The organism is Melioribacter sulfuriphilus (genome assembly GCF_052656625.1).
In genome coordinates this window covers 230687-346029 of record NZ_JBQXXK010000003.1, presented here as the reverse complement: position 1 = coordinate 346029, position 115343 = coordinate 230687, and the positions used below count along the sequence as shown (strand labels likewise).

Genomic DNA, 115343 nt, shown 5'->3' with positions numbered 1-115343 from the left:
TTGCAGTTCCATCCAGAAGTAGTTCATACAAAAGAAGGTAAAAAAATAATTAACAATTTCTTGTTTGATCTCTGCGAATGCAAACCCGAATGGACGCCCGGAAATTTTATCGACAATACAATCGAAGAAGTAAAAAAGCTTGTAGGTACGAAGAAGGCAATTTGCGCATTGAGTGGAGGCGTCGATTCGTCGGTAGCTGCCGTTCTTCTACACAAAGCTTTAGGAAAAAATTTGATTAACATCCACGTCGATACCGGCCTTATGCGTAAAAACGAGTCGAATGATGTAGTGAAAATGTTTAAAGATAATTTCGATATTGAATTAGTTCATGTCAATGCATCGGAATTGTTTCTTGAAAGACTCAAAGGGGTTACTGACCCTGAAAAGAAAAGAAAAATTATTGGAAATACTTTCATAGAAGTCTTCGAAAAAGAGGCAAAAAAATTTGAAGATGTTGAATTTCTGGTGCAGGGTACACTTTACCCCGATGTTATCGAGTCGGTATCCGTAAAAGGAAAATCAGTAACCATCAAAACGCATCATAACGTTGGTGGGTTGCCCGAAAGGATGAACCTAAAATTGATCGAGCCATTCCGTGAGCTTTTCAAAGACGAAGTGCGACAGATTGGTTTACAACTCGGCATTCCTGAAATTTTTATCAAACGACACCCGTTCCCTGGACCAGGACTTGCGGTACGTGTTCTGGGCGAAATTACAAAAGAACGCCTTGAAATTCTTCGAGAAGCCGACGACATATTCATTAAAGCTCTGCATGAGGACGGCATTTACGACAACATCTGGCAGGCTTTTGCAGTGCTCTTACCTGTACAAAGTGTAGGTGTTATGGGAGATGCCCGTACGTACGAAAATGTGCTAGCTTTAAGAGCCGTTACATCGACTGACGGTATGACTGCAGATTGGTACCGCTTCGACCATCAATTCCTGGAAAAAGTATCCAATAGAATTATCAGGTCGGTTAAAGGAATCAATCGCGTTGTCTATGACATTAGTTCAAAACCTCCATCCACTATTGAGTGGGAATAAGTAAAATAGGAGATTGAAGGATGGCTAATTTAAAAGATTTGCCACCCGACGACCGCCCAAGAGAGAAACTCATCAAAAAAGGAGTACACAGTCTTTCCGATGCAGAACTACTTGCGATCCTGCTTCGCACAGGCACAAAAGGAATTAATGTTGTTGACATTGGAAGAAATCTTCTGAAGAATTTTAAGGATTTGAGTGTACTATCAATTCAGACATTCGATTCTCTGAAAAATCAACATGGTATTGGTAAGGACAAAGCCGCAACACTGCTGGCAGCTTTTGAACTCGGCAGAAGAATTGATGCAAGTCGTAGATGGCGTTCCGACAAAAAAATCGTATCTCCTGCTGATATAGCCGAATATATGATCCCATTTTTAAGAGATGAAGTAAAAGAAAAATTTTATGTGGTCTGTTTAAGCAGTTCGAATAAAATTATTAAAGAATCTCAATTAATTTCGGAAGGGGGTCTTAATTCGAGCTACGTAAATCCGAGAGAGGTGTTTAAGGTGGCGATTGAAAGCAATTCTGCCAGTATAATACTTGTTCATAATCATCCCAGCGGGAATTTAGAGCCGAGCAGTGAGGATATTCAACTGACCAGAAGAATGATAGAGGCTGGAAAGTTGCTTGATATCAAAGTTCTCGACCATTTGATAATTGCGGGGAACAATTATACAAGTTTAGTTGAAAAACGACTCGTGTAAACAATATTTTTGAAATTTTACTGAAAATTTTCCTTATATTTAACTTAGAAAATTAAGTTTCATATAACCAACAAAATGAGGAGTTAGTACTATGGTTAAAATCAAGAAAGCACTAAATGTAGGTTTAATGATAGTTCTGTTTGCATCTTTAATTGGAATTACAGCCTGCAGCGGCGTTTCCGAAGAACAGATGGCAGAACTTGAAGCTCTACGTTCAGAAGTTAAAGCCCTTGAAAAAGAAGTAAATTCATTGAAGAGTGAAAAAGCTGCGCTCGAAAAAGAAATTGCTGAAAAAAATGCAAAATTAGATGAATGCGCAAAAACAAAAGCCGAAACTAAGAAAAACCTTGAAAAGCTCGGAATGTAATTTCTTTATTAATCCAAAAGTTTAAAAATAAAATCGGAGGAATAGATGAAAATTTACAAAACTTTAATGGTAGTATTATCCGTATTACTCCTCTCTGCCACCGTTTTTGCGCAGGAAAAAGAGATGACAAAAGAGGAGTGGCAGAACGAAATTAATCGTCTGACCGAAAAGAAAGCTGCCCTTACTACTGAATTGAACAATCTTAAAAAAGAAGTGGCCGATTTAAAAGCTACAAGCGAAAAATTACAGAGCTACGACGATTGTATGAAAGAATTGTATGAAATGCTCGGTGTTACAAAGTCTGATGTCGACAATTTTGGAAAACAAGTTGCAGCATTAGAATCCAAAATTGATGCAAAAGAGTCGCCCAAAGCAGACCGTCAGGCAGAATTGGACGCTTTGAAAAAGAATAAAATTTCGGCTTTACCCCAATTTTTCGATAAAGTTCACAATCAACTTCAACGTAAACTCGATGCATGGGTAGAAGCGCCAAGTGAAATTAATTACACTGTTGTTAAAGGCGATTGCCTGTGGAACATTGCAAAGAAGAAAGAACATTACGACAATCCTTTTGCATGGCCAATGATTTATAAAGCCAATAGGGACCAGATTAAAGATCCCGACTTGATTTATCCAAAACAAGTTTTCAAGATTCCAAATTTGACTGAAGAAGAAAAAGCTAAATACGATAAGATCAGAAGAAATTACAAACCGGCTCCTCCGGCACAATCTGCTCAATAATCGGAGTCGATAAGTATAAGTGAAATTAATTTGATTTTCATAAAGCCCTTTTCATTCTTTAATGAGGAGGGCTTTTTTATTTTGTTAAAAAGGGAGGTGAATACTCTGAAAGAAAAAACATTAAAACTGGAAAATGTTGATCTGATTTCTCTCTTCGGATTTAACGATAAGAATATCAAACCAATCGAAGCGCGCTTTTCATCAGACATAATTGTCAGAGGCGATAACATTATTCTCAAAGGAAATGACGAAGAGGTCGATACAATCGAAAGAATTTTTAAAGAGATGGTTTTTGTTTTGAACACAACTGGCAAGCTGACAAGCGAGGATGTAGAAACGATTATCGACCTTACTCTTCAAGGCAAAGAAATTATTAACGAGAGCGAATACGATAATATCGTTCTGTATTCTAAAAAGGAAGCTATAAAAGCAAAAACACCGAATCAGATAAGTTATATAAAAGCCGTCAGGGAGAATGATATCTGTTTTGCAATTGGACCTGCGGGCACAGGTAAAACATATCTTGCCGTTGCATCGGCTGTAGCTTCTTTAAAAAAAGGAAGCGTGAAAAAAATTATTTTATCGCGCCCTGCAGTCGAAGCGGGCGAGAGTCTCGGATTCCTTCCTGGTGACTTTCGTGAGAAAATCGATCCGTATTTACGTCCACTTTATGACGCACTCGAAGAGATGTTGTCAGCCGAACAAATTCGTAATTATATCGAAAGAGGAGTAATCGAAATTGTCCCTCTGGCATATATGAGAGGTAGAACATTAAATAACGCATACGTTATTCTTGACGAAGCCCAAAATGCCACGACAATGCAAATGAAAATGTTTCTAACACGATTAGGTCCTAATTCAAAAGCGATTATTACTGGTGATATTACTCAGATCGATTTGCCGTCCTATTCTCAGAGTGGATTGGTACAGGTAAAAGAAATATTAAAAAATGTCGAAGGAGTTGCATTTGTATACTTCGACAAAGCAGACGTTGTGCGACATAAGCTCGTCAAAGATATTATCGATGCTTATGAAAAACATTACAGCGAGAATAACGGTAAAAGCAAAAAAAATGAAGCATGATTTATTCTTTGTTCTTGCTCTCTTCCCAGAACTTGTCCATTTCAGTTAAATTTGAATCGGTAATCGATTTACCGGACTGTTTGATTTTTTGTTCGACGTAATTGAATCTTTTGATGAATTTTTCGTTAGTAATACGGATGGCATTTTCAGGATTTATACCTAAAAATCGTGCGTAGTTAGTGATTGCAAAGAGCAAATCGCCGAGTTCTTCTTCTGTTTTTTTGATGTCGCCGGATTTTTCGGATTCCTTTAATTCCTCGATTTCTTCGAGTATTTTTTTCCAGACGTCTTCTTTATTATCCCAGTCGAATCCAACTTTAGATGCTTTTTCCTGCAAACGGTATGCACGTGCAAGACCGGGTAGATTTTTGGGTACACCTTGCAATACCGAATCTCTTCCTTCAGAAAGTTTTATTTCCTCCCAATTTTTTACCACTTCCTCAGCCCCGTTAACTTTTACTTCTCCGAAAATATGCGGATGCCGTCGAATCAATTTTTCAGTTATTGTATCGATAACGTCATTTATGTTGAATTTGCCACTTTCTTCTGCAATTGCCGAATGAAATACAATGTGTAGAAGCAAATCGCCCAATTCGGACTTCATTTCGTCAAAATTTTTTTCATCGATTGCTTCGATTAATTCGTATGTTTCTTCGATGGTTGCGCCTTTAATCGAATCGTGTGTTTGTTCTCTATCCCAGGGACATTCTTTTCGCAGGCGTTTCATAATCTCGTAGAGCTTTTCGAATTTTGAATTTGTCATTCTACTTCCTTTAATTTGGTTACGCAAAAATAAATTGAAATGTCGACGTTACCAAAAAATATCGACTTTTCGTATATTTGATAAAAAAGGAAAGAAATGATTGAAGAAAAAATTAAAGAATTAACCGGGTACGAATTACCATCCGCCGTAAAACCACTCGCCGCTTATGTACCCGCTCAAGTTACGGGTAATTTAATTTTTACGGCAGGACAGATTCCAGTAATTAATGGGAAATTGATTGCAGAGGGTAAAGTTGGTAAAGACGTTACAGTCGAAAAGGCTGTTGAATGTGCTCGTGTTGCAGCGCTAAATTGTCTTGGTGTAATTAAGAGTGAGATAGGAAGTCTGGAAAAAATAAAAAAAATAGTCAAACTCACGGTTTTTGTGAATTCTTCTGAAAATTTCATCGAGCAGCCTAAAGTTGCAAATGGCGCCTCTGAGTTATTAATTAATTTGTTCGGAGAAAAAGGCAAACATGCACGTAGTGCGGTTGGCGTCAACGAATTGCCAATTAATGCGCCAGTGGAAATCGAAATGATTGTCGAGATAACCGAATAATTGACTTGACAATTGAGGTAACAAATTTTAATATTAAGTCGTAAATTGAAACCAAACTGAATGCCGTGATGTCTAACGTCCAAAAATTGGAGCGAAAATGAAAAAATCGATAGCAATTTTATTGATTCTTGCTACTTCGACTATATTCGGACAGTTTAAAGATCAGCCCGCACCCAACATAAAAAGCGGTATTCTAAACAATTCTCAGTCGAATATTTTTGGCTTTATCAACCCGAATAATTTTAAGATGAATCATACTATCGATGTTTCTTTCAGCTCCTTTGGCTCTGCCGGCAATCTGGCGCTTACAACTTACACAAATAGTATGTTTTACCAATTTAACGATAAGTTAAATGTTTCGGCTGATATAAGTATAGTCAATTCTCCTTATAATACGTTCGGTTCCGGCTTTACCCAAAGTATTAACGGCATTTATTTGAGCAGAGCTCAATTGACATACAAACCTACCGAAAATATGTCAGTCATCCTTCAATACAGGAATGTGCCATATCCGTATTATTCACCTTTTGGGAATTATTATTCGCCATTTTACTATTACGGATACTGATAGACAACTTCCAGCATAGAAACTTTTCAAAAAAATTCCCTTCCATTGGGGTAAAAGTAGAACTGTTTTAAACGGTGAGATATGAATTATCAACTTGCTCAAAGAAATAGTTGATGATTTTTGTTATTTTTCGTTCCAAGTAAATATTCTTAAAGTAGTTAAAAATTGGAAACGAATAAAAAATTGCCCGATAAAAACGAAAATAAAGTATCTACAGTAAAAAATTTATTTTTGAATATAGCCAACTTTTTGCTAATTGCGGTTATTGTATTGATGGTCTATTCGATTTATGTGAAAATTCAGAACAGTGATAACGAATATAACTCAAACATTTTGTCAGGCGAACCTTCAGAAATAATACAGGTAGAAGTGCTGAATGGTTGTGGCATATCTGGAGTAGGCGAAAGATTTACCGATTATTTAAGAAACAATGGCTTCGACGTTGTTAATGTGGAAAATTATATTCGTTTTGATATTGACGAGACAATAGTTATAGATCGAATCGGTAATAAAGCAAATGCTTTGAAAGTGGCTAATGCTCTCGGCGTCAAGCGAGGTAATATTATTCAGCAGCTAAATGAAGATTATTTTTTAGATGTGTCGATAATTATTGGACGTGATTATTATTTATTAAAACCAACAGAAACAAAGAGGTAAAAGTGAATTCACTTACATTTTCGAAAAAAGTTGCATCCATTATTGAATCGAAAAAAGGTTACGATATTAAAATTCTCGACCTGAGAAAATTATCTGGAATAGCCGATTACTTTGTTATCTGTTCAGCTGACGCAGACAAACAGGTTAAAGCCATTGCAGACGAAGTAGACAGGAAACTTTCCGAAGAAGGAATTAAATGCTTACACCGCGAAGGATACGAAACGTTGAGATGGGTTATACTTGACTATTTTGACGTAATTGTGCACGTATTCAAATACGACGTGCGCGATTACTATGGACTCGAAAAATTGTGGGGTGACGCACCGATAATTATTCCTGCGTCTAAGGTATCTGCTACCAAAGTTAAGGAGAAGAAAAATTGAGAAATTACCTTTATTCATTATTCAGTAAAGCAGCTCAAAAGCTCGATTACCTGAAAGATGTTAATATTATTTTTACAGTGCCGCAGCAGGAAAATCACGGCGACTTTTCAACTAACATTGCGATGCTCCTTTCCAGGAAACTAAAAAGAAATCCCAGAGAAATCGCTACCGAAATTCTATCTGCACTGGAAATTGACGATAGAATAATTGAAAAAACAGAAATTGCCGGCGCAGGCTTTATTAATTTCTTTTTTACTAAAAGTTATGTAAGCAATCTTACCAAAATAATAATTGAATCGGGCGAATCATTCGGCAGGACGAATAAATACAAAGGGAAACGAGCGCAGGTCGAATTTGTTTCTGCAAATCCAACGGGACCTCTTACTGTCGGTCACGGAAGAAATGCAGTTACAGGTGATACAATTGCAAATCTGTTGACTGCAATCGGTTACAAGGTAGACCGCGAATATTATTTCAATAATGCGGGCAGACAAATGCGTGTACTGGGCGACTCTGTGCGTCTGCGATATCTGGAACTCTTAAGCGAAAAAATTGAATTTCCTGAAGACTATTACCAAGGAGAGTACATCAAAGAAATTGCTAAAAAATTACTCGATGAATACGGCGACAAATTAAAAGATGAAAGCGCAGATGGAAAATTTAAAGAAAGAGCAGAAAAAGAAATTTTTGTCGAAATCAAAGAAACACTAAAGCGTCTTAATATCACTTTCGACAATTATTTTAATGAACACAGTCTTTATGAAGAAGGAAGAATTAAAGATTTACTGGAGCAATTCAGCAAAAGGAATCTTTCTTATGAAAAAGACGGTGCAATCTGGCTAAGATTTTCTGAACTTGGAAATGAACAGGATAAAGTGATTGTCAAATCAAGCGGCGAACCTACATACAGGCTACCGGATATTGCTTACCACATTACAAAATATGAACGCGGGTATGATCTGATTGTAGACTTATTCGGTTCGGACCATAATGCTACCTATCCGGATGTAATGGCGGCATTAAAAGCTCTGGGATACGACACAGACAAAATTAAAGTTTTGATTCATCAGTTCGTTACAATTATGCAGGGTGGTGAGATTGTTAAAATGTCCACGCGCAAAGCCAATTATATTACTCTCGACGAACTTATTGATGAAGTAGGTGCTGATGTTGTAAGATATTTTTTTAATATGAGAAGTATAACGAGCCATCTGAATTTCGATATCGATCTTGCTAAAAAACAATCGGACGAAAATCCTGTCTTTTATCTGCAATACGCCCACGCGCGTATTGCATCTATATTGAGAATGGCGCAGGAAGAAGGACTCGTTATGTCGATAGAAAATCTGCATTTGCTTGAAACAGATGAAGAACAACGACTTATCAAAAAATTATATCAATATCCCGAAGAAGTGATGCTGAGCGCCGAAAATTATGAGCCCCACAGGATCTGTGTTTATCTGGAGGAACTTGCAGCACTTTTTCATAAATTTTATACTGTATGTAGAGTTATCGGAAGTTCTAAAGATTTGGCCGAAGCGCGTATCGCTCTAATTGTTGCGACTAAAACGGTTATTAAAAACGGTTTGTCATTACTGGGAGTATCGGCTCCCGATAAAATGTAAATCTGACCCTGCAACAGCTATTGATGTAGCATATACTTTATTGGCTCCTGCTTCGAGTAGAACAGATGCACATTCATTTACTGTAGAGCCCGTTGTTATGACATCATCTACAAGGAGTAAACTTTTTCCAGTTACTTTTTTGAATCGTTTTATCTTGAATGCGCCTTTTACGTTCAACATTCGCTCTGATAGCGTTAACTCAGTCTGCGATTGTGTATATCGAATTCGTTTTAGTACTTTGGAAACATTTATACCCGTCGCACTTTTAATTCCTTTTGCAATATAATATGACTGGTTGTATCCACGTTCTGCTTGCTTTGAATGATATAATGGGACCGGTACAATGCTATCGATATGCCATTCATTCATAAAAATATTTTTGTATTCTTCGCCCATAGTTTTACCAAGATAAATTCCGATTCGAAAAATTCCGTTGTATTTCAGGTTATGAATTAAGGACTGAACCGGCATTTCCTTTTCAAAGAGATATAGAGTTCTGTAATCGCTCAAAGATTCAATTTTATTAAGAGATGATAAAGGAATGCTTATTCTATGAAGTGAATTATTGCATTCTTTGCATAGATACTTTTCGTTGTCGTTCAGTTTTATTTTACAATGCAAGCAAAATCTCGGAAGCAAAAAATCGATAAAATCGATTAACATCAATTTGCCCTCGTGTAACTTTGCAAATAAATCTTATAGCATTCCGATTCTTTTACGCAAAAACCATTCGATTGTAAATAAAAATATCAGTAAAAAAATGATTGTGTAATTCGACTTTAATTCGATATTGTTTGTAAGAATTTTTTCACTTTTGCGACTCTCGATCGACTTTTCGAGTTCGTCAATCAAGTTCGCAACGTTTTCGGGGGAATAATACTTACCATTAGAATTATATGCAATTCTTTTGAGCAATTCTGTATTCATTAAAGTTGTAATTTTTTCCGGGTTGGCATTGATTACTGAGAATTGTCCGGAATCAGATAATGTAATATTATCATATTCTGCATCTGCAGTAAATTTATAATCACCGGCACTGAGTCCTGAAATCCTTGCTGTATAAATACCATTTTTAACGGGGATGAACTGTAGTTCCGATTTGAGTTCGCCCAATTTAATTTCCATTCTGATACTTGCGTTATTCACAGGAGTAAATGTTGGATCGTATACTTCGGCAGTGAATTCAATTTCTTCAACTGCGGCGAACAATTCTTTTTGTGGAAATATTTTGAAAAGTTTTTTCTTATTGTCAGCTGTAAGCCATTTGACGAGTTTATTAAAAAATTCAGGAAGTAAAAGATTTGATCTTTCTGCTATTGTGAGATGCCATCTCCATATACCTTCAGCAAGAAAAAAGGCACACTTCCTGTTTCCAGTAGAACTGGTTATAAAAAAAGGAACAGATTTATTATTGAGCGAATATGCAAGATGCGTTTCCGTATTTTGTGAAAAACGATATCTGTTACCGTTTGAAATCAACGGCGGTAAAGAATGAAGTTCTTTTTCGTTAAAGAAAAATGAATTGTTGATTAATGTGTTTATCTCAAGTATGTCAGAGTTAATTTTATCTACTGTTAACGGCATTATCTCCTTGTACTTATCTAAAAATGAAAGTTCTGTATTTGTAGTAATAAATTGCAAAAATGGGACATTCTTTTTATTTATTGTTTCATAGATCCGTTCAACGAACTTTTCAGGAGTTGATTTTAGCGGGAAGTCAATCAAAATGAAAAGTTCACTACTGTCTATTCTGGAGATGTTCTCCGAACCGTAAATTTTTTGAGGAGAAATAAATACAATTTTTTTTGTATTAAAATTCTGATTGCTACTTAAGATCAGATTTATAGCAGTAAAGTCAGATGAAGGTTTGCCAGCTATCAAAAAAATCTTTGTCTTGTTTTTAAGAACGTCGATGAAAACAGTTTTAGTATTATTGTTTTTATTGAACTCGTTCTTTTCTGGATATACATTAACCGTAATTTTGTGTTTGCCAGGAGTGGCAGGAGTGAAATTGAATTTAATTCTATTTATTCCTGAATGATCCAGTTCAATTTGTTTACGAGAAATCAGAATATTATCGAGGTAAAAATCAATAGTTTTCGATGTGCCGGCGGTAAGGTTATTACGGACAACAACTTCTGCTTCAGTTTCAGTTCCAGCATAAATGATTTTGTTATAGTAAATATTTTCGATATAAATATCAGGATGTAATATAGAATCTCCAACGCCCACGGTAAATAATGGCACGGCTTCGGAATTGATGTTGTCGTTGCCCGTGGTTATTATTCCATCGCTTATAATTACGGACGCGGAGGTCGAATCAAAGTCGAGGTTTGAATTGATAGGAGTGAAATTAGTTGAATATTCAGAAAAGTTGATCGACTCGAGTGAATCTGGATTCAATGGTTTAACACTTTCTCCAAATGTGTAGAGTTTTACAGAATGTCCAAATTTGTCCGCAATCTCTTCTACTATTTCCCGTACTTTTTTAACGTTTGCAACGCTATCTGGCATCACCATCGAATTGGAATTATCAACAAATACTTTAATTGGCGGCGTGTCAATTTTTCGATAAGTAACTTTAATTATCGGATCGATTAAAAGAATAACGAGAAAAATGAAAATAATACTCCTGATTGATGCCAGAAAAAATCTGATAAATTTACTCGTTGGTGGTAGCGTGTACTTGTATGCATAAAATGCAAATATTATCAGAAGGAAAAGAACAATCAAAACAATAAGAGGTTCGAAGTCGAAAGTGATATCAATGCTTTTTATGTCCATATCAGTTATCAATCGATAGATTCTCGATATTCCAGTTTTTCATCTCCTCGAATAAGTCATAATCTGTAAGGTCAAAATGAATCGGGGTAACGGAAACATAATTATTTCGTATCGCAAATTGGTCTGTTCCCAGGTCCGAATCTGCTTCAATTAATTTGCCTGTAAGCCAGAAATATTTTTTACCGTACGGGTCAATTCTTTCTTCATAAATATCATCCCATTTTGATTTTCCCTGACGCGTAAGTCTCAATCCTTTTATTTTTTCTTCGGGTAAATCGGGGACGTTTACGTTTAAGAGTGTTCCTGCTGGCAAGCCGTTTTTTACGACTGTTTGTGCAAGTAGAGTTGCTACTTTGGCAGCATACGAAAAATCGGTTGGCTCGTGACTTGTAAGTGAGATTGCAATTGAAGGTACGTCCATTATTGCTGCTTCTCTTGCTGCAGAGACAGTTCCAGAATAAATTATATTAATAGCTGTATTCGAGCCGTGATTGATGCCCGATATCACTATGTCCGGCCTGGTCTTCATAATATTTCTAATGCCCATTTTTATGCAATCCGCGGGCGTGCCTTCAACGGCATAACCGAAAAAATTACCATTCTTATAATATTCTGTTACTCTTAAAGGAATTTTCATCGTAATAGCATGACCAACCGCGCTCTGTTCAGTTCTCGGCGCAACAACTGTAACCTCTCCAATTTTCTTTAGCTCATTCACCAGTGCAGCAATTCCTGCCGAGTCAATACCGTCGTCGTTCGATACTAAGATTTTCATTTTTATCCCGAAATTTTTATTAACAGAACGAAATATAGTTAATTTTTTTTGTAGTAGTTTTCCGAGCGCTATGACAAAAAAGTTATTTCAAAAAAGTGTATTTTAAATAGACAATTTTAAAAAGATATGAAAAAGTTTTTGATAACTATATTTTTAGTTTTATTAACATCAACAGGTCTTTTATTCTCGCAGGATGAAGAAAATATCGAGATATATATAATCGACTCGTACATCACTCCGGACCCTCCATACATCTTTAACCTGACATTTTTTACTTCCGACAGTGTAAAGTCGAGAATTATCTTTGAAAATAACGATACTTTTATTATCTCTGACAAGCCAGAGATAGAGCATAAATTTGAAATGGATATTTCGAAATTGAAAATTTCTGATAATTACATCAGCTACAAAATTGAATTAACCGATAGAGACGAGGGTAAAATTTTGAGTGAGCAATATGAAGTTGAATTCCCAAATAATATTGTTATGAAAGACCGGAATCTTAATCTTTTACAAGTTTGCTGTTTCGGTGGAGTAATATTTGGTGTGCCGTCGCCGGTTTATTTGCGCTACGAAGGAAATGATTATTTCGGACTTTCGAAAGAAATTCCTCTATTTTCTTTTTATTCAGGAGGCTACAACTATCCGTTCGGTTATGTTGGGGTGGAATACACGTACGTTTTTAACAAAGACAAAGTAGATTTAAGTCAGGATTTCCTCAGGCTTGGTTATAAACAAATTATTCAATTGCCAGTAATTGAATATCTTTCAATAGGAGTATCTTACTTTAATGACTTTAAAGGTGCATACGGTTTTAGTCCTGAATTATCTCTGGGACTATTCAGAATTGAAAACGTTTTTACTTTTTATGGAAGATATCGATATACAAGTGGAATTTCCGGCAGGAAATATTGTTTAAACGAATATTCTTTGGGAATTTACTCAAACTTTTTTTCAATCAATTTTTAAGATGAATAATGCAAGATGGCGAATTAATTATTGATAATATACTAACTGTCAGTGAGATTACCGGCCAAATTAAAAACCTGCTGGAAGAGAACTTCGCTGAAATTTCAGTAGTTGGTGAAATTTCCAATTTCAAGGCGCATATTTCGGGTCATTGGTATTTTACACTCAAAGACGCTAATGCTCAGATAAGCTGTACAATGTGGCGGGGTTTGAACAACTATGTTTTTTTTACGCCTGAAGATGGTATGAAGGTAATCGTAAAAGGAAGACTTACGGTTTATCCGCCACGTGGGAATTATCAAATTGACGTCCGTTCGATGAAACCAGCCGGAGTTGGCGAGCTTCAGGCAGCATTCGAAAAGTTAAAACAAAAATTAGCTGCGGAAGGACTTTTTGATGAGAAATACAAACGACCGATTCCTCAATTTCCCGAAAAGATCGGAATTGTAACTGCAATTGATGGCGCTGCATTTAAAGACATGCAAAGTGTGGCAAGAAGGAGATTTCCATTAGTTGAGTTAGTCATAGCACCATGCAGGGTTCAGGGTGCAGGGGCTGCAGAGGAAATCGTTGAGAGCATTAAACTGCTCAACACCAGAGACGATATCGATGTTATCATAGTTGGTCGTGGGGGTGGTTCGTTAGAAGATTTATGGGCATTCAATGAAGAAATCGTTGCGCGTGCAATTTTCGAATCCCGTATTCCAATAATAAGCGCTGTGGGGCACGAAATCGATTTTACAATTTCAGATTTTGTAGCCGACTTGCGTGCGCCAACTCCATCAGCAGCAATGGAACTCGCAACTCCAGATATAAACGAAATCTTTGCCTTTATAGACGAATTTTCCTATAATTTTACTGATAATATATTTTCTCTTATTTCTGATTACAAAGAAACAGTCGAATCATTTTTATCGTCGTACGGTTTCAAACTTCCAATCGATAATATCAGAACTAAGGAACAGTATCTCGACAATTTGTATTTCAGATTAGAGAATAATTTCGATAACATAGTTCAAAATTCGAGGGTTCGTCTGGAACTCTTAAAAGCAAAACTTGAAAAATATGATACAAGCCGCATCCTTGAAAGAGGATTTACGATTGTCAAACAAAACGATGCAGTGGTTACCCGACTGAAGTATTTAAATAAGGAAGAAAAATTTAGTATCATTTTTTATGATGGAGAAACTTTAATAAATGAATAAGAAGAAAGAGAAAAGCTTTGAGGAAATGTTGAAGCGACTCGAGGAAATTTCGGGCAAGCTCGAGGAAGGGAACCTTCAACTCGACGAATCGATTCGCCTCTATGAAGAGGGGATGGAATTGGCAAAGTCATGCTATCAAATTTTGAAATCTGCAGAACTAAAAATAACCGAAATAAAAAAGAAATTTGAAGAAGAAATTAATAAGGACTCATAAAGGTACGAAATGCCAAATAAGAACGATTACAAACTGCTGTTCGATATCAATTCTCCTGAAGATATAAAAAAACTGGAAGGTCAGGACCTTAAACTGCTTTGTACGGAAATTCGTCAATACATGGTTGACGTCATATCAAAGATCGGAGGTCATTTCGGGGGAGGACTCGGAGCTGTTGAGTTGACTGTTGCTCTTCATAAAGTATTCAATACACCTTATGATCAAATTGTCTGGGATACTGGTCATCAGGCTTATCCTCACAAAATTGTAACTGGAAGAAGGGATGCATTGAAAACCATTCGCCAGTTCAAAGGAATCAGCGGTTTTCTTAAACGAAGCGAAAGTCCTTACGATGCATTTGGAGCCGGACATGCCTCTACATCAATTTCTGCAGCTCTCGGAATTGCAGTTGCCAGCGACATTTTAAAAGAGAATCGAAAAGTAGTAGCTGTTATAGGGGATGGTGCTATGACCGGAGGCATGGCTTATGAAGCTATGAATAATTCGGGACTCCTAAAAAAGAATCTGATAGTTGTTTTAAACGATAATCAGATGTCGATTGCACCGAATGTCTGGCAAATTTCAAAGTATTTCAATGAAATGATTTCGCACCCTGAATATAACAAATTCAAAGGTGCTATCTGGGACTTGACTGGTAAGCTTGATCATTTCGGAGACAGGTTAAGAAAAGTTGCTGCACGTATTGAGCAAGGCATCAAGGCAGTTCTTACTCCCGGAATGTTGTTCGAGGCTCTCGGATTCCGATATTTCGGACCGATTAATGGTCACAATATTAATCAATTGATCAGATTGTTCGAGCACGTAAAAGAATTAAACGGTCCAATACTTGTCCATGTTCTGACTGAAAAAGGAAAGGGTTACAAGCCGGCTGAAAATCATTCGCAACGTCTTCATGCAGCAACGCCATTCGATAAATTAACTGGAGTATCCTTAAAAAAAGGAACCCCACTACCGTCGTATACTTCAGTATTTGGTGATGCTCTTGTAGAAATTGCTAAAAGCAATGACAAAGTCGTTGGTATAACTGCTGCAATGCCAGACGGAACAGGGCTCGATAAACTTCAGGCTGAATTACCTGAAAGATATTTTGACGTAGGAATTGCAGAGGAACATGCAGTTACATTTGCAGCAGGAATGGCAACGCAGGGAATCATTCCTGTGGTTGCAATTTATTCTACATTTTTGCAAAGGGCTTTTGATCAAATTATTCACGACGTTGCATTGCAAAACTTACACGTTGTTTTTGCTCTTGACAGAGCCGGACTGGTTGGCGCCGATGGTCCCACACATCACGGCACGTTCGATTTATCTTATTTGAGGATGATACCAAATATTGTAATAATGGCGCCAAAAGATGAAGCCGAACTGAGAGATATGCTCTATACAGCAGTTAATTATAAAAAGGGACCTATTGTACTGCGATATCCAAGAGGAAATGCGCTCGGAGTTGAATTAAAAGAAGGTTTCAGAGAAATTGAAATCGGCAAAGCTGAAAGAATTAATTCTGGCAATGATGTTGCATTACTTGCAGTCGGTTTAATGGTTGACTACGCTTCGAAAGCCGCCACTTTGCTGGCACAACATGGAATTGAAGCAGAAGTAATCAATATGCGTTTTATAAAACCACTCGACGAAAATATCCTGATCGAAACTGCACAAAAGTTCGATAAAATAGTAACACTCGAAGAAAACAGCTTAATTGGTGGATTTGGTGCCGGTGTTGTCGAATTCTATAACGATAATCATATAAAAGCGGATCTCTTGCGCATCGGTCTGCCGGATCAATTTATTGAACATGGAACACAGGCAGAACTTCATCGTATGCTTGGAATCGATCCAGAAGGAATAGTACAAAAAGTTATCGACTTTTTAAAAAATAAAAATTATAAAAACGGCGTAGTAGCTTGATGAAAAAAACTAAGGTAGCAATTGTTGGATTGGGCTCGATTGCTCAACTGGTTCACATACCGGTATTAACAAAAATGGGTAACATCGAGCTTGTTGCTGTGAGTGAAATTAACAATAATCGCCTTAAAACAATTGGTGAAAAAATTCCAGCTGCAAGACGTTACACGGATTATCGTGAAATGATTTCTCAAGAAGAGCTCGATGCAGTTATTGTTACATCTCCAACAAACACTCATAAAGAGATAGCTATCGATTGCCTGAATGCAAAACTCGACGTGTTGATTGAAAAACCGATTGCATTAAATTATAAAGAAGCACTTGAAGTCGATAAAGCTGCAAAGAGAAATAAAAAACTGGCTATGGTTGGTATGAATTTGCGGTTTCGACCCGATTCGATGTTGATGAAAAGTATTATTAATAGCGGAGAACTGGGGGAAATATTTTATATAAAATGTGGCTGGCTACGAAACAAAAGCAGCGCACAAAAATGGTTTATCGACAAAAAGAAATCGGGCGGGGGAGTAATAATCGACCTTGGGATTTTATTGCTCGATCTTGCCATCTGGATGTTTGGAAACAATAAAATCGAAAGTGCATCCGTTCATAAATTCAACACAAAAAATCAGGACGTTGAAGATTCGGCGGTTGGAATTGTGAGACTCAATTCGAAAAATGCCATCAATTTTGAAGTAAGCTGGGAGCTCTATTCGGAGACGGACAGTTTTAATTTTATTATTCACGGCACGAAAGGCGCAGCTCAGTTAAATCCTTTGAAAGTATTTAGAAAAATTGAATCTGCATTTTTTGATTATAGCCTTTCTAAATCAAGTGTATCTAATTTGTACCATAAATCGTATGAAAACGAGATGAAACATTTCATTGCTTCGCTCAGAGGTGAAGTTCCTCCTGTATCAACTTCTGAAGAAGCACTCGTTAGAATGAAATTGCTCGATATTATCTATAAATCAGCAGAACAAAAAAAGGAAGTGAAATTTTAATATGAGTGAAAAAATATTACTTGTCGACGACGAAAAAGATATTATCGAATTTCTCAAATATAACCTTGAAAACGAGGGATTTGAAGTTATTGCCGCTTATAACGGTCAGGAAGCAATCGATAAGCTATCACTAAATCCGGACTTAATAATTCTCGACGTAATGATGCCCAAAATGGATGGTTACGAAACATGCAAACAGATCAGAAAGAGAGAGGAATTTAAGAATACGCCAGTCATATTTTTGACTGCAAAATCCTCCGAAATTGATGAGGTTTATGGACTGAATCTGGGAGCTGACGATTTTATTCAAAAACCGATATCGCCAAAAAAACTTATTGCGCGGGTTAAATCGAACCTGCGTAAATTAGAGCAGTTAAAACAAAACGAAGAGGAAACAATAGAAATCAGCGCCGGACCGCTCTTGATTAACAGAACAAAGTATACAGTTATTGTCGATAAAAAGGAATTAGTCTTTCCGAAGAAAGAATTTGAAATACTGGCATACCTTGCAGCTAGACCGGGTAAAGTTTTCGAAAGAGAGAAGATATTGCGCGATATCTGGGGCGGCGATGTTTACGTGGTCGAAAGAACCATTGACGTTCATATACGTAAAATTAGAGAAAAGCTGGGTGAGTATTCGTATCTGATCGAAACAATTAAGGGGGTGGGTTATCGTTTCAGAGACGTTGAAAAATATTAAAGAAAATCTATCCTTCGGAAGAAATTATACTCTTCCTTTATTAATATACAATTTTGTTTTCTTTCTACTTTTGTCTTTCCTTGCAGGTCATTCCCCTATAATTCTTATTCTCATTTTATTTTTTATTCTTATTTCCTATTTCAGTTTGTTAAATTATCTCGGCTTGAAAAGGAAAAAAGAAGTCAATTCGATTGCAGAAATAATCCGTAAGATTAGAAACAATCAACTGATTGATCATTACGACATCCATTTAAGCGCTGATCTACGTTATCTTGAAGATGAAATTCGTGAAATGTTTCGACGTAATAAAGAAGTAATCGAAAATTTGAAAAAGTTAGAAAAGGTAAGAACTGAATTTTTGGGGAACGTATCTCATGAATTGAGAACTCCGATATTTGCAATTCAAGGATTTATTGAGACACTCCTCGATGGAGCAATAAACGACCCTCAGGTGAATTTATCTTTCCTTCAAAAAGCAAATCAGCACTTAAATAATTTGAATAATTTGTTGAATGATTTGATCGATATCTCAATGATTGAATCAGGGCAAATGAAAATGAATCTCCGCTATTTCGATCCGGAGCCGATAGTACGCAATTTAGTTAATGAATTTAAACCCTATGCCGAGAATAAAAATTTGGAATTGGATGTAAAGTTAAGCAAACCTGTTCCCGAAGTCTACGGCGACAAGGAAAAAATTCGTCAGGTGTTATCGAATCTATTGGTCAATGCGATTAAGTACACAGAAAAGGGAAGAATTGAGGTGGGTATACAGGATTACGAAAAAGAGGTACGAATTTATGTAAGAGATACAGGTATCGGAATTGATCCTGAAGATCAGCGTAGAATATTTGAACGGTTTTATCGAGTCGACAAAAATCGTTCGAGAGAATTGGGGGGCACAGGACTTGGTCTGGCAATAGTAAAGCATATAATTGAAGCTCATAATTCGCGTATGGAATTAATTAGCCAGCCTGGAGAAGGGAGTGAGTTTGCATTTAGATTAAAGAAATTTGTATAAAAATGACTTTAATAAACTCAAAGGAAGAAATTAATTTTATAATTTACTTTTTTGTAGCAAATGATAATAAAAATTTCTAAATTAGTAACCGATTAAGTAACCGCTGTTTTTTAATAAATAAATTGGAGCTGTAATGGATGCAGAACTTAATCAAAATAACCCTGTAGCAAAAGTTGGGAAATACCGTTGGACAATACTTGCTCTGGTTTTCTTTGCTACAACAATCAACTATCTCGATAGACAGGTAATTAGTCTTCTTAAAGATGATTATCTTGAACCCACATTCAATTGGACTGAAACTGATTATGCTAATGTTGTAGTTGCTTTTCAGGTCATGTACGGCATCGGTATGTTATTTATGGGATGGCTTATCGATAAATTGGGCACAAAAATTGGTTATGCGCTTTCGTTAACAGTGTGGAGTCTGGCTGCTATTGCGCATGCTTTTGCAAAAAGTACTTTAGGTTTTGTTTTCGCAAGAGGATTTCTTGGACTGAGTGAAGCTGGCAACTTTCCTGCTGCAATTAAAACTGTTGCCGAATGGTTTCCCAAAAAGGAGAGAGCTCTTGCCACCGGTTTGTTTAACTCAGGTTCAAATGTTGGTGCTATTTTAGCTCCATTGACTGTGCCTTTGATTGCCGTTTACTGGGGCTGGCAATGGGCGTTTATCATAACAGGTGGTATCGGATTGATCTGGTTGATCTTCTGGTTTTTAATCTATGAAATTCCTTCTAAACATAAAAAATTATCAAAAGATGAATATGAATATATTCATAGCGACAAAGACGAACAATTATCGAAAGAAAAAGAAAATGAAAAAGTTGGTTGGCTCAGTTTATTGACCTATAAACAAACGTGGGCTTTTCTAATTGGAAAATTTTTGACCGACCCCGTATGGTGGTTTTATCTTTTCTGGTTACCTTCATTTCTAAATAAACAATACGGTATGACTAAAACTGATCTGGCTCTTCCTATTGCCCTTGTCTATACAATGACTACTTTTGGAAGTATCTTTGGTGGATGGCTCTCGGGTTATTTTATCGGGAAAGGATGGACAGTTAATAAAGCTCGTAAGACTGCCATGCTTATTTTTGCATTGCTGGCACTGCCAGTTGTATCTGCTCAGGCATTGGGAGTCTATTCGCCATGGATTGCAATACTGATCGTTGGTATAGCAGCATCTGCGCATCAAGCCTGGTCTGCAAATATTTTTACTACTACTTCCGACATGTTCCCTAAAAAAGCTGTTGCTTCAGTAACTGGTATTGGTGGAATGGCGGGAGCCGTTGGTGGAATTTTGATAGCAACTTTAGCCGGTTGGGTACTCGATCATTTCAAAGCGCTCGGGACAATCGAAACAGGATATTATGTTATGTTCCTGGTTTGCGGGTCGGCTTATTTGATCGCATTGTTCATCTTTAATCTCCTCGCACCAAAAATGGAAAGAGTAGAAATTTAAAATAAAACGGAATTAATAAAATGAGCGACATTTTTATCAAAGAAAATTTTCTTCTGAGCAATAAAACGGCGGAAATCTTATATCATGAACACGCTGTTAAGCAGCCTATAATTGATTATCATTGCCATCTTCCAATTGACGAAATAGCCTCGAACAGAAAATTTGAGAATATCACACAGGTATGGTTAAACGGTGACCATTACAAATGGCGAGCAATGCGTACTAATGGCGTTGATGAAAAATATATCACCGGCGATTCGACTGATAAAGAAAAATTTATGAAATGGGCTGAAACAGTTCCATATACAATTAAAAATCCTCTTTATCACTGGACGCATATGGAACTAAAAAAGCCATTTGGAATTTCTGACAAATTGCTTAATCCGGATACTGCCGAAGAAATCTGGAACCGAACGAGCGAGCTTCTATCTACAGACGACTTTTCTACACAAGGATTAATTAGTCAATGGAATGTCGAAATAATTTGCACTACAGACGATCCAATCGATTCGCTGGAGTATCATAAAAAGATAAAAGAAAATCCTTTTGGCACGAAAGTATTGCCGGCATTCCGTCCGGATAAGGCGATGGCGGTAGAAAACACAAACGATTTCTTGAAATATCTGAAGAAACTCGAAGAAGCTTCAGGAATTTCGATCAACAATTTTGACTCGTTTCTCGAAGCCATTAAAAAGCGCCACGACTATTTCCACGAAAATGGTTGCCGACTTTCTGACCACGGTTTAGAGACAGCTTACGCCGAAGACTATACCGAATCCGAAATTAAGTCGATCTTCATAAAACTTCTCAATAAAAAAAATCTTGAGCTGAACGAAATTCTCAAATTTAAATCTGCGATGATGTATGAATTTGGCATTATGGATTGGGAAAAAGGCTGGGTACAACAATTGCACCTCGGCGCTCTGAGAAATAATAATAGTCGTATGTTTAGACAGTTAGGTCCAGATACTGGGTGGGACTCAATTGGCGACTTCGAAATGGCACGCCCGCTTGCTAAATACCTGAATAAACTCGATTCAGAAAACAAGTTGGCAAAAACTATTTTGTATAATCTTAATCCTGCTGATAATGAACTCTTTGCCACAATGATTGGAAATTTCCAGGATGGAACAGTGCCTGGTAAAATGCAATACGGCAGTGCCTGGTGGTTCCTCGACCAAAAGAGCGGAATGGAACGTCAAATTGATGCGCTTTCAAATATGGGTCTTTTGAGCCGATTCGTAGGTATGCTGACCGATTCCCGCAGTTTTCTCTCTTATTCCAGACACGATTATTTCAGAAGACTTCTCTGTGATATTCTGGGAAGAGAAATCGAAGCAGGACTTATTCCAAACGACCTGGATTTAGTTGGTAAAATGGTCGAAGATATTTCTTATAACAATGCAAAAAACTATTTTGATTTCTGACAATAATAAAGGAGTTATCCATGGAAATGCTGAAGCTTTATGACGAAGTGGAAAATAAAAATATTGTAAAAAACGATCTGGTTGACCTAACTATTGGTGAGTCATTAAAAATAAAAGTTTATCCTCTCTCGGTATTGAAGAAGGACGATATTTTCTTTTTTATTGGGAAAGAAAATTTCGAGAAATTTCTATTTGTCGTCTCTATCGGTAAAGGAGACGGATTGATGAATGAATTCGAAGGCGAAGTGATCGATGCCGGTAAAGATGTATACATCAAAAAGTGTTATTTATCTACAGTAAATAGAAAAAAAGTTCAGAAACTTTTTCCACACACGGTACCGATTGTGCTCGGTTTGTGCAACTCATTCGGTTGCGGTGACAGACTCGGAATGGCAAATGCAGGTCACATCAGAGCAATTAAACAGAGTAGCTTCCGTCCAATTCTTGCACAGCAGTCGATAAGGGAATTGACAAGAACTAACAGAACGCCAGATGATGTTATGGACGCCGCCGTGTGGGCAGTCCTTCAAGAAGGTTATAAAGATGGTTTCGGATCGGATGCTGATCACCTTAAAACATTCGAAGATATCGATTTAATGCTCAATGCTGGCTTTACAATGTTTACATTCGATCCAAGTGAACACGTTGACAACGAAGCCGACAATTATACTGAAGAGCAACTAAAGCAAAAGTTAGCTGAAATTGATTGGGAAGGACTTAAGGATAACAAAGCCGAAGCAGCGAAACGTTATGTCGATATGACTTTCACAATTTCCGAACGACTTTCGTTAACTATCACAGAAACGGATTTCATGCGAGCCTATGCTAAATACGGAAACGCTATTGCTCATATTAAAAAGATGTATGACTATCTCGCTTCGAAAGCCAGCAAAGGCAGTTTTGAAATCGAAGTTTCAGTCGACGAAACCGAATCAGTTACCTCGCCGTTCGAACATTTCTTTTTTGCAAATGAATTAAACCGACTCGGGGTTAAATATGTAAGCCTCGCACCTCGTTTTATCGGCGATTTTGAAAAAGGCATCGACTATAAAGGCGATCTGAATTTGTTCAAATCCGAATACGAAAAACACCTCGATATAACAAAGTATTTTGGCAGCTATAAGATAAGTCTCCACTCAGGCAGCGACAAATTCTCGGCTTATCGTGTCATCGGTTCAATTAAAGGCGCTTATACTCACGTTAAAACAGCAGGCACAAGTTATCTGGAAGCATTACGCGTTGTAGCTGACAGGGAGCCGAAATTATTCAGAGAAATTCTCGATTTCTGCCGTGACCTTTATGAAACGGAAAAGAGAAGCTATCATGTCTCTGCTGACATAAATAAAGTCAAACCTGCAAGTCAATATACCGACGAAGAACTTCTCGAACTCTTCAATCTTAACGATGCCCGACAGGTATTGCACGTTACTTTCGGGAAGGTATTGACCGAGCGGGATTCTTCAGGTCAATTCCTGTTCAAAGACAAAATAATGAAATGCTTGATTGAAAATGAAGAAATTCATTATCAATTCCTGGAAAAACATTTTCTAAAACATCTGGAGTGTTTTAAATAATATGGAAAGAGAAAAAATTTTAGAATCGATATTAGAGAGAAAGGCGGTTGCTGTACTGAGAATTAAAGAGCCAGAAAAACTTAAAAGAGTTATCGAGGCCATAGCCGAAGGTGGAATAACGGTTGCCGAGATTACAATGACTGTTCCCAATGCTATTGAATTAATTAAAAGGATGAGTGAAGAACTCGATAAAAATATTATTGTTGGCGTTGGCTCGGTGCTGGATGCAGAAACAGCCCGCTCAGCAATAAAAGCAGGAGCTAAATATGTGGTTAGTCCAATTTTCAAAAAAGAAATAATTGAACAAGCTCATCAATTGGACGTACCTGCCATGCCAGGATGTTTTACTCCTACTGAAATACAAACTGCTTATGAAGCTGGAGCTGATGTTATTAAAGTCTTCCCGGCAGATGTGCTCGGCATGAAATTCTTTAAAGGAATTCTCGCTCCTATGCCTCATTTAAAGTTAATGCCAACCGGAGGTGTCGACCTTACTAATGCTGGCGAATGGTTGAAGGCAGGTGCATGCGCTGTTGGAATTGGTTCGGCACTCCTCGATAAAGAAGCAATCAAAAACGAAAATTATTCCGTGCTCACTTCAAATGCCCGTCAGGTGATCAAAAGTATAAACGAAGCATTAAATAAATAGGAGATGTCATGAAATATTCGATGGAAGACATCAGGGGTAAAGTTTGTGCTGTAACAGGAGGTGGAGGCGTTATCGGTTCTGTTTTTTGCGAAGGATTGGCAGAGGCTGGTGCTAAAGTTGCAGTCTTTTATAATTCAAATAAACAAAAAGCCGACACACTTGTTGAAAAGATCAATTCAGAAAATCCCGGACATGCAATCAGTGTTAAGGCAAATGTACTCGACAAAGAATCTCTTCTAAATGCCAAAAAGACAATAAATGAAAATTTTGGCAAGATAGATGTATTGGTTAATTGTGCCGGTGGCAATCATCCCAAAGCAACCACACAGCTTGAATTTATGACCGATAAAGATCTTCAGGATATTGGCAAAAGCTTTTTTGGTTTGGAACTCGAGGGTTTTAGGAATGTGTTCGATTTGAATTTTATGGGAACCGTTTTACCGACAATGATTCTCGCTGAGGATATGCTCGGCAGAGGTGGAGTTATTGTTAATATATCGTCGATGAACTCATACAAACCTCTTACAAAAATTCCTGCTTATTCAGCTGCCAAAGCTGCAATCAATAATTTAACAGAATGGCTCGCAGTCCATTTTGCTAAAGTCAATATTCGTGTAAATGCAATAGCTCCCGGATTTTTCCTTACAGAACAGAATCGATTTTTATTGGTCGATAAAGAGACGGGTCAACTTACTGAACGCGGTAAAAAAATTATTAACGGTACTCCTATGGGACGTTTCGGCGAACCGGAAGAATTGGTTGGAACGTTACTCTATCTTGTCTCCGATGTTTCAAAATTTGTTACAGGTGTAGTTATTCCTGTTGACGGAGGATTTAATGCCTACAGCGGAGTTTAATAAATTCTATAAAAATTATTGAACTATTAAATACAGGGACTAATTATGAATACAGGACTTAATATTAAAAAAGAAGGATATTACGATTTCGTTTCTCTTGGGGCACTTGTACATCGCCTCGATCCAGGGATAATCCCATTCAGAAAAGCAACAGAATGCAAGATACACGTAAGTGGCGGCGAATATAATGTAGCTGCAAACTTGGCGGATTGTTTCAGGTTGAAGACAGCCATAGTAACTGCATTGGTCAAATATCCAATTGGTGAATTGATTCGTGAACGAGTTCGTGCTATGGGTGTTGAAGGATTATACAAGGAATTTGAACATAACGGCGTTAATGGTCCAAATATGGCTGCTGTATACAGCGACAGGGGTTTTGGATCTCGTGCACCTGTAGTTTTTTATAATCGTTCCAACGAAGCTGCTGCTTTATTGAAGCCGGGCGATATCAATTGGGACGAAATATTCACAAAAGGTGTAAAGTGGTTTCACAGCGGAGGAATTTTTGCAGCTTTGTCCGAAACCACTGGCGAATTGATTATCGAAGCAATGAAAGCAGCCAAAAAATTCGGAGCTGTAACGAGTTTCGATCTCAATTACAGAGCCAAGTTATGGAATATCTGGGGTGGCGAAAAAAAAGCCTCGGAAGTGATATCTCGAATTGTTGAACATGTAGATGTATTGGTCGGCAACGAAGAAGACCTCCAAAAAGGTCTTGGTATACCTGGTCCAGAAGTTACTGCTAAGTCGAAACTCGATCCTTCAGTATTTCTTGCAATGATAGAAGATGTCACTAAAAAATTTCCGAATGTAAAAGTAGTCGCTACTACATTGAGAGAAGTCCATTCTACAAATCGTCATAGCTGGAGTGCCGTTGCCTGGATTAATGGGAAATCGTTTCAAGCCCCTACAGCTGAGCTCGATGTTTACGATAGAGTCGGAGGCGGCGACGGATTTGCAGCTGGTTTTATCTATGGACTACTGAAAGGTGAGGATCCGGAGCAGGCAGTTAAACTTGGCTGGGCTCATGGAGCACTACTTACTACTTATCCTGGTGATACCACTATGGCAACTCTTGATGAAGTACTGGCATTTGCCAGAGGTGGCTCAGCACGAATTCAACGTTAAATTTTTATAATGCGGGCAGCTAATTGCCCGTTTTTTTTGAGGTTGTTATGATATATTGTGCTGTCGGTTCTAAAAATATGGAAATTAGTTTAGAGCGAGCAAAAGAATATTTGTACGAAGCTCTATCTAAAATCGGCTCGCGGAAAAAAATACTCGCAATACCACCAGATTTTACTAGATATCATTCTAAGGCTGGAGAATTAACTTATTTTATTTATGAATATTATAGAGATAATCTAAAAGATATATTACCAGCGCTTGGCACTCATACTCCAATGTCTGAAAGCGAAATTAATACCATGTTTGGCAACATACCATTGGAGCTTTTCCGTGTACATCGCTGGCGCGATGATTTAAAGACGCTCGGCATTGTACCTGAAGATTTTATATCACAAGTATCTGATGGAATAGTAAAATACTCATGGCCGGCACAGGTGAACAAGTTGCTGGTTGAGGGTAACTATGATTTAATTCTCTCTGTTGGTCAGGTTGTTCCTCATGAAGTTATCGGCATGGCGAATTATAATAAAAATATTTTCGTCGGTACAGGTGGCAAGGAAGGAATAAACAAAAGCCACTTCCTCGGAGCAGCTTATGGAATGGAAAGGATTATGGGAAGAGCCGACAATCCTGTACGAAAAGTTCTTAATTACGCTTCTGAAAATTTCGCAAAAAATTTACCAATCGTATATGTTTTGACGGTTATCGGTAAAAATGAAAAAAACGAACTTGTTTTAAAAGGTTTGTTTATTGGTGATGATTATGAGTGTTTCAAACAGGCGGCTGATTTATCGCTCCAGGTTAACTTTGAAATGCTCGATACACCTCTCGATAAAGTAGTGGTATTTCTTGACCCGCAAGAATTTAAGAGCACCTGGCTGGGCAATAAAAGTATTTATAGAACAAGGATGGCAATTGCCGACGGTGGAGAATTGATTGTGCTTGCTCCCGGTCTGAAAGAATTTGGTGAAGATAAAGAAATCGACCGATTAATAAGAAAATATGGATATAGAACAACACCAGAAATTCTTAAATTTGTAGATGAGAATAAAGAACTTCAGGAAAATTTAAGCGCGGCAGCTCATTTGATTCACGGTTCGTCCGAAAACCGTTTTACAATCAGATACTGCCCGGGCAATTTGTCCAAAGACGAAATTGAAAGCGTCAATTTTAAGTATGGCGATCTAAATGAGATGCTAAAAAAATATAATCCACAAAAATTAAACGACGGATTTAATATAATGCCCGACGGAGAGAAAATATTCTTTATCTCAAATCCTGCTCTCGGATTGTGGGCTTACAAAGGAAAATTTCAAAATCAGGAGATAAAATAAAATGAGTAAAGCAGATATTGGTTTAATTGGTCTTGCTGTAATGGGCGAAAATCTCGTCCTGAATATGGAAAGCCACGGGTTTACTGTTGCAGTTTACAACAGGACAACCTCGAAAGTGGACGATTTTATTAATGGAAGAGCTAAAGGTAAAAATATAATCGGTACTCATTCACTCGATGAATTGGTCGCAAGTCTGAAAAAGCCGCGTAAAGTTATGTTAATGGTTAAGGCTGGAAAAGCGGTTGATGATTTTATCGAGGCACTTATTCCTCTTATGGAAAAGGGTGATATTATCATCGACGGAGGAAATTCGAATTTTCAAGATACAATCCGTCGAACAAAATATGTTGAAGAAAAAGGTTTACTTTTTATTGGAACAGGTGTATCAGGTGGAGAAGAAGGTGCATTGAAAGGACCTTCAATTATGCCTGGCGGCTCGCCGCAGGCCTGGGAACACGTGAAGCCGATTTTTCAGTCAATTGCTGCTAAGGTTGAAGATGGTTCTCCTTGCTGCGATTGGGTAGGGGAAAACGGTGCCGGTCATTTCGTTAAAATGGTTCATAATGGAATTGAATATGGCGATATGCAATTGATTTGCGAAACTTACCAGATAATGAAAGATTTGTTGGGACTATCTTACGAGGAGATGCATCAAATTTTCAAAGAATGGAACAAAGGCGAACTCGAAAGTTATTTGATCGAAATTACAGGAGATATTCTCGCATATAAAGATACCGATGGTCAGCCACTTGTGGAAAAAATTCTTGATGCCGCAGGACAAAAAGGTACCGGTAAATGGACAGTGATAGCCTCAATGGAAGCCGGTGTACCTCTTACATTAATTGGTGAAGCAGTTTATGCACGTTCTCTCTCGGCTTTAAAAGAAGAACGTGTTGAAGCTTCCAAAATTATTTCCGGTCCCAAACCTAAATTCGAAGGCGACAAGAAACAATTCATCGAAGATTTGAAACGTGCATTATATGCTTCAAAAATAATTTCGTATGCACAGGGCTTTATGCTTATGCGCGAAGCTGCAAAAGATTATGGCTGGAACCTCAATTACGGTGGAATTGCACTTATGTGGCGTGGTGGATGTATTATTCGCTCTGCATTCCTCGGAAAGATCAAAGAAGCTTTTGATAAAAATCCCTCGCTCTCAAATTTGATACTCGACCCATTCTTCAAAGAAAAGGTGGAATCTTCGCAGGAATCGTGGCGTAGAGTAGTAACTGCCGCGATAAGTAACGGAATCTGGGTTCCTGCACTTTCTACTGCCTTGAATTTCTTCGATGGATATCGCCAGGAAAGATTACCAGCAAATCTTTTGCAGGCGCAAAGAGATTATTTCGGAGCTCATACCTATGAACGAGTTGACAAACCAAGAGGAGAATTTTTCCACACAAACTGGACAGGACATGGCGGAACGACATCTTCGACTACATATAATATCTGAATTTATTAAATTTGCGGATTACTTTTTAATCAATTTGGGGGAGTTATATGCAAAATAATGATGTCAAGAAGTTAGCAGCGAATACTATTCGAATACTGGCAGCCGAAGGTGTCCAGAAAGCAAATTCGGGTCATCCAGGAATGCCAATGGGAATGGCAGATGTTGCCATGGTTCTTTGGACTGAATTTTTGAAACATAATCCCGACGATCCTAAATGGTACAATCGCGATCGATTTGTATTGTCTGCCGGTCACGGGTCAATGTTGATCTATACCTTACTTCATTTGAGTGGTTACGATGTTTCGCTCGACGATTTGAAGTCTTTCAGACAATGGGGTAGCCGTACAGCTGGTCACCCTGAATATGGACTTCTTCCTGGTATCGAAACTACAACAGGGCCGCTTGGACAGGGATTCGGAAATGGAATCGGTATGGCAATAGCAGCCAAAATGATTGCTGCTCGTTTCAACGACGAAAAATATCAACTATTTGGCAATCATTTTATCTATGCAATTGTAAGCGACGGCGATTTGATGGAAGGAATTTCCCACGAAGCCGCTTCGATTGCAGGACACCTTAAATTAGGAAATATCATCTATTTCTACGATGATAATCATATCACAATTGAAGGTAATACTTCGATTACTTTTTCGGAAGATATCCAGAAACGATTCGAATCCTACGGCTGGCAGGTATTAAAAGCAGATGCATATAATCACAATGAAATACGAAATGCAATTAAAACCGCTCAACAAGAAACTGAAAAACCGACGATCATTATTACTAAATCGCATATCGGTTTTGGAAGTCCTAATAAAGTTGACACTGCCGAGGTACATGGTTCACCACTTGGTACTGAAGAATTAATCGAAACAAAGAAAAACTTGGGCTGGCCTACCGATAAAGATTTCTTTGTACCAGATGAAGTAAAAAAATTGTTCGAAGAAAGGAAATCTGAACTCAAAAAAGAATACGACAGCTGGCAAAAAAATTTCATTGATTGGAAAGAGAAAAATCCTGAAAAAGCTGAAGAGTTTAATAAATACATTACAAATTGGTTGCCCGAAAACATCGACGAAGAATTACTTAATGCCGTTCCGAAAGAACCGTCGGCAACGAGATCTCTATCGGGCAAGGTAATTCAAAAGATTGCTCAATTAGTTCCTAATTTTGTTGGGGGTTCTGCAGATCTGGCTCCATCGACAAATACATACATGAAAAATTACAGCGACATTGCCCCCGGAAAGTTCGAAGGAAAAAATTTCCACTTTGGAATTCGTGAACATGGTATGGGCGCAATTCTAAACGGTATGGCGCTCTACGGCGGATTTAGACCTTTTGGTGCAACTTTCTTTGTATTCTCAGATTATATGCGCCCAACAATAAGGCTGGCTGCTATAATGGAGATACCAGTTATTTATGTATTTACACACGATTCGATTTTTGTGGGTGAAGACGGACCAACTCATCAACCTGTTGAGCATCTCTCTGTTTTACGGGCTATTCCAAATGTTACTGTAATTAGACCAGCCGACGGAATTGAAACCGCTATGGCATGGTCATTTGCTCTTAAACATAAAGAAGGTCCCGTTGCTCTTATTCTTACACGTCAGAAAATCGAAGCATTTGAGAGAATCGCTGATTTTAAACCAGAAGATGTTCTCAATGGCGCTTATATTGTCATGAAAGAAAACGGTAACAAACCCGAACTGGTTATCGCTGCCAGTGGCTCCGAAGTTCCAGTGGCTGTCGAAGCAGCTAAGTTACTTTCAGAAAATTATTCTGTTCGTGTAGTTTCTATTCCTTCTAAAGAACTTTTTATAAAACAAAACGACGATTTAAAAAAATCTATTATTCCGGAGGATGTTCCGCTCGTAATCATTGAAGCAGCGTCAATGATGGGATGGGGCGATTTATTCAGACAAAAACTTCTTACAATCGGAATGGAAAGATTTGGAGCATCAGGACCGTATAAAACACTTGCTGAAAAATTCGGCTTTACTGGTCCGCAGGTAGCAGCTAAGATTAAAGACTGGCTTCGATAAATTAATAATAAATTGTAGAGCGGAGCAAAATTCTCCGCTCTCATATATTTTTTAATAATTGCCCTTCTTACACAAGTGTATTAGAAAAATATGCAATAATTATTTTTACATTTGAAAAAATTTATACAGTATTTTAGATGAAAGAAAGTAAACGATTAATTTGAATTTAATAGTGAGGTAAAGATGGAAGTACGTTACTCACCTGATAAAAATGGCTTTAAAAAAATGACCACCGACGAACTTCGTCAGTCATTTTTGATCGAAAGCCTTTTTGTTAAAAATGAAATTCCAATGGTCTATTCAGATATCGACAGGTCAATTACCGGTTCTGCAGTGCCGGCTGGAAAAGAACTTACTCTTACAGCATCAAAAAAGGAGATGGCCGCGGAATTCTTTTGTGAAAGAAGAGAAGTTGGAGTTCTCAACATTGGCAACAAAGGAAAAATAATACTCGATGGCACCGAATTTCCAATGAATTTCAGAGATGCCCTTTATATTGGTAGAGGTACAAAAGAAGTGAAATTTTTGAGCGAAGACCCAGATAAGCCAGCAGAATTTTATTTTGTAAGTTATCCAGCTCATAAAGAATACCCCTCGAAACATATTAAATACGAAGATGCTATTCACAGAAATCTGGGTTCACTGGAATCGTCGAATAAAAGAACAATCCATCAATACATATTGCCGGAAATACTACCTACATGCCAGCTGGCAATGGGACTGACAGAGCTCGAAGTGGGATGCGTATGGAATACAATGCCTGCGCATACGCATCAAAGACGCTCGGAAGTTTATATGTATTTCAACTTAAGCGAAGACGATTTTGTTGTCCATCTGATTGGTGATCCAGTTGAAACACGGCATTTGATTGTACGCGACCGTCAGGCTGTATTGTCGACCAGCTGGTCGCTTCATTCTGGATGCGGTACTAAAAATTATTCGTTTATCTGGGCTATGGGGGGAGAAAATCAGGTCTTCGACGACATGGATCACATTCCCATGAAAGATTTAAAATAAATTACGGAGGTAGATTTATGATTCTTGATAAATTCAAACTCGATGGAAAAATCGCTCTGGTAACGGGCTCCAATCAAGGAATCGGTCAAAAATATGCTCAGGCTCTGGCTGAAGCAGGCGCAGACATAATCGGAGTTTCTTATGTCGATGATTTTGCTGAAACTGAAAAACTTGTAAAAGCAGCAGGACGAAATTTCAAATCGTATGTAAGCGATTTCTCCGACAGAAAATCGCTCTACAATTTTATTGAACAGGTAAAAAAGGATTTTCCACGCATCGATATCCTCGTTAACAATGCAGGAACAATTTTGCGTAAACCAATAGCCGAGCATCCGGACGAATACTGGGATAAAGTCATTGAAGTTAATCTCTCAGCTCAATTTATTTTAACTCGTGAAATCGGCAAAGAGATGGTCGCAAGAGGTTATGGCAAGATTGTATTTATTGCCTCGCTTTTGTCGTTTCAGGGTGGTATATTAGTTCCTGGATATGCTGCTTCAAAAGGAGGTGTTAAGCAATTGACAATGGCATTTGCTAACGAGTGGGCGTCAAAAGGCGTCACGGTAAATGCAATTGCCCCTGGTTATATTGCTACTGAAAATACACGTCCTCTCAGAGAGGATCCTGTAAGAAATAAAGCTATACAGGATAGAATTCCTGCCGGAAGGTGGGGTGTCCCAGAAGATTTAATGGGCGCAATGGTCTTCCTTTGCTCTGATGCTTCAAGTTATGTCAACGGTACGGTACTTGTAGTGGATGGTGGTTGGATGGCTCGATAGGCAATAAATAATAAATGGAGAAGTAAAATGAAAGGAATACTTTTTGTTATTCCTTTCCTTATTTATTCTTGTTCTTTTTTTAGCAGTGTGGAGAAGGAAAGGGCACTCGAGAAACCCGTCCTTTTGAAAACAGTCGAATTAAATTATCCAAAGGAAGCTTTGGATAATAATATTCAGGGTAAAGTAGATTTAATGATTCTTGTCGATACAACAGGGAGCGTCAGCGACGTTAAATTAATTAAATCATCCGGTTTTACTATACTCGATACGGCTGCAATTAATTATTCGAGTCAATTGAAATTTCTTCCCATCAGAGAAGATGGCAAAAAAGTTGCCCGATGGATTAAATGGAATGTTAATTACAAAATCGATGAAACACCGCTGGAGCCAGAAGTGATCAGGATTTTAGTTTTCTACAAAGCTTCTGATTATGTTCACGAATCAACTAAAACTGCAATCGATATGTTTCGAAAATTATCTGAGAACTACAAATTCAGCATTGATTTTACGGACGACTCAACCAATATTAATCTTGATTATCTTAAAAACTACGACCTACTGGTTTTTCTAAACACATCTGGTAATGTACTTGATGAGGACGGCAAAAAAGCGCTGGTCGAATTTACAAAAACAGATAAAGGATTTGTTGGTATTCATTCCGCTACGGCAACACTGGAAGACTGGGACTGGTACTGCAATTTTATTGGAGCCTGTTTTGATGACCACCCCGAAATTCAAAATGCAGTAATTAGAGTTGCAAATAAAAATCATCTCTCCACAAAACATTTGCCCGATTCGCTGGTCTGGAAAGACGAATGGTATAACTGGAAAGATTTGCCAGAAAATGTGGAGCTCCTTGTAACAGTTGACGAAAATACTTATAAAGGAGGTAAACACGGAGATTTTCACCCTATATCGTGGTGCAAAGAAATAAACAATTTCAGGGTCTGGTATACTGCAATGGGTCATTTACCAGAACATTATACAGATCAGAATTTCATTAAACATATTGTAGGCGGAATTTTCTGGGCATCAAATAAATAGGGAGACTTATTTCATGATTTATAGAGAAATTGGTAAATCCGGGCTGAATGCTTCTGTAATTGCATTTGGTGCGTGGGCAATCGGTGGTTGGATGTGGGGCGGTAGCAACGAAAAAGAAAGTATCGATGCAATTCACGCTGCTATCGATAAAGGCATTAATTTAATTGATACGGCTCCAGCTTATGGATTTGGTTATTCTGAAGAAGTTGTAGGGAAAGCCGTTAAAGACAGAAGGGATAAGGTTTTAATTGCTACAAAATGCGGCTTGAGATGGGATCTGGAAAAAGGTGAATTCTTTTTCTATACTACAGAAAAAGGAGTTGCAGATGAATCGACACCGGGCGCAATGAAAATTTATAAATACCTGCATCCTGATTCAATTCGATACGAAATTGAACAAAGCCTTCGCAGACTGCAAACAGATTATATTGATTTATATCAAACTCACTGGCAGGATTCAACTACACCAATTGAAGATACTATGGCTGAATTAATTAAATTGAAAGACGAAGGGAAAATAAGAGCTATCGGTGTTTCAAATGCCACCGTTGAACAGATGAAAAAATATGGAGCCATCGATTCCGATCAAGAAAAGTATAATATGCTCCACAGAAAAATTGAAAAGGAAGGCAACGTTAGTTATTGCCATGAAAATAATATTGCTATCCTGGCATATTCACCACTTTCTCAAGGATTGCTGACAGGAAAAATTTCTCCCGATAGAAAATATAATGAAGGTGACTTACGACGAAACAATCCTTTATTCACTCCAGAAAATATTAATAAAGTCAATTCCATGCTAAAAGAATTTGAACCGATTGCCGAAATGCATAAAGTGTCGATTGCTCAACTGGTTTGCGCTTGGACTTTCAATCAAAAGGGGATTACTCATCTTCTATGTGGAGCCAGAAACAGACATCAGGCAATTGAAAACGCAAAAGCCGGCTCGGTTAACTTGACCAATGAAGAAATTAATGAAATTAATACAATCTACACGAAATATTTTGAGCAGTGACAAATATTAAGAAAGATGACTTAAAAGAGTTATTCAAAAGTAAATTAAAGGCGCGAGGATTTTCCGATGAGGAAGCAGATCTTTGCGCCGAAATTTTTACTGATAATACAGTTAGCGGAGTTTATTCTCACGGCATTAATAGATTTCCTCTCTTTATCGATTATGTTGATAAGGGTCTAATTAAACCTGGAGCAAAACCTTTATTAATAAAATCATTTGCTGCTGTGGAACAATGGGATGGTAATTTCGGTCCAGGTCCATTGAATGCTTATGCAATGACGAATAGGGCAATGGAGATAGCCGATAAATATGGTATTGGGTGCGTGGCATTAAGAAATACCAATCATTGGATGAGAGCGGGCTATTACGGGTGGGCAGCTGCAAAAAAAGGATACATTTTTATTTGCTGGACGAATACAATACCTAATCTTCCACCATGGAATGGAAAAAAGGCAACATCGGGAAATAATCCGATTGTCTTTGCAGTACCGAAAAATGATAATCCTGTTGTTCTCGATATGGCGCTTTCTCAATTTTCATACGGTAAACTTGCAGAATACATAAACATGAATCTTCAACTTCCTTATTATGGAGGTTACGATTCGAAGGGTAATTTAACAAAAGATCCCGTTGAAATTAATAAAACACAACGTGCTCTACCGATCGGATTATGGAAGGGCGCAGGGTTATCCTTGTTGCTCGACCTGATTGCTTCAATTCTTGCGGAAGGCAATTCAACTGCCGATCTGTCGAGATCAGAATACGATACCGGAATGTCGCAGGTATTTATTGCAATAAAGCCTCTATTTAACGATAAAATTGAATCGTATGTCGAAAAAATTATAAAATATTATAAAAGTGCCGAACCGGTTTCATTTGACGAGGCAATTTATTATCCAGGCGAAAGGTCTACTCAGTTCAAGAAAAAATGCGATGAAGAAGGGATTCCGATAGAAGAGCAATTACTGGAAAAAATTAAATCGTTATGAAAATCATATTAATTTATTTACTAATTGCGATGACTGGTATTTTTGCCCAAGACAAATTGAATTTATTAATTGTTACTGGTGGAAAAGCCGTTGATTCTTCATTTTATAAAATCTTCAATCATAAATCAGGTCTAAACTATTCTGTTGTTCCAAAACCAGAGGCATTTAATTTATTTGATTCAGAGTCTATCTCAAATTACGATGTGATTCTCTTTTACGATACTTATCAGGATATCAGTCCCCGGGAATCTGAGGCATTTCTTTCGATATTTGATAAAGGGATTGGAGTGCTTTTTTTACATCACGCAATTGTGGCTCATCAGGATTGGGATGAATATATAAAAATCACTGGTGCTAAGTATCATTATAAGCCGTATTTATTTAATGGATTAAAATACGGGCCATCTACATACAAACACGACCAGGATTTCGAAGTAATAATACTCGATCACACACATCCAATTACAAAAGGGATTAATAATTTTTATGTGCACGACGAAACCTACCTCAACATTGAGTACGACAAAGGGAATCATTATTTATTGACTACTGAGAATTGTGAGTCTGCAAGGTATCTGGGATGGACTCGAGAGTACAGGAATTCGAAAGTTGTTACGATTTTACTTGGACACGATAGATTAGTCTATGAGAATCAAAAGTTTCAAGAGCTCCTTTTCAACTCACTCGCTTGGTTAAAAAAGGAGAAATGAATCGAAAAATTCATTGACTTTTATAAAAAGTTTTCGCATTTTAAGTAAGCGATTAAGTAAAGCATATAGCTTAATAACACAAAAATAAGTCTAGGAGGTCAAAATGCCGAAAAAGTTACTATTTTTATGGATTTTTGCATTGTCGAGCATAATCTTTCCGCAAAATATCATTACAGTTGAGCCTGGTGACGGCACGCTAACTACGGCTATCGAGAATGCCAGTTCAGGTGATATACTGGTTTTAACAAACGGCGCTGAATATACAACTTCTACTGCAAATTTTGCCGTGCTAAAAAACAAAAAAATTACTATTAAAGCTGAAGAACCAACTGCTGATGTCAAGCCAATACTTTATAGCAACTTTACCCCTGGAGAAACTACTCCAAGCGAATACTTTGTTATGGACGAAGGAAGTGCTTTAACTCTCGAAGGACTCGAAATTAGAGGGGATAGTCCCATGTCTCCTGGTACACCAGTCCAGACTAGATTAATTTCTTATCCTGTCCCTTTAAATGAAATCCAGGTCGGCAAACTTTATATTAAAAATTGTCTAATTCACGATTTCCAGGGAAATATGATTGATGGTGCATATAGCGAAACACTTTATAATGTTGTGCAGGATACAATAATGATTCACAACACTATCGTTTATAATATTGGTGATGAACCAGGTAGTGGTACAACAGGTTCTGTAGTGCAATTTAAATACGCTAACTGTAAATATTTTGAAGCAAAAAATTCCACTTTCTATCATATTAATGCATACGGAATCCGTTTTGAAGGTGGTTCGAGTTATCCAAATACATTTCCACCGACTGGTCTAATAGATCATTGTACATTTGATGATATTGGCGGCGGTAAAAATATGATTCTGGTTGAACATTCTGATAATGAATGGACAATTACCAATTCAATTTTTTCCAATGCGCAAGACAAAGGAGAAAAAGTACTCTATTTCAAAAGAGCTTCTTCTGATATGCCACCAATTGCTACGTGGAAACGACTTTGTTTCTGGGAACTGGGACCGTCTCGCGATTTGAGATGGGTCACCATACCATCAGAAAATGATACCATTTATATGAATCCTGAATACCTTGACCCGGCCAATGGCGATTTTACGTTACCTGCAGGTTCACCCCTCCTGACTTTTGGTACAGACGGTGGACCAATTGGTGACTTAAGATGGGCTGGCAATGCTGTTTCTGTCGAAGAAAATGAAAGCATTCCTACAAAATTCAGTCTCAAACAAAATTATCCAAATCCATTTAACCCTACTACAAAAATTTCATTCACAATTCCAGAAGCTGGTTATACGAAGCTTGTCGTCTATGATTTGCTGGGTAGAGAAGTAGCCGTACTTATCGACGGAGAGTTGAATGCTGGTAGTCATAATATCGAATTCAATGCACAAAATTTATCTACAGGAATTTATCTATACAAACTTACTTCAAAAGAAACATCCCTCGTACGAAAAATGATGCTAATTAAATAACAGAGTTTAAAAAGGCATCCTGTTTCATGATATAGTTTTCAGGATGCCTTTATTCTGAAAGTTCGGATAATCGATGAAAAATTTAATTAGTTACACTTTCTTGTTGCTTAGTATTAATGCAACAATAATTTTTTCACAACAAGTTGCTTTCCCCGGCGCTGAAGGATGGGGTAAATATACTGTTGGCGGCAGAAGCGGGCGTGTCTACGAAGTTACTAATCTTAACGACAGTGGACCTGGCAGTTTGAGATATGCCGTTGAAGCTGCGGGACCAAGAACCGTAGTTTTTAGAGTTTCTGGGACAATTCATCTCAAGTCCCAGCTCGTAATAAAAAATCCTTATATAACAATTGCAGGCCAAACAGCTCCAGGCGACGGAATTTGCGTGGCTGGTTACCCGTTTATAATTGAAGCAGACGAAGTTATAATTCGATATTTACGTTTTCGCTTGGGCAACAAGACAAACTTAGGTTCCAACGGCGATGCAATGAGCTGTCGCTTTCAAAAAAATATAATTATTGATCACTGCTCGCTTAGCTGGAGTATCGACGAAACTATGTCGCTCTACTGGTGTGAAAATTTGACTGTACAGTGGTGTGTTATCAGCGAAAGTTTGTATTCTTCAACACATGAAAAAGATGAGCACGGATATGGAGCTATCTGGGGAGGAAAAAATTCAACATATCATCACAATCTCTTTGCGCACCATTCAAGCAGAAATCCCCGCTTTGCATCCGGTAGCGGAAATACAGACTTCAGAAATAATGTGATTTATAATTGGGGATTCAACAGTATTTATGGCGGCGAACTTCATGATCCTGACTATAAGGAAAGTCCAGCTACCCAAATTAATTTAGTTGCTAATTACTTTAAACCTGGACCAGCAACAAAAGACGGCGTAAAAAAACGAATAGTAGCACCAAGCAGCCGCAACGGCCTACTCGATTACGGTAAATGGTATATCGCTGAAAATTTTGTTGAAGGAAGTCCCGAAACCACACAGGACAACTGGCAATATGGAGTTCAAGAAATTAATTCTCAATATAAAGATTCAATTAAATCAAATACTCCTTTTGAATATATCCCGATCAATCAGCAGACTGCCGTAGAGGCTTATTTAAGGGTTCTGGATAGTGCCGGAGCAATTTTACCGCGTCGAGATGCTATCGACAAAAGAATTATCGACGAAGTACGGAACGGTTATGCAAATTATGAAGGCAAAACATACCGGTATAATCAAAAATTTACTGACGATCATCCTGTCACTGGAATTATCGATTCTCAGGATGAAGTAGGTGGATGGATTGAATTGAAACAGGGACCTGTAAAGCCTGATTCCGACCATGACGGGATGCCCGACTACTGGGAAATTAACAATGGTCTTAACCCAACGGATGCTTCTGATGGAAGTCAATTTGCACTTAACGGTTATACCAATCTCGAAAACTATCTAAATTCAATTACAGCTTTTCCAGATTTTATCCCAGCTCCTTCTAACCTGAAAGGGGAATTAATCGACTTTTCTAAAGTTAAATTGAGCTGGCAGGACAATGCCGAAAATGAAAACGGCTATAAAATTGAACGCGGCGTTAAATCTGGAGATTCTACTATTGTTTTCGAGTTATTAATTGAATTAGAAAAAAACAGTAATAATTTTATCGACACCACTACTGTAGAACAGACCACTTATTATTATCGTATTTATGCTTTCAACGATTCATTAATTTCAGATTACTCTGATACACTGGTGATTACAACTCTAAGCAATACATCACCTCCCTTAAAAGCAGAAAATCCAATTCCAACTAATAATGAAAGTTTTGTTTCATTAACTACGAAGCTGGAATGGGAAACGGGATTAAACACAGACTACCATGAAGTCTATTTTGGTACTCAAAATCCGCCACCGTTTGTAAAGACAGTTACGGAGAGTTTTTATAATCCAGGTAATCTAAGTTACAATACTAAATACTACTGGCGGATTGACGAAGTTAATTCCAACGGAAAAACAGTGGGCGATACATGGTACTTTATCACAAAAAAAAATTTATCTCCTCAAGTAATCGCTTACTGGAAATTCGACGAGGGTAAGAATTTTACGGTGAACGATTTTATGCAATTTCATATTAACGGTACAGCTTATTTAATTAATGAAAATTCGTGGACCGAAGGTATTAACAATAAGGCGCTTCTATTCGACGGAGTCGATGATTATGTAGAAATTCCTCATCACGGCTCGATCGATTTTTCAAATGAAAGTTTTTCTATTTCCTGCTGGTTTAAAATAACTGACATGAAAGAAACATCGATGTATTTGGTTCATAAGGGTTCATTTGTAAAAGATCCATTAACTAAAAAATCAGGTAAATGGTACGGCCTTGAAATCAAGAATAACGAATTACGATTTTCAATTGATGATGATACAAATAAAACAACTGCAAAGCTGACTAATCTTTCAAATTTTCTTTCAGAGGGATGGAATAATATTATTGGAGTTAGAGACGCACAAAACCGGAAAGTTAGAATATTCTTAAACGGTAATATTGCTGATGAAGTTGATGATTTAACTGGAGATATATCCGAAAGAGAAAATATGTTTTTTGGCAACTGTTCTGATAAAAATTCTTCTTTTTCAGGGGCGCTCGACGAGTTAAAAATATTTAATTATGCGATCGAAAAAGAGGAAGCTGAACAAATTTATCGAGAGTTTATTACTTCTGTTGAGCAGACCGAAAAAATTCCTCATCTTCTTTATTTGAGTCAGAATTATCCCAACCCATTTAATCCCGAAACAATAATAAGATATTCGTTGCCGTATGATGGACACGTAAGGCTAAAAATATTCGACGTTCTTGGAAGAGAAATTGAAACTCTGGTAGATGAATATAAAAAGAAGGGCGAATATACATGTCACGTTGTTTTGAACTCATTGCCGAATAAAAGTTTATCAAATGGAATTTATTATTATCAACTTACATTCGACAATAAATCTATAACAAAAAAAATGCTGGTACTCAAATAACAGGAGCTCACGTGAAAAAAATATTCTCATACTTTTTCTTTTTTGCAATTTTTATTGGAGTGGCATACGGACAGAATAATGCACTCGTAAAATGGAATTTAACTGAAAATCAAGAAGTAACATTAACTGAGGGTAACGTATTGGGTTTACCCGCCACAGGTCATAATATTGAAGTGAAAGATTATACTGGCGTTCTATCGGATAGCTCGACTGGTCCATTGGGAAAATATCAAAGATGGTGGACCGGAAATAACTGGCCTAACGAGTCTTCTGAAAATCCCGAAAGATATATCGAATTTACGGTATTTCCTCTATCGGGTTATAAGTTGACTGTAACCAATGTGTCTTTTTACATGAATGCCGGAGGCACCGGCAAAATGAAAGCAAACGTTTATTACTCCATCGAATCTAATTTTGCAAATCCAATTAAATTAAATGGAGGTGATTTTATTGAAGTTGGCAGGGACACGCCTGATAAATATTCCTTTGATCTTACGGAAACTTTAAGCGACCATCAAAAAATTTATGTTAGAATCTATCCCTGGCTTCCAGACGGTTCGACAAATCCGTACAAATACCTCTTCTTGCAAGAATTTATAATTTCAGGAATCGCATCTGAATCTAACGAGCAATTGCCGATGACAGTTGTAACCAATGAAGCCACAAATATAACTTCATTTACAGCAGTATTAAACGGAAGTGTTATCTACGATAATAACGATGCTATACTGGAAAGAGGTTTTTGTTTGAATCTGAACGGTAATCCCACAATTGAAGATACTAAAATAGTTGTTGGTAATGGTGCGGGAAGTTTTACAACTTTGCTCGATAGTTTGAAGCCAGGCACTAAATATTACTACAGGGCTTTCGCCAGAACTTCTGGTGGAATTTATTACGGAATTGAAATGAATTTTGTGACAAAAAGTGTGCCTTCTAATATAGTCGCATTTCCTGGAGCCGAAGGGTACGGCAGATTTACTTCCGGAGGTCGCGGTGGTGCCGTCTACGAGGTGACAACTCTTGAGGACAACAATGAACCAGGTAGTCTAAGATACGCAGTCAATCAATCGGGTCCTCGTACGGTTGTCTTCCGAGTCTCTGGCACAATTAGACTCAAATCAAAGTTAACAATTAAAAATGATAACATAACAATTGCCGGCCAGACGGCTCCAGGAGATGGCATTTGCATAGCAGATTATCCCGTTACCATAAGTGCCAACAATGTGATAGTAAGATATATCCGATTCCGACTTGGCGATATCTATGGTATCGAGGATGATGCTTTCAACGGTAGAGAAAAGAGTAATATAATTATTGACCATTGTTCAATGTCATGGAGCATTGATGAAGCTGCAAGTTTTTACGATAATGAAAATTTTACAATGCAATGGTGTATCATTAGCGAGTCTTTAAATCAATCGAAGCATGCAAAAGGTCCGCATGGATATGGGGGAATCTGGGGTGGTATGGGTGCCACATTCCACCATAATTTATTGGCTCACCACAAAAGCAGAAATCCTCGTTTTAATGGAAGCCGATACCACCGTCAGCCCGAAAAAGAAATTGTCGATTTTGTGAATAACGTGATTTATAATTGGGGCGAAAACAGCGCTTACGGCGGCGAAGAAGGAAATCAGAATGTACGAATTAATTATTATAAAGCTGGCCCGGCTACAAATTCAGACAAGGTTTACAGAATAGTAAATCCCACTACAGACGGAGGTACAAATACAGGATACGGAAAGTTTTATGTTGCCGATAACTTTGTATTCGGATACCCTGATGTAACTGTCGATAACTGGACTAAGGGTGTTCAGGGAATTACTTCCGAATTAAAATCGCAAATCAAAGCCGCCACTCCATTTCCGATAGCCGAAGTTACAGTTCAATCGGCAGAAGAAGCATTTGAGTTAGTCCTTCAAAATGCGGGTGCCACACTGCCAAAACGCGATCCAATCGATGCCCGTATTGTAGAAGAAACCCGAACTGGCACGGCTACTTATGGCAAATTATATGGAGGCGGTGGTAAAGGAATTATTGATTCTCAAGAAGATGTTGGTGGTTGGCCTGAATTAAAAACTTACAACGTACCGGTTGATTCCGATCACGATGGAATGCCAAACGACTGGGAAATTGCAAATGGTCTGGATCCAAACAATCCTGAAGACAGAAATAACGTGCGTGAAGATGGTTATACATTCCTCGAAATTTATCTTAATGAACTTGCCACAATATCAGACATAAAAAGCGATGATCCTGAATTACCAGCAAATTTTAATTTGAACCAGAATTATCCCAATCCATTTAATCCATCAACTCGTATTGACTTTAGCATTAAAAAAGCGGGATATGTTAAATTATCTGTTTACGATTTGCTCGGCAGAGAAGTGGCAAATCTATATAAAGGAATATTAAATGCCGGCATGCATTCAATTAATTTTGATGCAACCGGCATAGCCAGCGGGGTATATTTTTATCGACTCGATTTTGATGGTAAATCAATCACAAAAAAAATGTTAATTTCAAGATAGTGCTATGATAAAAAAAATATTTTCATTAATTATAATTTTTGTGACATCAGTACATTCACAGCAAAACGGAGCTGTATGGATTCCAGATAATGGAGATGGCACTTATAAAAATCCAATCATACATGCCGATTATTCTGACCCCGATGTTATTCGCGTGGGCGAGGATTATTATATGACATCGTCGAGTTTTTCTCACTTCCCTGGATTACCAATATTACATTCGAAAGATTTAATTAACTGGGAAATTATTGCACATGCAGTGATAAACTATCCAATTGAAGAATTTAATAGACCACAACATGGGAACGGTATCTGGGCGCCGTGCATTAGGTATCACAACAATGAATTTTATATCTATTATGGTGATCCTGATTATGGCATTTTTATGACGAAATCGAAAAATCCCAAAGGACCATGGCAACCGCTTAAATTAATTCGAAAAGCAAAAGGATGGATTGATCCCTCGCCACTATGGGACGACGATGGAAATGCATACCTCGTTCATGCGTGGGCTCGTAGTCGTTCGGGCATTAAACACAAATTGACTCTTCATAAAATGAGTCCCGACGGTGAATCTTTACTTGATGAAGGAGTATTGGTCTTTTGTGATTCTGTCAAACATCCAACGATGGAAGGTCCAAAATTATACAAACGTAACGGTTATTATTATATATTTGCACCAGCAGGAGGTGTTCACGACGGCTGGCAGGTAGTCTTACGTTCGAAAAATATTTATGGTCCGTATGAGGATAAAATTGTGCTCGAACAGGGTTCGACAAATATTAATGGTCCACATCAGGGTGGGTGGGTAGAAACCCCAGAAGGTGAATCGTGGTTCATCCATTTTCAGGATAAAGATGCTTACGGCAGAATTGTCCATTTACAGCCGGTAAAGTGGGAGAACGATTGGCCTTTGATGGGTATTGATTACGACGGCAATGGTATCGGCGAGCCGGTATTGAATTACAGAAAACCGAAAGTCGCTTTTAAGACTGAAATAAAAGTGCCTCAAACAGACGACGAATTTAATTCTGATTATCCCGGTCTGCAATGGCAATGGCAGGCTAATTTCGATTCCTCATGGACGAGTAGAAAAGTAAGGAACGGCTGGCTCCGGTTTTACTCCCAAAATGTCATCGATTCAATTAAGAATCTATGGAATGTGCCTCAATTGCTAATGCAAAAGTTTCCTTCGAGTAAATTCAAAGCAACTACAAAACTCGAGTTCTATCCGCAATCAGAAAATGAATTCGCTGGTTTGATTGTCTTTGGACTCGATTATTCATATATCGGCATCAAAAAGAATAATGAAGGGTATTTAATATATCAGGCAATTAATAAAAACGCAGATAGTGGAAACGCTGAAATAATCATCCACAAAGAAAAGGTTCTTGAAAATCTGGTATATTTTAGAGTAATAGTTGACGAAGTAGGTTGGTGCAGTTTCAATTACAGTGTTGATGGAATTAATTTTAAAAATATTGGCAATAAATTTAAAGCGCGTGAAGGGAAATGGGTCGGTGCCAAAGTTGGTATTTTTTCTTTAAGCTGGAAGAAAAATATTAATAACGGTTATACAGATTTTGATTGGTTCAGATTAGAACCGTAATTTTTTACAATAAAAGGTGGGAGTTATTTATGAGAGACAAACTCAAAATATTTATTGTAATGTTACTGACTTTAATTGCTCTATCGACGTTTACAAGTGCACAGACGAAGAGTCGTATTGTCGGTAGAGTAATCGACGAGCAAACAGGAGAACCGTTGTTCGGTGCAAATGTGGTAATAAGGAATACTTATCTTGGAGCGGCGACGGATATCGATGGCAAGTTCTTTATTGTTAACGTTCCGGTTGGAACTTATGATATCCAGATTTCAATGATAGGTTATGGTACTCAGATTGTTGAAAATGTTGTTGTCTCAGCCGATCGCGTAACGAATCTCGAAATTGCATTAAAGCCTTCTGTAATCGAAGGTCAGGAAATTATCATAACTGCTAAAAGAGACGAGCTCCATAAAGAAGTATCGAATACACAGTTAGTAGTTTCTTCTGGTCAATTGCAGGAAGCTTCAGGTGTCCGTGAAATTAATGCATTCCTTTCAAAATTGCCGGGCGTATCGACGGAAAACGGATTTCTAACAATAAGAGGAGGCAGTGCCGATCAAACGGGTGCTATGGTTAATGGTCTGTCCTACGTCAATTCTGCAGTGGGAAATGCCGAAACTTCAATTCCAATGAGCGCCGTCGAACAGGTTTCGTTGCTCTCGGGTGGATATAACGCCGAGTATGGTAATTTCCGTTCTGGTTTGATTAATATTACAACAAAAAGTGGTTCTAAAGATAGCTATCATGGAACATTTTCTTTTACAGCAAATCAACCGCACCTGAAAAGATTTGGTCCTTCATTCTACGATCCACATAACGATGCATTGAGAGCATACCTTGACCCATCTGTAGCATTTATCGGTACAGATGCTGCATGGGCAGACGATCCTTATATGCGAGAACAAAATCCTAAATTTACTGGCTGGATTTCACAAGCAGAAAACTACAATAAGGGAAAGGATCCCGATAAACAGGTAACCCCATATCAACTATATCTTTTTGCTACATGGATGCATATGTCTGAGCCTGACTATGAAGGTTTGCGTAATTTACCTGATGAATTAAAACAACAAATTGGTTATTATGAATTACCCGAAGAACAAAAAAGACTTTTCGCTTCGCATAGAATGAAAGAAGAAGGAAGAGACTGGAATTTTGATGGTGGATTCGGCGGACCTTTACCTCTCATTGGCAAATTTTTGGGTGACGCAACTTTTTATATATCAAATAACTCGAGCGAACGGTTTTATGTTATGCCATTGACTTTGAGAAGTCAGAAATCGTATACAACACTTGCAACAATAAAATCTACTCCTTCAAAAGGAGTGACTCTCTCTTATAATGGATTGTGGAAACGTCAGATCGGACTTAGTCCTGTCAGACCACCGTGGGGAGACGCTCCAAATGCAGGCAACGCAGGCGGATTTATGCCAATTAATAACATCAGATACGTTGCTAATAATCCAGAATACTGGTATGACCAATCTTTATATCCAATATTGAATCAAACAATTTTAATGAATGGCATTACTATAAATAAAGTTGTTAGCAATAGCACCTACTGGGAATTTACAGCCGGATATCTTTATATAAAAAATTATTCACCGACAGGTGATAACCGAGATACTTCGATTGTTACCAATTTCGGACCAATATATGTGGACGAGTCACCATATGGCAAGTGGCAATTTGCAAGCCAGCACAAAGTAGGTAGTTTTACTTTTCCGAGTTATGACGGACCTCCCGGAATTCCCCGCCGTTTTGCCCGTAAAGAGGGAGATTTGTATGATAGGACTAAAGTACGACAGTTGCAATTGAAGTTTGACATTGCATCTCAAATAAATGAACATAACTTTTTAAAAGCAGGATTGGAATATAATTATATCGACATTAAACATAACTTCTGGGAAAAGTGGAATCAAAACGCATACAACACTTACGAGTTTAATTATCATCGCTGGCCAAGTCAAACCGCTGCCTATATACAGGATCAAATTTCGTACGAAGGTTTAGTAGCCAATTTAGGTGTACGATTCGACTATTATTACGGAGGCGGTGGAAAATGGCCTTCGGGCGATCCATTTGCCGAAGAAGTATTCAGACCTCAAAAAGTTGATACTAGTTTGTTTGCTTTACTCGAAGAAGGTAGATCTTATATCTGGGAAATATGGGAACAATATGACAAAGAACATCCCGGATTTTTACAGCCGATTAAAAATTTCTTTACAATAAGTCCACGCATCGGTGTGTCTTTCCCTGTTACTACTAATTCCAAATTCTATTTTAACTATGGACACTTCCGTTCGAATCCACCGTATTACACGATGTATTTGTACCGTTACCGATACGACAAAAATGGATTGTATGATATGTCGAATCCAAACCTGGAGCCGCCCAGAACTATTTCTTATGAATTGGGACTTGCCTATAATTTCATGGAAGGTTACCTGATGCAACTATCCGGGTATTATAAAGACATAACTGGACAGGCTGGCGAGGTACAATATCAAACTTCAACGGGTACGTTAAATTACGAAGGACTTGCTAACAATGAATACGAAGATATTCAAGGATTCGAAGTTACATTGAGTAAAAATGATCAATCCTGGCTGAATTTCTGGATCAATTTTAACTACATGTTGAGTAAGTCGGGATTAACTGGCAAACAAATAATTTCTGACGTTACGATAAACAACGACCAGGAAGGACTTTATCAGGGAAACGAATCGAGAGCTCTGCCACGTCCCAAAATAAATGCGAATGTGACATTTCGTTCGCCGATGGATTGGGGACCAGAAATTCTCGGTGCAAAAATTTTCGGGGGATGGAGTATGACTATTTTCGGTGAATGGTATGCTGGTTCTTACTTCACATATAATCCACTTGGAAAACTTCACGTAAGCAATAATATGCAATGGCCGGATTATTACATGGTCGATTTGAAACTTAATAAAGCTGTCGATCTGGGTCATCTTAAATTAAATTTCTACGTTGATATAAGTAACTTGTTTAATTTCAAGGTCAGTTTAATGCGTTATGAATATGCATTTCAAGACGACAATGACTTGAATAAATATCTGGCTTCGCTTCATTTACCAATGTACGACTCGCCTGAGTTCGATCAGTTGAGAGAAAATCAACCGGGATATTATATCCCCGGCAACGATAAAGTAGGCGACTTACGCTCCGATGAAAAGCCATACATTAACGATCCAAATTATTCTTTCTGGCTATTTGGAGAACCCAGGGATATCTGGGTTGGCGTAAGAATCGATTTTTAATGAGAACAAAACGGAGATTTTATATATGAACGGGAAAAAATTATTAACGGTATTTACTTTTCTCCTGCTGGCTATGCAAACACTATATGCTCAATTGCCGCCGGAAAAAGAAGTGGCATTGATGAAAATGGGAAGGGTCTGGATCGGAATTACAGCAAATGCAGATAAAGGTAATTTTGATTACCGTGCTGGCTTCTTCCCGAATGATTATAACGTTATCGGATTTAGAGGCCAATACAACGAACTTAATACAGGTTCAGGTTTTCAAATTGGTACAACTTCAGAATGGCCCAATCCATATACAGGTTTAATCGATACATTGCCAATATACGGTCCTACTACAAACGAACTGCCGATTGGCAAAGTAACCAGGCCAATGACTAATTATATCCGTTATAAATATCCTGTGCAGGAGGTAAATTTCCAGACGGTCGACCTTGAGAATTTCGGTGTGTATGATCCCTCGAAATTTACAGACGGCACGTACGACCAGATAGTCGAAGTTTCGAATGAGTATGTCTATGGAATAGAAATGCACAGAAAAATTCTGGCATGGAGTCAGAATTATAACGATAACTATATAATATTCGAAGTTACTTTTGAAAATAAATCGAATTTTACATTCGATTCACTTTATATCAAAATGGAAGGAAATGGAGCAAATAGCTATTATTCAAAAGGAATCACACCTACAGTTCCTTCTAACGAGAGACCAAACCTAACGAGGGTGTGGAATCATTATTACGGAGGAAGGATTGGTGACACCGCCCGAGTTTTTTATCAATACAGTGCAGACGACCCCGACAAGCCCGGCGATGATATGGGAGCTCCTATAGTTACTCAGGATGGAAGATTACTTTTCAGCGATATTTATTTCTATTCAATCTTACATGCTTCAAAGCAACCATTCACAAATCCTGCCGATGACGTAGATGATTTTTTGCAACCAAGGATTACTTATGCAGCTACTGCTACAAGAATTCCTTATAATGTCGAAAACGATATTTATGGCAGTAAGAACTTTTGGGCTTTAGCGGGAGGATTTTCGGATTATTTTCCAATGACTGGAAATGTATGGCCTGAAACACATCATGGCGGCAACTCCGACGAACTAAATACTTATGATTATTCCGACTATCCAGGAGGAACCAAACAAGGTGCCAATCCAATGATGGTGAGCGTTTTTGGACCTTATGTAAAATTCGAACCTGGTCAAAAAATTAGAATTGTTTATGCATCAGGTATTGCAGGACTTTCATACCAAAAAGCAATTGAAGTTGGCAAAAAGTGGTTGAACAAAACACTCGAGAACCCACCTAACATGCCCGATCCAGAAAAAGGCTGGCTGCCGAAAGAATTTGCCTTCCCGTTAGATGCTACTGAAATGGATAAAATTAAAGACCGCTGGATAAGTAGTGGCATCGATTCAGTCATGTTAACAGCATACCGGGCAAAATGGAATTTCGAACATAATTATAAAATACCTCAAGCACCGCCACCACCATCCGAATTAACTGTAACAGGTTACGGTGATGGCGTTGAAATTAAATGGTCGTGCCCTGATGCTGAGGCTATGCCGAATTTTGCAGGCTATCGAATTATGCGTAGAGTTTCGAATCAGGATACTGTATTCTATGAAACCATATATGATTCCGACGCAAACGACCGTGCACTGGAACACGTTTACAAAGATCAAAGCGTCCTCTACGGTGCCCAATATTATTACTACGTTCAATCGAAAGCCAGAATAGATAAAAATGATCCAAATGCCGATCCGACTACACGCGGTAAAATGCTCTACAGTTCACGAGTTCTTGTGCCGAATATCTTTTGGGTAAATCCGCCTCGCCCATCTTCAGATGATTTATCGAAAGTTAGAATAGTACCAAATCCATATAATATTAACGATCCTCTCTTGAAAACTTATGGATTTACAGACCAGCGTGGAATTATATTCTTTAATTTGCCAGGAACATGCACCATTAAAATATTCACAGAACACGGAGATCTGGTTCAAACAATAGTTCACGACGACCCGGCACGTTCAGGTTCGGTTACATGGGATATGCTGACTTCAAGTCAACAGGTAATTAGCAGCGGTGTGTATATTGCCGTTATTGAAAAACCGAATGGAGAACTGGCCTACCACAAATTTGTTGTAGTAAGATAAGGAGAGCATGAATAATGAAATCAAATAAAATTATATCGACTCTACTTTTTTCTCTTCTATTCGGCATAAATTCATTTGCTCAGGTCGGTTTGAATAAACTTGCACAGAGTACTATGAATTTTATGCTTGTAAGTGTTTCTCCAAAAGCCAGTGCGATGGGCGAAGCCTTTTATGCTGTTGGCAACTCTGCAGAAGCAATCTTTTATAATCCAGCCGGAATTGCTAATACGAGTAATAATCTCGACGTTAGTTTGAATTTTACTCAGTGGATAGCTGATATTAATTATCTCGCAGGTGCTGCTATCTATAATTTGGATAACTACGGCACGCTCGGTTTCCATGTTATGACGGTTGATTATGGTGAAATTATCGGCACAACTTTAATTGACCCTTCACAGCAAAGTCAATATCCAGATGGGTATATCGAGACAGGTCCACTTTCAAATGTAGGCGCATACTCATTTGGTCTTACTTATGCAAAGAAAATAAGTCCTCAGTTTTCAATCGGTGGAAATATCCGTATTGCCGGTCAAAATTTGGGCGAGAATCAATTCTTTGATGGAACCAGCAGAAAAAATAATGCAACCAAACTGGTCTTCGACGCAGGAGTGCTCTATAATACTGGATTTAAAGATTTCAGGTTCGGAATGACAATAAGGAATTTTTCGTCTCAAATTAAAAGGGAAGAAATTGATGAACAGATGCCCATTTTATTTGCATTGGGAACTGCAATTGATCTCTGGAAATTTATCGATGAATCTAACGATAATCAGCAATTGACCCTTGCTGCAGATTTTATGCATTATAATAACTATTCCGAACGAGTTAATGTGGGCATCGATTATACATTTATGAATATGATATCATTGCGAGCCGGTTATCAATCAAATCGCGATATTTCTTCGTGGTCTGCTGGTGTGGGACTTCAAACTGAATTTGCCGGCAATAAAATTGAAGTCAATTATTCTTATTCTTATATAAAGATTTTCGATAATGTTAATCGATTATCTGTGAATTTTGCATTATAAGAGGAGACAATATGTTTAAGAAAATGATTCAAGTGATCTTTGGAATATTATTTATTACCGGTTTAATTAACTGCCAGAGCAATGAAAAATTTACTCATAATTTATGGTCGGTTAAATTTGCCGAATCATTTCTGGCAAGACACCCCGGCGCTGTTACATACGACGAGTATATGACGAAGAACGACTGGAATTATGAACAGGGATTAATGCTGGAAGCCTTGCGGAAAATGTACTTTTACACAGGCGATAAAAAATATTATCAGTTTATTAAAGACAATCTCGATCAATATATAAACGACGAGGGAAGTATAAGAACTTATAAACTCTCGGCCTATAATATTGATAATATTAAACCTGCAGGGGCAGTCCTTTTTCTTTATCAGGTTACCGGCGAAAAAAAATATAAAATCGCTCTTGATTCTCTCTACAAGCAACTAATTAATATGCCCCGTACTAATAGCGGAGGATTCTGGCATAAGAAAATCTATCCTTATCAGATGTGGCTCGATGGTATTTATATGGGACAACCGTTTTATGCGGAATATTCAAAAGTCTTTAATATTCCTAAAAACTTTGACGATATTGCGCATCAGATTAAACTTATTTACGAAAAGACACTTGATAAGAAAACTGGATTGCTCTACCATGCATGGGATGAAAGCCGTAAACAAAAGTGGGCTAATCCAGAAACGGGACAATCACCACATTTCTGGGGACGCGCAATTGGCTGGTATATGATGGCACTTGTGGATGTCCTCGACTTTCTTCCAGTGAATCATCCAGATAGACAATCTATCATCGATATACTAAATCATGAAACCGATGCACTCCTGAAAGTGCGCGATGATTCGACATACGTATGGTATCAGGTACTCGACATGCCAGGAAGGAAAGGCAATTACCTTGAAGCTTCTGCTTCGTGTATGTTTGTCTATGCAATAGCAAAAGGTGTAAATAATGGATATCTACCTGAAAAATATTTGAAAGATGCACAAGAGTCATTCGATGGTATCCTTAAACAATTTGTTAAACTCGATGACGACGATTATTATAATCTTTATGGAACATGTCGTGGCGCTGGCCTTGGTGGAAATCCCTATCGAGATGGTAGCTATGAATACTATATTAGCGAACCGACCAGAACCAATGACTTCAAAGGATACGGTCCATTAATTATGGCTGCAATGGAACTCGAAAAAGCCGAAGCTTTGAAAAAAAATAAAGCCAGAATTACACTCGATAATTATTTCAATAACGAGTTCAGAAAGAATAAACTAACAGGTCAATTGGAACCTTTTCATTATCTCTGGGAAGATACAACAGATTCTGGTTATTATGAATTTGGACAGTTGTTCAAAAAATATGGTTCTAATATCACTGAATTGAAAGAAGCGCCCACTAAAGAAAACTTAGAAAATACGGATGTATATATAATTGTGGATCCGGATACTGAAAAGGAAACTGAAAAACCGAACTTCATCACATTGAATCAAGCAGAAAATATTTATAAGTGGGTCGAAGATGGCGGTATCCTTTTACTGCTGGCAAATGATAAGGGCAATTGCGATTTCGAACATCTCAATATGCTCGCAAATAAATTCGGCTTTTCTTTTAATGAAGTGAGCCTTAACAGAGTAGAAGGCAAAAAGTATGACATGGGTGCATTTGTAAATTTGCCGTTTAATCCAATCTTTGCTGGAGTAGATAAAATATATATGAAAGAAATTTCCACAATTACAAACCAGGATCCATGCGAATCATTATTGAAAAAAGAAGAACAGGCTGTAATTATTTTTAAAAAAGTTGGCAATGGTTACCTTTTTGCGGTAGGTGACCCCTGGATTTATAATGAATATATCGACAATCGAAGATTGCCTGAAGATTTTAAGAATTATCAAGCAGCAGAAAACTGGGTAAAGTGGATTCTTCAACTAAAGTATGTATCAAAAAACTAAGTGAGCAGCATGATTAAGAAAACTATCTATTTCTTCATTTTGAATATTTTTTTAACTCAATTGTTTGCCCAGAACGATATCGTTGAGGAGATAAAAAAATATTACGTTGACCTACCTTTCGAAATGCCGTTGATTGCACCTCCGGCATTTCCGGATAACAAGCTTAACATAGTTGACTTCGGGGCTATTGGCGATGGTTTGACGAAAAATACACAGGCTATCAATAAAGCAATCTCTACGTGTTCGGAAAAAGGTGGCGGTACAGTTATCGTCCCTGCCGGAATTTGGCTAACAGGTCCAATCGAAATGAAAAGCAATGTAAATTTGTATTTAGAAAAAGGCGCATTAATTCAATTCACTAAAAATTTCGACGACTATCCTCTGGTGCAAACAACCTACGAGGGGGCAGAACAATATAGATGTCAGTCGCCAATAAGCGGAATAGACCTTGAAAATATCGCAATTACAGGTTTCGGTGTTATTGATGGTGGTGGTGATGCATGGCGATATGTAAAAAAGTCGAAGTTGACTTCGGAGCAGTGGAAAGAGCTTGTAGCTTCTGGTGGTGTAGTTGATAATAAAAATCAATGGTGGCCTTCTGTTCAAGCGATGAACGGTCAGCGCGTATTAGACAGTCTAATGAAGGCAAATGGAAAATTAACAAAAGAAGATTATCAAAAAGTACGCGACTATCTGCGACCGGTTATGGTTAACTTTGTTAAATGTAAAAATATCTTACTCGAGGGAGTTACTTTTCAAAATTCGCCCGCATGGAACATTCATCCTCTGATGAGTGAAAATATAATACTGAAAAATGTTACAGTTCGGAATCCATGGTATTCTCAAAACGGCGACGGTATCGACGTAGAGTCATCAAAGAATGTTATCATTTACGATTCTAAATTCGACGTTGGAGACGACGCTATATGTATGAAATCAGGAAAAGATGAATTCGGAAGAAAGCGGGGCATCCCGACTGAGAATGTAATTGTTGCAGACTGCATTGTCTATCACGGCCATGGTGGTTTTACTATTGGCAGTGAAATGTCGGGTGGTGTAAAAAATATTAAAGTTACCAATTGTAATTTTATCGGTACAGATATCGGTCTTAGATTCAAAAGCACACGTGGAAGAGGTGGTATTGTTGAAAATATTTATATCGATCATATCTATATGAAAGATATTCCCACTGAAGCCCTCAGTTTCAATATGTATTACGGTGGACAGGCACCAACCGAAGATATCCCTCTATCGGAAAAATTGAAAAATAGAAAAACATTGAAAGTAGACGAAACTACACCGCAGTTTAGAAATATTTTTCTGAACGATATCTATTGCATCGGGGCAGAAGATGCAGTTATTATTCAAGGATTACCCGAAATGAAAATTAAAAATATTGTACTGAATAATGTTTTTATGAAAGCAGATAGAGGTGTTTCGATATTCGACGCCGATGGTGTCCAACTGAAAAATACAAAGATAATTTCAGGCGAACCTGTAATTAAAATATTCCAGAGCAAAAATATATCGATTGATAATTTCGATACCAATTTTGATCTTGATAATATCATCAGACTGGAAGGTAATGAAACCGGAAGTATATTACTTAAAGGAAAAAATGCTGACTTATTGTTGAAAAAATCGGTGTGCGAAGGTACTTCGAAAAATATAATCGACGTAAAATAAATCATGCGGGGCAGGGAATTGCCCCGCATTCACTCTTTTATATGAATAAACGATCACTACTTTTAATCCGTCTATTAATTGCTTCCATTATAATTATCTGCCTGAACGAAGAATCTCAGCCACAATCCCGTGTTGATGAAATTTCTTATATCAAAAAAATTATCCGCAAATCGTGTGAATATATGGACGAAAAGGTGTCGACCGAAGGTGGATATGTCTGGTATTATAAAAAGGACTTCTCCAGAAGATGGGGAGAACTTGAAGCATATCCTTCGATGATCTGGATTCAGGGCAATGGAACAGTTGCAATGGGACATCTATTTCTCGATCTTTACGAGACACTGAAGGATAGTTTTTATCTTAATTTGTCTAAGAAAACGGCTTTAGCTCTAATGAAAGCGCAGCTTGACTGTGGAGGGTGGAATTATCTATCTGACTTAAACGGCGATGAATCGTTGATAAAATGGTATGAAACAATCGGTAAAAACGCCTGGCGATTAGAAGAATTTAATCACTATTTTGGTAATGCTACCTTTGATGATAATTCCACTGCAGGCGCTGCAGAATATTTATTGCGGTACTATTTGATAAGTGGCGATACTTCAATAGAAAAAAGTCTCAACAAAGCAATCGACTTTATTTTAAAGAGTCAGTATGATAACGGTGCATGGCCACAGCGTTATCCAATAATAGATTCTACACACTACTCGGCATTTTATACATACAACGATTATGTTATCTGGAACAACCTCAAGTTCTTGATTTTATGTTACGCTTCGTTGAAATATGAATCCCTTTTCAAAGCAATTGAAAAGGCTATGAATTTTTATATTTTATCTCAATACAAAAAACCTCAAGCTGGATGGGCACAACAATATAACTTCAATCTGGAGCCAGCACCCGCACGTACCTACGAACTTGCAGCGCTTGATCCTCAGTATACAGCTCATCATATAGAAATGTTAATTAAGTTTTATGAAATGACCTGCGACGAAAAATATTTAAAAATAATCCCAGATGCCTTAGCATGGATTGAGACAGTTAAATTTAACGATAATGAAATTAACTGCCGTGTGCCAAAATTTGTTGAGCTTAACACGAATAAACCACTCTTCATTCATCGGTCAGGAAGCAATTCAAGAAGCGGGAAATATTATGTCGATTACGACAGTAATTTAACAGTGATTCATTATCCCTGTATTTCCAAAATTAATTTAAAAAGAATAAAAGACTTATTTCATAATGCTAAATGTAATCAATACGAGTACATGAAATTGTTATTCCCATTTCAAGTTATGAATAAAACAGGTATTGAAATTTATTATCTGCTCTCAGACTACTTAAAAATCGGTCATGACAGAACTAATAGAAAAAGAGGGGAGAATGAAGATAAAATTAACACGAACATAATTGATGGTATAATATCAAGTGTCGATACAAATTATTACTGGTACACTAAAAATGCTTATATATCGAACGAATTTATTGATATTCCATCTGAGATTGAGAATACTAATAATGCTTATGCGGTATCATATGTCGGTGATAAATACGATACGTCGCCATTCCCAAATATTAGTGATGAGAAATTTATTTCTACTGCACATTTTATTCGAAATATCAGAACACTTTTGGATTATATTAAAAAAATGGGAAATTGATTATGAAGAAATATTTATTCCCTTTAATATTCCTGTTAATTCAATTTATATACGGCCAGGAAAAATACGATATAGTCGTTGCAGCAGATGGTACTGGCGATTGCAAAACATTAACAGAAGCAATTAACAAATTGCCAATGTTCACTTACAGACGCGTTACAATTTTTATCAAGAAAGGTATATATAACGAAAGAATAAGAATTGAAAGAGATTATATTACACTTATTGGTGAAGACAGGGACGAAACAAAAATTGTATATAACATACCAAGAGAAGAATGGAATAAAAGCCCCGATAATATTGGGCCAGGTGTAATTAATATTTATGCAGACGATATTGTATTAAAAAACTTAACTATCGAAAACACTCAACCTGAAATTGGTCCACATGCATTTGCTGTTTACGGTTTTGGTACAAGGACTATAATTTACAATTGCAATCTTATCAGTAAAGGAGCCGACACCGTTTCTTTGTGGAACTACAAAAACGGTATGTATTATCATGCCAGATGTAATTTTCAGGGTGCAGTCGACTTTGTTTGTCCTCGTGGCTGGTGTTTTATTAGAGATTCAAAATTTTATGAAGTTAAAAACACTGCAGCTCTATGGCACGCAGGCGCTTACAACAAAAATCAAAAATTCGTGATTAAAAATTCGTATTTCGACGGTGTTGAAGGATTTCAGCTGGCACGACATCACTACGAAGCGCAATTTTTTTTCCTTGATTGCGTGTTTTCGAAAAATCTTTCCGATACGCCTATTTATCGCGTTACTTACAAGGATACAACGCGCAATCGCACGCTCAATTGGGGAAAAAGATACTATTTCGATGGCTGTATGAAAGAAGGGGGGAATTTCGAATGGATGAAGGATAATCTTACTCAGACAGGATATTACAAAGAAGAAATTACGCCAGCCTGGACTTTCGACTTTAAATGGGATCCAGAATCAACCGAGGGACCATCGATTATTGAAAAGAAAATTGAAGGGAATTTTTTGTTAATTAGTTTTGACGAACCAGTTACTGTAAATGGTACCCCAGAACTGATAAGTTCAAACGGTACAAAATTTATTTACGTCTCCGGAAATGAAAACTCGACTGTAAGGTTGCGATCCACTAAGCCATTAAAAGATGAAGATGTTAAGGGCTTGATAATAATCAATGACGGCAAAATCTTTAGCAGTATTGCCTCCATCTGGCAAAGAAATGTTCGGTTGGATTAAAGTCGCTTCCAGGTTTGATTAAAATAAAACGAATACTTAATTTAATTTCCGTAAATCAATGGAAGTTGAAAGAAGGGGAGTAAGATGCCATACGAATTGACACAAAATGTAATTCAACCGGAAATTGAAGAAGAAACCACAGTTGATTTACCATATCGAGTGATCCTCTATAACGACGACGTTCATACCTTCGACGAAGTTATACACCAATTGATCAAAGCACTCAAATGCAGTTTTGAAGAGGCTAAATCGTATGCATTTGAAGTGCACATTAAAGGCAAGGCAAAAATATTTGAAGGAGAATTAAGTGAATGTCTGCGTGTAACTTCAATTCTTGAAGAAATAGAACTTCACACACAAATTATTGCATGAAATATCATATATTTGCTGACTAATTTTAATTAAATGAGATGAAATAATGCAGATTGGTTTAGTAGGTTTACAGTATTCTGGCAAAACCACATTATTTAACACCTTATCAAATAAAGAATCCGACCCGTCAATACAAAAAGAAGAAGCTGCAATCGAAGTAGTAAAAATTCCCGATGAACGACTCGATAAATTGACTGAAATATTTCAGCCGAAAAAGAAAGTTAATGCTACGATCGAAGTCTTTGACATTCCGGGACTTAAAATGTCGGACGACAATAAAGTGAGAATTACCTCATCATTCTTGAATAACGTCCGAAATAACGACGCACTTTTTTATGTTATCAGGGCATTTAAAGACGATGCTGTGCCTCATCCAATGGGAAACGTGAACCCTGTTAGGGACATCGAATTTCTTGATACCGAGTTTTTGTTATCAGACCTCGCGTTTTTAGAAAATAGACTTGAGAAATTGAAAAAAGATGTTCAAAAATCGAAAGATGAGAAATTAAAAAAGGAATTACCCGTCATCGAAAAATGCTTCAGTCATTGTGAAGCCGAAAAACCTTTACGAACTCTGGGACTCGATGAAGCAGAATTAAAACTTCTTTCCGGATATCAGCTCTTGACGCTTAAACCGCTGGCTATTGCACTTAATTTCGACGAGAGTGCAATTCCATCTGTCGAAGAAGAAACTCGAAAAATCGTTTCTGCATTAAATGAAAAGAATAATCCAGTAATCCCATTTTTTGCAAAGATCGAACTTGAACTTTCCAGATTAGAGCCAGAAGATCAAAAAGTTTTTATGGCAGACTACGGCATTAAAGAATCCGCTTTAACAAAAATTCTTCGAACTTCGTACGAAATGCTCGGTCTCCAATCGTTTTTTACAGTCGGCGAGGACGAATGCCGTGCATGGACAATTAAAAAGAATTATACAGCCCAACAGGCAGCCGGTGTAATACATACAGATTTTTATAATAGATTTATTCGCGCTGAAGTCGTCCACTATGACGACTTTATCAAGTATGGCTCTTTGAATAAGTGTAAAGAGTCAGGGGCATGGCGTCTCGAGGGTAAAGAATACATCGTAAAAGACGGCGATATTATTTCAATCAGACATAACTAAGGAAATTAAATGATTACAAATCTATCTAACCTCGAACCGAAAAATGTGTGGCATTATTTTTATCAAATAACACAAATCCCAAGACCTTCCAAACACGAAGAAAAAATTATAGCTTATCTGAAAAATTTTGCTAAATCAAAAAAGCTTGAATACGCGGAAGACAAAGTAAATAATATTGTTATAAAAATACCGGCAACAGAAGGAATGGAAAATGTGCCTGGAATTGTATTGCAAAGCCACGTGGATATGGTATGTGAGAAAAATAAAGGTACAGAGCATGATTTTTTAAATGACCCTCTAAAATTAGAAATTGAAGGTGATTGGATTAAAGCGAAAGGGACAACACTGGGTGCCGATAATGGTATCGGTATGGCAGTTGCCCTTGCTATTGTAGATGATGACTTCGAACACGGTCCTATCGAGTTACTCTTTACAGTTGACGAAGAAACTGGTTTGACTGGAGCAAGCAATATTGACAAAAATATGCTCCGTGGCAAATTTATGATTAATCTTGACACCGAAGAAGACGGTATCTTCTACATAGGCTGTGCGGGTGGTATGGATACTGTCGGAGTTTTTTCGATTGAATATGAAACGGTTAATTCTGAATATGAAGCTTATAATCTTTATGTCGGTGGTTTACGAGGTGGGCACTCAGGAATGGAAATAGGAGAACGACGTGGCAACGCTATTAAAATTATCGGTTATTTACTCGATTCATTGATCGAATACGATACAAAAATTGTGTCGTTAAGCGGAGGATCAAAACGGAATGCGATTCCGAGAGAAGCAGAAGCAATTCTTTTAATAAGCAAAAACGTATTAACTGACATAAATAAAATTATTTACAAATACTTAGTGGAAGTAAAAAATGAGATTGGAGAAAATTCTAAGGACCTCGTCATAAAATTAGAAAAATTAAATGGAAAATATACATCTGCATTTACTTCAGCATTTGCAAGAAAATTAATTAATACAATCATAGCAATGCCTCACGGTGTAATTGAGATGAGTGAAAAAATTGACAATCTGGTTGAAACATCTACCAATCTGGCAACAGTAGTTCCCGATGGAAATGAATTAAGAATTGAAACCAGTCAAAGAAGTTCAATAGAATCGGCTAAAAAGAAAATTGGAAGAACAGTCAAGTCAACTTTTGAACTGGCGGGAGCAAGAGTGGAAGTAAGAGACAGTTATCCCGCATGGCAACCGAATTTTAATTCGGAATTGCTCAAAATAGCTTCTGATGTTTATGAAAAAAATTTCTACGAAAAACCAAAAATTAAAGTGGTGCATGCAGGACTCGAATGTGGCATACTCGGCGAGAAGTATCCAGAGCTCGATATGATCTCAGTTGGGCCTACTATTACCGGCGCTCATTCTCCCGACGAAAAACTTAAAATAAGTGACGTTCCTAAATTTTATAATTTGGTAAAACTAATTATTACCGAAATTGCAAAGAGGGAGCAGTAATGAAAAAAGAGCTCAAACTATACGAGGTACCCAGAATCGAATCGATTCAGGACATGATAATCCGATCGGGAAATCTTTATGCAAATAAACTTGCATTAGAAGACCTTAATAACACCCCGATTTCGAAATTGACATTTCAGGAGTTGAAGCAGACTATTTTAAAGTTTGGAGCAGCCCTTAAAAATCTCGGTATCAAAGAAAAAACACATATTGCCATAATAGGTGAAAACAGAGTTCAATGGGCGCTCAGCTATCTTACTTGTATGACGTTTAATTACGTTGTAGTGCCAATCGACAGAAATTTGACCAATAATGAAATATTCAATATCCTTCATGAATCGGATTCAGAAGCGGTAATCTTTTCGGGTAATTATTCAAGTGTAATTGCAGAAGGGAAAAATGTACTAAAAAAACTAAAATATTTTATTTGTATGGATGAAACTAAAGAAGATAAAGATTTTTTATCAATGGCAGATTTGATATTTAATGCTGAACCTGAAAACGAAAACCACTTGCCCAAAATTGACCCAAATGCAATGGCAGAAATTATTTTTACATCCGGTTCACTTGGCAGAGCAAAAGGAGTTATGCTTTCACAGAAAAATATTGCTTCTAATCTAATGGATATGGTTAGTATGATTTTGATTAATGAGCAGGATAGATTCTTATCCGTATTACCAATGCACCATACTTATGAATGTACCTGTGGAATGTTGTGCCCATTATACGCAGGAGCATCAGTCCATTATGCAAGGTCACTCAAAACTGTTGTGGACGATTTGCAAAAAGTTAAGGCTACTATTTTATTAGGTGTTCCGCTTTTATATGATAAAATGTTCAAAAGAATTATTAAAGGAATTAAGGAGGACAAAGTAAAATCTTTAATAGTGCCACCTCTTTTGAAATTATCAAATCTCTTTTCGTATGTCGGACTGCGCAAATTTAAAAAGATGATCTTTTCGGAACTCCATAATAAATTCGGTGGAGCAATTAGAATATTTATTGCAGGCGGTGCAGCACCCGATCCGATGGTTGCAAAAGGGTTGCGTGAGTTTGGATTTAATTTTATACAAGGGTACGGACTCACCGAAACATCTCCAATATTAGCTCTGAACCAATTAGATAATTTCAAAGACGACGCAGCTGGCTTGCCTTTACCACACGTCGAATTGATGATCAATGAACCCGATGAAAATGGATGCGGAGAAATTTGGGCAAAAGGTCCTAACGTAATGATCGGGTACTATAAAAACGAAAAAGCTACTTCAGAAGCTTTTTCTGACGGTTGGTTCAAAACTGGCGATATCGGTTACCTGGACGAAGACGGATTTCTACATATCAACGGTAGAAAGAAAAACGTTATTATATCGAAAAATGGTAAAAATGTTTATCCAGAAGAAATTGAAGACGTTCTCAATCGTAGTCCGTTTATTCTTGAATCGATTGTCTATGGCGATAAAGATACAAAACAAGACGAGGTTATTGCAGCACAGATTGTTGTGGATGCCGAAGCATTTATTGAACTTTCCGAAAAGAAAGGCATAGAAATAACTGACGAATTAATTCAAAAGATAATTGCCGAAGAAGTCGATAAAGCTAATAAAAACTTGCCCGCTTTTAAAAGAATTGTCAGATTTAATATCAGGGAACAGGAATTCGAAAAAACAACTACACAAAAAATCAAAAGGTTTCTTGTGCTAAAAAATAACAACTAAAAAATATTAGGATTTTTTCTGATGTAATCTTCCGCTTCTTGAACAGATTCAAAGTTTCCAATTCTTACACGATACCAGGTACCTTTTCCAGGGATATCAACTTTTAGCACAAAGGCATTGTGTCCATCTCTTTTGAGATCACTGGCAACATTTTCTGCTTTCGTTTTGCTACGCCATGCTGAAACCTGTATTACGTATTTACCATCGGCTTCGAAAATATATTTAGAAATTTTATTTTCCTTTATTGAACTGCTCACTTCCTTCGGTTTCTCTTCAATTACTTCCTGACTGTCTGACTCAAATGGTGCAATAGGAGGTAATACATTTTCGTCAGTAAAAAGGCGTGCTGCTTTCTTTTTTACTTTAGCCGGCGTAATTCCAAGTCGATCGAGACAATATTCATATACTTTTTTCATTACTTCGTTGGAATCAATTACAATAGAAATTATGTCAGAAGGTAAAAGACTTCTTAAATTATTGTCTGTAATCAACTTCATCTGTTTATCGTAATAGAGCCTTCCAATTATAGTGCCTCTACCGGCAGCGACGTCAAAAAGTGTTTGAGTTTTTAGATAAATTACGTCAACTCCGTTTATTTTGTGTGAAACCGGGAAATACTCCATATAAATAACTGTAATATTGTCCGATACATTTTTTAATGATGTAGTATCAACGAAAATTTTATGTGTATCCGTGTCAGCAATGTTAACCCAATTGCTTTCCAGCACCTGACTGTATGACAAACTTAATGCAAGTAGAAAGATAATGATTAACTGTATTTTCATTAAAATAACATTATCGATTATATTTGTATGGTAATTTAAGGATTTCTGATGGAAGAAACATATCATAAATGGTATTCGCAATTCCTTAAAAGGGACCTGGAAATGTTGGTTTTTGGAGAATTTGGAGAACCAGTAATATTGTTTCCACACAAGAAAGGGCATTTTTACGATTGCAAAGACAATGGTATGATTACTGCCTTAGAAAGTTTAATCGAAAGAAGATTTATTAAAGTCTACTGTCCCGATACAATTGACGAAGAAAGTTGGTATAATTTTTCTGTTCATCCTTCAGAAAGGGTTAAGAGACAGATTTTGTATGAAAATACTTTAATCAAAGACGTAATCGAATTTTCAAAATATGATACGGGAAAAATGAGAGTGATAGTAGGAGGAATTGATTTCGGAGGCTATCATGCACTCAACCTTTCGCTCAAGCATCCCGAACTGATCTCGGTAATGATATCTATAAACGGTTTTTATGATATCAAGCAGTTTATTATAGGCTACTACGACGAAGATTGTTATTTTAATAATCCGTTTGATTACCTGCCGAATTTATCCGATAGAAAATATCTGGATCCCATAGAAAAGATAAATTTTATCTTCGGAGTAATCGAAAGTGATTTATCGCTGCGCGAAAACTTGGAGATCTCCTCAATATTCAGGATGAAAAACATCGAACATCTCCTTGATATTAGGAAAGATGTACCAAATGGCTGGGAAGGATGGAACAGGCTGATGAGTGAGTATTTGGGGCGATTATTTGATAAAAAGTAAAATTGACTTGATACTGATTGGTGTAACGATTAATTTTGCAGAGCCATTTCAAATAAAAGTGCCGAAGTGGCGGAATTGGTAGACGCGCTGGACTCAAAATCCAGTGGGGCTCAAAACCCCGTGCCGGTTCGACTCCGGCCTTCGGTACAAAATAAAAAAAGTCCACCAAATGTATTATGTCTATGCCATATCGAGTTTAAAGAGAAATTATATTTATGTTGGAATAACAGATAATCCACAAAGAAGACTCTCAGAACATAACAGAGGAAAAAACAAAACCACATCGCCATACCGACCTTTTGAGATTATTTACTTAGAAGAATGTAAAAGCAGACCGGAAGCAAGGAAAAGGGAAAAGTATCTTAAAGGAGGAAGTGGGAAAGAATATTTGAAAAAAATTGTTCAAACCCCGTGCCGGCCTGCCTGCCGGCAGGCAGGTTCGACTCCGGCCTTCGGTACAAATTTATAATGAAAAACTTCTTTTCAACATAACGACTTACAAATTCAATTCAACTCATTAAAGAGATTAATTCAATAAATTTAAGAGTAATACTTACTTTGTTTTTGTTAATAAGAGTAATAATCATAGTTTTTCTTTACAGAAATTAAATTAGTAATACTCTCTTCAATATCATTCTTTTTTGGAATTTAGATGGATTCTTACTAATTTTAACATCAAAATTTTTCAAAATAGGTAGAAAATAAAATGGCTTTGAAAGAAGGAATTATCGTTCAGGTTATCGGTCCTGTCGTCGACATCGATTTTGAGGACGGACATTTACCAGAAATTTATAACGCAATTAAAATACCCCGTACCAATCTGGAAGGTCAGGAAGAAGAACTTATTGTTGAAGTTCAGCAGCATTTAGGAGAAAGTCGCGTTAGAACAGTTGCAATGGATACAACTGACGGTCTTGTAAGGGGAATGAAAGCTTACGATACCGGCAACCCGATTTCTGTCCCCGTTGGACCAGAGACTCTGGGTAGATTAATCAACGTTATTGGCGAAGGAATTGATGGACTTGGTGAAATTAAATCTGATAAAAGATACCCGATTCACCGCCACGCACCAAAATTTGAAAATCTATCTACAAAGCAGGAAATGTTTGAAACAGGCATCAAGGTCATTGACTTATTAGAACCTTATACTAAAGGTGGCAAGACAGGATTATTCGGCGGAGCGGGAGTAGGAAAAACAGTTATTATTCAAGAATTAATACATAATATTGCAAAGCAACATGGCGGTTATTCTGTTTTTGCAGGTGTTGGAGAAAGAACACGTGAAGGCAACGATTTGTGGCTTGAAATGAAAGAATCAGGCGTTTTATCTAAAACTGCCCTTATATTTGGTCAGATGAACGAGCCACCAGGAGCTCGATTAAGAGTTGGATTAACGGGGCTGACAATCGCAGAATATTTCCGTGATGAGGAAGGCAGAGACGTTCTTCTCTTTATCGACAATATTTTCCGATTTACTCAAGCTGGTTCCGAGGTTTCTGCTCTGTTAGGGCGTATGCCTTCTGCTGTAGGATATCAACCCAATCTTGCAACGGAAATGGGTGAACTGCAAGAGCGCATTACTTCTACGTCAAAAGGATCAATTACTTCTGTCCAGGCAATCTATGTCCCTGCAGACGACCTGACAGACCCTGCACCAGCCACAGCATTCTCTCACCTCGATGCAACTACTGTACTAAGTCGTCAAATTGCTGAACTCGGTATCTATCCTGCTGTAGACCCACTCGATTCAACTTCGAGAATACTTCAACCTGATATTGTTGGCTGGGAGCACTACAGTGTTGCTCAACAGGTAAAAGAAATATTACAGTCATACAAAGATTTGCAGGATATTATTAATATCCTTGGAATGGATGAATTATCCGAAGAAGATAAAACAATTGTAAGACGCGCAAGGAGAATTCAAAGATTTCTCAGTCAGCCTTTCCATGTGGCAGAACAATTTACCGGTACTCCAGGCAAATATGTTAAACTGGAGGATACTATTCGAAGCTTCAAGGAAATACTGGAAGGTAAATACGACGATCTACCAGAACAGGCATTCCTTTATGTAGGAACAATTGAAGAAGCCGTTGAAAAAGCTAAAAGATTACAGAAATGAAAAACTTTGAGCTCGAAATAATAACACCTTCGAAAGTAGCCTTCAAAGGGATGGTCAATGCAGTAACAGTACCCGGTACATTAGGCAGCTTTCAAATTCTTTTTAACCATGCTCCGCTTCTCAGTACATTCGAAGTTGGACGCATAAAAATTAAACAAGGTGAATTAACTTCTGAATTTACAACAGGCGGCGGCACAGTCGAAGTTCTCGAAAATCGTGTTTTAATTCTTGCCGATAGTTTTGAATCGAAAGATGAAATTGATATTGAAAGAGCTAAAGGAGCATATCAAAGGGCAAAAGAAAGATTAAGAAGTCATTCAAATGATATTGATATAAAACGAGCTGAAGCTGCTCTGGCTCGTGCCATTAATAGACTCAAATTTACAGGAAGTTTATAAAAAAGGTCATCTCAATAAAGAGATGACCTTTTAGAATAACTTTATTTATTAGCTGAATCAAATCGTTTGGCAATTTCTTCCCAATTAACTACATTCCACCAATTTGTAATATATTCGGGTCTGCGGTTCTGATATTTTAAATAATATGCATGTTCCCATACATCCAGTCCCATAATAGGAAAGCCCTGAACATCGGAAACATCCATAAGTGGGTTATCCTGGTTTGGAGTCGATGTTACAACTAATTTTCCGTTGCTCAGAACAAGCCATGCCCAACCAGAACCGAAACGGGTTGCTGCTGCATTATTAAAGATCTCTTTGAATTTATCGAACGAGCCGAAAGTTCCGTTGATAGCATCGGCCAGAGCTCCAGTTGGTTCGCCGCCTTTATTTGGACCCATTATTTGCCAGAAGAGTGTATGATTATAATGTCCACCTCCGTTATTACGGATAGCAGCAGGGATTTGAGATGCATTCTTAAATAATTCTTCAAGAGTTTTCCCTTCGTATTCGGTTCCTTCAACGGCTTTGTTTAGATTATTCACATAAGCCCCATGGTGTTTACCATGATGAATCTCCATTGTGAGTGCATCTATGTATGGTTCAAGAGCGTTAAATGCATAGGGTAATTCAGGTAATTCGAATTTGCTCATTTTTGTTTTACTCCTCTTATTTATTGAGTTAAATTTATTTATAAAAGCTTCTGATTGAATTATGATAGGAGAAAGCGAAAAAAGTCCTGCTTTCTTCAAAAAATTTCGACGTTCCATCTTAAACTCCAAATGATTCTCCGCAACCGCATGTTTTTTTTGCATTCGGATTATTAAATACAAAACCTCTCCCATTGAGTCCATCGCTGAAGTCCAGTACTGTACCGCTTAGATAAAAGAGACTCTTTCCATCTACATATAATTTCAAGCCTCCTTTTTCAATTACTGTATCTCCTTCTTTGGGTTCGGCATCGAATCCAAGTTGGTAAGTTAATCCCGAACATCCACCGCCTTTAACTCCAACACGTAATCCAAAATTTTCCGGGATATTATTTTCTTTTTTAATTCTGTTTACTTCATTGATTGCTTTTTCTGTTATATCTATCTCTGATTTAATATTTATATCAGTAGTCATTTTTTGTTCCTTTCTAATTTTATGCTGCATTATTTGAAACGTTATCTGAAGGTAAAAAATTCAAAAACCACGTATTGTGAGAAATTTTCTTTAAAATATTTTCAGTAACTAAATAATCAGAAAATTCGTAAGCTAATTTTTCCAGTTCTGTGTATGATAATTTTATATCCTTCGATTCAAAATATGCTTTTATTGCATATTGTAGGTCGCGTAAGAATAGATTCGATTTTTCTTCAATAGGGTATTTACCTTTCATAAAGTTGAGAAAAATAATTTTTGAGTTTTTCAATTCATCCAGATAATTCATTTTATCTCCTAAATAATTTAATTAATATTGAGTCGCAAACTAAAAAAATGATATGAATTAAAAAAGAAGTTAAATTTATCCTAATTTTTTTATAATTTTGTGTAATATATTTTTTTCAAAATATGATAAACACCAAAATATATAATTAGGTTCATAGAAAGATGGGGGAGAATCAAGAATTAACTTTATCTAAAAACAATCGTTGGAGTTATTATGGTAAGTAGTATATTTTGGCTTGTTCCTGTATCCTCAATTCTAGCTCTCGGATTTGCCTGGTTTTTCTTTTCACAAATGATGAAAGAAAGCGAAGGCACTGACAAAATGAAAAGCATAGCTTCATACGTACGTAAGGGAGCTATGGCTTATCTAAGACAACAATATAAAGTTGTCGGTCTCTTTTTCATTGTAATCATGGTTATCTTTTTAATTCTTGCCTATGGTTTCAATGTTCAGAATCCATGGGTTCCATTTGCATTTATCACGGGCGGTTTCTTCTCCGGATTATCTGGATTTTTCGGAATGAAAACTGCGACATATGCATCCGCACGTACGGCAAATGCAGCGAAGGAATCTTTAAATAAAGGTCTCCGTGTAGCTTTTCGCAGTGGTGCTGTAATGGGACTTGTTGTTGTTGGTCTTGGATTGCTTGACATATCCATCTGGTTCCTGATTCTTAATACAGCTTACCCTGCTGCTACCGATGCTCACAATTTAGTAGTAGTAACAACTACTATGTTAACATTCGGAATGGGCGCTTCAACTCAAGCTCTCTTTGCGAGAGTAGGAGGTGGTATTTTTACAAAAGCTGCTGACGTTGGAGCAGATCTCGTAGGAAAAGTTGAAGCCGGTATCCCTGAAGACGATCCGCGTAATCCTGCTACGATAGCAGATAATGTCGGCGACAATGTAGGAGATGTAGCTGGAATGGGTGCCGACCTTTATGAATCGTATTGCGGTTCTATACTTGCAACCGCGGCTCTTGGAGCAGCTGCATTCGTTGATGCTCCTGAACTCCAGATGAAAGCTGTTTTAGCACCAATGCTCGTAGCTGCTGTCGGTATTATTTTATCCATCGTAGGTATCTTTGTCGTTAGAACAAAAGAAGATGCAACACAAAAAGATCTATTGAAGTCATTATCACGTGGTATAAATTTCAGTTCTGTACTCATTGTTGTATTTTCTCTTGTAATTGTTAATTTGCTTGGTCTGGACAATGCTCTGGGGATTTGGGGGGCAATTGTAACAGGACTTGTTACAGGTATTGTTATTGGTAAGGCAACTGAGTACTATACTTCGCATTCATATAAGCCAACACAAAAGATTGCACACTCTTCCCAAACAGGCCCTGCTACAGTTATAATTTCTGGGTTAGGTGTAGGTATGTTGTCGACTGCAATTCCTGTGCTGGCAGTGGCTATTGGAATTATTCTTGCATTTTTATTTGCAACGGGATTCGATGTCACAAATATAAACATGGGACTTTATGGTATCGGTATTGCTGCGGTAGGTATGCTTTCAACCCTTGGTATTACACTGGCAACCGACGCTTATGGACCGATTGCCGATAATGCTGGCGGTAATGCAGAAATGAGTGGACTTGGTCCAGAAGTACGTAAAAGAACCGACGCTCTTGATGCTCTTGGAAATACAACTGCTGCTACCGGCAAAGGGTTTGCTATTGGTTCGGCAGCTCTAACAGCTCTTGCTTTATTGGCTTCTTACGTTGAAGAAGTGAAAATTGGTTTAATTAGAGCTGGCCAAACTTTAATACAAATAGGCGGTACGACAATTGAAACGCAAAAAGCTTCTATTATGGATTTCATGAATTACTATAATATCAACCTGATGAATCCAAATGTTCTTATTGGTGTTTTCATCGGTTCAATGATGGCTTTCATGTTCTGCGGTCTTACGATGAACGCCGTTGGAAGAGCAGCTGGTAAAATGGTCGACGAAGTACGTCGTCAATTCAGAGAAATTAAAGGAATTCTCGAAGGAAAAGCTGAACCCGATTATGCAAGTTGCGTGGCTATTTCAACAAAGGGTGCTCAACACGAAATGGTATTACCTTCTATGCTCGCCATCCTTGCACCAATTGTAACTGGAATTATATTTGGAGTGCCTGGTGTAATGGGATTACTGGTCGGTGGTTTAGGTGCTGGATTCGTATTAGCAATCTTTATGGCAAATTCAGGCGGTGCATGGGACAATGCAAAGAAATATATTGAAGAAGGTCATCTTGGTGGGAAAGGGTCAAGTGCTCATAAAGCAGCCGTTATCGGCGATACCGTCGGCGATCCATTTAAAGATACTTCCGGTCCCAGCCTTAACATTCTTATTAAATTAATGAGTATGGTCGCCATTGTTATGTCGGGACTTACAGTTGTCTTCCATATCCTCTAAAATCTTTGACAGACAGTAAAAATACAAAGGCAGCTTCTCTTGATGAGATGCTGCCTTTTTTGTTTTGTTATAATATAAAAATCAGCTTTATTTTTTTCGATGAATAGATGAATAGCAGAAAAGCAAAATGAATTCAAAGAAAAATAGTAATAGCATACAAATTTTATGATTATTTTGAAAGAATTTAGATTGACCCACCAAAAATATATAAAACATATAATGGATCGTAATACAAGCAATTTATTGATATGATAGCTTCCCTGATGTCGTCGAAAAACTTAACAGGCTTAGATTAATACAATAAAAAGACACTTTTACCCATCGATTGGTATTAGTAAAATAATAACAGTTTATGTTACAGGTAATATTGAAGATAAAAAAAGAGAAAAGCAGTATTAAACTTTACTAGAACTAAATGTAGGGCTTCCTATAAAAAATAGACTGATAATTGTTTTATAAAATTATCGATTATTTATAAGCAGAATAATATCAGCTAAAGAATAAACATATCGTTGTGTGTCACATTCCAAGAATTACAAGACAGTTTTTTGCAAAATCGACTACGGGCTGGAAGTAAATTCCGAATAATATTACGGGTGCAGCAAGTGCAAGCACTACAATGGTTTCGATTATATTTGGTTTAATAACTGGTGTATCAATTGGGGGTTTTACCAGGTACATATGCTTTAATACACGGATATAATAATAAAGCGAAACTACAGTGTTTAGCAATGCTATAACAGCAACGGCAATCATCTTTGAATCGACCAGTGCAATAAAGAGATATAGTTTACCGATAAATCCAGCCGTCGGGGGAATACCAGTTAACGATACTAAGAAGATTGCAAGCGAAACACTCAAAAACGGAGAAGTATAACCCAATCCGTTATACGAATTAATATCTTCTGTACCAATTTTATTAGCAATTAGCATAACTACGAGAAATGCACCGAGGTTCATTAGCAGGTAGAATGCAAAGTAAATTAACACAGCAAGCAAACCTTGATTTGAAAGTACGAGTATGCCTAACATCATATAACCGGCATGCGCAATACTTGAATAAGCCAGCATTCTTTTCATATTATCCTGCCAGAGAGCTGAAAAATTGCCCAGTGTCATTGTTAAAATCGAAATAACGATAAGCACGGATTGCCATTCAAAAACATTAATCAAATTCCAGGAGCCGCTGGCATCGGTAAAAGAAACGAATGTAGTTTTGATAAACCGTATCAATAAAGCAAATCCTGCTGCTTTACTTGCTACGGAGAGAAATGCAGTTATTGTAACAGGCGCTCCTTCGTAAACGTCGGGTGTCCAGAAGTGGAAAGGAGCCGAAGATATTTTATATCCGATGCCTGCAAAAATCAGGATTATTGCAAATGAAAGTGTTAAGAGATTTATATTTGGTCCCTGAATAAGAGAATTAATAACGTAAAGATTGGTACTTCCTGTCATTCCATAGAGGATGGATATACCAAAAAGCATTAAACCTGAAGATACTGCGCCGTATATCAAATATTTAAGCGAAGCCTCGCTGTTTCTTTCTCTAATTTTTAAAAATCCTGCGAGAACATAAGACGATAATGACAACATTTCCATCGATAAATAAATCAATATTAAATCGGAAGCAGAAATCATAAAGAACATTCCGATAATCATTCCGTAAATCAATGCATAATATTCTCCGATTCTATTTTCGGCTTCTTTCAATTCAATTGACGAAAATGAAAATATAACAACTAAGAAAGATGAAGTGAGTACGATCAGTTTGAAAAAATGGCCAAAACTATCGATTGTAACTAAACCAAAATTGCGTATAGTATTGCTGAATGTGAAAGCAAATCCTGAAGTATCGAAATTGAATAATAAAAAGAAAAATGAAACTACAATTCCTGATATGGCAATGAATTTAACAGGAGCTTTGTTATTGTGATAAATCAAGTCAGCTGTAACAAGGATTACTAAAACAACTGAGAGAACCAGTTCAGGTAAAATTAAATTTAACGATTGATATAAATTTGTCATTTCCATCAATGTTTAAAACCCGCTTAATGTGGTCGAAACGTTAGAATGAATAAAATTAACCAGAGTATTTACTGAGGCGTTCATAATATCGAGCATGGCAGAAGGATAAACGCCAAGGAAAATTATAATCATTGATAAAGGCACGAACATAAAATACTCACGTTTATCCAGGTCAGGCAATGATGACCATTTTTCATTCAAAGGTCCCAGGAAAATACGCTGTAAAGTCCAGAGCATATAGCCTGCGCCGAGCAAAATTCCGAGTGTTGAAATAATTGTAAGTACTCGTATGAAATTGACACTGAAAGCACCTACGAATACAAGGGCTTCAGAAATAAATCCGCTTAAACCAGGCAAGCCAATAGCTGCAAAAAATGCTACAGTAACAAATCCCGAGTAAACTGGCATTTGTGTTGCCAGACCGCCAAAATCGTAAATACCGCGAGTGTGCGCTCTATCGTATACAACTCCAACTATCAAGAAGAGCATAGCTGTAATTGTTCCGTGATTGAACATTTGCAATATTGCTCCGTTGATGCCAGTTGAATTTAGTGAAGCCATTCCAAGCAATACATAACCCATGTGTGAAATGGAAGAATAAGCAATTAATTTTTTGAAATCTTTTTGAGCCAGAGCAACGAGCGCTCCATAAATTATATTTATCATTCCGAAAAGTGCAATATACCAGATTAAATTTCTTGTAATTTCGGGGAATATGGGATAGCTTATTCTTAAAATTCCGTATGTTCCCATTTTTAATAGCACACCTGCAAGAATCACTGAGATCGGTGTTGGAGCTTCTACGTGAGCATCGGGTAACCACGTGTGGAAAGGGAACATCGGTATTTTGATTGCAAAACCGACAAACAATGCCAGGTAAGCTATGAATCTCAAATTATGAGGATTGAAAGGTGAAAGGATACCGTCTGGAGTAAAGTTGCTCTGATTCATTAATGCCAGTAAATTAAATGTAAATACTTTCGAACCGTCTACCAGTGTTTCCGTAGCACTAAAGTAGAGTCCAATCATCACCAGAAGCATAAAGACGCTTCCAAACAAAGTGTAGATAAAGAACTTGATGGCTGCGTATTCTTTTCTTGGACCACCCCAGATACCAATCAAGAAATACATCGGCAATAACATTAATTCCCAGAAAATATAGAACAGGAAGAAATCGAGAGCTACAAAAACGCCCATCATGCCAGTGTCGAGCAATAAGAAAAGTGCAAAATATCCTTTGACTGATTTTTCGATGTTCCAGGAAGAAATTGTTGCGATGAAAGTAATTATTGCTGTCAAAAGTACCATTGGCATACTTATGCCGTCAATACCGAGGAAGTAATCGACCTTAACAGTTCCGAGCCAGGAAATACCTGTAATTTCAATCCACCTGAATTTTTCTATGAATTGGAAAGATTTCTCTTCGAATACTCCCGCTGCCGAATAATTATAATTGCTCAAAAGAATGATTGCCAGCACTACCTGCAGAGCGGTTATTGCCAAAGTTGTATACCGTATCGAATTTTGTTTTTCCTTCGGCAAAAAGAGTATTATAATCATCCCGACAATCGGGAGAAAAGTAATAAATGAAAGTATCGGAAATCCCACCATATCTAATAACCTGTTTTTTTAATTTTTAATAAATCAGTAATCTAAAACGGTTTAAAGAAAAACATTAGTATTATAACTGAAAATACAACCAGAACAACGTAAGTCTGGACTTTACCTGTTTGCAATTTCTTAAATGTCAAACCGAGGAAACCGCTGAAGAAAGCGGAAAAATTGACCAGACCATCAATAACATAAGTGTCGAAAAGGCCGCTTAATTTTGAAACGAAACGAGTAATATATGCAGATCCGTTAACGATTCCATCAATAACATTGTTGTCAAACCATGCGAGTGCTTTACTAAAATTCAAAGTTTGACCGATAAAAGTAGCTTTATAGAGTTCGTCAATATACCACTTGTTGAGCGAAAATTGATAGAGTGGTTTTATCTTTTCTGTTAATTTATCTACATCCACTTTGCGCCATTGATAGAAAACAAATGCGATAAGTATTCCCAATCCGCCAAGTAACAGGGACATAAACATTGCCGGGTAATGTGCCCAGTGCATTGTTTCAGTATATAATTCGGAGTTTATAATTTCAGAATGTGTGTGAGTATTGTTTTCCGAAGGAATCATAAAATCAAAACGTGTAGTATGCGGTGTTACTTGCTCAGGGGTCTTTACCCAATTTCCTAAGAACCATCCGGCGTCGGGTGCTATTGGATTTGGAGTATAAAAAATAAAGATCGATAGTGTTGCCAGTATAGCCAGTGGTGCAGCCATTACGAAAGGTGATTCGTGTGCATGGTCGTATTTATGCTGGTCTCTCGGTTCACCGTGAAATGTGAGAATTACCAGTCGGAACATATAGAATGCAGTTAGTGCTGCAACCGTAAATCCAAATAATGGTATTAACCAGTGACCGGTCAATTTGCCGAATACAAGTGTACCTGCAAGAATTCCATCTTTGCTTAAGAATCCAGAAGTCAACGGTATGCCGGAAATAGCCAATGTTGAAATGAGAAATGTTATATAAGTTATGGGCATTTTCTTTCTGAGTCCGCCCATATAACGAATATCCTGCTCGTGGTGCATTGCATGAATTACAGAACCTGAACCAAGGAACAAACAGGCTTTGAAAAACGCATGTGTAACAAGATGGAAAAATGCAAATGCATATGCTCCGACGCCGAGAGACATTATCATATAACCGAGTTGTGAAATAGTGGAATAAGCCAGAACTTTTTTAATGTCATTTTGAGTAATTGCAATAGTTGCTGCAATAAAAGAGGTAATTGCTCCGATAACAGCAATGACAAGCATCGCATCTGCAGTTAACATTACAAAAATTCGTGCGACGAGATAAACACCTGCCGCAACCATAGTTGCCGCATGAATTAAAGCACTGACAGGCGTTGGACCCTCCATTGCATCAGGAAGCCACACATGCAGCGGGAATTGTGCCGATTTCCCCACAGCACCCATAAATACGAGTATTCCTGCGGCAGTTAGCCAGGCTTCGCTGCCAAAGGGTAGTATACCGGCGGAAATTTTTTCAAATATCGAATCAAATGAGAAAGTATTGTAATTATAGAAGAGTATCAATATTCCGACGAACATTCCAATATCGCCGACGCGATTGACAATGAATGCTTTTTTAGAAGCATCTGCAGCCGATTTCTTTTCGAACCAGAATCCGATTAACAAATAAGACGAAAGACCAACCAGTTCCCAGAAGATATACATCATCAAAATATTGTCTGTCAATACAATGCCGAGCATCGAGAAGGTAAAGATGCCAAGGTATGCAAAATATCGAGTGTATCTTTTATCACCATGCATGTACTCAATTGAATAGAGATGAACAAGCGAGCTGATAATGTTTACCACGACGAGCATTATTACAGCAATATTGTCCAGCTTGATTCCAAGTTCAATATTTACGTAACCCGAAAGGGGAGCGGCGCTGAAGGAGATCCATCTAAATTTAGAAATAATGTCCGAATCTATAAAGTAAGCTAACTTACCATACATTATAAAGATCGATAGAATCAGGGCTACGAAAAGAATTCCAACTTCGAAAAGATATAGTTTTGGAATCTTTTTACCGAAAAAGATAAGAGTTGCAAAACCGAGTAACGGTAAAAAGAGTACGACCACCGATAGGTTTACTAATAAAGATTCTGTCATAATCATTCTTTTAATTTGTCGATTTCGTCTACGTTTACATTAGAAAATGTTTTATAAATATTAAGCACAATTGCCAGGGCAATAGCTGCTTCGGCAGCAGCCAATATTATGATAAAAAGAGCAATTACCTGTCCACTCAATCCAAAATTTCCGTACCGAGAAAATGCCACGAAATTAATGTTTGCAGCATTAAGAATCAGTTCAATACCCATGAGAACCATTACTGCGTTTTTACGCGTAACGATACCGTAAATTCCGAGTGTGAATAAGATTGCGCTAACTATTAGAAAATGTGTTAAACCTACATGCATATAATTATCCAGAATTAGTTATTCTCTTCGGTTTCTTCTCTACGTGCAATTGAAGCTGCACCAATAAGCGCAATAAGAAGAAGCAAAGCCAGCAGCTCGAAAATAAGAACGTAATTTGTAATCAGTATTTTGCCAAGTCCGAAAATTGTTGTTGACGGAATTTGAGTGTCGTATGTTTTCCAGTCTGTCCACGTCATAACAGCCCATAATATCCCGAGCAGAATACCGCTACCAATGGCAGCAGGGAGAAGGTGAATAGTACCGGTTCGAATATCAACACTTGTAATTTTATTGGTAAGCATGACGCCGAAAAGCAACAAAATTAAAATTCCACCAACGTAAACCATAATTTGTACTACAGCCAGGAAGTCAGCTCCGAGCAATACATAAATTCCCGAAATACCGAATAAAGTCAACAAAAGGCTGTAAGCCGAGTAGACAATATTCCGCGTTGTGACGACGATAAAAGCCGAAACAACGGTAATAATTGCAAATAGATAAAAAATAATGTCAAAATAATTCATATCAATTCAGATTTTTATCTTCTTTTTGTTTAACAGTGGCAGCTTTTTCTGCTTCTTTTTCTGCCTGAAATTTTTCAAAATTTGCCTTTTTCTCGGCGGCTTCTTCTTCAGTTAAATTTGAAAAATGATAAACAAGATTGCGTCTATCGTATTCGGAAAATTCATAAACGTCGGTCATGTAAATACATTCTGTGGGACAGGGGAATACACACAGTTGACAATAGCAGCATTTTGCAAAGTCGATATCAAACTTTGTAACCCATAATGCTTTTTTCTTACCGTTGGATGTAGTTCCTAAATCTTCACCAGGCAGGGCTTTTACAGTTTCAATTGTAATACAACTTACAGGACAAGCTCTTGAACACTGGTCGCAGCCGATACAATCGTCGATATTTACATAGAGTCTGTTCCTAACACGTTCGGGGAGTGCAACTTTTACATCGGGATACTGTATTGTAACAGCAGGCGTGAAAAGATGTTTTAATGTAATTTTCATACCCACTATCACGGTATAAAGAGCCTGCCATGTATTTTTCAAATATTCTTTCATTACTTGATCGCTTTGTTTATAGTAATGTGATTATTCCAACAATGATTAAGTTAGCTACTGCATACGGTATAAGATATTTCCAGCATACAGTCATTAGTTGATCAACTCGTAAACGTGGCAGCGTCCATCTTAACCACATCTGTACAAAAACGAAGAATAAAGTCTTCGAAATGAACCAGAACAATTGTTCGATCGGAACAAGCCATTCAATTCCGATCGTATTGCCAAGATATCCGAACGGCGATTGATATCCTCCCAGAAATAAAATTGATACTACAGCTGATACGGCAAACATATTTGCGTATTCTGCTAACATAAACATACCCCACTTCATACCCGAATATTCAGTAAAATAACCTGCAACGAGCTCTGACTCTGCTTCTGGAATGTCAAATGGGGTACGATTCACTTCGGCAAGTGTACTGATGAATATTATTATAAAACCTGCAAACATGAAGGGAATTAATATGAATTTTGAGATTTCGAATTCTGGCCCGCCGAAAAGATTCCAATTCCAGAAATATGCCGTCTGTTGTTGACTTATTTTATCGAGGCTTAGTGTGCCAGTATACATTACCATAGTCAGAACAACTAAAGCCGTTGGGATTTCATAACTAACAATCTGAGCTGCTGAACGCATAGCACCCAGCAGTGAATATTTATTGTTTGAAGACCAGCCTGCCATTAAGATTCCGGCAACCACTAACGAAGAAATTGCAATTATGTAAAAAAGTCCAACTTCAATTTCACTTCCAATAATAGCGCTCGAAAATGGGATAGCTGCAAAAGCGGCGAACGAACCGGAAAATACAAGTACGGGTGCTATGTTAAATAATTTTTTGTCGGCATCTGCTGCAATTGTATCTTCTTTTTGAATCATCTTAATCATATCGGCAATAGTTTGAAGCCAGCCATGCCAGCCTGTGCGCATTGGTCCAAGCCTGTCCTGCATATGAGCCGATACTTTTCGTTCAAGCCAGATGGCAAATAACGCATAGAGTAAAATGATCGTTAAGGGTACTAATGCAACAATTAATGTCGAGATAATCGTATTGCCTGTTAAATTGTAAAGTGCCTGGTACATTATCTGTCCACCTCGCCTAATACTATATCGATACTACCTAAAATTGCAACTACATCTGCTACCAGATGACCTTTGCAAAGTTCGCCGAGCACTTCAAGATTGACGAATGAAGGTGCCCTAACTTTAACTCTGAACGGATTTGTGGAACCGTCGCTAATTATAAAGTAACCGAGTTCGCCTCTCGGATTTTCAACTCTTTGATAAACAGTGCCAACTGGAGGTTTAATTCTACGTGGAATCGCAGAATGAACATCACCATCTGGAATTTTGTCGATTGCCTGTTCGATTATCCGGAGACTCTGTTCCATTTCAAGTACGCGAACATAGTATCTATCCCAGCAGTCACCAACTGTTCCCATAAGACCCTTACCGACAGGAATCTCGAAATCGAAGCGGTCGTAAATTGAATATGGTTCTTCTTTTCGTAAATCGAAGGCAAGTCCACTTCCTCTTAAACTTGGACCCGTTACGCCGTAATTAATTGCCGTGTCGAGAGGTAAAACGCCAATGTTTGCTGTCCTTTCGATGAAAATTTTATTGTAAGAGAGTAAATCGTTGAGTTCTTTGATTGTAGGTCTGAATTCTTTTATAAAGTCTTTTGTAAGTCGTACGAAATCGGGATGAATATCGTGGGAAAGTCCTCCGACCCACATATAATTATAGAGGAGACGTGCGCCGCATGTAATTTCAAAAAGGTTGAGAATTTTTTCACGGTCACGGAAGCAATAAAGGAACGGTGTAAATGCGCCAATGTCGAGTCCATAAGTTCCAATTGCAACCAGGTGCGAAGCAATTCTCTGGAGCTCGCCCATTATAACACGAATATATTCGACACGTTCAGGAACTTCGATTCCGAGTAATTTTTCGACTGCGAGAACATATCCGAAATTATTGTACATCGATGCGAGATAATCCATACGGTCGGTATAAGGAATAACCTGGGGATATGTCATTGCTTCGGCGTGTTTTTCGAAACATCGATGCAGGTAACCAATGTGTGGTTTAACGTCAACGATTAATTCGCCTTCGAGTTCAAGTTCGAGTCGAAGCACACCATGTGTAGAAGGGTGCTGTGGACCCATATTTAATATCATAGTTTCAGTTTTCAGTGCCATAATAAGTAAGTTTATTGTTAATAAGGAACTTTCATTCCTTGATAAAATTCAGGATTTTTATAGTCTTTTCTGAGAGGATAACCTGCATCCCAGTCATACGGCATAAGAATTCTTCGTAGATCAGGATGATTATTGAAGATTATCCCAAACATATCGTAAGCTTCCCGTTCATGCCAATTTGCACTTTTCCAGACGGATTCAACTGATTCGACCCGGGGATCCTCCCGTGGTGTTGAAATTTTAAGAGTGACTTTATGTTTGTATTCAATTGAATAAAGATGGTAATAAACACTTAGAGTTCCACCTTTAATAATTTCGCTGCCGTCGTTATCTTTAACCTTTTCACCGTTGGCGTCGTCTACTCCGGAGAGATTCATCAAACTATCGAATTTCAATTCCTCATTGTCTCTAAGAAAAAGACAAACTTTATTTATCGAAGAAGGATTAACTGAAATAATCGGTTCTGTTGGTTTATCTTTTTCGATACCGATGATATCGTCATTGAAATTATTCTTTAGTATGTAAAATATTTCTTCGGGGGTTTTCATGCTTTCTTTTTAGTTAATGATTCGTGTCTGATTTTTTCTTGTAGTTTGAGAAGTCCTTCCAACAAAGCTTCCGGCCGTGGAGGACAACCTGGCACATATACGTCTACTGGAATAACGCGGTCGACTCCTTTCAAAACGTGATAACCATGGTCCCAGTATGGTCCGCCACAATTTGCGCAGCTTCCCATTGAAATGATATATTTTGGTTCGGGCATTTGTTCATAAAGGCGCTTGATTCGTGTAGCCATTTTGAGTGTTACTGTACCTGATATAATAATTGCGTCAGCCTGGCGAGGAGTATTTCTGGGAATTACACCGAATCTATCAAAATCGTAGTGTGATGCCGAAGTTGCCATCATTTCAATTGCACAACACGCCAGACCAAATCCTAATTGCCATATGGAAGAGAGACGTGCCCAATTGAATAAATCTTCTACTTTTGTAATAACAATATTGCCGTCAGAAAATTCTTTATCTAATATTCCCATGATTAATTAGTCTTGTTTTTCAGGATTTCGTTGAGTTTAGGCGGTTTGGGTTTGGGACGAGCCCATTCGAGGTCGCCTTTTTGCCATTCGTAAGCCATTCCTAAAACAAGTAATAATAAAAATATTATTCCAATTAAATAACCGTAAAATCCCATTTCCTTATAAGCCAGCGCCCATGGAAAAAGCAAAACCACTTCGACGTCAAAAATTAGAAAGATAAGAGCAACAACGTAAAAGCGGATGTTAAATTTGACCCAAGGCGAGCCTTCCGGGTTTTCACCGCATTCGTAGATTTTTAGTTTTTCAAAAGTTGGTCGATTTGGCCTAACAATTTTTGCTACAAACAGTGTAACTATTACAAAGATTGCAGCAAATATTATGAATATTAGAATTTTTCCGAATTCAGTAAGCATTAGTCTTCAAAAAGTTTGTGAGCAAAATAATACTTGAATGTATGATTGTCAAGAAAGAGGATATCAAATTCTTCTATCTTATTAAATTTTGCTCAAGCTTTGATTTTGGTTTGTCTTCTATTGAGTAATTATTAAATTAGAAATGCTAATAAAAATAAACAGGAGATATAAAGTGGTTATTGCTGTTCCAAAAGAGATAATGGCGGGCGAGAACAGAGTGGCGATAGTTCCCGATGTAGCCTCCCGACTCATTAAAAAAGGATACAAAGTAATAGTCGAGACAGGCGCAGGGATGAAAGCTGGCTTTCCGGACGAAAAGTACAAAGAATCCGGCGCCGAGATAGTCAACAACATTGATTCACTCTATTCTCAGGCAGAAATAGTATTGAAAGTCCAACGTCCGATTGAACATCCCGAAAAGGGAAAACACGAGCTTGAATTAATGAAGAAGGGGACTCTTTTAATTTCGTTCTTTTATTCGCTTCATTTTCCCGAAGTCGCAAAAAAAGCTGCAGAACTTGGAATTAACGTAATCTCAATGGATGCAATTCCAAGAACGACACTTGCGCAGCGAATGGATGCACTCAGTTCGCAGGCAAATATTGCGGGTTATAAAAGTGTTATACTTGCGGCTAATTACTTGCATAAAATATTTCCAATGATGATGACCGCCGCAGGTACTATATCACCTGCAAAAGTTGTGATAATGGGAGCGGGTGTTGCGGGACTTTCGGCTCTCGGTACTGCAAAACGTCTCGGCGCTGTTGTCGAAGTTTCCGACGTCAGACCTCAGGTTAAGGAAGAAGTTCAGAGCCTTGGCGGCAAATTTATTGAAGTACCTACCGACGAGTCGATGCAGGATTCAGGTGGATACGCAAAAGAACAATCGGAAGAATTTCTCAGAAAGCAAAAGGAACTGATATTCAAACATATAACTGAAGCGGATATCGTAATTACAACTGCACTTATCCCTGGTAAAAAAGCGCCAATCTTAGTCACAGAAGAAATGATAAAAAAGATGCGACCGGGTTCCGTAGTCCTCGATATGGCAGTTGAATTCGGAGGCAATTGCGAAATAAGCGAAAAGGGGAAAACAGTTGTTAAGTATGACGTCACAATTATAGGAGAATCGAATTTACCAAGTCTGGTGCCATATCATGCCAGTGAAATGTATGCCAAGAATCTGCTTAATCTAATCGAATATACAAGCAAAGATGGTCAGTTTAATCATAATCTGGAGGATGAAATAATTGGGGGAGCAACTATAGTTAAAGATGGACAGATTGTGCACGAAAGAACCAAAGCATTAATTCAATAATTAAATAAGAGGTTAATATAATGGAAAGTTTAGGATTAATAATGCTGATATATGTTTTTGTATTAGCAATATTTGTCGGTTTCGAGTTGATAACAAAAGTGCCACCTACGCTTCATACGCCGTTGATGTCCGGTTCAAATGCAATTTCAGGAATTACGATAGTCGGCGCAATTTTAAGTGCTGGACTTGAAGAATTTACAGTCAGCACAATACTGGGTTTGGTGGCAATGATATTTGCAACCATCAATGTTGTTGGGGGCTTTCTGGTAACCGACAGAATGTTAAAAATGTTCAAAAAAAAGTGAGCTGAAAAATGAGAATCATTATAGAGATTGCTTATTTAATATCGTCAGTACTATTCATTTGGGGAATTAAATATCTGAGTTCACCCAAGACTGCAAGGAAAGGGAACTTTCTTTCGGCGCTGGGTATGTTTATTGCAATAGTAGTTACTCTACTCGATCAGCACGTTCTGACATATGAGTGGATAATCATCGGATTTGTAATCGGCGCATTTATCGGTTCTGTTATGGCAATCAAAGTGCCAATGACAGGAATGCCACAAATGGTTGGATTGTTGAATGGTTTCGGAGGCGGTGCTTCTATGCTTGTTGCATTTTCGGAATACTATAAGGTGGTCAATTTTGAAATGTATACTCACAATATTCAAACAAATATTACACTTGTACTCAGTATCTTAATTGGTGGCGTTACGTTTACTGGATCGTTAATTGCTTTTGGCAAACTTCAGGGCATAGTAACAGGAAAAGTAGTTAGATACCCGCTGCAGCATCCTTTAAATGCCCTCCTTTTGTTGCTGGTTATTTTAGGTGGAGTTTATTTTGTAATGGTACCTGAACTGGAATGGCTTGTACTTGGAATTGGTTTTGTGTCACTATTGCTCGGTGTACTGCTTGTGCTACCAATTGGAGGCGCTGATATGCCAGTTGCAATTTCATTGTTGAATTCATATTCAGGATTAGCAGCCTCTGCCACTGGTTTCGTATTGCAAAACAACGAACTGATTATTGCAGGCGCTCTGGTAGGAGCTTCAGGAATTATTCTAACAAACATAATGTGCAAGGGGATGAACCGATCTTTGATGAATGTTGTACTTGGCGGTTGGGAATCTGCTGGTGCCACTGGAACAGCTACTACAAGCGTATCGCCTAAAGGTCAGGTTAAATCAGTCGATGCTGAAGAACTTGCTATGATTTTCGACGCTGCCGAATCGATCATAATTGTACCAGGCTATGGAATGGCAGTGGCACAAGCTCAACATGCTGTAAGAGACCTGTATAATTTACTTGAATCGAAAGGTAAAAAAGTAAGATTTGCAATTCATCCAGTTGCAGGTAGAATGCCCGGACACATGAATGTACTGCTTGCAGAAGCAAATATTCCATACGACAAAATGCTTGCAATGGAAGAAATTAACGACGATTTCCCAAATACCGATATTGCACTTATAATTGGAGCCAATGACGTCGTAAATCCAGCTGCACGCCACGATAAAAACAGTCCAATTTACGGTATGCCAATTCTCAATGTCGATTATGCCAAAACAGTTGTAATTAATAAACGCTCGCTGAATGTAGGTTATGCTGGAATCGAAAATGAACTCTTTTTCTATCCTAATACATTGATGTATTTCGGCGACGCAAAAGAAGCAATCACAAAACTATCGCATGAGTTAAAAAATTATTGATGATTAAAAGGCTGCCATTTCGTGGCAGCCTTTCTTTTTTACTGATTCTTTTGACTACCCACAATTAATCTTTCGAATAGAATTTCAAAGTTTAACTACCATTCATCTGTTCTAAAGGGGCAGGCAGGAAGACCTTCACTATTGTAAAGGTTTGCTCCTTCGGGATTATCAGCCCAGGCATAACGAACTGCAACAGGATTTTTTATCTCATCACTCCATACAATTACCTTATCACCTTTGATTGCCGCTTTTGCCCATACGAATTTTTTATCGGTGCCAGCAATAGCAAAATGTTTTAATTCATCTCCCTTACAAACGAGTCCACTGCCCGTATGCGAAAAGCTAATGATTATTTTATTGCTGTCGATTTCCATCGATTTATAGATCGGGCCGGAATATGTTATGTCCTCGCCGTATGCAATTTTCATTGCTGCTAATGCCAATCTTTTGCCAACATCTTTTTTATTGAGTGGATGAATATCGTTCCATTCACCGATGTCAATAGTTACAGCCATTCCAGTATTTGGAAGTTCGAGAGCTTTTGCTTGAGCTTCGCGCAGTAAAGCCCAATTACTGTTTGATGGCACTGAATCGTGTTCCATAAAATTTGCAAGTTGAACAAATAAAAAAGGAAAACTCCCGATGTTCCAGTTGTTTCGCCAGTCCCGTATTAGAGCGGGGAAAAGCCGCCTGTATTCGAATGGTCTCTCAGCATTCGATTCTCCCTGATACCATATAACTCCTTTAATTCTATAATTTAGTAGAGGAGCTAACATTGCATTGAAAAGACCACCTGGCTTCCACATAATGAAAGTCTGACTTTCAAGAGGTGGCATTACTGCCCCAACTTTGTATTTCCAATAACCTTTCAAGTCAATTGTTGTATCGCTTAATACAAGCTCGTATGGCTTATCGGGAACAAACCCTCCTGAACCGATATTGCTGATTACTCTAACAGTAATTAGATTTTTCCCTGTTTTAAGAATTCCTTCGGGAATCTGGTAGCGTCTCGGAGGATATTGATAACTGACTGTGCCAACAAATTTACCGTTAATAAAAACTGAATCAGCATCGACTATTCTGCCTAATAAAAGAAGAGCTGAACTTTTATCAAACGTATCCGGTAATTCGATTTCTTTTCTAAACCAAACAACTCCGTTTTTCCCTTCAAGGGGAGTGCCTGTCCAGTAGCCTGGGATCAAAATCGAATCCCAGTCAGATATATTCATATCAACCGAATACCAGGGCATATTGGGGTTACTATACCCTGCATCATTCCTTCTTAGCGTCGTATACCAATTATTAATTCTAATGCTATCGTTTATTCTGATTTTTTCAATTAGGCTGGAATCTTTGAATTTTTGTAGTTCTTCATAATGTTGGGGAAATTCTTTCAAAGCCTCTTCGCTCATCCATGCTTCGGCAGGCGATCCTCCCAGACTCGCATTTATCAGTCCAATTGGTACATTGTATTTTTCATACAAGTACCTTGCAAAGAAATAACCGACAGCGGTAAAATTCAAAACGGTACGGGGATTTGTAGAGATCCATTTACCATCTGAGAAATCTTCCTTTCTTTCTGTAAAGCAATAATTGCGCGGCACATAAAATTGACGAATAAATTTGTTGTTTGAATTTGCAATTACATCTTTATAAAGCGGTTCAACTCTGCTCATCGGCAATTCCATATTCGACTGTCCAGAACAGACCCATACATCACCGATTAAGATGTTATCAATAATGATTTTATTTGAAGCTGTGATTTCCATTTTATAGGGTCCGCCTGCACTCTTCGGTGGAATGATAATCTGCCATTCACCTTTATTTGAGGTAGTAGTTGTAAATACCGTATCGACAAATTTTATTTTGACTTTTTCGCCTTTCGAAGCCCAGCCCCATATTTTAAGCGGCGTATTGCGCTGCAAAACCATACCGTCGCCAATCAATTTGGGAAGTCGAACCTGTGCATTCGAAGTGAAGGTAATTAATAATAAAATTATTATTAACTGAAGCTTCTTCATTATTTTTCTCCCCCAAGAATTAAAAATTAATTTTTATATAAATCCAGTTGAATTGCTCGTCTTGCATTAAACCAATTTTTGTGTTCGAATTGTAATTGTGGTGTTTATTATAAATCCAGCGGGCGGTGAAATATCCAACAGCAGCACCGAGCAGAACGTCAGAAGTCCAGTGATTGTCGTGATAAACTCGCGATATTGTGGTTAATATTGCAGGGAGATAAAAAAGAATTTTTAAGTAGTCCGATTCTGTATTATTTGAAAGGACGGTAGAAAGTCCAAATGCAAGAGTAGCATGCCCCGAAGGCAGTGAATGGTAATCGTCATTAAAAAAAGTAAATGGTTTATAGAATGATGAACCTTTGTCAGTAAAAGGTCTTGCGCGCCCGGCTGCAATTTTAATAAATCCTGTAATCATTCCTGAATAGAGAATTGTTTGAGCGATTTCAAAACCGATTTTCGAATACGTTTTATTGCCCGATAAATTGCCGTACAAACCGGTCAAAAGTGCAATAGCTGGAGCCATATAAAGTTCACCCCACATTTTCCCGAATTTCATTGGTAGAGAAGAATGGTATTTTTGATTTTTTAACACGACATCTCTTACCGGTTGGTCAATTTGCATTGATAGGTAAGTGCCCGCACTTATAATTCCGAGAATAAGAAAGTCGTTCTTGTTGGCATTAAAAGGAACCTTAATAAAGTCGGTGGTTTCTTTTGCGAACTGGTCGAGATTATACGGATTAGCATTTTGAGAAAAAAGTATATGGACAGATAGGAACAAAAAGAAGAATGAATTCCGAATAATTTTCATTTGTTTGCTGTGTACTTGATTATTTCAGCTCGTTCTAATGTAATCAAACCACCTGAATTTGATTCCTCGAAAATTTTTTCGACTATTGGAATAAAATTTTCGATTTTTTCGGCTTCGTCCACTATTTCGATAACAAGTGGAAGGTCTTCAGAGAGGCGTAGAAACTTAGCCGTGTGAATTCTACTGGAACCTCCGAATCCCATTATTCCTTTATAAACAGTGGCACCAGCTAAATTCGACTTACGTGCTTCGAGAACTATCTTTTCATAAACTGTAATTGTACCGCTTTTGTCGGATTCACCAACGAAAATTCTGAGAAGTTTTGCTTCGCCTGAAATTCGCATCTTTTACCTCGTTATAATGTATGCTGTATATACTCCGATGAGTGATATCGATACATTCAGGAATATATTTAATCCGGCTAAAAGAAATTGCGATTCTTTCAATAGATTCAAAGTTTCAAGCGAGAAGGTAGAAAAAGTTGTAAATCCTCCGCAAAATCCCACGCCGAGTAATAACTTCATATTTGACGACAACAATTCGCGTTCGTCTAATCCATAAATTAATAATCCAAGAATAAAGCTCCCCAGAAAATTAACTGCCAGCGTTCCAACCGGAAATAAAACTGGAAATATTTTGTAAAAAATCGCCGATACGTAATAACGAAGACTTCCTCCAAAACCGGCTCCAATAAACACAATAAAAAATTTTACCGCCATAGTATAACTTTTACATCCTTAACAAGTCTAAAACAGTGTGAATTAAAAATACTTTCAAAAAATATAAAATAAGCTGGAGATGACAAAATGAGACAGATGACAAAAACATTAGCAATTTTAAGTCTGTTGTTCTTATCGTTCAGTTACTTGAAGGCGCAAAATATAATAGCCGAGAAAACTTTCGATGTTTCAGCCGGCGAACTTCTTTACGTTGAAGCTTCCGGCAGCGATGTAAAAGTCTCCTCGTGGGACCAAAGTCGAGTTGAAGTAACGGTAAAAGGGAGTAAAAAAGCTGCTTCAAAGGTAAAAGTGGATTTTGAAAAGACTGAAGATGGAATAAAAGTGATAGTTAAGAAAAAACGGAATGGATTTTTCGATTGGTTCAATAGTATGGGAGGCACGCTTGTCGATGTAAAGACCCCTTCAGATTTCAAAGTAGAAATTGAAACTTCGGGTGGTGATATTGAAATCTATTCGGTAAATGGAGATAAAAGACTCGAAACTTCCGGCGGAGATATTAAAATTGTTAATACGAAAGGGAAGCTTCTGGCAGAAACCTCCGGTGGCGATATAGTTATCGATAAAAATCATGGCAATGTTTCCGCTTCAACTTCCGGCGGCGATATAACAGTTAAATCGGTTGATGGTAATTTGGAAGTTTCAACTTCAGGAGGCGATATTAGAATTAACTCGCATGATGGTTACCTCAATGCAGAAACTTCAGGCGGAGATATTATGGTCGACCTTACCGGAGAATTCAAAGGTATTAATGCTTCCACATCTGGTGGCGATATAATTATTAATTTACCTTTAAACATCGATGCCGATGTCCTCCTGGAAAGTTGGGGCGGTAATATTGACTGTGACTATCCGAATGCTAAAGTAATTTCAGTTAAAAGAGATAAATATGAAGCACGTTTTAATAAAGGAGGCAATAAATTGTATGCTACAACTTCGGGAGGAGATATCATCGTAAAAGAGAGGTAATCTTGATTTTAACGGGAGGAATATTCACCCTTTATTAAGGATCCCGCCATCGGCGGGATTTTTTATTCAAAGACCAAAAACATGTTATTATCTCATAACGCATTTCTCAATTCTAAAGATTTATTGAATCCAGTTAGTTGCCATTTAATTGTAAAAGTTTGCTTTTTTATATAGTTTTAACTTCGTGTAAAAAATATTTGGGAATAATTAATATGAAACTCAACTGGTCTGACTTTACAGGCAAAATTCTCAACATTACAATGAATGAAAACTACGGTGTAGTCTACGGCAAGGAAGATTCTGAACATCCGGCATTTTACGAAATAGTATTTAAGACCGGAAAATTAGTCGGTGCCTTTGACGATGGACTTTTACTCGAGGCCAAAAGAGAAGATAAAACATTCAATATATTCGTACCATTTAGCTCGATAAAATGCGTAGAAATTTTCTGATATTTTTACTCCTGTTTTATAGAGTAATTGACGCTGCCGATTTCGAGATTAAAAGCTTGAAAGTTTATTCTACCGGGGACGAAACTTCTTTTCCTTTAATCGATGCATACGCCAGACCGATTCAGACTATTACAATCGAATTCGACATTAATGCCAAGGAAGTTCCCAGTTTGAATATTGTTTTCCGCTTCTGCGACAAAGATTGGAAACCTTATGAAAATGTCTTCTTATTAAATCAAAGATATAACACGGAATATTATCTAAATTTTCAAAGACTTCCGCTTCACATTGAAGGAGCACAATATCATTACTACGGAATTTTCCCGAATAAAAATGTCACATTCCCTTTTTCCGGTAAATGGAAGTTCTATATTACGGATTCACACGATCCATCGTTTATTTATGCAGAAGGAAATTTTTATGTGGTCTATTCAGAGATAAAACCGAAAACAATTTTACACAAAGAACGCTTTCAAGGTGATGAACCTGATATTCCATCACTTGCCAGAACTATATCGATTAATACTGAATTCACAATTCCTGACACACTTTATGCATCGGAAATACTGGGAGTCGAAATAATTGAGAATAGGAAAATCGACTATCCCATTATAATCGATCCGTCACATGTAAATGACGAGTGTTTTTTTGAATGGAATGGCAATAACGAATTTAAATATGTAGCAAGGAATATTCGTCCCGGTAATGAGTACCGTCAAACGGATTTGAGGAATTATGATATTTATAACAGGAAAGAAGTCTATGCACAGTACGAAGGAATTGAGACTTCCGATTTCTTTCATAAAAGAAAAGAAGATTTAAATGGGGGATCGATTCTTACAAATTACAAAAGCGATTACGCAGAATATCTTGATGTTACCTTTAGAATTCGACCACACGAAGAGATAAAAGCTCCTGTTTATCTTACGGGTGCTTTTAACAACTGGCGTATTCTACCTGAGTACGAAATGTACGACGATAACGGGTTACTCTTTTTAACAGTAGAACTTAAACGCGGGATTTACGATTATCAATATGTAACTGCCTACGATATTACACAACCCGACTGGTATTCTCTCGAAGGAAATTTTTGGGAAACGGTAAATGAATATCATATTTTCATTTATTATAAAAGCCCGGATTACGGGGCATATCACAAAATAATTGGTTATAATAAAATAATCTCGGTGAATTATGAATAAACTAAAAATAGGTGTAATTGGTACGGGACATCTCGGAAGAATTCACGTTAAATTACTGAAAGAACTCGATAACGTTGAATTGTGTGGTGTCTACGACAAAGACTTCGAAAAATCGAAAAATGTATCGGAAGAGTTCGGTGTAAAACAATACCAGGATATGGATGAATTAATAAACGAATCGGAAGCGGTCGTAATTGTAGCAACAACAAGTGCACATTATGAACTGGTAAAGAAAGCTTTCGGCTATGGCAAACACGTTTTCGTGGAAAAACCAATAACGGCGCGTATTTCGGAAGCAGAAGAATTAGTGGCAATTGCCGACGAAAAGAAACTCAAGTTTCAGGTCGGGCATATCGAACGTTTTAATCCCGCACTTGTATCACTCGAAAAATACGAATTAAATCCGATGTTCATTCAGTCTGATCGTTTGGCTCAATTCAATCCTCGAGGTACCGACGTTGCAGTTATCCTCGATCTGATGATTCATGATATCGACATAATACTGAGTTTAATCAAAAGCGAAATTAAAGAAATACGTGCTAGCGGTATTTCTGTCGTATCGAATAATATCGATATTGCCAATGCCAGAATTGAATTTGAGAACTTCGCTGTTGCAAATGTTACAGCAAGCCGAATTTCTCAAAAAAGAATGCGTAAGATGCGCATGTTTCAGCAGGATACTTATTTTTCGGTAGATTTCATAGAAGGCTCAACGGAAATTATACGATTAATGCCTCAGGGAATTATTCCTGAACCGGGAGCTATTCCAATAGGTCAAATTGGAATTGAAGATAAAAAAAGAACTGTTATTATTGAACGCCCTGAAAGTGTGAATATTAATCCATTGCAGTATGAACTTCAATTGTTTGCAGAATCTGTACTGAACGATACCGTTCCACCTGTTACAGGTTACGATGGACTAAAAGCATTGCGTGTGGCTGAACAAATTATTAATAAAATTGAAGAATCGATTAAAAGAGCAAGATTTAATAATCTGTGATACTTACTTGAAGAACGAAATGAAATATTTTCTTCTAACTATACTATTATTTCTTTCAACACTGCATGCTCAAACGGAAACACCCAGAGATACTATTCCCCAAAATGCAGGTAATGAAATTGACGACGTGGTTTATGCTTCAGCAACGGATTCACTTATTTTCAATATTTCTTCGAAAAAAATGTTTCTTTACGGAAAAGCCGACCTTAGATATAAAGATATCGAACTACAAAGCGCTTTGATAAATCTCGATTACAATACTAATGACCTCGAAGCTTTCGGTATTAAAGATACATCAGATACTACAATTCAAAGCTGGAAAGATACACCCATCCTCAAAGAAGGACTCGAAGTATACGAAGGGTCTTCTTTGAAGTATAACTTTAAAACTCAGCGCGGTTTTATTTCAATGGCAAAAAACAGAGAAAGTGACTCTCGATACGAAGGCGAAAAAGTCAAGAAGGTCGAGAAGAATATCTATTTTATTGAGCATGGTATGTTTACCACGTGTGAACTCGACACTCCGCATACCTACTTCACAGCCAGTCAAATGAAAGTAATACAAAAAGAGAGGATTATTGCGCGCTGGATTTTTATGAATATTGCAGGAGTGCCTTTCCCATTGCCTCTGCCTTTTGGTATTTTCCCTTCTGAAGCGGGAAGAAAATCGGGATTGATTGTACCGACCTACGGACAGGACGTTAGACGCGGTCAATATTTTAATAATTTCGGTTACTTCTGGGCAATGAGCGATTATATGGATTTATCTTTAACAGGCGATTATTATACGAAAGGCGGGTATGGACTTCATAGCCGTTTTCGATATTCAAAAAGATATTCCTTTGACGGTTCATTTAATGCCGATTATTCGAAAATAAGTATTGGTGAATCGACCGACCCTCTTTCGAAGAGAAGCGAAGTTGACGACTGGAGATTATCGTGGACTCACAGCCAGAATATTAATCCAACTACTCAACTGAACGCCAATTTACAATTTTCTTCTTCATCTTATTTACAAAATAACAGCATAAACTATAACGACATATTATCACAGAACTTAATTTCAAATGCAACATTTACAAAACGCTGGGATGAATCGGGCGCAAGTCTCTCGATAAATTATAACCGTACACAAAAATTACAGTCCGGCGATATCTACGAGTCGCTTCCTTCTATAACATTTTCAAAAAATTTATTCTATCCATTCAAAGGTGAAAGTTCAGACCCGAGAACCCAAAAGTGGTACGAACAAGTCGGAGTGTCGTATAATGCTAGCCTACTGAATAAAAGGAGCAAAGTGAACGACAAAACAGATAAAAGAGCAGGGGTTCAACATAGACTTCAAATTAATGCTTCTCCCAAAATTGGATATTTCAATATATCACCATCAATCAATTACAATGAAAAATGGTATAACAAAAGAATCAAGATTGAAAATGTAAAAATCAAGAAATACGACCCTGCTACAAACACAGAATATGAAATAGATACGCTTATTACGAAAGATATTAACGAATACAATTTTGTGAGAACGTTCGATATGAGTCTAACGGCATCAACAAAATTATATGGTATAATTCAACCGAATATACTCGGAATCGAAGCTTTTAGACATACGCTTCGACCATCGATATCCTACACTTATCAGCCCGACTTTTCGGACGATACATGGGGCTATTACGATTATTATACAGATTCAAATGGAAACATAATTAAATACGATAAATTCAGTAATGAAGTTTACGGCGGTTCGGGTTCGGGTAAAAGGCAATCGATTAATCTTTCGATTGGCAATGTCTTCGAAATGAAGATGCAAAAAGATCCATCGGATACTTCAGAATCAACTGACAATAAAATTCAGTTGTTGAATATCGATGCTTCTGTTGGCTATAATTTCGCCTCTGAAGAATATAAATTATCGGATTTACGACTTTCATATCGAACGCAAATTGGACAATATCTTAGTTTCAACGGCTCGTCGGCTTATACTTTTTATGACTATGAAGGCAACACAAAAGTTAACAGATTTCTCCTTTCTGCTGGAAAGGGGCTTTTCCGTTTGACGAATTTTTCATTTTCTATAACAACAAATTTAAGCTCAGATAAATTTTATGATAAAAAAAATGAAGGGACAGATAGCGATAGCCTTAGTGAGGCACAACTAAAAAAATCAGTTTACACAATACCCTGGGAACTCAGTTTAGGTTATAATTATAATCTTAGTAAGACGACACCTTCGGTCGTAAATAAATATTCTAATTTAAGTGTCAACTTATCTTTCAGTTTGACAGAAAAGTGGCGATTTATCGTCAGAGGCAGTTATGATTTTGACCGCAAACAGTTCACCGCACCTCAAATTTCAATTTATAGAGATTTGCATTGCTGGGAATTTAATCTAATCTGGAATCCGTTAGGAACCTACCGTGGATTTCGCTTCGAGCTGAGAATGAAAGCCCCGGAATTCAGGGATATCAAGGTTACACGTGCTCATGGTGTATTTTCAGGTAGAGGTTATTAGACGATAGATTCGTTACCTATTATCCCGTCATATTTTTTAGTATAACGCCTGATTAATCTGATTAGTCATTTCAATATCTATTAAACTTCCACAAAATTTGACCAGGTGAAGAGTAACTGAAATTTTATTTTTGTACGTACCATGAAACTGTTAAGTTTTTGACCTCTCCAACAGATTCCTACCGAGTTGAATTAATAACGTATCAAGTAGTTTCCTGGTTGGATACGTTAATGAAATGTTTGTATGAATTGCAGCTACATACACAATTTTAACATTCCAGTTTGATTAAGTGATAGAGTTTGCAGCGAACGATATCATTTAAAATTTATTTGGAAAAATAGGGATGAATTTCTAAGCAAAAAAATGTACTGACAAATTTTACGGCTTAAACAGAAGAAGCTAAGAATGAATTATTATATGTTAACAATTACGTATAGATTTATAGCAAACCTTAATAAATAAGGCAATAAATATAAATTGTATTAAAAAATAAGAAATTGTGCTTGACTTTTATTAAGGTATGATTATATTTGCAAGCAGAAATTAGAAAGTTAGGTAAATTGCATAAATAACATTAATTAATAATAAGAATTAATCTATTTAACTAAATAAATAAATTCACTAAACTCATTTTACTCAAAACAAAACAAGGAGGGGTTATGAAAAACTCCAAGAAAATAATCTTGTTTCTCTTTTTCTTGCCCGTATTGTTGATGGCGCAAAGTTCAGAGCCAACGGTGGAAAGCACTGCAAAAAAGATAGCTGAAGTTCAAACTCATGCAGATTATGTCTGGACGTTGATGGCGGCTTTTCTTGTCTTTTTTATGCAGGCTGGATTTGCGATGGTCGAAGCCGGTTTGACCCGAACAAAAAATACAGTGAACATTTTAATGAAAAATTTATTGGATTTCTGTATTGGTTCTTTAATTTACTGGGCAATTGGTTTCGGTATTATGTTTGGTGATAATCCAACAGGATGGTTTGGAACATCTGGATTTTTCTTTTCAGATTTTGCGAAAGACTCTGATAACTGGGTTTTTGCATTCTGGATGTTTCAAGTTGTTTTTGCAGCTACAGCAGCTACAATAGTTTCGGGTGCTATGGCAGAAAGAACAAAATTTATTGCATACTTAATCTATTCTGCTATAGTTTCATTAATAATCTATCCTGTCTTCGGCTCCTGGGCATGGGGAGGTCTATACCATGGAGGCGGCTGGCTGGAAAGATTGGGCTTTATTGATTTTGCAGGTTCTACTGTAGTCCATTCCATTGGAGGTTGGGCAGCGCTGGCTGGAGCAATAATACTGGGACCAAGAATTGGCAAATACGATAGAAATGGAAGGGCAAAGGCTATTCCTGGTCATAATATCACACTAGCAGCTTTAGGTACATTTATATTATGGTTTGGATGGTTCGGATTTAATCCAGGAAGTACGACCGCAGCCACTACAAATATCGCTTCAATTGCAGTAAATACAAATCTATCTGGTGCCGCAGGTGCATTAGCTGCCATGATCACTGCGTGGTTAATCTTTAAAAAGCCAGAGGCCACGATGACATTTAATGGCGCACTAGCAGGATTGGTTGCTATAACTGCAGGCTGTGCAAATGTTAGTGCCCTCAGTTCTGTAATAATTGGTTTGACTGCAGGTGTAATTGTAGTCTTAAGTGTAATTTTTATCGAAAGAACTTTGAAAATTGATGATCCGGTCGGTGCAATTTCGGTTCATGGTGTTTGTGGTGCATGGGGAACTTTAATGGCAGGTGTTTTTGATATAAATGGATTTTCATTCTCTGTAGTGGGCGTTCAACTTTTGGGTATTGTATCTGCTTTCGTATGGACATTTACTGTTGCATTTATTCTCTTTAAGATCATCCAGAAAACAGTTGGTTTGCGTGTATCACCAGAAGAAGAAATCGAAGGTCTCGACGTCGGTGAACACGGTCTGGAATGCTATCCTGAATTTGAAAAAGTTTCTAAATAAAACTAATATTAATTTTACGGAGGTATAAAATGAAATCGATATATAAAATTATTGCAATTCTGATTTTATCTTACAGTCTTATTACACCACAGGAATTATCTGTCGGCACCGATATAGTAAGTCGTTATATCTGGAGAGGAAGCGATTTGGGCAATAACAATCCGAGTATTCAACCGACAATAGAATTGTCAGCCGGTGGATTTGGAGCGGGATTTTGGGGAGCTTATCCGTTATCCGATCCAGCTGCACTTAACGAAATTGATTTCTATATTTCTTATTCTGTTTCTCTGGGAAATGCGGGCGATTTTAGCATCGGTTTTACCGATTATATGAATCCCAATAGTGGTACAAAAATCGGTAATTTCAACAACTACGATGATCCTGAAGGCCCTGGAGTTCATTTTATCGAATTAAATATCGCTTACGGAGGTTCAGAGAGTTTTCCGCTTGCAATCAGTTTCAACTACTTTTTGCATAATGTGAAAAATAATCCAATTTATATTGAACTTGGTTACTCCACTTCGATTAAAGATGTAAGTCTCGATTTGTTTTTAGGAGCTACGCCTGGAGACGATGCAATGTATTATGGAACCGACAGTTTTAATGTTATAAATCTTGGCATAACTGCAGGTAAATCGATTAAAATAACCGATAGCTTTGAACTGCCGGTATTTGGATCCTTAATTCTCAATCCTGCTACCGAAAATCTGTATTACGTAATTGGAATTAGTTTATAAGAGAGAGAGGTGAATATGAAAAAAATTGAAGCAATAATACGTCCGCATAAATTAGACGAGGTTCAAGAAGCCTTGAGTGAAGCCGGTTTTGCAGGTTTAACTGTCTCTGAAGTCAGAGGTTACGGCAGACAAAAGGGGCATAAAGAAGTTTATCGCGGCACCGAATATAATCTTAACTTCGTTCCGAAAGTAAAAATTGAATTGATTTGTGCTGATGACCGTCTCGAAACAGCGATCGATATTATTATTAAAATTGCCAGGACCGGTCAGGTAGGCGATGGAAAAATATTTATCTACGACGTGAAAGACGGTATTAGGATAAGAACAGGAGAATCGGGCGAAAGCTCACTCTAATCCACAAAAGCTGCCCTCCGTGGCAGCTTTTGAATTTTTTGTTGAACCATGATGTTAATTGTTGTAAACATCATGTGGGATATGGATAAAAAAATTATTATTGTGGGCGCAGGCTTTGCCGGAATTACTGCTGCAAAATCACTCAAGAATTCGGATCATGAAATTTTAATAATCGATAAGAATAATCACCATCTATTTCAACCTCTTTTATATCAAGTAGCAACATCTGCTCTATCTGCAGCAGATATTGCAGTGCCCATAAGAGAAATTGTCCGGGATTATAAAAATACAAGAGTTTTACTTTCTGAAGTCGTTGATATTAATTTTGATAAACAGATGGTTATTACGAAAAATGATTCCTATCAATATGATTATTTAATTCTTTCGCCTGGCTCAGTTAATAATTATTATGGACATAAAGAATGGGAGCATCTGGCACCAGGTTTAAAAACAATCAAAGACGCAATTAAAATAAGGGAAGGAATTCTTCGCTCTTTTGAAAAAGCAGAAACCATTAACGATCAACGCTTGAGAAAGAGATTAACCACTTTTGTCATAATTGGCGGAGGTCCAACTGGAGTAGAACTTGCTGGTGCAATTGCTGAAATCGCATTTAAAACATTATCAAAAAATTTTCGAAATTTCGACCCAAGAATTTCAAAAATTTATTTAATTGAAGCAGCTGACCGTCTATTGCCTTCATTCGAATCTAATTTAAGTCATAAAGCTCTTCTGGCATTAAAAAAATTGGGCGTTGAAGTTCTGTTAAATACAAAAGTAAAAAATATTTCACAAGAAGGCGTCCTCATTGATGATAGACTTATCGAATCTGAAAATATTATTTGGTCTGCTGGAAACAAGGTTAATAATCTTATTAACAAGATTGAAGCAGAAAAAGATAACTATGGTAGGGTATTTGTAAAAGCTGATTGTACACTAAAAAATTATTCCAATGTTTTTATTATTGGAGACGCTGCTCATTTTAACGACAGGGGAACTGTCTTACCAGCAATTGCTCCGGTTGCAATTCAACAGGCTAAATATGTCTCTGAAATTATAAAAAAGGAAATTCACCCAGATAAAAGAAGACCTTTTGTTTATAAAGATAAAGGGATTATGGCTACAATTGGAAAGGCTAAAGCCGTTGCCAGAATAGGTAAATTGAAAATTGATGGCTTCCTTGCCTGGGTTGTATGGGGAGCTGTACACATCGCTTATCTTATCCATTTTAGAAATAAATTTAGAGTAATTACAGAATGGATATGGCTTTATATTACAAATCGTCACGGAGTAAGACTTATTATTAACGAATCATCAGATTAAACAGATATCATCTCCAAACTTAAATTCATCTCTTACTTTTTTTATAAAATCAGTATCAATTTTTGTAACGATGATTTTCTCTTCGTCTTTTAATTCGGTTATTAAATTGCCCATCGGGTCATAAACGCTGGAATAACCATTATATTTATTATAAGGGTCGTTTCCTGTTCGATTTACTCCAATCATATAGCATTGATTTTCAATGGCTCTGGCTCTCAAGAGAATTCGCCAGTGTTCTATTCTATCGACGGGCCAATTAGCTATATCAATGCAGATTTCTGAGCCTTTCTTTCGCAGTAATCTGTATAACTCGGGAAATCTTAAATCGTAACAAATACTCAGGCCTGTACTTATTCCGCCGACTTTTGTCACTACTATTTCTTTGCCGCTGTTATAAAAATTGTTTTCTTTAGCGTGACTGAATAGATGAATTTTCCTGTATACGGCGGCAATCAAACCATTGCTAAAATGAATCGATGAATTGTAATAATTTGTGTTTTCCTTTTCGATAATTCCGCAAACTATATCCGACTTCAGTCTGTTCGATAAATCAATAAAGTATTTAAAAGATCGTCCGTCTATATCCTCTCCAAAATCTTTTTGTTTCATTGTAAAACCCGTTAACGTCATTTCTGGAAAAACGATCAGATCAAGATTCGTATTTATACTTGAAATAAGTGCTTCGATTTTTTCAATATTTTTTTCGACGTCTTCCCATTCCGGTGAATATTGAACTAAAGCTATTTTCATTTATTTCCCCTCAGGGTAAAAAAAATCCCTTTTTTGTTTATTAATTTATAATTTTGTCAAAAAAGAAATCAAATAATAAAATAAAACCGTATGCTCAATTATATCTGGCTTGGTCTTCTTTCAATCGGAATTGCTTCTGCACTGATTTACGATTTGTCTGATTTTCATAACAATAAATACATGAACGGAAAAGATTTACCTGCTTATTTCATCACCAATCAAAACAACGACGGAACAGGTGAACTGATAATTCCGAAAGAGAATTACGAAAAATTTTATAGAATAAAAATAAAGGATGAAATTAAAAATAGAATTACTTATAAACAGACAGATAGGAAAAATTCATACAACATAAGAATTACCGTTAATGAGGGCGATCCAGAATTATGGAAAGATATTGCTGCCGCAGATGGCGATGAAAATGATATTACAGGAAAACTTACATTCAAAAATAAGCAGGCTGCAGATACAGCCGAGGTATCTGTTCGATTAGAGGAAGTAAGTTTTCTTAAAATGAAGAACGTTACAAATGCTGCGATCGATTATGCATCGACAGCTGTGAATATCTCTCTGGGCTTGATTGGAATTATGGCTTTGTGGCTTGGCTTGATGAAAATTGCTTACGAAGCGGGATTAATTCGTAAAATATCACTATTAATAAAACCACTTACAAAGTTTCTTTTTCCCGAAGTGCCACCCGAGCATCCCGCAATCGGTTCGATAATAATGAACATATCGGCAAATATGCTCGGATTGGGCAATGCAGCAACGCCTTTCGGTCTGAAAGCAATGGAAGAACTCGATACTCTCAATAAAAATAAAGGAACAGCTACAAATGCCATGTGCATGTTTCTGGCAATCAATACTGCCGGACTGACTTTGATACCTGCAACTGCAATTGCAGTAAGGGCTGCTGCTGGAAGTAGTGAACCAGCAATAATAATTGGCACTTCATTTTTCGGTGCTTTATGCGCTACCATAGCTGGCATTACTACTGCAAAAATATTCGAGTATTTATCGAAAGGAAAAGTTGAAGCAGGGTCGTTTATCAAACCTCTGTCCCTGTTTCTATTATTAATTGGAATCGTTTTTATCCTGATAATAAATGGACTTTCGGCGGAGATGATAAAAGATATAATAAAAATTATATCAACTATTGCAATCCCGATAATAATTTTAGTGTTTATCGGTTACGGCATAATAAAGAAAGTAAAAATTTACGAAGTATTCGTAGAGGGTGCGAAAGAAGGGTTTAATATTGCAATAAAGATTATTCCTTATCTCGTTGCTATGCTTGTAGCAATCGGAATTTTTCGCGCAGGCGGAGCTCTCGATTTATTCGTGAAGTTGCTTTCGCCTTTGACCGATTTAATTGGCTTTCCAGCTGAAGCTTTGCCTATGGCGCTAATGCGTCCACTTTCAGGTAGTGGCTCGCTCGGTATTATGTCTGAAATTATTACTGTTCACGGTCCGGATTCGTTCATCGGAATATTGGTCTCTACAATTATGGGAAGTACCGAAACTACATTTTACGTTCTGGCGCTCTACTTCGGCTCGGTCAATATTAAAAGAGCCAGACATGCCGTCCTAGCAGGCGTTATCGCCGATATTGCAGGAATTCTTGGAGCACTCTTTATTGTTAAACTTTTGTTCGGATAGCTTATGCATAAAAAAATATTCATTACATCTGTACTCCCCGGTAAAATCGATAAGTATTTAAGGTCGAAAGGTTATTCGGTATCCGTTCACAATGGCAGCGAACCGATTACAAAAAACGAGCTTATAAAAAAAGCATCAAATGCCGATGGTATTATAACACTCCTTTCTAATAAAATAGATCATGAAGTCTTGGACGCTCTGGTTAAATGTAAGGTGATTGCAAATTATGCAGTCGGATACAATAATATCGACGTTCAATATGCTAAAATGAAAGGTATTTTTGTAACAAATACACCAGGTGTTTTAAGCGATGCAACTGCCGAGCTTACAATAAGTTTAATTTTAGCGTGCTCCCGACGCCTGATTGAAGCTGAAAAATTTATGCGTGATGGAAAATTTAAAGGATGGATGCCGGATCTGTTTTTGGGAACTGAGTTGAAAGGTAAAACTGTCGGTATAATTGGAGCAGGTGAAATTGGAACCGAAGTGGCCCGACGGATAAAAGCTTTCAAAACTAAAATCATCTATTTCAACAGATCGAAAAATACAATCATTGAAAACGAAATTAAAGGCAGAAAGGTAAGCCTCGACTATCTAATGAAAAATGCGGATATAATTTCCATTCACCTTCCTCTGACGGAAGAAACTTATCATCTAATAAATCGAGATAAATTGAGACTGATGAAAAAGAGTGCAATAATTGTGAATGTAGCACGGGGTGAAGTTATTGAAGAAAATTATTTGATAGAATTATTAAAGAAAAATAAAATTAGAGCTGCTGGTTTCGATGTATATGAAAACGAGCCAAATATTAATCCTGAATTGTTAAAATTGCAAAACGTAGTCTTACTACCTCACATTGGAAGTGCAACTAAAGAAACAAGAGAAGAAATGGCATTGCTCGCAGCGCGTAACGTTGAAGCTGTTTTAAACGGCAAAAGTCCGATTACGCCAGTCAATTGATTTGTGGAATGAATCGTAAATAACTATTTTTACTTACAATAAATAAAGAGAGCCTATGAGAATCGGAATACCGAAAGAAAAACATTACGAAGAAAAGAGGGTAGCTCTTGCACCTGCGGGCGTTAATACTCTGGTTAAATCCGGTCATACGGTATTTATCGAAACAGGTGCCGGTTTAGAAAGTCATTTTACCGATGAAGAATACAGGCAGGTAGGAGCAAATATTGTTTATTCTGTTGAAGAAGTTTATCAACGAGCTGATATGATTGTTAAAATAGCACCATTAACGGACGAAGAAGCCGATTTGTTAAAAGATGAACAGATAATTTTTTCATTCTTATACCTGGCTGTCAATAAAAAGAGTATTATCGAAAAATTATTGAAAAAGAAAATTGTGGCTATTGCGTATGAATTAATCGAAAAGGACGACCATTTGCCCGTACTTCAATCGATGAGCGAAATCGCAGGTCAATTGGCAGTGCAAGCAGGCGAACGATATCTTGGCAGCGATCATCCCATTGGTCGAGGTATCCTCTTAGGTGGAATCGCCGGCGTCGCACCTGCAGCAGTTGTAATTTTAGGTGCTGGTGTTGTCGGTTTTAATGCCGCCAGAACTGCTTATTCCCGAGGAGCTCATGTAATTGTTCTGGACAAAGATTTGAAAAGACTTCGAGCAATTAACGATCTGATTTCAAAAAGCATAACTACTGTAGCTGCAAATGAATATACAATTGCAAGGGGTGTGAAATTTGCAGATTTACTGATTGGAGCAGTTCAAATGAAAGCCGAAAAAGCCCCCCATTTAATTACCGAAGAAATGGTTAAAACGATGAAGAAAGGCTCGGTAATTGTGGATGTATCGATTGACCAGGGCGGGTGCGTCGAGACGAGCAGACCCACTTCAATTTCTGATCCCATCTACGTTATGCATGATGTTATTCATTATTGCGTTCCAAATATGCCAGCCTTTGTATCGAGATCGGCTTCATATGGTCTTACTAACGCTGCTATCGAATATATACTCGAAATTGCTGATAATGGTCTATCGAGAGCTCTGTTGAGCGATGCCGGACTTTCAAAGGGAGTTTGCACATATAACGGTTTTTGCTCGAACGAAAACATTGCTGATATCTATGGACTCGAGTACAGAAGATTACACATTTTCCCAACTAATTAAAAATTGGGTGCTTTATGACTTTAGAACAAATTAGTAAAAACAGGGCTTCCGGTGCTCCATGGATAAGCAAATATACATCTAAATTAGTTAGTGCAGAAGATGCAGTCAAAGTTATAAAAAGCCGGGATAAGATTATTATCCAACCTGGATGTGCTGCACCATTAAATCTGATTAATGCAATGGTCAAAAGAAAAGACGAATTATTCGACGTCGAAATTTATCATATCCTTGTAGTCGGAGATCTGCCTTATACAGAACCAGGTATGGAAAAGCATTTTAAACACAAGGCGTTTTTCATTGGTCATAATACAAGAAAAGCTGTAAATGAAGGCCGAGCTGAATTTATTCCTATCTTTCTTTCCGAAGTTACACTTCTCTTCAAAAGGGGAGTGATACAAGCCGATGTGGCCATGATACATGTTTCACCGCCTGACGAACACGGTTTTTGCAGTTACGGTATTGATGTCGGCAATATTAAAACTCCCGCCGAAAAAGCGAAAATCGTAATTGCCCAGGTTAACAAGCAAATGCCACGAGGACTTGGCAACAGTTTTATTCATATAAATAAGATCGATTATATAGTTGAAGTCGATGAGCCTCTGCAGGAGTTACCTCAGGTAGATCCAAACGCATCGCCAGAAGAACTCGAAATTTATGACAAAATTGGCCGAAATGTTGCAAGTCTAATTGAAGACGGTTCCACAATTCAAATGGGAATTGGGTCAATCCCAGATGCTGTATTGAGATATCTTCATGATAAAAATGACCTGGGCGTTCACACTGAAATGTTTTCTGATGGATTAATTGAATTAATTGAAGAAGGCGTAGTAAACGGCGAAAAGAAAACGCTTCATCATGGAAAAATAATTGCAGGCTTCGTGCTCGGCACAAAAAAATCGTATAGTTTTATTGACAATAATCCAATATTCGAATTCCATCCTCAGGAATACGTTAACGATCCTTTTTTGATAGCAAAGAATAATAAAATGGTAGCAATCAATTCCGCCATTGAAATTGACCTGACAGGTCAGGTATGTGCCGATAGTATCGGTACAAAATTATACAGTGGTATTGGAGGACAGGTTGATTTTGTGCGCGGTGCAGCTCGTTCAGAAGGAGGCAAACCAATTATAGCTCTTCCTGCTGCAACTGCAAATTTGAAATTTTCCAAGATCGTGCCCACTTTAAAAGAGGGTGCAGGAGTTGTAACGTCGAGAGGCGATGTTCATTACGTTGTTACCGAATACGGTATAGCCAATCTTTTTGGTAAGACAATTCAAGAAAGAGCACGCGCATTAATTGAAATTGCTCATCCTGCTTTCAGAGATGAATTAACCGAATTTGCCAAAAAAACTTATCATATATGATTGCAGTAATCGGTGATATCCACGGCTGTTTCTTTACTCTCAAAGCGCTCTACGAAAAGATTACCGAAAAGTATCCAGGTATTGATGTCTACACCGTAGGCGATCTCGTTGACAGAGGTAATTTTAGTTACGATGTAATTAAATTCGTAATTAAAAATAACATTAAAGTTACCCCCGGTAATCATGACTATATGTTTTATCATTTCTTCAAAGAACCGTCGAGTATATTTGCTCGTTCATGGTTTTTCAATGGTAACGAACCCACACTCCTTTCTTATGAAGATCATCAAAAAGAGATGTTCGAGCATATCGATTTTATCAAAGAAGCACCACTCTATTTCAATCTGGATGATTGTTTTATTTCTCATGCTGGTATTTCAAGTTACTACGAAAAATTCTTACCGCAGGATTTCAGAAACAATCTCGAATTGCTGGTACCTTTTATAAAAGCCGATATTAGTACCGACAGAGGAGTGATGTGGACTCGTGACCCGCTTCTAAACCTCGGTAAACTCCAGATTGTTGGTCATACAAAACAACCAGAAGTTACTTTTGTAGAAGATTCTAATGCTGTCTATATTGATACTGGAGCATGCGTAGGGAATAAACTGAGTGCGGTAATTGTCGATATGAGTAATATTATCGATACTATCGATGTGAAAACGGAATTGAAGGATATTATTTGATAGGGATTAGGGATTAGGGATTTGGGATTTGGGAGAGGGGAGTGGTAAAATATTTTTGAGAAAGATTGTTAAGTCAAAAAAAATTACTAATTTTGAGCGGGAAAAAGGGGAGGTATATAGATTATTATTCTACTATTCTCGTAACTAATTTGCAGGTTGAAAATCTATTCCAGTAATAAAAATATTCTGATTCGGGTAATAATCTTAATCACCTTAATTGGATTTGTAACAGCAGGACTCAAGTTAGCCTCCCCGAAAGGCAAATTGGTCAATCCATCCAATACATCTATTTTTCTAAAGTCATACTCCAATAACGAAACTCTTTTCATCCCCGATTCAACCGAAAAAGATGAAGGGGAACTAAGGCGAGACACAACAATAGCCAAATTATCACGAAGGGATTCTTTAATTCTTAAAGCTAAACAGGACTCTATAAGACGAATAGATTCATTGGCGGCCGACTCGACAGCACGCATTAAATATTTCAGCGCAAAAAGGGACGATTATTATGTAGTCCCGTTTAGACCCAAGAGGAAATTTCCATTATTTATTGAACCATCTCCTTCTGTTTTAAAACGGGTTGTAGAACTTGATTCTACAGGAACTAAAGTTTTGATTAAAGAATTAATAGGCGACGATGAATATAGAATACTTTTAGAAATGTCGCTTGAGGATTATATTAAACTGCGGCTTGCATCTATAACTGAAGACGAATGGGAAAAACTTGCATACAAATATGAACTTAAAGGGCAGAATAAAGATTTAAGCCAGTTAATTACCGATATAACAAACATTGAAATTCCTTTACCGAGCAAATCGTTATTCAGCATATTCGGACCCCCTAAAATAAACATTAAAATTGCGGGTGCAGTTGACATTCACGGCGCATGGCGTAATGAAACAACCGAAGGTATTACTACTTCTGCTCTCGGTAATACAAGGAATGAACCGGATTTCAGGCAGCAGGTACAAATTAATTTAAGTGGGACAATTGGCGATAAACTCAACATCGCAGCCGATTGGAATACAGAGCGTACTTTTCAATATGAAAACCAGTTGAAATTAAAATACACTGGTTATGAAGACGAAATTATTCAGAGTATTGAAGCTGGAAACGTGTCTCTCCAAACATCGCCTTTGATTGGGGGCAGCGAAGCTCTCTTTGGTATTAAAGCAAATTTCCAGTTAGGACCATTGAAACTCACTGCACTGGCATCACAGAAAAAGGGCGAAACTCAGGAGGTTTCCGTTAGTGGAGGTTCAAAATCTCAGGAGTTTCAAATTCATGCATACGATTATTCGCCGAACCATTTCTTCGTCCACGAAATTTACACCGATCCGAATCTAAATGTTTTTAATCGATACTTCAGCAAATTTGTGCCTGAAGTTATCGATTCTCTCAGAATTAAAGAAATTGAGGTCTGGAAAACTTATACAGGTTTATATAATCCGAATGAAAGAAAAGGTCATGCGTTTATTGATTTACGACCACGTAAAGCTAATGAAAAATATGACGATTTAAGAAATACAGTAGAGCAAACGATAAGCGGTGTCCAGGAAATTGGTGTCCGTTGGATTAAATTGCAGGAAAATGTTGATTACGAAATCCACCCCGAAACGGGTTTTATTAGTTTTAAAACTCAAATTCAACAACAAGAAGCAATTGCCGTAGCATTTCGTAGAGAAGGTACTACCGCTTCGCCTGACGATGATATTTACTACGGTGAATTTCTTAAAGATGTCGCTGCCGACAGTTCTGCTAATATTGTCCTTTTGCTCGTTAAACCTCCAAATCTTCAGCCGCAATTTAAAAAGGCATGGAAGCTTCAGTTAAAGAATATTTATGCAATCGGAGGAAGAGAGATTAACAAGGAAGGATTTAAACTCGATATTAAATATCAGTTTGAAGGAGGCGAAGCACAAAGCGATTACAACGGAATTAAGTTAATACAGGCATTTGGATTCGATAAAACGGACGAAAGCGGTACAGGTGGTCCCGACGGCGCTTTCGATTTTATACCGGGCAAAACTATAATAAAATCAACAGGCGAAATTATTTTCCCGGTTCTTGAACCTTTCGGTAACGATTTGCCTTCCGAATTGCCTTCCGATTTACGTTACGATGCTGTTTATGATACAACAGTTAACTTTGCTCGTCAGGATAGAGCCAAAGATAAATTTTTAGTTACAGGCGAATATACCGCTTCGGTAACATCTTCATACAATATCGGATTCAATGTTGTTGAAAATTCTGTAAAAGTTCTCTTAAACGGAAATGCATTGACTGAAGGCATCGATTATACTGTCGATTATAACATTGGTCAGGTTATTATTAGGAAACCGGAAGCCCTTGTGCCCGGTGCCGATCTAAAAATAACTTATGAACAGAACGATTTATTCCAGATGGCTTCCAAAACTCTCGTAGGATTGCGCGGCTTGTATGAAATCGACCGTAATACCTCGTTGGGATTTTCATTTCTGAATTTAAATCAACAGACACTTAGCGACAAAGTTAGAATAGGCGAAGAACCGCTGAACAATTCCATATTTGGACTCGATTTCAAAACGAGTCTCGATATGCCATTTCTCACAAAAGCAATTGATTATGTTATCCCGACCAGTACAATCTCCAAACTTACATTAAATGCCGAATATGCTTACATGAGTCCCGACCCAAATACGAAAAAAAGTTCGATAGAAAGCGACGAAGGCAAAAGTATTGCATATATTGATGATTTCGAAGGTGCAAAGAGAATAATTCCTCTCGGTATGCAATATGGAGCCTGGAAAGACATAAGTGTCCCAAATGGTCTGCCATTTATCGATGCATTACCAGAAAGAGAAAGGATGAATCATAAGGCTAAGGCTTACTGGTTCAATCGTACTCCTTCGGATGTTACAATTTATCATTTATATGGTAATCGAAAACAAGCAGCACCGGATCAAAGTCTAATTACAGCTCTCGATTTTGTTTATATTCCCGATAAGTCCGGATCTTATAACTGGAATCCCGACTTAAGCGACAAAAAGAAAAACTGGGCTGGCATGATGAAGCTTTTATCGACGACGGCTAATAATCTTATCGAAGAAAATATTGAGTTCATCGAATTTTGGGTTAAAATTGAGAACGCTCCGCCCAACTTAAAGTTGAATATCGATTTAGGTCAAATAAGCGAAGATATTATTCCAAATGGTCAGTTAGATACCGAAGACAAAAATTTCAATGATCTTATTGATGAAGGAGAAGACACAGGAATTGACGGCTGGATTGACGCACAGGAACCCAATTACGACTCTGCGACAAATCCCGATCCAAGCGGTGACAACTATTTCTTCCAGCTTACTCAAAATCCCGAATACACACAAATTAACGGAACACAGGGAAATGCAGTTTCAATTGATATTGGAAGATTGCCGGATTCTGAGGACCTCAACCATAATTTCACTTTGGACCGTGTAAACAGTTACTTCCGTTATGAAATTCCGTTAGACACAAACAGAGCCAATCCGTTCATTCAAGGAGGCGGAGATAATGCGGGCTGGTATCTCTTTCGTATACCTTTAAAAGATTACGTAGAAAAATACGGCGATCCAAGTTTCTCAGTTGTCGAAACCATTAGATTTTGGGTCTCAGGTACCGATAGTCCTGTCCATTTAAGATTTGCTGAAATGAATCTCGTTGGTAATCAATGGCAGAAAGTTCTTGAACCACCGCGTGTAACAAACGACGATACAGTTTTAACTGTTTCAGTAGTAAATGTGGAAGACAATCCTGAATATCATTCTCCTCCGGGTGTTCATCGTGAAAGAGACAGAAGTCAACCCGATTATGAGATTTTCAAAAATGAACAATCGCTGGAACTCGTAATAAAAAATCTGGAAGACGGCGATAAAAGAGAAGTTGTAAAATATCTTTATAAACCTCTCGATGTCTTTAATTATAAACAAATGAAATTATTCGTGCACGCCGATGAAAATGATATGCCGGGTAGTGTGACTTATTATGAAAGTCCCGAAAACTATTCCTCAGAAGTTTATATCAGATTTGGCTCCGACTCGTTAAACTTCTACGAGTACCGCCAGCCATTGAAGAGTGACAGCGATAACAGAAATTGGAATGAAGTGAAAATTTTATTCTCGGAACTTACTGCTATCAAACAAAGACGCGACAGTTCTAATATTAATAAAGTTTATAGAGTTCCCGTCGAGGGGAAAGAGGGACATACCTATGGGATCAGAGGTAATCCTACATTAACAAGAGTTTCTTTTTTTACAATTGGGATTATAAATCCAGCAGATAGAGGGACGCAGGGCGAGAAAATATCCGGCAGTGTCTGGATTAACGAATTGAGAGTGCTCGAAGCCGACGATACTCCCGGATGGGCTTATAGTGTTGCAGGTACTTTTGGCCTGGCAGATGTTATGAAAGTAAGTTTCAATGCAAGTCAAACAAACCCATATTTTCACAAATTGACTGATCGCTTTGGCAGTCGTAACGAAGCCATTTCTTGGGGAGTTTCAGTCGATTTTGATTTATTAAAACTTATTCCTCTAAATCTTGCAGGTAGTAACTTTAGAATTGTTTATTCCCGCAACGAAAGAAGACAGAATCCTCTTTTCAAACCGGGAACGGATATTAAAGTTTCCGAAGCTCAGAATCAATTAAGGCAAGCACTAATAGAACAAAACTGGGATAGCCAGGCAATCGATGATTCCATCAGCGAATTTATTAATTCGACAAGGACATACAGTTTTTCCGAATCTTGGACTTTATCAAATGTAAAATTCAAAGTGCCAACGGATATCTGGTATATCCGAGATTTAATTAATAACCTTACATTCAGTTTTAATTACAACAAAACAACAAATACATCTCCAACAATATTAACCAATAACAGCTGGCAATGGAACGGAAGTATATCATATTCCGTAAATTTAAGCCGTGAACTTTTCTTCCGTCCAGCCGATATCCCGATTATAGGAAGTATATTTGATTTACTGACCGATTACAAAGAAATGAAAGTTTATTTTTTGCCGCAGACAATCAGCGCAGGCATAAATACTACACGCAAACGAAATTATACCGTCAATAGAACACTTGCAACTCAACCAAATATTCAACGAGATTTTACGGCTTCGCGTAATGCAGGATTTACATGGGCAATTACGGAAGGTGGTCTACTAAATTTAAGTATGGCATACAACTTCGACGTTCAGTCTTCGCTGGCTTATTTGCTTCTAAAAGATAGTCTGTATGAACGTTCCGAAAGTGAAATCTGGCGGGATATTTTTAACGGTGAATTTTTTGGAAGAGATTTTAATTACAAGCAAAATTTTGATATCAGAACCAATCCTAAAATACCTACTTTCTGGGATTTGAACAGATATATTAATGTAAATGCATCATACGGAGTTTCATATAGCTGGATTTATAATTTCAATCAGGAAGAACTGGGACGTTCGGCAGGTTATTCCAATAGAATTTCTGCAGGGATGACAGTAAGGCTTAAATCGATTTTTGCCCCACTATTCCAGGAAAGCAACTCCAATCAAGCTGCTGCGCAACGAAATCAACCGTCGAAAGAAGCTCGGGGACGAGGAACAAGAAGAACAAATGAACAGCGTGGAGTTGACGTCGATAGACAAATTGCGCAGGATAATGCACTTAAAGATACGTCAACAGTTAAAGATTCTCTTATTTCTAATATAATGAACGAGACAGAACTTAACGAAACTCCAGGAACTTTTACAGTAGTACTCGAGTATTTGAAGCTCGGAATTAAATGGTTATTAATTGATTATGACCAGATTTCATTTAACTTTTCGCAATCAAGCAGCTATACAGGTGGTGGTTTGAAAGGAACTGGTACAGGATTCAATAATTTCTGGGGATTCAAACAATCTCCAACTAACGGTCCATCGAGGCTCTTTATGCTTGGATTCTCAAATGATATTGGTCCACGCTCGCCTTTCGGCAATTTAACAGATAATTATACACATAAAAATGATATTGATATGCGAACCTCGAGACCACTCTGGGAAGGTGCTCAACTCGATATAAGCTGGAAAGTAGGATGGGGAATTAATAAATCGATTAATTTCAAAACCGACGAAAATGGCTTTGCTTATGCAGAAGTTTACAATACAACTGGTACTTTGAACCGTTCATTTTTATTTATGCCATTCGGTTTCGGAAACGGAATTTCAAAAGTTCATGAACTCTATAATAAAAATTCCGAAAATCCTACTCAAAGTTTATCGGATGCGTTTGTACGGGGATTCGAAACCACATCAATATTGGGAAAAATTCCAGTTTTGTCGAAATTATTCAAATACATACCGCGACCGAACTGGAGTTTCTCGTGGACAGGCCTCGAAAAATACGAACTCCTGTCGTTTGCAAAAAGAATAACGATAAATCATGCGTATTCTTCCAATTACAGCGAAGGGTGGTTAATCAATCCCGACGGGATTCAGGAAATACAAACACAGAAAGTTGATTATTCATTTACTCCGTTATTGGGAATTACATTCCAATTTGATAATTTATGGGGCGGTTCGTTGCAAAGTACGATAAGATACACCACCAGAAATTCATACTCTCTCGGTTCTTCCACAAGAAATATTACCGAATCGTTTTCTCGTGATATTAATGTTTCTTTGAGTTATTCCAAGAGCGGTTTCGATTTACCATTATTCGGGATATCATTGAAAAACGACCTGGAAATTTCGATTACTTACACTAACGGACAAAATTCAACTGTGGTTTATAATATGGATAATTTCAAAGAAGAAGGGACACCTCAAGATGGTAAAGTAAACACAGTTCTCGAACCAAAGATTAAATATGTAATGAGTTCACGTGTTACATTGTCAATCTTTTACAGAAGGTCGACAATCGAGCCACAGGGTGCTTCACGTGTGCCTCCAACTACAACCAACGAAGCAGGTGTGGACGTAAGAATTGCTATTCAATAAAAAAGGATTTGAAATGAGACCCAGTAGAATTTTATGGATCGACGATGAAATTGAGCTTCTGAGATCGCACATAATATTTCTTAATGAAAAAGGTTATGAAGTTGATACAGTTACCAATGGAAATGATGCAATCAACCAGGTGAAATTGAAAAATTACGATCTGATTTTTCTCGATGAAATGATGCCCGGTATGGGTGGACTGGAAACACTTGCCAGAATAAAAGAAATCAATCCGGATATTCCAGTTGTGATGGTAACAAAAAGCGAAGAGGAATCTCTAATGAACGAAGCCATCGGAAGCAAAATTTCGGATTATTTAATTAAGCCGGTGATCCCTTCACAGGTTTTAATGGTTTGCAAAAAAATGCTCGAAAAGAAAAAAATATCCGGTGAGTTTGTCGCAAAAGACTATCTGGAAGATTTCAATTCGATTACGAGAATTTTGATGAACGAACCAAATTACGACGATTGGATCGACATTAACAATAAACTAATTTATTGGGATATGGAACTCGATATTCATCCTGAAGTCGATCTACGTCAAACTCTAAACGAACAAAAAAAAGAATGCAATCGAATCTTTTCCAGATACATCGAAAAAAATTACAGGCATTGGCTTGAAGAAGAAAACGCTCCAGTTTTAACAAATCGAATCCTCGAAAAATCGCTCATACCTCAAATCGAGGCCGAAGGCAATCCTGTCTTTCTTTTCGTTATCGACTGCTTAAGAATGGATCAGTGGCTTGTTATGGAAAAACACCTGAAAGATTATTTTAGTATTAAAAAAGAGTATTATTTGTCGATACTACCGACTGCCACTCCCTATGCTCGTAATTCGTTGTTCGCCGGATTATTTCCATCGGAAATTGAAAAATTTTACCCGGCACTCTGGAGTACCGGCAACGACGACGAAAGAAGTATGAATAAATATGAAAAGGAGTTGCTCGAAAATCTTCTTAAAAGAAAAAAAATAAAACTAAAAAATGACCTTCAATACATTAAAATTATAGATCCCGAAGTTGGAAGAACATTTGAACAAAATGTACTCTCATATAAAAATACACATTTAACCGCAGTGGTTGTAAATTTTCTCGACATGATTGCCCACGGTCGCTCAGATTCACAAATACTAAAAGAAATTGCCCCCGATGAATCTGCATATAGATCGCTTACTGAAAGCTGGTTCAAATATTCGTATCTTTTTAACGCTTTGAAAGCCATTTCGAATATTCCAAAAGTTAAAGTAATAATAACAACTGACCACGGAAGTATAAGAACAATGCGTGGTGCTAAAGTACTCGGTGATCGAGAAGCCTCGACAAATTTAAGATTTAAATTCGGAAGGAATTTAAAAGTGGACGATAAACATGCCATCTACATTAAAGATCCGTCTGACTACCGCTTGCCTAAAAGAGGTGTTACTATCAGTTATATAATTGCAAAAGAGGATTACTACTTCGTTTATCCAACTGAATATCATAAATATTTGAGCTACTATAAAGATAGTTTTCAACACGGAGGTATTTCGATGGAAGAAATGATTTTGCCTCTTGTAACACTCGAGAATAGATAAAAATGAAACTCCCGTACGAAAAAATAGTAAATTCCGAATCCGACACGTGCAGTGTTGCTGCGGAGTTTGTTAAATTACTTAAACCCGCTTCAATAGTAGCAATGAAAGGCAACTTGGGCGCAGGCAAAACATTTTTTGTAAATTGCGTATGTAATAATTTGGGAATAATAGACCAAACTTCGAGTCCAAGTTTCTCGTTAGTAAATATTTATGAAGGTCAATTTCGAATCTATCATTTCGATTTTTACAGAATTAAAAAAATAGAAGAACTTTATGACATCGGTTTCGAAGATTATCTGAATGACGATAACTCAATTATCTTTATCGAATGGGCTGACCTGTGGAGTGAAATTCTCCCTGAAAATTATCTGGTTGTGGAAATTAATAATGTCGACGAAAAAGAAAACGGAAAAAGAATAATTAAAATCTACGAGAATGAGAAATAATAATCCGATACTGGCCATTGAAACCTCTGGCGAAGTGTGCAGTGTTGCTTTTTACAACAATGACATCGATACGTTTGAATTAAACTTTCTGAGAAAAAATATTCATTCAGAAAAAATTTTCAATATGATTGAATATTGTCGTGCAAATTTTGGAACCCAGCTTTCCGATATCGATTCAATCGCCATATCTTATGGACCAGGTTCTTTTACAGGGCTGAGAATTGGAATGACAGTTGCAAAATCAATTGCAATGGGATTGAAAAGGCCAATTATTCCAGTACCTACTTTCGATGCAGCTGCGCTTCAATTAACTCTGGCTCTACCCGAGAAAATGAAATTCTGTATTCTAAAAAAGGCAAGCATTAACGATTTTTATTACGCAAAATATTTATCCGATGGAAATACTTATCAGGCTGTTGACAACTTGCAATTAATATTGAAAGAAGAAGTTGAAAAAAAAGTTTCAGATGCAGATATTGTGTACGCCGATAATAATAATTTATTGTTTGCAAAAAAAATAGTGGCTCCAACGGCTTATTACGTTGCTAAATGGGCTAATGAGTACGGGAAAAAGGTTACGGATTTTGATTACCTCGAACCTTTGTATTTAAAAAAATTTATAACCAGGGAAAAAAATGAAAAGAGTGATTAATCTATTTTGGCTATTACTTTTATTTACAGGCATAATAATAGCACAGGAAAAAGCTCCAAAGATATTTTCGCCTGAACCGGAGTTTGATTTCGGTGAAATAATTGAAGGGGAGACAGTTGAACATGAATTTGCGATTATGAATAAAGGGGAAGGGAAACTTGTAATTGAAAGCGTACGTGCCTCATGTGGTTGCACTGCGGCAATGCCAACTAAAAAAGAACTTGAAGCGGGCGAAAGCGCAAAAATAAAAATAAAATTCGATTCAAGAGGGAGATACGGACAACAATACAAGCATGTCTATGTTTTTTCGAACGATCCCGAAAATTCGTATCTAAA

At 37.4% G+C, this 115343-nt stretch carries 98 protein-coding genes and 1 tRNA gene (2 of these 99 running past the window's edge); 75 read left to right on the top strand and 24 right to left on the bottom strand.

Going from position 1 to position 115343, the window contains the following annotated elements:
- The 5 genes from guaA to ACUN8G_RS05295 all read left to right on the top strand — a co-directional run.
- Nucleotides 1–1044, top strand: the 3' portion of a protein-coding gene (gene guaA / locus ACUN8G_RS05315) for a glutamine-hydrolyzing GMP synthase (protein ID WP_437346091.1). Its footprint begins 498 nt before the window's first position; 1044 of the gene's 1542 nt are visible here — the last part of the coding sequence; its start codon lies beyond the left edge, outside the window; the stop codon is at nt 1042–1044.
- 20 nt (nt 1045–1064) lie between these two features.
- Nucleotides 1065–1748, top strand: a complete 684-nt coding sequence (gene radC / locus ACUN8G_RS05310) for a RadC family protein (protein WP_437346090.1) — start codon at nt 1065–1067, stop codon at nt 1746–1748.
- Nucleotides 1749–1839: 91 nt separating this feature from the next.
- The gene (locus tag ACUN8G_RS05305; protein WP_437346089.1) at nt 1840–2115 is read left to right on the top strand and encodes a hypothetical protein; all 276 of its coding nucleotides are present in this window, start codon (nt 1840–1842) and stop codon (nt 2113–2115) included.
- A 45-nt stretch (nt 2116–2160) separates the two neighbouring features.
- A complete protein-coding gene (locus ACUN8G_RS05300; RefSeq protein WP_437346088.1) occupies nt 2161–2856 on the top strand; it encodes a LysM peptidoglycan-binding domain-containing protein in 696 nt (231 codons plus the stop codon).
- A 105-nt stretch (nt 2857–2961) separates the two neighbouring features.
- The gene (locus tag ACUN8G_RS05295) at nt 2962–3939 is read left to right on the top strand and encodes a PhoH family protein (protein WP_437346149.1); all 978 of its coding nucleotides are present in this window, start codon (nt 2962–2964) and stop codon (nt 3937–3939) included.
- 1 nt (nt 3940) lies between these two features.
- Here the strand turns inward: ACUN8G_RS05295 and mazG are convergent, their stop codons facing one another.
- Nucleotides 3941–4702 (bottom strand): nucleoside triphosphate pyrophosphohydrolase, encoded by a 762-nt coding sequence (mazG, locus tag ACUN8G_RS05290; RefSeq protein WP_437346087.1) that lies wholly within the window; start codon nt 4700–4702, stop codon nt 3941–3943.
- A gap of 96 nt (nt 4703–4798) precedes the next feature.
- Between mazG and ACUN8G_RS05285 the strand changes: the two genes are divergently transcribed.
- From ACUN8G_RS05285 to argS, 5 genes are all read left to right on the top strand, one after another.
- Nucleotides 4799–5260, top strand: coding sequence for a RidA family protein (locus ACUN8G_RS05285; protein WP_437346086.1), 462 nt, complete (start codon nt 4799–4801; stop codon nt 5258–5260).
- A 97-nt stretch (nt 5261–5357) separates the two neighbouring features.
- The gene (locus tag ACUN8G_RS05280) at nt 5358–5828 is read left to right on the top strand and encodes a hypothetical protein (protein WP_437346085.1); all 471 of its coding nucleotides are present in this window, start codon (nt 5358–5360) and stop codon (nt 5826–5828) included.
- Between the two features lie 165 nt (nt 5829–5993).
- Nucleotides 5994–6485, top strand: coding sequence for a LytR C-terminal domain-containing protein (locus ACUN8G_RS05275; protein WP_437346084.1), 492 nt, complete (start codon nt 5994–5996; stop codon nt 6483–6485).
- 2 nt (nt 6486–6487) lie between these two features.
- On the top strand, nt 6488–6868 hold the full coding sequence (gene rsfS, locus ACUN8G_RS05270) for a ribosome silencing factor (protein WP_437346083.1): 381 nt from the start codon (nt 6488–6490) through the stop codon (nt 6866–6868).
- The gene (gene argS, locus ACUN8G_RS05265) at nt 6865–8493 is read left to right on the top strand and encodes an arginine--tRNA ligase (RefSeq protein ID WP_437346082.1); all 1629 of its coding nucleotides are present in this window, start codon (nt 6865–6867) and stop codon (nt 8491–8493) included. Before rsfS ends, argS begins: the two co-directional genes overlap by 4 nt.
- Here argS and ACUN8G_RS05260 read toward each other — a convergent pair.
- The 3 genes from ACUN8G_RS05260 to surE are packed head-to-tail and all read right to left on the bottom strand — an operon-like array spanning nt 8461 to nt 12052.
- Nucleotides 8461–9156 carry a ComF family protein gene (locus ACUN8G_RS05260; protein WP_437346081.1) on the bottom strand — a complete coding sequence of 232 codons (696 nt, stop codon included), beginning with the start codon at nt 9154–9156 and terminating at the stop codon, nt 8461–8463. The genes argS and ACUN8G_RS05260 overlap by 33 nt on opposite strands.
- A gap of 33 nt (nt 9157–9189) precedes the next feature.
- A complete protein-coding gene (locus ACUN8G_RS05255; protein WP_437346080.1) occupies nt 9190–11277 on the bottom strand; it encodes a CARDB domain-containing protein in 2088 nt (695 codons plus the stop codon).
- Between the two features lies 1 nt (nt 11278).
- Entirely contained in the window at nt 11279–12052 is a 774-nt protein-coding gene (gene surE / locus ACUN8G_RS05250) for a 5'/3'-nucleotidase SurE (RefSeq protein ID WP_437346079.1), read from the bottom strand.
- Between the two features lie 126 nt (nt 12053–12178).
- Here surE and ACUN8G_RS05245 point away from each other — a divergent pair, with 126 nt between their 5' ends.
- The 37 genes from ACUN8G_RS05245 (at nt 12179) to ACUN8G_RS05065 (ending at nt 62909) form a co-directional block, all read left to right on the top strand.
- Nucleotides 12179–13021: a hypothetical protein gene (locus ACUN8G_RS05245; RefSeq protein ID WP_437346078.1), complete on the top strand. Its 843-nt coding sequence runs from the start codon at nt 12179–12181 to the stop codon at nt 13019–13021.
- An 8-nt stretch (nt 13022–13029) separates the two neighbouring features.
- Nucleotides 13030–14226: an exodeoxyribonuclease VII large subunit gene (xseA, locus tag ACUN8G_RS05240; protein WP_437346077.1), complete on the top strand. Its 1197-nt coding sequence runs from the start codon at nt 13030–13032 to the stop codon at nt 14224–14226.
- Nucleotides 14219–14440, top strand: coding sequence for an exodeoxyribonuclease VII small subunit (xseB, locus tag ACUN8G_RS05235; RefSeq protein WP_437346076.1), 222 nt, complete (start codon nt 14219–14221; stop codon nt 14438–14440). Before xseA ends, xseB begins: the two co-directional genes overlap by 8 nt.
- A gap of 9 nt (nt 14441–14449) precedes the next feature.
- Nucleotides 14450–16369: a 1-deoxy-D-xylulose-5-phosphate synthase gene (gene dxs / locus ACUN8G_RS05230; RefSeq protein WP_437346075.1), complete on the top strand. Its 1920-nt coding sequence runs from the start codon at nt 14450–14452 to the stop codon at nt 16367–16369.
- On the top strand, nt 16369–17367 hold the full coding sequence (locus ACUN8G_RS05225) for a Gfo/Idh/MocA family protein (protein WP_437346074.1): 999 nt from the start codon (nt 16369–16371) through the stop codon (nt 17365–17367). Before dxs ends, ACUN8G_RS05225 begins: the two co-directional genes overlap by 1 nt.
- Nucleotide 17368: 1 nt before the next feature.
- Nucleotides 17369–18067 (top strand): response regulator transcription factor, encoded by a 699-nt coding sequence (locus ACUN8G_RS05220; RefSeq protein WP_437346073.1) that lies wholly within the window; start codon nt 17369–17371, stop codon nt 18065–18067.
- A complete protein-coding gene (locus ACUN8G_RS05215; protein ID WP_445480912.1) occupies nt 18054–19088 on the top strand; it encodes a sensor histidine kinase in 1035 nt (344 codons plus the stop codon). The genes ACUN8G_RS05220 and ACUN8G_RS05215 overlap by 14 nt, the downstream gene beginning before the upstream one ends.
- Nucleotides 19089–19221: 133 nt before the next feature.
- Entirely contained in the window at nt 19222–20547 is a 1326-nt protein-coding gene (locus ACUN8G_RS05210) for an MFS transporter (RefSeq protein ID WP_437346071.1), read from the top strand.
- A 20-nt stretch (nt 20548–20567) separates the two neighbouring features.
- On the top strand, nt 20568–21974 hold the full coding sequence (gene uxaC, locus ACUN8G_RS05205) for a glucuronate isomerase (RefSeq protein ID WP_437346070.1): 1407 nt from the start codon (nt 20568–20570) through the stop codon (nt 21972–21974).
- Nucleotides 21975–21994: 20 nt separating this feature from the next.
- Complete coding sequence (locus ACUN8G_RS05200) at nt 21995–23548, top strand: tagaturonate epimerase family protein (protein WP_437346069.1); 1554 nt, start codon at nt 21995–21997, stop codon at nt 23546–23548.
- A gap of 1 nt (nt 23549) precedes the next feature.
- Entirely contained in the window at nt 23550–24197 is a 648-nt protein-coding gene (locus tag ACUN8G_RS05195; protein WP_437346068.1) for a bifunctional 4-hydroxy-2-oxoglutarate aldolase/2-dehydro-3-deoxy-phosphogluconate aldolase, read from the top strand.
- A gap of 8 nt (nt 24198–24205) precedes the next feature.
- Entirely contained in the window at nt 24206–25054 is an 849-nt protein-coding gene (locus tag ACUN8G_RS05190) for an SDR family oxidoreductase (protein WP_437346067.1), read from the top strand.
- Nucleotides 25055–25099: 45 nt separating this feature from the next.
- Nucleotides 25100–26182, top strand: coding sequence for a PfkB family carbohydrate kinase (locus ACUN8G_RS05185; RefSeq protein ID WP_437346066.1), 1083 nt, complete (start codon nt 25100–25102; stop codon nt 26180–26182).
- Between the two features lie 47 nt (nt 26183–26229).
- A complete protein-coding gene (locus tag ACUN8G_RS05180) occupies nt 26230–27516 on the top strand; it encodes a nickel-dependent putative hexonate epimerase (protein ID WP_437346065.1) in 1287 nt (428 codons plus the stop codon).
- A 1-nt stretch (nt 27517) separates the two neighbouring features.
- On the top strand, nt 27518–28969 hold the full coding sequence (gene gnd, locus ACUN8G_RS05175; RefSeq protein WP_437346064.1) for a decarboxylating NADP(+)-dependent phosphogluconate dehydrogenase: 1452 nt from the start codon (nt 27518–27520) through the stop codon (nt 28967–28969).
- A 47-nt stretch (nt 28970–29016) separates the two neighbouring features.
- Nucleotides 29017–31014: a transketolase gene (tkt, locus tag ACUN8G_RS05170; protein ID WP_437346063.1), complete on the top strand. Its 1998-nt coding sequence runs from the start codon at nt 29017–29019 to the stop codon at nt 31012–31014.
- 183 nt (nt 31015–31197) lie between these two features.
- Nucleotides 31198–32031, top strand: a complete 834-nt coding sequence (gene kduI, locus ACUN8G_RS05165; RefSeq protein ID WP_437346062.1) for a 5-dehydro-4-deoxy-D-glucuronate isomerase — start codon at nt 31198–31200, stop codon at nt 32029–32031.
- A gap of 17 nt (nt 32032–32048) precedes the next feature.
- On the top strand, nt 32049–32810 hold the full coding sequence (locus ACUN8G_RS05160) for an SDR family oxidoreductase (RefSeq protein ID WP_437346061.1): 762 nt from the start codon (nt 32049–32051) through the stop codon (nt 32808–32810).
- A gap of 27 nt (nt 32811–32837) precedes the next feature.
- On the top strand, nt 32838–33854 hold the full coding sequence (locus ACUN8G_RS05155) for a TonB family protein (protein WP_437346060.1): 1017 nt from the start codon (nt 32838–32840) through the stop codon (nt 33852–33854).
- Nucleotides 33855–33867: 13 nt separating this feature from the next.
- A complete protein-coding gene (locus ACUN8G_RS05150; RefSeq protein ID WP_437346059.1) occupies nt 33868–34869 on the top strand; it encodes an aldo/keto reductase in 1002 nt (333 codons plus the stop codon).
- On the top strand, nt 34866–35858 hold the full coding sequence (gene yiaK / locus ACUN8G_RS05145; protein WP_437346058.1) for a 3-dehydro-L-gulonate 2-dehydrogenase: 993 nt from the start codon (nt 34866–34868) through the stop codon (nt 35856–35858). The genes ACUN8G_RS05150 and yiaK overlap by 4 nt, the downstream gene beginning before the upstream one ends.
- Nucleotides 35855–36568, top strand: a complete 714-nt coding sequence (locus tag ACUN8G_RS05140; protein ID WP_437346057.1) for a ThuA domain-containing protein — start codon at nt 35855–35857, stop codon at nt 36566–36568. The genes yiaK and ACUN8G_RS05140 overlap by 4 nt, the downstream gene beginning before the upstream one ends.
- Before the next feature lie 103 nt (nt 36569–36671).
- A complete protein-coding gene (locus ACUN8G_RS05135) occupies nt 36672–38060 on the top strand; it encodes a DUF5123 domain-containing protein (RefSeq protein ID WP_437346056.1) in 1389 nt (462 codons plus the stop codon).
- A 73-nt stretch (nt 38061–38133) separates the two neighbouring features.
- Entirely contained in the window at nt 38134–41082 is a 2949-nt protein-coding gene (locus ACUN8G_RS05130) for a LamG-like jellyroll fold domain-containing protein (RefSeq protein WP_437346055.1), read from the top strand.
- An 11-nt stretch (nt 41083–41093) separates the two neighbouring features.
- A complete protein-coding gene (locus tag ACUN8G_RS05125; RefSeq protein ID WP_437346054.1) occupies nt 41094–43613 on the top strand; it encodes a T9SS type A sorting domain-containing protein in 2520 nt (839 codons plus the stop codon).
- A 4-nt stretch (nt 43614–43617) separates the two neighbouring features.
- Nucleotides 43618–45222 carry a glycoside hydrolase family 43 protein gene (locus tag ACUN8G_RS05120; RefSeq protein WP_437346053.1) on the top strand — a complete coding sequence of 535 codons (1605 nt, stop codon included), beginning with the start codon at nt 43618–43620 and terminating at the stop codon, nt 45220–45222.
- 29 nt (nt 45223–45251) lie between these two features.
- Entirely contained in the window at nt 45252–48500 is a 3249-nt protein-coding gene (locus tag ACUN8G_RS05115) for a TonB-dependent receptor (RefSeq protein ID WP_437346052.1), read from the top strand.
- Between the two features lie 25 nt (nt 48501–48525).
- On the top strand, nt 48526–50670 hold the full coding sequence (locus tag ACUN8G_RS05110; RefSeq protein WP_437346051.1) for a hypothetical protein: 2145 nt from the start codon (nt 48526–48528) through the stop codon (nt 50668–50670).
- 14 nt (nt 50671–50684) lie between these two features.
- Nucleotides 50685–51698: a PorV/PorQ family protein gene (locus tag ACUN8G_RS05105; RefSeq protein WP_437346050.1), complete on the top strand. Its 1014-nt coding sequence runs from the start codon at nt 50685–50687 to the stop codon at nt 51696–51698.
- Nucleotides 51699–51709: 11 nt separating this feature from the next.
- Complete coding sequence (locus tag ACUN8G_RS05100) at nt 51710–53653, top strand: glycoside hydrolase family 88 protein (protein ID WP_437346049.1); 1944 nt, start codon at nt 51710–51712, stop codon at nt 53651–53653.
- A gap of 9 nt (nt 53654–53662) precedes the next feature.
- Complete coding sequence (locus tag ACUN8G_RS05095; protein ID WP_437346048.1) at nt 53663–55339, top strand: glycoside hydrolase family 28 protein; 1677 nt, start codon at nt 53663–53665, stop codon at nt 55337–55339.
- Nucleotides 55300–57000: a pectate lyase gene (locus ACUN8G_RS05090; RefSeq protein ID WP_445480911.1), complete on the top strand. Its 1701-nt coding sequence runs from the start codon at nt 55300–55302 to the stop codon at nt 56998–57000. The genes ACUN8G_RS05095 and ACUN8G_RS05090 overlap by 40 nt, the downstream gene beginning before the upstream one ends.
- A gap of 2 nt (nt 57001–57002) precedes the next feature.
- The gene (locus tag ACUN8G_RS05085) at nt 57003–58223 is read left to right on the top strand and encodes a pectinesterase family protein (protein ID WP_437346046.1); all 1221 of its coding nucleotides are present in this window, start codon (nt 57003–57005) and stop codon (nt 58221–58223) included.
- A gap of 84 nt (nt 58224–58307) precedes the next feature.
- Nucleotides 58308–58595, top strand: a complete 288-nt coding sequence (locus ACUN8G_RS05080) for an ATP-dependent Clp protease adaptor ClpS (RefSeq protein ID WP_437346045.1) — start codon at nt 58308–58310, stop codon at nt 58593–58595.
- A 46-nt stretch (nt 58596–58641) separates the two neighbouring features.
- Complete coding sequence (gene ychF / locus ACUN8G_RS05075) at nt 58642–59721, top strand: redox-regulated ATPase YchF (protein ID WP_437346044.1); 1080 nt, start codon at nt 58642–58644, stop codon at nt 59719–59721.
- A gap of 9 nt (nt 59722–59730) precedes the next feature.
- Nucleotides 59731–61194 (top strand): aminoacyl-histidine dipeptidase, encoded by a 1464-nt coding sequence (locus tag ACUN8G_RS05070; protein ID WP_437346043.1) that lies wholly within the window; start codon nt 59731–59733, stop codon nt 61192–61194.
- On the top strand, nt 61194–62909 hold the full coding sequence (locus ACUN8G_RS05065) for an AMP-dependent synthetase/ligase (RefSeq protein ID WP_437346042.1): 1716 nt from the start codon (nt 61194–61196) through the stop codon (nt 62907–62909). The genes ACUN8G_RS05070 and ACUN8G_RS05065 overlap by 1 nt, the downstream gene beginning before the upstream one ends.
- Here the strand turns inward: ACUN8G_RS05065 and ACUN8G_RS05060 are convergent.
- Complete coding sequence (locus tag ACUN8G_RS05060) at nt 62906–63694, bottom strand: SPOR domain-containing protein (RefSeq protein ID WP_437346041.1); 789 nt, start codon at nt 63692–63694, stop codon at nt 62906–62908. The genes ACUN8G_RS05065 and ACUN8G_RS05060 overlap by 4 nt on opposite strands.
- A gap of 48 nt (nt 63695–63742) precedes the next feature.
- On the opposite strand from ACUN8G_RS05060, the gene ACUN8G_RS05055 reads away from it, so the two are divergent.
- The 5 genes from ACUN8G_RS05055 (at nt 63743) to ACUN8G_RS05035 (ending at nt 66988) form a co-directional block, all read left to right on the top strand.
- Entirely contained in the window at nt 63743–64471 is a 729-nt protein-coding gene (locus ACUN8G_RS05055) for an esterase family protein (RefSeq protein ID WP_437346040.1), read from the top strand.
- 60 nt (nt 64472–64531) lie between these two features.
- Nucleotides 64532–64618 (top strand) — tRNA-Leu (locus ACUN8G_RS05050).
- A 22-nt stretch (nt 64619–64640) separates the two neighbouring features.
- Nucleotides 64641–64940: a GIY-YIG nuclease family protein gene (locus tag ACUN8G_RS05045; RefSeq protein WP_437346039.1), complete on the top strand. Its 300-nt coding sequence runs from the start codon at nt 64641–64643 to the stop codon at nt 64938–64940.
- A gap of 237 nt (nt 64941–65177) precedes the next feature.
- Nucleotides 65178–66590, top strand: a complete 1413-nt coding sequence (atpD, locus tag ACUN8G_RS05040; RefSeq protein ID WP_437346038.1) for a F0F1 ATP synthase subunit beta — start codon at nt 65178–65180, stop codon at nt 66588–66590.
- Entirely contained in the window at nt 66587–66988 is a 402-nt protein-coding gene (locus ACUN8G_RS05035; protein ID WP_437346037.1) for a F0F1 ATP synthase subunit epsilon, read from the top strand. The genes atpD and ACUN8G_RS05035 overlap by 4 nt, the downstream gene beginning before the upstream one ends.
- A 41-nt stretch (nt 66989–67029) precedes the next feature.
- On the opposite strand, the gene ACUN8G_RS05030 is transcribed toward ACUN8G_RS05035, so the two are convergent.
- The 3 genes from ACUN8G_RS05030 to ACUN8G_RS05020 all read right to left on the bottom strand — a co-directional run bounded on the left by ACUN8G_RS05030 (nt 67030) and on the right by ACUN8G_RS05020 (nt 68420).
- On the bottom strand, nt 67030–67641 hold the full coding sequence (locus ACUN8G_RS05030; protein WP_437346036.1) for a superoxide dismutase: 612 nt from the start codon (nt 67639–67641) through the stop codon (nt 67030–67032).
- Between the two features lie 118 nt (nt 67642–67759).
- Nucleotides 67760–68113, bottom strand: coding sequence for a HesB/IscA family protein (locus tag ACUN8G_RS05025; protein WP_437346035.1), 354 nt, complete (start codon nt 68111–68113; stop codon nt 67760–67762).
- Nucleotides 68114–68132: 19 nt separating this feature from the next.
- Nucleotides 68133–68420 (bottom strand): hypothetical protein, encoded by a 288-nt coding sequence (locus ACUN8G_RS05020; RefSeq protein WP_437346034.1) that lies wholly within the window; start codon nt 68418–68420, stop codon nt 68133–68135.
- Nucleotides 68421–68633: 213 nt separating this feature from the next.
- Between ACUN8G_RS05020 and ACUN8G_RS05015 the strand changes: the two genes are divergently transcribed.
- Complete coding sequence (locus ACUN8G_RS05015; protein ID WP_437346033.1) at nt 68634–70823, top strand: sodium-translocating pyrophosphatase; 2190 nt, start codon at nt 68634–68636, stop codon at nt 70821–70823.
- A gap of 519 nt (nt 70824–71342) precedes the next feature.
- On the opposite strand, the gene ACUN8G_RS05010 is transcribed toward ACUN8G_RS05015, so the two are convergent.
- The 11 genes from ACUN8G_RS05010 to ACUN8G_RS04960 are packed head-to-tail and all read right to left on the bottom strand — an operon-like array spanning nt 71343 to nt 81621.
- Nucleotides 71343–72854, bottom strand: coding sequence for an NADH-quinone oxidoreductase subunit N (locus ACUN8G_RS05010; protein ID WP_445480910.1), 1512 nt, complete (start codon nt 72852–72854; stop codon nt 71343–71345).
- A gap of 6 nt (nt 72855–72860) precedes the next feature.
- The gene (locus ACUN8G_RS05005) at nt 72861–74459 is read right to left on the bottom strand and encodes a complex I subunit 4 family protein (RefSeq protein WP_437346031.1); all 1599 of its coding nucleotides are present in this window, start codon (nt 74457–74459) and stop codon (nt 72861–72863) included.
- Nucleotides 74460–74500: 41 nt separating this feature from the next.
- Nucleotides 74501–76594 (bottom strand): NADH-quinone oxidoreductase subunit L, encoded by a 2094-nt coding sequence (gene nuoL / locus ACUN8G_RS05000; protein ID WP_437346030.1) that lies wholly within the window; start codon nt 76592–76594, stop codon nt 74501–74503.
- Entirely contained in the window at nt 76591–76899 is a 309-nt protein-coding gene (gene nuoK, locus ACUN8G_RS04995; RefSeq protein WP_437346029.1) for an NADH-quinone oxidoreductase subunit NuoK, read from the bottom strand. Before nuoK ends, nuoL begins: the two co-directional genes overlap by 4 nt.
- A gap of 14 nt (nt 76900–76913) precedes the next feature.
- Entirely contained in the window at nt 76914–77423 is a 510-nt protein-coding gene (locus ACUN8G_RS04990) for an NADH-quinone oxidoreductase subunit J family protein (RefSeq protein WP_437346028.1), read from the bottom strand.
- A 1-nt stretch (nt 77424) separates the two neighbouring features.
- Nucleotides 77425–77973, bottom strand: a complete 549-nt coding sequence (locus tag ACUN8G_RS04985; protein ID WP_437346027.1) for a NuoI/complex I 23 kDa subunit family protein — start codon at nt 77971–77973, stop codon at nt 77425–77427.
- Between the two features lie 16 nt (nt 77974–77989).
- Nucleotides 77990–79057 (bottom strand): NADH-quinone oxidoreductase subunit NuoH, encoded by a 1068-nt coding sequence (gene nuoH / locus ACUN8G_RS04980; protein ID WP_437346026.1) that lies wholly within the window; start codon nt 79055–79057, stop codon nt 77990–77992.
- Complete coding sequence (locus ACUN8G_RS04975) at nt 79057–80172, bottom strand: NADH-quinone oxidoreductase subunit D (protein ID WP_437346025.1); 1116 nt, start codon at nt 80170–80172, stop codon at nt 79057–79059. The genes nuoH and ACUN8G_RS04975 overlap by 1 nt, the downstream gene beginning before the upstream one ends.
- 17 nt (nt 80173–80189) lie before the next feature.
- On the bottom strand, nt 80190–80720 hold the full coding sequence (locus ACUN8G_RS04970; protein WP_437346024.1) for an NADH-quinone oxidoreductase subunit C: 531 nt from the start codon (nt 80718–80720) through the stop codon (nt 80190–80192).
- Entirely contained in the window at nt 80717–81208 is a 492-nt protein-coding gene (locus ACUN8G_RS04965) for an NADH-quinone oxidoreductase subunit B (protein ID WP_437346023.1), read from the bottom strand. Before ACUN8G_RS04965 ends, ACUN8G_RS04970 begins: the two co-directional genes overlap by 4 nt.
- A 2-nt stretch (nt 81209–81210) precedes the next feature.
- Nucleotides 81211–81621 (bottom strand): NADH-quinone oxidoreductase subunit A, encoded by a 411-nt coding sequence (locus tag ACUN8G_RS04960; protein ID WP_437346022.1) that lies wholly within the window; start codon nt 81619–81621, stop codon nt 81211–81213.
- 172 nt (nt 81622–81793) lie between these two features.
- Here ACUN8G_RS04960 and ACUN8G_RS04955 point away from each other — a divergent pair, with 172 nt between their 5' ends.
- From ACUN8G_RS04955 to ACUN8G_RS04945, 3 genes are read left to right on the top strand one after another with little or no spacing between them, the layout of a single operon-like run.
- Entirely contained in the window at nt 81794–82939 is a 1146-nt protein-coding gene (locus tag ACUN8G_RS04955; RefSeq protein WP_437346148.1) for a Re/Si-specific NAD(P)(+) transhydrogenase subunit alpha, read from the top strand.
- 20 nt (nt 82940–82959) lie between these two features.
- Nucleotides 82960–83244 carry an NAD(P) transhydrogenase subunit alpha part 2 gene (locus ACUN8G_RS04950; RefSeq protein WP_437346021.1) on the top strand — a complete coding sequence of 95 codons (285 nt, stop codon included), beginning with the start codon at nt 82960–82962 and terminating at the stop codon, nt 83242–83244.
- Nucleotides 83245–83252: 8 nt separating this feature from the next.
- Nucleotides 83253–84647, top strand: coding sequence for an NAD(P)(+) transhydrogenase (Re/Si-specific) subunit beta (locus ACUN8G_RS04945; RefSeq protein ID WP_437346020.1), 1395 nt, complete (start codon nt 83253–83255; stop codon nt 84645–84647).
- A gap of 95 nt (nt 84648–84742) precedes the next feature.
- Here the strand turns inward: ACUN8G_RS04945 and ACUN8G_RS04940 are convergent, their stop codons facing one another.
- Genes ACUN8G_RS04940 through crcB form a run of 4 tightly spaced genes read right to left on the bottom strand, consistent with a single transcriptional unit; the run spans nt 84743 to nt 88198 of the window.
- Nucleotides 84743–86668, bottom strand: coding sequence for a sialate O-acetylesterase (locus tag ACUN8G_RS04940; RefSeq protein WP_437346019.1), 1926 nt, complete (start codon nt 86666–86668; stop codon nt 84743–84745).
- A gap of 19 nt (nt 86669–86687) precedes the next feature.
- Nucleotides 86688–87479 carry a phosphatase PAP2 family protein gene (locus ACUN8G_RS04935; protein ID WP_437346018.1) on the bottom strand — a complete coding sequence of 264 codons (792 nt, stop codon included), beginning with the start codon at nt 87477–87479 and terminating at the stop codon, nt 86688–86690.
- The gene (locus tag ACUN8G_RS04930) at nt 87476–87823 is read right to left on the bottom strand and encodes a DUF190 domain-containing protein (protein WP_437346017.1); all 348 of its coding nucleotides are present in this window, start codon (nt 87821–87823) and stop codon (nt 87476–87478) included. The genes ACUN8G_RS04935 and ACUN8G_RS04930 overlap by 4 nt, the downstream gene beginning before the upstream one ends.
- 3 nt (nt 87824–87826) lie before the next feature.
- Nucleotides 87827–88198: a fluoride efflux transporter CrcB gene (gene crcB / locus ACUN8G_RS04925; protein ID WP_437346016.1), complete on the bottom strand. Its 372-nt coding sequence runs from the start codon at nt 88196–88198 to the stop codon at nt 87827–87829.
- Nucleotides 88199–88285: 87 nt separating this feature from the next.
- Here crcB and ACUN8G_RS04920 point away from each other — a divergent pair, with 87 nt between their 5' ends.
- The 9 genes from ACUN8G_RS04920 to ACUN8G_RS04880 all read left to right on the top strand — a co-directional run bounded on the left by ACUN8G_RS04920 (nt 88286) and on the right by ACUN8G_RS04880 (nt 98756).
- A complete protein-coding gene (locus ACUN8G_RS04920) occupies nt 88286–89185 on the top strand; it encodes a DUF4097 family beta strand repeat-containing protein (RefSeq protein ID WP_437346015.1) in 900 nt (299 codons plus the stop codon).
- A gap of 212 nt (nt 89186–89397) precedes the next feature.
- On the top strand, nt 89398–89637 hold the full coding sequence (locus ACUN8G_RS04915) for a hypothetical protein (protein ID WP_437346014.1): 240 nt from the start codon (nt 89398–89400) through the stop codon (nt 89635–89637).
- Nucleotides 89619–90839 carry a type IX secretion system plug protein gene (locus tag ACUN8G_RS04910; RefSeq protein WP_437346013.1) on the top strand — a complete coding sequence of 407 codons (1221 nt, stop codon included), beginning with the start codon at nt 89619–89621 and terminating at the stop codon, nt 90837–90839. The genes ACUN8G_RS04915 and ACUN8G_RS04910 overlap by 19 nt, the downstream gene beginning before the upstream one ends.
- Complete coding sequence (locus ACUN8G_RS04905) at nt 90832–91839, top strand: Gfo/Idh/MocA family protein (RefSeq protein WP_437346012.1); 1008 nt, start codon at nt 90832–90834, stop codon at nt 91837–91839. The genes ACUN8G_RS04910 and ACUN8G_RS04905 overlap by 8 nt, the downstream gene beginning before the upstream one ends.
- A 19-nt stretch (nt 91840–91858) precedes the next feature.
- A complete protein-coding gene (locus ACUN8G_RS04900) occupies nt 91859–94357 on the top strand; it encodes a putative LPS assembly protein LptD (protein ID WP_437346011.1) in 2499 nt (832 codons plus the stop codon).
- 659 nt (nt 94358–95016) lie between these two features.
- Nucleotides 95017–96342, top strand: a complete 1326-nt coding sequence (locus ACUN8G_RS04895; protein WP_437346010.1) for an ammonium transporter — start codon at nt 95017–95019, stop codon at nt 96340–96342.
- 29 nt (nt 96343–96371) lie between these two features.
- Complete coding sequence (locus tag ACUN8G_RS04890) at nt 96372–97079, top strand: TorF family putative porin (RefSeq protein WP_437346009.1); 708 nt, start codon at nt 96372–96374, stop codon at nt 97077–97079.
- A gap of 15 nt (nt 97080–97094) precedes the next feature.
- A complete protein-coding gene (locus ACUN8G_RS04885; RefSeq protein WP_437346008.1) occupies nt 97095–97433 on the top strand; it encodes a P-II family nitrogen regulator in 339 nt (112 codons plus the stop codon).
- A gap of 81 nt (nt 97434–97514) precedes the next feature.
- On the top strand, nt 97515–98756 hold the full coding sequence (locus ACUN8G_RS04880; RefSeq protein ID WP_437346007.1) for an NAD(P)/FAD-dependent oxidoreductase: 1242 nt from the start codon (nt 97515–97517) through the stop codon (nt 98754–98756).
- Here ACUN8G_RS04880 and ACUN8G_RS04875 read toward each other — a convergent pair.
- A complete protein-coding gene (locus tag ACUN8G_RS04875) occupies nt 98748–99506 on the bottom strand; it encodes a nitrilase-related carbon-nitrogen hydrolase (RefSeq protein ID WP_437346006.1) in 759 nt (252 codons plus the stop codon). The genes ACUN8G_RS04880 and ACUN8G_RS04875 overlap by 9 nt on opposite strands.
- Nucleotides 99507–99596: 90 nt before the next feature.
- On the opposite strand from ACUN8G_RS04875, the gene ACUN8G_RS04870 reads away from it, so the two are divergent.
- The 10 genes from ACUN8G_RS04870 to ACUN8G_RS04825 all read left to right on the top strand — a co-directional run.
- On the top strand, nt 99597–101165 hold the full coding sequence (locus tag ACUN8G_RS04870; RefSeq protein WP_437346005.1) for a spore maturation protein: 1569 nt from the start codon (nt 99597–99599) through the stop codon (nt 101163–101165).
- 3 nt (nt 101166–101168) lie between these two features.
- Complete coding sequence (locus ACUN8G_RS04865) at nt 101169–102128, top strand: 2-hydroxyacid dehydrogenase (protein ID WP_437346004.1); 960 nt, start codon at nt 101169–101171, stop codon at nt 102126–102128.
- Nucleotides 102129–102183: 55 nt separating this feature from the next.
- Complete coding sequence (locus tag ACUN8G_RS04860; protein WP_437346003.1) at nt 102184–103305, top strand: alanine dehydrogenase; 1122 nt, start codon at nt 102184–102186, stop codon at nt 103303–103305.
- Nucleotides 103306–103319: 14 nt separating this feature from the next.
- Nucleotides 103320–104672: an acetyl-CoA hydrolase/transferase family protein gene (locus tag ACUN8G_RS04855; protein ID WP_437346002.1), complete on the top strand. Its 1353-nt coding sequence runs from the start codon at nt 103320–103322 to the stop codon at nt 104670–104672.
- The gene (locus ACUN8G_RS04850) at nt 104669–105358 is read left to right on the top strand and encodes a metallophosphoesterase (protein ID WP_437346001.1); all 690 of its coding nucleotides are present in this window, start codon (nt 104669–104671) and stop codon (nt 105356–105358) included. Before ACUN8G_RS04855 ends, ACUN8G_RS04850 begins: the two co-directional genes overlap by 4 nt.
- Before the next feature lie 264 nt (nt 105359–105622).
- The gene (gene sov, locus ACUN8G_RS04845) at nt 105623–112336 is read left to right on the top strand and encodes a T9SS outer membrane translocon Sov/SprA (protein ID WP_437346000.1); all 6714 of its coding nucleotides are present in this window, start codon (nt 105623–105625) and stop codon (nt 112334–112336) included.
- 13 nt (nt 112337–112349) lie between these two features.
- The gene (gene porX / locus ACUN8G_RS04840) at nt 112350–113909 is read left to right on the top strand and encodes a T9SS response regulator signal transducer PorX (RefSeq protein ID WP_437345999.1); all 1560 of its coding nucleotides are present in this window, start codon (nt 112350–112352) and stop codon (nt 113907–113909) included.
- 2 nt (nt 113910–113911) lie between these two features.
- Nucleotides 113912–114355 (top strand): tRNA (adenosine(37)-N6)-threonylcarbamoyltransferase complex ATPase subunit type 1 TsaE, encoded by a 444-nt coding sequence (gene tsaE / locus ACUN8G_RS04835; protein WP_437345998.1) that lies wholly within the window; start codon nt 113912–113914, stop codon nt 114353–114355.
- Nucleotides 114345–115007, top strand: coding sequence for a tRNA (adenosine(37)-N6)-threonylcarbamoyltransferase complex dimerization subunit type 1 TsaB (gene tsaB / locus ACUN8G_RS04830; protein WP_437345997.1), 663 nt, complete (start codon nt 114345–114347; stop codon nt 115005–115007). Before tsaE ends, tsaB begins: the two co-directional genes overlap by 11 nt.
- Nucleotides 114991–115343, top strand: the beginning of a protein-coding gene (locus tag ACUN8G_RS04825; RefSeq protein WP_437345996.1) for a DUF1573 domain-containing protein. The gene runs 376 nt beyond the window's last position; only the first 353 of its 729 coding nucleotides appear in the window; it begins with the start codon at nt 114991–114993; the stop codon falls past the right edge of the window. The genes tsaB and ACUN8G_RS04825 overlap by 17 nt, the downstream gene beginning before the upstream one ends.

What these genes read in the sequence shown, in the direction of transcription:
- ACUN8G_RS04930 (WP_437346017.1), bottom strand. Translation starts at nt 87,823, where the DNA reads ATGCGAATTTCAGGCGAAGCAAAACTTCTCAGAATTTTCGTTGGTGAA.
- xseB (WP_437346076.1), top strand. Translation starts at nt 14,219, where the DNA reads ATGAATAAGAAGAAAGAGAAAAGCTTTGAGGAAATGTTGAAGCGACTC.
- ACUN8G_RS05305 (WP_437346089.1), top strand. Translation starts at nt 1,840, where the DNA reads ATGGTTAAAATCAAGAAAGCACTAAATGTAGGTTTAATGATAGTTCTG.
- ACUN8G_RS05225 (WP_437346074.1), top strand. Translation starts at nt 16,369, where the DNA reads ATGAAAAAAACTAAGGTAGCAATTGTTGGATTGGGCTCGATTGCTCAA.
- xseA (WP_437346077.1), top strand. Translation starts at nt 13,030, where the DNA reads ATGCAAGATGGCGAATTAATTATTGATAATATACTAACTGTCAGTGAG.
- ACUN8G_RS05010 (WP_445480910.1), bottom strand. Translation starts at nt 72,854, where the DNA reads ATGGAAATGACAAATTTATATCAATCGTTAAATTTAATTTTACCTGAA.
- ACUN8G_RS04935 (WP_437346018.1), bottom strand. Translation starts at nt 87,479, where the DNA reads ATGAAAATTATTCGGAATTCATTCTTCTTTTTGTTCCTATCTGTCCAT.
- surE (WP_437346079.1), bottom strand. Translation starts at nt 12,052, where the DNA reads ATGAAAATCTTAGTATCGAACGACGACGGTATTGACTCGGCAGGAATT.
- ACUN8G_RS05020 (WP_437346034.1), bottom strand. Translation starts at nt 68,420, where the DNA reads ATGAATTATCTGGATGAATTGAAAAACTCAAAAATTATTTTTCTCAAC.
- ACUN8G_RS05085 (WP_437346046.1), top strand. Translation starts at nt 57,003, where the DNA reads ATGAAGAAATATTTATTCCCTTTAATATTCCTGTTAATTCAATTTATA.
- mazG (WP_437346087.1), bottom strand. Translation starts at nt 4,702, where the DNA reads ATGACAAATTCAAAATTCGAAAAGCTCTACGAGATTATGAAACGCCTG.
- ACUN8G_RS04855 (WP_437346002.1), top strand. Translation starts at nt 103,320, where the DNA reads ATGACTTTAGAACAAATTAGTAAAAACAGGGCTTCCGGTGCTCCATGG.
- ACUN8G_RS05015 (WP_437346033.1), top strand. Translation starts at nt 68,634, where the DNA reads ATGGTAAGTAGTATATTTTGGCTTGTTCCTGTATCCTCAATTCTAGCT.
- crcB (WP_437346016.1), bottom strand. Translation starts at nt 88,198, where the DNA reads ATGGCGGTAAAATTTTTTATTGTGTTTATTGGAGCCGGTTTTGGAGGA.
- uxaC (WP_437346070.1), top strand. Translation starts at nt 20,568, where the DNA reads ATGAGCGACATTTTTATCAAAGAAAATTTTCTTCTGAGCAATAAAACG.
- ACUN8G_RS05195 (WP_437346068.1), top strand. Translation starts at nt 23,550, where the DNA reads ATGGAAAGAGAAAAAATTTTAGAATCGATATTAGAGAGAAAGGCGGTT.
- ACUN8G_RS05030 (WP_437346036.1), bottom strand. Translation starts at nt 67,641, where the DNA reads ATGAGCAAATTCGAATTACCTGAATTACCCTATGCATTTAACGCTCTT.
- ACUN8G_RS05025 (WP_437346035.1), bottom strand. Translation starts at nt 68,113, where the DNA reads ATGACTACTGATATAAATATTAAATCAGAGATAGATATAACAGAAAAA.
- ACUN8G_RS05110 (WP_437346051.1), top strand. Translation starts at nt 48,526, where the DNA reads ATGAACGGGAAAAAATTATTAACGGTATTTACTTTTCTCCTGCTGGCT.
- ACUN8G_RS04985 (WP_437346027.1), bottom strand. Translation starts at nt 77,973, where the DNA reads ATGAAAGAATATTTGAAAAATACATGGCAGGCTCTTTATACCGTGATA.
- ACUN8G_RS05035 (WP_437346037.1), top strand. Translation starts at nt 66,587, where the DNA reads ATGAAAAACTTTGAGCTCGAAATAATAACACCTTCGAAAGTAGCCTTC.
- ACUN8G_RS04885 (WP_437346008.1), top strand. Translation starts at nt 97,095, where the DNA reads ATGAAAAAAATTGAAGCAATAATACGTCCGCATAAATTAGACGAGGTT.
- ACUN8G_RS04860 (WP_437346003.1), top strand. Translation starts at nt 102,184, where the DNA reads ATGAGAATCGGAATACCGAAAGAAAAACATTACGAAGAAAAGAGGGTA.
- ACUN8G_RS04915 (WP_437346014.1), top strand. Translation starts at nt 89,398, where the DNA reads ATGAAACTCAACTGGTCTGACTTTACAGGCAAAATTCTCAACATTACA.
- ACUN8G_RS05065 (WP_437346042.1), top strand. Translation starts at nt 61,194, where the DNA reads ATGAAAAAAGAGCTCAAACTATACGAGGTACCCAGAATCGAATCGATT.
- ACUN8G_RS04890 (WP_437346009.1), top strand. Translation starts at nt 96,372, where the DNA reads ATGAAATCGATATATAAAATTATTGCAATTCTGATTTTATCTTACAGT.
- nuoL (WP_437346030.1), bottom strand. Translation starts at nt 76,594, where the DNA reads ATGATTATGACAGAATCTTTATTAGTAAACCTATCGGTGGTCGTACTC.
- nuoH (WP_437346026.1), bottom strand. Translation starts at nt 79,057, where the DNA reads ATGTACCAGGCACTTTACAATTTAACAGGCAATACGATTATCTCGACA.
- ACUN8G_RS05080 (WP_437346045.1), top strand. Translation starts at nt 58,308, where the DNA reads ATGCCATACGAATTGACACAAAATGTAATTCAACCGGAAATTGAAGAA.
- ACUN8G_RS04920 (WP_437346015.1), top strand. Translation starts at nt 88,286, where the DNA reads ATGAGACAGATGACAAAAACATTAGCAATTTTAAGTCTGTTGTTCTTA.
- ACUN8G_RS04950 (WP_437346021.1), top strand. Translation starts at nt 82,960, where the DNA reads ATGGAAAGTTTAGGATTAATAATGCTGATATATGTTTTTGTATTAGCA.
- ACUN8G_RS05210 (WP_437346071.1), top strand. Translation starts at nt 19,222, where the DNA reads ATGGATGCAGAACTTAATCAAAATAACCCTGTAGCAAAAGTTGGGAAA.
- ACUN8G_RS05140 (WP_437346057.1), top strand. Translation starts at nt 35,855, where the DNA reads ATGAAAATCATATTAATTTATTTACTAATTGCGATGACTGGTATTTTT.
- ACUN8G_RS05220 (WP_437346073.1), top strand. Translation starts at nt 17,369, where the DNA reads ATGAGTGAAAAAATATTACTTGTCGACGACGAAAAAGATATTATCGAA.
- atpD (WP_437346038.1), top strand. Translation starts at nt 65,178, where the DNA reads ATGGCTTTGAAAGAAGGAATTATCGTTCAGGTTATCGGTCCTGTCGTC.
- ACUN8G_RS04975 (WP_437346025.1), bottom strand. Translation starts at nt 80,172, where the DNA reads ATGGCACTGAAAACTGAAACTATGATATTAAATATGGGTCCACAGCAC.
- ACUN8G_RS04900 (WP_437346011.1), top strand. Translation starts at nt 91,859, where the DNA reads ATGAAATATTTTCTTCTAACTATACTATTATTTCTTTCAACACTGCAT.
- ACUN8G_RS04880 (WP_437346007.1), top strand. Translation starts at nt 97,515, where the DNA reads ATGGATAAAAAAATTATTATTGTGGGCGCAGGCTTTGCCGGAATTACT.
- nuoK (WP_437346029.1), bottom strand. Translation starts at nt 76,899, where the DNA reads ATGCATGTAGGTTTAACACATTTTCTAATAGTTAGCGCAATCTTATTC.
- ACUN8G_RS04970 (WP_437346024.1), bottom strand. Translation starts at nt 80,720, where the DNA reads ATGAAAACCCCCGAAGAAATATTTTACATACTAAAGAATAATTTCAAT.
- ACUN8G_RS04910 (WP_437346013.1), top strand. Translation starts at nt 89,619, where the DNA reads ATGCGTAGAAATTTTCTGATATTTTTACTCCTGTTTTATAGAGTAATT.
- ACUN8G_RS05300 (WP_437346088.1), top strand. Translation starts at nt 2,161, where the DNA reads ATGAAAATTTACAAAACTTTAATGGTAGTATTATCCGTATTACTCCTC.
- ACUN8G_RS04905 (WP_437346012.1), top strand. Translation starts at nt 90,832, where the DNA reads ATGAATAAACTAAAAATAGGTGTAATTGGTACGGGACATCTCGGAAGA.
- ACUN8G_RS04870 (WP_437346005.1), top strand. Translation starts at nt 99,597, where the DNA reads ATGCTCAATTATATCTGGCTTGGTCTTCTTTCAATCGGAATTGCTTCT.
- ACUN8G_RS04875 (WP_437346006.1), bottom strand. Translation starts at nt 99,506, where the DNA reads ATGAAAATAGCTTTAGTTCAATATTCACCGGAATGGGAAGACGTCGAA.
- tsaE (WP_437345998.1), top strand. Translation starts at nt 113,912, where the DNA reads ATGAAACTCCCGTACGAAAAAATAGTAAATTCCGAATCCGACACGTGC.
- ACUN8G_RS05190 (WP_437346067.1), top strand. Translation starts at nt 24,206, where the DNA reads ATGAAATATTCGATGGAAGACATCAGGGGTAAAGTTTGTGCTGTAACA.
- ACUN8G_RS05095 (WP_437346048.1), top strand. Translation starts at nt 53,663, where the DNA reads ATGATTAAGAAAACTATCTATTTCTTCATTTTGAATATTTTTTTAACT.
- ACUN8G_RS05060 (WP_437346041.1), bottom strand. Translation starts at nt 63,694, where the DNA reads ATGAAAATACAGTTAATCATTATCTTTCTACTTGCATTAAGTTTGTCA.
- ACUN8G_RS04990 (WP_437346028.1), bottom strand. Translation starts at nt 77,423, where the DNA reads ATGAATTATTTTGACATTATTTTTTATCTATTTGCAATTATTACCGTT.
- ACUN8G_RS05100 (WP_437346049.1), top strand. Translation starts at nt 51,710, where the DNA reads ATGTTTAAGAAAATGATTCAAGTGATCTTTGGAATATTATTTATTACC.
- kduI (WP_437346062.1), top strand. Translation starts at nt 31,198, where the DNA reads ATGGAAGTACGTTACTCACCTGATAAAAATGGCTTTAAAAAAATGACC.
- radC (WP_437346090.1), top strand. Translation starts at nt 1,065, where the DNA reads ATGGCTAATTTAAAAGATTTGCCACCCGACGACCGCCCAAGAGAGAAA.
- ACUN8G_RS05255 (WP_437346080.1), bottom strand. Translation starts at nt 11,277, where the DNA reads ATGGACATAAAAAGCATTGATATCACTTTCGACTTCGAACCTCTTATT.
- ACUN8G_RS05150 (WP_437346059.1), top strand. Translation starts at nt 33,868, where the DNA reads ATGATTTATAGAGAAATTGGTAAATCCGGGCTGAATGCTTCTGTAATT.
- ACUN8G_RS05115 (WP_437346052.1), top strand. Translation starts at nt 45,252, where the DNA reads ATGAGAGACAAACTCAAAATATTTATTGTAATGTTACTGACTTTAATT.
- ACUN8G_RS04945 (WP_437346020.1), top strand. Translation starts at nt 83,253, where the DNA reads ATGAGAATCATTATAGAGATTGCTTATTTAATATCGTCAGTACTATTC.
- ACUN8G_RS05120 (WP_437346053.1), top strand. Translation starts at nt 43,618, where the DNA reads ATGATAAAAAAAATATTTTCATTAATTATAATTTTTGTGACATCAGTA.
- ACUN8G_RS04965 (WP_437346023.1), bottom strand. Translation starts at nt 81,208, where the DNA reads ATGGGAATATTAGATAAAGAATTTTCTGACGGCAATATTGTTATTACA.
- ACUN8G_RS04960 (WP_437346022.1), bottom strand. Translation starts at nt 81,621, where the DNA reads ATGCTTACTGAATTCGGAAAAATTCTAATATTCATAATATTTGCTGCA.
- ACUN8G_RS05070 (WP_437346043.1), top strand. Translation starts at nt 59,731, where the DNA reads ATGATTACAAATCTATCTAACCTCGAACCGAAAAATGTGTGGCATTAT.
- ACUN8G_RS05055 (WP_437346040.1), top strand. Translation starts at nt 63,743, where the DNA reads ATGGAAGAAACATATCATAAATGGTATTCGCAATTCCTTAAAAGGGAC.
- ACUN8G_RS05105 (WP_437346050.1), top strand. Translation starts at nt 50,685, where the DNA reads ATGAAATCAAATAAAATTATATCGACTCTACTTTTTTCTCTTCTATTC.
- ACUN8G_RS04865 (WP_437346004.1), top strand. Translation starts at nt 101,169, where the DNA reads ATGCATAAAAAAATATTCATTACATCTGTACTCCCCGGTAAAATCGAT.
- ACUN8G_RS05130 (WP_437346055.1), top strand. Translation starts at nt 38,134, where the DNA reads ATGAAAAATTTAATTAGTTACACTTTCTTGTTGCTTAGTATTAATGCA.
- tsaB (WP_437345997.1), top strand. Translation starts at nt 114,345, where the DNA reads ATGAGAAATAATAATCCGATACTGGCCATTGAAACCTCTGGCGAAGTG.
- ACUN8G_RS05155 (WP_437346060.1), top strand. Translation starts at nt 32,838, where the DNA reads ATGAAAGGAATACTTTTTGTTATTCCTTTCCTTATTTATTCTTGTTCT.
- ACUN8G_RS05285 (WP_437346086.1), top strand. Translation starts at nt 4,799, where the DNA reads ATGATTGAAGAAAAAATTAAAGAATTAACCGGGTACGAATTACCATCC.
- ACUN8G_RS04895 (WP_437346010.1), top strand. Translation starts at nt 95,017, where the DNA reads ATGAAAAACTCCAAGAAAATAATCTTGTTTCTCTTTTTCTTGCCCGTA.
- ACUN8G_RS05180 (WP_437346065.1), top strand. Translation starts at nt 26,230, where the DNA reads ATGATATATTGTGCTGTCGGTTCTAAAAATATGGAAATTAGTTTAGAG.
- dxs (WP_437346075.1), top strand. Translation starts at nt 14,450, where the DNA reads ATGCCAAATAAGAACGATTACAAACTGCTGTTCGATATCAATTCTCCT.
- ACUN8G_RS04850 (WP_437346001.1), top strand. Translation starts at nt 104,669, where the DNA reads ATGATTGCAGTAATCGGTGATATCCACGGCTGTTTCTTTACTCTCAAA.
- ACUN8G_RS04940 (WP_437346019.1), bottom strand. Translation starts at nt 86,668, where the DNA reads ATGAAGAAGCTTCAGTTAATAATAATTTTATTATTAATTACCTTCACT.
- ACUN8G_RS05005 (WP_437346031.1), bottom strand. Translation starts at nt 74,459, where the DNA reads ATGGTGGGATTTCCGATACTTTCATTTATTACTTTTCTCCCGATTGTC.
- ACUN8G_RS05260 (WP_437346081.1), bottom strand. Translation starts at nt 9,156, where the DNA reads ATGTTAATCGATTTTATCGATTTTTTGCTTCCGAGATTTTGCTTGCAT.
- ACUN8G_RS05160 (WP_437346061.1), top strand. Translation starts at nt 32,049, where the DNA reads ATGATTCTTGATAAATTCAAACTCGATGGAAAAATCGCTCTGGTAACG.
- ACUN8G_RS05185 (WP_437346066.1), top strand. Translation starts at nt 25,100, where the DNA reads ATGAATACAGGACTTAATATTAAAAAAGAAGGATATTACGATTTCGTT.
- ACUN8G_RS05200 (WP_437346069.1), top strand. Translation starts at nt 21,995, where the DNA reads ATGGAAATGCTGAAGCTTTATGACGAAGTGGAAAATAAAAATATTGTA.
- ACUN8G_RS05135 (WP_437346056.1), top strand. Translation starts at nt 36,672, where the DNA reads ATGCCGAAAAAGTTACTATTTTTATGGATTTTTGCATTGTCGAGCATA.
- gnd (WP_437346064.1), top strand. Translation starts at nt 27,518, where the DNA reads ATGAGTAAAGCAGATATTGGTTTAATTGGTCTTGCTGTAATGGGCGAA.
- tkt (WP_437346063.1), top strand. Translation starts at nt 29,017, where the DNA reads ATGCAAAATAATGATGTCAAGAAGTTAGCAGCGAATACTATTCGAATA.
- ACUN8G_RS05245 (WP_437346078.1), top strand. Translation starts at nt 12,179, where the DNA reads ATGAAAAAGTTTTTGATAACTATATTTTTAGTTTTATTAACATCAACA.
- ACUN8G_RS05045 (WP_437346039.1), top strand. Translation starts at nt 64,641, where the DNA reads ATGTATTATGTCTATGCCATATCGAGTTTAAAGAGAAATTATATTTAT.
- ychF (WP_437346044.1), top strand. Translation starts at nt 58,642, where the DNA reads ATGCAGATTGGTTTAGTAGGTTTACAGTATTCTGGCAAAACCACATTA.
- porX (WP_437345999.1), top strand. Translation starts at nt 112,350, where the DNA reads ATGAGACCCAGTAGAATTTTATGGATCGACGATGAAATTGAGCTTCTG.
- ACUN8G_RS05280 (WP_437346085.1), top strand. Translation starts at nt 5,358, where the DNA reads ATGAAAAAATCGATAGCAATTTTATTGATTCTTGCTACTTCGACTATA.